Below are 115,343 nucleotides of genomic sequence, written 5' to 3'. Positions count from 1 at the left end.
GCGCGAGCGCCTCGGCCGGCTCGGCGCCGAAGCCGCCACGGAACGCGAGGACCGCGGCGAACAGGCCGCCGAGGCCGAGCAGGCTCATGCTCGCGACGAAGAGCCCCGACACGGCGCCGCCGCGGAGGGCGATCTGCAGCGCGAGATCGAGCGAGCGGCGGGCGCCGCTCGCGGCGCGCACGCTGGTGCGGGGCGCGATCCAGGCGGCGACGCGGCCGGTCGCGACCGCGCTGGCGGCCCCGACCGCGAACGAGAGCGTCAGCCAGACACCGAGCTCCAGCGCTGGCACCGGGTTGTTCTCCCCGGCGCGCCGGAGGAGGCCGTAAGCGAGGAAGATGGCGCCGCCGAGCATCGCCGAGACCGCGCCGATCACGCTGCTCTGGCGGCGAAAGTACGCCTCCGCGACCCCTTGGATGATCGCGGCGACGCGCTGCATCTCGGGCTCGACCGCGGGGCGTGCGACGACCCAGCGAGCGAGGTAAGCCGCAAAGGCGAGCCCGAGCAGGCCGCCGCTGAGGGTGAGCGCAAGCTCCGTCATGACGGGCGGACCGGGCGCGCACCGTGGACGCGCTACCTCGGCCGGTGAGGGATGATGCGGGTGGTTGCCGCGGTATCGACAAACGCGCCGCAGGAACCCGCGCTGCAGCGGCGCACGCCTTCCCTACTCCGGCCAGGAGGGCCGTGCAAGCGAAGAAGACGCGCGTGGCCGGGTCATTTCAGGTCCTTCGCGTCGCGCCCGACGACGTGGTCCAGCCGGGTCTTGGCGACGAGCGCGCCGACGCGCGCGTTGAGCTGCTGGAGCCGCGCGCGCGTCACCTCGCCCTCGGCGTCGACCACGTCGACGCTCGTGGCCCGTCCTGCCCGGAACAACTCGGACCTGACGCGCATCGACTCCGCGGCCGCCGCGAGCTGGCGCTCTGCAGACTCGATGCTGCTCGAAGCCTTGCTCAGCTCCGCATACGCCGAGGCCACCTCGAGGCGGAGGGCGTCGCGCAGCGCGGCCTTCTGCTCCGCGATCTGCGTGGTGCGGGCGTTCGCCTCGGCGGAGGCGCCCGCGGTGGTGAAGATGTCGTTGACGACCCACGTGGCGCGGACGCCGGCGGACCACGTCGCATCGAACCTGTCGTGAGCTCCGAAGACGCGTTGGTTGGGGTTCGCGTAGGTGAGATCGGCGAACCCGTCCAACCGCGGGAAGTAGCCGGCCCTCGTGACCGCCTCGGCCTTCTCGAGCGAGTACTGCGTCTCGTCGAGCGCGCGGATCTCGAGGCGCTTCTGGAGCGCCTCCTGGACCAGCGCCGGGAGCGCCTCCGCGGGCGGCTTCGCAGGCGCGCTCCCCATCACGTCGATCCCCAGCGTGAGCGGCCTGTCCGGCGCGGCGCCGAGCGCGATACGGATCTGGTCGTCCGCGACCAGGAGCGCGGCCTGCGCCTCATTGAGCACCTGCTCCGCGCCGGCCACCTGGGCCTCGAGCCGGAGCACGTCGGCGCGCGAGAGCAGCCCGACCTCGAACGTGCGGCGCGCGTCCTCGACGTGCGCCCTGGCCTGAGACACCGCCTCACCTGCGACGACGACCTGCCCCTTCACGCGGACCCAGTTGAAGAACGCGATCTTCGCGTCGGCGGCGGCTTGAAGCGTCTCCGCCTGCAGCTCGAGCTTCTTCGCGCTCTCTGCGTGGGACGCCGACGCGTACCCCTGCGAGATGCGGAACACGTAATCCGAAATGGGTACGGCGAGGCTCGCCGTCAGGGAGTAGGAGTTGACGGACGAAGGGAGGCTAAGCCCAGGAGATCTGGCAAGTTCCACGAAGACGCGGCTGGCGGGGTCGGTGTTGGCGTCGACGATGCACTGCGAGTCGGCGGCGCCTGGGCAGGGCGCGGTGGAGAGGCGGCCCGGGGTAAATCTAGGTAGCCCCGCCGCATCGAAAACAGGTTCCCCCTCCGCATCGACTACGCGGAAGGCCGGCGCCCCCGCGCCGAGAGCCGGGGTCTCGACCTCTGACAAACGCGTGTAGGTGGCCGTGAGCGTCAGCCGCGGAAAGAAATTGACCATCGCCTGGTCGACCTTCGCAGCCGCCGCGCGGAGATCGGCCTGCTTGGCGCGGAGCGACGCGCGCGTCCGCAGCGCAGCCTTCGCGACATCGTCCGGCGTCAGCCCTCCCGGCTGCGGCGCGAGCGCCGTGGCGAGCGGATCGGCCTTCGGCGCCGCCGGCTGGGCCGCAGCGACGGCAGGCTGCGGTTGGCCCGCGGGAGGAGGCGCCGGAGCGGGCGGCGGGGTGACCGGCTGCGGTGCCGCCGGTCGGGGAGCGGCCGGCTGCCCCGCGGCCGGTGAGGCGATGAGCCCGAGGGCGAGCAGCCCGGCGAGCGTCGAGGCCAGCGAGATGCTGCGTCGAGACGAGGGTGCGGTGCTTTTCATGACCGGTGGGTCACTTATGGGCGGCGAGAGCACCCGTCAAGTCACAGGCGATCCCACGCATGCGTCTCGGCGATCGCTCGCCTCGCCGTCTGGCGAAGGTGACCGGGCAGCCCGCGCTCTCGGCGCACGGCGTGCTTGAGCCCCCGGGCCCGCATGGTGCCGTGACCGCGCCGGGCAACGTCCTGGGTCGCACCGGATACGATGGTCTGGCGCGCTCGTCATGCCGTGCCGCAATGGGCCACGACAGCAGGGACGTCATCGCCGATGCGCAGCACGGGACCCTCGCCAGACGCGCCATCCAACCCCGTTCACGCGCGTTGTGGACGGCAGGAATACGTCGCTCTCTCCGCGGCAACATGTATTGCCGCGCGCGATCGGATGGAAGAACATCGAATGAAGTGGCCGCCATCTTGCTTGGCGGCGGACCGGAGGCCCTCATGCATAGACTGCTTGCGTCGCGCCGCAGCTTCTCCCCGTTCCTCGCCATCCTTGTGATCGGATCATCCTTTGCCGCCTGCGCTCCGTGGGAGCTCGGTGAGGACGACACCCCCGACATCGGTGATCCCGGGAGCGTCGCGGTCGCGGCGGAGCCGCCGCCCGCCATCAGCGGCGGAACGCTCGCCGTGAGCAAGAGCGCCCTCCGGGCGGTGGCCGCGGATCCGGATCGCGACCGGGTGTGGATCGTCGATCTCCAGGCGCAGAAGCTGACCGCGGAGATCGCGCTGCAGAAGGGCGACGAGCCGGGCAGGGTCGTCGAGGACGACGCGGGTCGCTTCCACGTCGCGCTCCGCCGCGGCGGCGCGGTCGTGACCGTCGACGCGGACAGCGGGACGATCGTCGACAGGCGCGACGTGTGCCCGGCCCCGCGGGGGATCGCCTACGATGCGCAGACCGACGAGCTCCATGTCGCCTGCGTCGGCGGCGAGCTCGTCACGCTCCCGGCCGGTCCCGGAGCGGCGACGCGCCGCCTGAAGCTCGATCGCGATCTGCGCGACGTGGTCGTGGACGGGGATCGCCTCCTGGTCAGCAAGTTCCGGTCTGCCGAGCTGCTCACCATCGGAGCGGACGGCGCCGTCATGGAGCAAAAGAAGCTCCCGAAGTTCAACCTGTTCGGGCAGGAGTTCGCGCCGACCGTCGCCTGGCGGACGATCAAGCTGCCGACAGGCGGTGTCGCGATGGTCCACCAGCGCGCCTTGATCGCCCCGGTCGAGATCGTGGAGGGGGGCTACAGCTCCGGCGGATGCGATGGGAGCGTCGTCCACAGCACGGTCTCGGAGGTCGGGACGCCCGACTCCGACGGCCAGCCGAACCTGGCCGCTGCCCTCCCCTCCGCCACCCTGCCGGTCGATGTCGCGGTGTCCGATGACGGTCTCTCGTATGCGGTCGTCGCGGCCGGCAGGAGCGAGATCCTCGTGACCAGCAGCGCGAACTTGAACGTGGCGAAGGGTGCCCCCGAAGGGACCTGCGTCGAGGCGGAGCAGCGCGTGCCCGTGGAAGGCGAGCCCACGGCCGTCGCGTTCGCTGGGAGCTCCGTGGTGGTCCAGACCCGTGAACCGGCGGGCCTCCAGATCTTCGGGGGGATCGACGCCACCGGCAACCGCGTCACCCAGGTCATCACGCTCCCCGGGGAGAGCCGGAAGGATACCGGCCACGAGATGTTCCACCGGAACGCGTCCGGCCCGATGGCCTGCGCGTCGTGCCATCCGGAGGGAGGCGAGGACAGCCATACCTGGGTCTTCAACCCCATCGGCCCGCGGCGCACCCAGTTCGTCAGCGGCGGGATCCTCAACACCGCGCCGTTCCACTGGGACGGCGATATGTCCGGTATCGAAGCCATCATGGACGAGGTCTTCGAGCGGCGCATGGGCGGCATGCACCAGGGACCGCGCCGGGTGAAGATTTTCGCGCGGTGGATCGACAGCCTCCCCGCTCCGCCGGTGTCGTCGGCGCCCGACGCGGAGGCCGTCGCGCGCGGCGACGCGCTCTTCCACGACAAGGCCGTCGACTGCGCGAGCTGCCACGCGGGCGCTCAGCTCACGAGCAACGAGTCGTTCGACGTCGGCACCGGAAAGCCCTTCCAGGTGCCGTCGCTGGTCCGCATCGGCGCGCGCGCGCCGTTCATGCACGACGGGTGCGCGCCGACGCTGAAGGACCGGTTCACCAACCCCGCCTGCGGCGGCGGCGACCGGCACGGCAAGACGTCCCAGCTCTCGGACGCCCAGCTCGACGATCTGGTCGCCTACCTCGAGACCCTCTGACCCTCTTCCGGCGGGATTTTCGGCTGGTGAGCCCGCCTGATCGCGCCGCATCACCGCGAATGATGTAACAAACGCCGAGCCGCGATATGCTGGCGCGGCGTGAACGTCGCCGAAAAAGTCGCCACCCTCGAAGGGCTCCTCCACCGGGTGCAGCGGAACGCCGCTGCGCCTCGTACTCGGGCGCAGCTCGCGGCCTCCGCCGAGCTCGTCCCGCATCGCGGCGAGGCGCCCGGCGCCATCGCCAACGACACGGCGGGCGCGGCCTCGCCCGACCCCAGGTTCAGCTCGACGGAAACGTCGCCGGCGAACGAAGCACGGACGGCGGCGGCGGCCAGCGCGGTCGCCGCGAGCGGACCGTCTGCGCCGCGCTCCCTCGAGCCCGTCCTCGACGACGTCGGTGGCATCGACGCCTTTAGCCCGGCGGCCGATGCGCGCCAGATCGCCGCGCAGGCGCCGCAGACCGCGGCAACCAGCGCCGCGAAGCAGCCCGCAGCGGCCGCGAAGGCGCCGCAGCAATCTCCGGCGAAGACGCCGCCACAGCCGCCGGTGAAGGCGCCCGCAGGGGCCACGCCCGCGGCGAGCGGGGTCAAGGCGGGGGCCGTCAAGCCGGCCGCGGCGACGCCGGCGCGCAACCCTGCGCCGCCTCCCAGCTCGCCCGGGAAGCCGGTCGCGAGGCCCGCCGCATCGCTCGATCTTCCGCGAGCTGACGCGGGTCCCCCCGCCGGCGCTCAGGAGACCTACCGCCCGCCCGCGGAGGCCGCCGAGCTGAAGCCGAGAGAGGCAGCCAGAACCGCGGCCAGGGTCACGGCGCCTGCTGCCAGGTCAGGTGCCCAGGCCAAGGACGCGCCCGCTGCAGCGGTGCCCCCGGCCCGGGGCTCCAGCCCGCGCGCAGAAACGAAGCCGTTCTTCCCTCACGAGGACGTCGGTGCACGGCCCAAGGTGGCGGAGAGCGACAGCGAGCTCTCGTTCGCAGGGCTCCTCCCCGACGAGCCGGAACCCGGCCAGAGGCCCGCAGCAGCGCTGAAGCTCCCGGCCGAACGAAGGCCGACGCCGGATGCCGAGGCGCGCGCGGAGCGCAGATCCCTGCCCGACCGCGCGGAGGCGCACGCCACGACCGCGTCGCGCGCCGCGGACGACGCCCCGACGCTCGAGGCGGTCACCGCCCGCGCGCCGTCGTCCTCCGGGGAGCCGGTCACCCCGAAGGCGCCCGATCAGATCGCCGTCGCCACCCGGCGCGCGATGGGGGAGCCTGCCAGCGAGCAAGAGTTCAGCCGCGAGATGGTCGACGATGAGCCGACCGTGATCCGCGGCATGCTCGAGGACGAGCCCACCGTCATTCGTTCCCGCCCCGAGGGCCTCGAAGACGAGGAAACGGCGGTCCGCTCCGCGCGGTCCGAAGCCCAGGCCATCGCGCGCTCGGTCGCGGAAGAGACCGGCGCAGCGTCGCCCGGAACGCTGTCCAGAGACGCCAGCGACGAAGCGGATCGCAGGTCCAGGTCGAAGGCGGCCGACCGCGACCTTCTCCCGAAGGTCATCACCAAGGATCCGCCCCTCCCGGCCGACAAGGACGTGAAGCCTTCCGACCACGTCACGACGCGGCCGACCGCGGACGCCGGCATCACCGTGCGCCCGCCGCCGCGCCCGCGCTCTCGCGTGGGCCTCGTGATCGCAGCCGTGGCGCTCCTCGTGGGCGGCGCAGCGGTCGCGTACAAGCTCGGCGTATTCGGCTCCGAGCCCGCTCCCCTCCCCAACGTCGCCCCCGACACCACGTCTCCCGGAGCGACCCAGAGCGCAACGGCGCAGCCGCCGACCACCGCGCCGACTCCGACCGCTGCGCCCACCGAGACGGCGCCCGCTGCACCGTCCGCGGTCGAGACCGCGACGCCGGCGGCGAGCGCTGCGCCCGAGGCGAGCGCTGCCCCCGAAGCGAGCGCCGCGCCCGAGGCGAGCGCTGCGCCGGCCGCAGGCAAAGCCGAGGATCTGCCGTCAAACCGGGGCCACCTGACGGTCAACTCGCCAGAGCGAGCGTCGGTGTATGTGAACGGCTCGCTCGCCGGAAGCACCGGAGAGACGCTCGATGTGCCCTGCGGGACGCGTTACGTGCGGCTCGGTAAGCTGACGACGGAGAAGACGTCGACCCCCGCATGGCTCTCCGCCGGTCAGGCGGTCATCGTCGGTTGCCGCAAGCAGACGGTCGTGTCGATCACGCCCTCCGCGGCGAGCCCGGCGCCCGACCGGCCCACGAAACGGAAAGGCAGCGCCGCCGGCACCGCCACCCCGGACGGTGAGGGCGCTGCGCCCGCTCCCGCCGAGGAGACTGCACCGACGCCTGATCCCGCTCCGTAGAAACCCGCGCCCCCGGCCCGTCCGGTCGGGGCCTGCTCCCTCGGGGTCACCGCATGCCCCATGCAGAGGGACAGGGGCGCGGTGCTAGGCTCCGCGCCCCATGAATTCCGAGACGACTACCCTTCCCCACGACACCGGCGCCGCAGCTGGCGACGCATCGTCGTCAGCGTCGTCCGTCAGGGTGGCGAGCTCCGGTCCCTTCCCTCTGCGCAGCCCGGCAGGGGGAGCGCCGCTCGACGACGTGGCGGAGACAGAGCTCGGCGCCCTCGCGACGCTCGTCGCCAGAGCGCGGGCGGCGCAGGTCGCCTGGGCCGAGGTCCCGATCAGGGAGCGCGCCGAGCTCGTCGCGCGCGTCAAGAAGCGCCTGCTCGCGCGGGCCGAGGAGATCGCGACGCTCGTGCACCGCGAGTGCGGCAAGCCGATCGAGGAGGCCGCGCTCGCTGAAGTGCTCCCGAACGCGGATCTCATCGACTACTGGACCCGATCCATCGAGGAGCTCCTCGACGACTCCCCCGTCGCGCTCGATCCGCTCGCCTACCCCGGCAAGGTCGGGCGCATCCAGAGGGATCCTCGCGGCGTCGTCGCGCTCATCACGCCCTGGAACTACCCTGTCGCGATCCCGCTGCGCACGATCGTGCCGGCGCTGCTCGCGGGCAACGCCGTGGTCTTCAAGCCGAGCGAGGTCACGCCGCGCTCCGGCGCGCTCGTCGCCTCGCTGTTCGACGGGCTGCTCCCGGACGGCGTCCTCGCCGTCGCGCAGGGCGGCAGCGACCTCGGCGCCGCGCTCGTCGGGGCCGGCGTCGATCTCGTCGTCTTCACCGGCAGCGTCGCCACCGGCAAGAAGATCGCCGTCGCGTGCGCCGAGCGCCTCGTCCCGACGTCGCTGGAGCTCGGCGGGAAGGACAGCGCCATCGTGCTCGGCGACTGCGATCTGGAGCGCACCGCGCGCGGCGTCCTCTGGGGCGCCTTCACGAACGCCGGACAGAACTGCGCCTCCATCGAGCGCGTCTACGTGGAGCAGGCGATCGCGGACCGCTTCATCGGGCGCGTCGTCGAGCTCACGGGGAAGCTCCGGGCCGGCATCGACGTCGGCGTGATGACGACGGCGCGGCAGGCGCAGCTCGTGCGGCATCAGCTGGAGGCGGCCGTCGAGGGCGGGGCGGAGATCCTCGCAGGCGGCGCGCCGGAAGAGGGCTCGCTCGCCTTCCCGCCGACGGTCCTCAAGGTGGAGCGCGAGGACACGCCGCTGCTCCAGGAGGAGACCTTCGGCCCCGTTCTTCCCGTCATCGTGGTGAAGGACGCCGAGGAGGCGATCGCGCGCACCAACGCGTCCCGCTTCGCGCTCACGACCAGCGTCTGGACCCGCGGCTACGAGCGGGCCCACGCGCTCGCGCGACGGCTGCGCTCCGGCGTGGTGACGATCAACAACCACGGCTTCACGGGCGCGCTCCCGGCTGCGCCGTGGACGGGGGCGGGAGACAGCGGCTACGGCGTCACGAGCAGCCCACACGCGCTCGCGGAGCTGACGCGGCCGCGCTTCTTGCTCGAGGACCGCAGCAGGGCGAAGAGCGAGCTGTGGTGGTACCCTTATACGCCCGCGCTCCGGACCGTCGCCTTCGCGATGGCGCGGGCGCGAGGTGGAGCCGCATGGTTCGGCCGCATCAGCGCCCTCGTCGAGCTCGTCGCCGCGCTCGCGAGGCGCTTGCTCGGCCGCTGATCCAGAGACCCATCGAGCGAACGCATGCGCCCTCTGATCCTCCTCTCCAACGATGACGGCTACTCGGCCCCGGGCCTGATCGCGGTGCGGGACGAGCTCGCCCGGCACGCCGACGTGGTGGTGTGCGCCCCCGCGGTCAACCAGAGCGCGACGAGCCACTCCCTGAGCCTGCACCGCGTCCTCCGGCTCCTGGAGGCTGCGCCCGGCGTGTTCGCGGTCGACGGGACGCCCGCCGACTGCATCTACGTCGCCCTTCACGCCGGCGCGCGCGTGCTGCCGCGGCGCCCCGATCTGGTCGTGTCGGGCATGAACCACGGGCTCAACCTGGGCGCCGACATCTTCTACTCGGGCACCGTGGCCGCCGCGCGCGAAGGAGCGCTCCGCGGCGTCCCGTCGATCGCGCTCTCCGCCGATGCAGGCGCGTCGCTCCCGGCCGCCGCGGCGCTCGGCGTCAAGCTCGCCCTCGCCCTCCACCGCGCCGCCGGGCAGGAGGGACGCCGACCAGCGCCGCTGCTCAATGTCAACATCCCTGCGGGCAGCAGCTGGCCCGTGCGAGCCACGCGCATGGGCGCGCGCTTGTACACAGAAGAGGTGATCTTTCGCCGGGATCCGCGCGGGCACGAGTACCTCTGGATCGGCGGCGCGGGCGTACGCCACGACCTCGTCCCCGGCTCGGACACCGAGGCCTACGACGAAGGGGCCGTCAGCGTCACGCCGCTGACGCTCGACCTCTTCTCCGCGCAGCACGAGGGCATCGCAGGCCTCCTCGCCGCGGAGCTCAACGACGGCCACGTCGCCTGACGTAGCTCGCGTCGCGACGCGTGGAGCGCTTTCCGGCTCGAATGCGCTCGCCTACGCTCGGCGTCATGTTCAACCACGACGCCCTGCCCTCCGAGCACGCGCTCCGTTACCTCAAGGCGCACCTCCGGAACGTCCCGGATTTTCCGAAGCCCGGGATCCTCTTCAAGGACATCACGCCGCTCCTCGCGGATCCGCGGGCGCTCCACATCACGCTGGATCTCCTTGCCCAGCGCTTCGTCGGCGAGCACGTCGACGTCGTGGTCGGCGTCGAGTCGCGGGGCTTCATCTTCGGCGGCGCGCTGTCGGCCCGGCTCAACGCCGGCTTCGTGCCCGTGCGCAAGCCCGGCAAGCTCCCGGCCGCGACCGATCGCGTGGCGTACGCGCTCGAGTACGGCACGGCAGAGCTCGAGATGCACAAGGGCTCGATCAGGCCGGGGGCCAGGGTCCTCATCGTGGACGACCTGCTCGCGACCGGCGGCACGGCGTCGGCCGCGGCGGAGCTCGCGCGCAAGCAGGGCGGCGAGGTCGCCGGCTTCGCCTTCGTCGTCGAGCTCGATTTCCTCGGCGGTCGGGCGCTCCTCGCGGAGCGCGTCGGCGGCGCGGCGCCGGTCTTCTCGATCGTTCACTTCGCCGCGGGCGAGTGAGCGTTCACTCCTGGCCCACGCCGACCTGCAGCTTGCGCGCGACGGTGCGGCTCGCGGTCGTCGCCCGGGTCGGCCCGCCGACGGGGAACGTGATGACGACCGCGCCCGTGCCGCCCTTCGTGATGCCCCCGCCGTGCGCCCCCACCAGCTTGCCAAGGCTCGCCGCGTCGAGCGAGGCGCCGGCGCCGCGCAAGGCGTCGATCGGCCCCACCCCTGGCAGCGCGGCGAGCGCCCCTCGATCGACCGCCGACATCTCGGCGAAGAGGCCGGACGCATAGACGAGCGCCGTCGCCGCCGCGGCCGGATCCGAGCCGCGGAACCAGGCGCCTGCGTCGTGGTAGGGCAGGTGCGCGCAGCGCGCGTACAGGGCGCCCAGCGCCGCGGCGGACGCGTCGGCCATGCGATCGCCGAGCGCGACGAAGCGCGCCCGCTGCGCGGGATCGAAGTATGCCCGCGCGTATCCGCCGGAGAAGCGCGCGGTGATCGCGCGCCACGACGGCGAGCGCTTCGCCTCTTCCGCGTCGAACCCGGGGACGATCTCCACGACCCCGTCGGTGATCGCGGCGAGATCGGCGTCGGCGCCCGCCGTCAGCTTGCCTTGCGCGATGAGCGCGCCCAGCCCCACGGACTCGGCGGTCAGGGCTGGAGGTTCCCCGGCGCCGGCGGCGACCTCCGCTGCGGCGGCGCCGCGCGGCATCGCCAGCCAGAGCTCGGCGGCCCAGCCCGCGAGCTCGAAGGGCCCCATGGAAGCGCCGGCGTAGATCCGCTTGCGCGCGGCCTCGCACGTGCGCGCGTTCCGCGCCGCATCCTCGCCGGCGGTCGTCTCCGGCTCTGTGGGCGAGGCGGCCGGGGCCTCCCGCGATCGGAACATGCGCGACGCGAAGAGCGCGCCGACCACCACGAGCGCGATCACGCCGACGGGGATCACGAGGTGCCGCGCTGGCCGGACCCGGGCGGCCGGCACTGGCGGCGCGAGCGAGCTCACCGCGCGGTGCGCCTGAGCGAGCCGCCGCGCGATGTCGGACGCCTTACGCGTGCGCAGCTCTTGCGGCAGAAGCGGCCACTGCTCGACCAGCTGCTCCAGATCGATGGCCACGGGCGCACCGCGCCCACGCAGCGCGATCTGGCGCCCCTGCACGCTCACCGAGCCTGATGTTCCAAACAGGCCCAGGGCCTCCTGTACAGCCGCCTCGATCTCCCGCGCGCTGGGGTCGTCCACGCTCGCAGGGTAGCCGGATTTGCGGCCGGCATGCCGCCGCTTCTTCACGCCGCCCGGCTGCCGTGGCCGCAGGCGCGGGCGGCGATGGAAATGCCGCGGAGGGCCGGCGGGCATGTCACATTCCCGCGCGTGCAGAAGACGCGCGTCTACCTGTCGCCGGGCATGTTCGGCTTCGCGACCCTCGCCTCCCTCGAGTATTTCGAGCACTTCATCCGCGCGATCGAGGAGCGGTTCCGCGATCGCGGCCGGATCGTCGAGATCCACGTCTGCGAGGTCCACCCGACGGCCTCCATCCTCCGCCGGGCGGCGAAGCTCGCCCGCCTCGTCGACGAGAGCGCCGGAGACGATGACGGCCCTATCCACATCGTAGGCCACTCGACCGGAGGCCTGGACGCCCGCCTCGTCGCTTCGCCGACGGCGCGGCTCCCCGGGAACGCTCATCGCCGGCTCGGCTGGACGAGCCGGCTGCGGTCCGTCACCACCATCAACACGCCTCATTTCGGCACCCCGCTCGCCGCCTTCTTCGCCACGGTGAGCGGCCAGCGCCTGCTCTACGCCGTCACCGCGCTGACGGTGGCCGGCCTCAAGCTCGGCGCGCCCCCGCTCGCGGCCGCGTCGGCGCTGGTCGCCGCCTTCGGCCGGGCGCAGCTCGGCTTCTTCGAGATCGAGCTCATCGATCGCGCGGTCGAGAGCTTCATCCGCGTGCTCGACGACGCGTCGAGCCGCGAGCTGCGCGCCTGGCTGAAGCTCTTGCGCGACGACCAGGGCGCCATCGTCCAGCTCATGCCCGAGGCGATGGATCTGCTCCACGCCGGCCTCGAGGACCGCGCGGGCTTGCGATACCAGAGCGTCGCGACGTACGCGCCACGCAACGCCGTCCGTGACTGGGTATCGGCGCTCCGGTCGCCGTGGGGGGCGATGTCGGCTGCCATCTTCACCGCGCTGTCGAACATCACCGCCCGCCTGAACGAGCACTACCCTTGCCGCTCCCATGACGGCTCGATCGAGCAGAAGCTCGCGCGCGTGCTCGGCGAGCTGCCGCCGCCGGACGCCAACGACGGCGTGGTCCCGCTCGCCTCGCAGGTCTGGGGGGAGCTCATCTGGGCCGGCAAGGCCGACCACCTGGACATCGTCGGCCATTTTCCGGGCAAGGGCGGGCACATCGACTGGCTGGCGAGCGGAGCCCGCTTCAATCGCCTGCGCTTCGACGCGGTGCTTGACCGCATCGTGACCGGGATGGTGGCCGGCGAGCAGGGCGGCCTGGCAGAGCACGCGGCGGCGCCGCCGCGCCCGCTCGCTGACGCGCACGCGTCGGAGCGCGGCGTGGACCTTGAGCAGAGCGGCGCCTCGACGAGCGCGCGCGGCGAGCCCGCCGCGTGAGCCGCGGCGGCGCGGCGCGCGCGCTCGATCAGATCACGGCGGAGCTCGTCGAGTGCCGGCGCTGCCCGCGGCTCGTCGCGTGGCGCGAGGACGTCGCGCGAGAGAAGCGGCGCGCTTACCGGGACCAGACCTACTGGGGCCGCCCTGTACCGGGCTTCGGCGATCCGGACGCGCCGCTCGTGATCGTCGGGCTCGCCCCGGCGGCGCACGGCGGGAACCGCACCGGTCGCATGTTCACGGGCGATCGATCGGGCGACTTCCTCTACGCGGCGCTCTATCGAGCGGGGCTCGCCTCGCAGCCGACGAGCACCTCGCGCGACGATGGGCTCTCGCTTCGGGGCGTGTTCATCACCGCCCCCTGCCATTGCGCTCCCCCGGACAACAAGCCCACGATCGCCGAGCTCGCGGCGTGTCGTGGGTGGATCGACCGAGAGCTCGCGGCGCTGCATCGGGCGCGCGTCTACCTCGCGCTCGGCAAGATCGGCTATGACGCCGTCGGCGCGCTCGCCCGGGCACGCCGCGCGTCCGCGGGGGATCACGCGGAAGCTCACCCACGCCTGCCACCGTTCGCGCACGGCGTGGAGGCGTCGATCCCCGATCCGCGCGGCGGCGCCGCAGCGGCGCTGCTCTTCGGCAGCTACCACGTCAGCCAGCAGAACACCCAGACGGGGCGGCTCACCGGCGACATGTTCGACGAGGTCCTACGCCGCGCGGTGAGCGCAGCAGGGCTTCGCGCCCCCGAGCGATCCGGACGTTAGCTCTGGTTCGACAGGAGCTTCTGCAGATCGCCCGACTGGAACATCTCCATCAGGATGTCGGAGCCGCCGATGAACTTCCCGTCCACATAGACCTGCGGGATCGTCGGCCATTGCGAGTAGTCCTTGATCCCCTGGCGCAGCGAGGGATCGGACAGCACGTTGACGTCCTTGAAGTCCACGCCGCACTTTTTCAGGATGTCGACGGCCCGCGCCGAGAACCCGCATTGCGGGAAGGTCTTGGTGCCCTTCATGAAGAGGACGACGCGGTTGCTCTCGACGGTATCCTTGATTGCCTGGTGGATGTCGCTCATGGCTCGTTCCTGATCTCCCGCCGCGAGCGGGATCGCCCATTGTTCAATCTACACAGAAGCGGCGCGTGACCGCCGGGCCGCACGCCGTGGCGTCCGGCGGGGCTCACGACGGGACCGCACTGGGCTCGCCAAGCGGACCACGTGACCGCCCCGCCCCGCGCGCGGTTGTGAACGGGGTTTCTGGTGTCGCCCTCCGCCCGCGTCAACTGGGCTGGAGCGCCGCAGGGGTCTCATGAAGGGCCGCGGGGACCAGTGTATCCTCGGGCGGGTGCGGCGACGGCTGGGTGCGTCTTCGCGAGAGATGCGGGGTCGGTGGCCCGCGCCGGCCGGGCTCAGCGCGTCCACCGAGGGGGCTCGACGGCCGCGGCCGCGCAGGGACACGGTGGGCGATCGATACGGCGCGCGCCTGCCCGCGGGCACCGAAACGTCGAATGCTGGTCGACAACGTGCTCCAGGACCTCTGTACCCAGGCCGCGGCGGGGCCTCTTTCGGCCCGCTGGACGCGCCTCGTGCCGCCTGCACCGCAGCGTCTGGCCTCGCGCCGCCAAGTCGTTGTAGAACACGCCCCCACCTCGGCCGTCTCACCGACCGTGACCAGCGGCGGTGAGCCGCCGCGGGTGCGGCGAGCGTCCCATTGTCGCGGCCTCACCCGCACAACCCTGAAGGAGCCTCGTATGCGCTTGCACGTCCTCATCCCAGCGGCCCTGCTCGGCCTCGCGCCCCTCGCCTGCGGCGGCAGCGACCCGGAGCCGAACAACCCGTCGCAGATGCAGAACCAGTACGGGGCGTCAACCCAGTACCCGCCCGGACAATACCCGCCTGGACAGTACGGTCAGCCCGCCCAGCCTGGCCAGTACGGCCAACCCACCCAGCAGCCGGGCCAGTACACGCCGCCTGCCACCACGACCCCCACCCCGACGCAGACGCCGACCGCGACGGGCACGAGCACCGGCCAGGCGACCCCGATCGCGCCTGCCGCGGTCAGCGCAGCGACCCCGATCCTCACCGCCATGGCGGCCTCCGAGGTCCAGGGCATGCAGCCGGAAGGCGGCGCGTTTGCCGGGCAGTTCCAGGACGGCCAGACGCTCGAGCAGCCGTTCAATATCCAGCCGGGCAAATGTTATTCGGTGATCGGCGTGGGCCTCGGCGTCACGGAGCTCAACCTGCAGATCGTCGCCCAGCCCGCGCCGATGCTGCCGCCCGTGGTGCTCTCGCAGGACAACACCACCGGACCGAACGCCACGCTCGGCGGCAAAGGTACTTGCTTCAAGAATCCGCTCCCCGTCGGCGGCCCCGCGAAGGCCGTCATGACCGTCCGCGGCAGCGGCCTCGCCGTCGCCCAGATCTACGTGAAGTAGTCGCGTCCCTGCGGGCCGGCGCCGTCTGCCTTATGCCTCGAGGCGCGGCGCCACCGCTCGCACCGCGGGACGTCCGCTGCCCTGCGGTCGTGTCCGCTGCCGCCACGTGGCCCTGGCACCACCGCCTCGCGGCACGGCGCGCGACGCCACCCCTGTGTGAACCCGCTCGCCCCAAGCTCTGCTCGGCAGGCTCGGTGGTCGATGCACATGGCTCACCCGGAAGGCCGTCGTACGTTTCGCCCTCCGCTGTTCGCCGGGGGAGATGCAAGGTACACTCCAAGTGTGAGCTTGCCTTGGAAGTACTCGGCTCGCTGGATCGCCATCGTCGGACTGGCGTCCTGCTCTTTTCGTATGGCCGAGGGGTCGGCGGATGGCCCCGATACGCCCGGGGACGCCGCTCAACCCACCGTCTTGGCGTTCGAGGAGGAAGGTACGCTCCAGCTCGTGCCAGGGGAGCTGCGCACGGTCTGGGTCACGGGACAACCGCCCGCGCCCTACGAGGTGAGCTTCACCCTCCTCGGCGAAGCTGCGGGTGCATGGGTCGACCGCACGACGGCCGTCGCGGACGAAAATGGCAGGGCCTCGGTTCAGCTCCACGCGTCGACTCTGGGGAGCACGTTTCGGCTCCGCGCCGCGACGAAGAAGGGGCCATCCGCCGAGCTCGGTGTTTCGGTGAGCGCAGAGGGCTTCGGCACGCTCCGCGTCATCCCGGTCTACGACGGAACGCGGGTCGCGAAGGGCTGGACGGCGAGCGTCGTCGCGGAGGCCACCTGTGAGGAGATCGCGGCTGCTGCGCCCGAAGCACCCGTGGGCGCGCTCGTGGCGCACGGCGGTCCAGGCGAGCCGGTGGTCGTCAAGGGCGCGCCTGTAGGGCCGAGCCTTACCGTCGCTCTGCACAGCGGTCGGATCATGTGGGGTTGCGTGGGCGAACGAGAGCTGCAGGCCGGCTCGGCGCGCGACATCTGGGTCCCGATCAAGGACCTGCCGATCGATATGGCGGCGACGCGCCTCGACACGAAGCTGACCCTCGTGACGGCTGAGGGGCTGACCGCGATGCTCGAAGCAGCGACCGAGCAGCTGCTCGACGCGTTCTTGCCTGCCGGCGCGGAAGCCGCGTCCCTGCTCGACGCGATGCAGCGCGCGGCGCCGCCGGACCAGGCGACCGCGTTTGCCGCGCAGCGCATCGAGCGTGACTGGGACGCGGCGGCACAGGCGCACCTCGCCGCCCTCCCGATCCCCCTGCGCAACAGGTGTCGTGGATGGGCCCATGCCGGGCTCGCGGGTGCGCCGCTCGCGCTCGATGGCCAGCTGAGCGGCGCGGGAGACATGCAGGGACGCGCGCTCTTCGAGGCGAGCTGGCTCGGCAGCGTGACCGCTGACAACGCGGGCGTACCACCGGAACATTTCATGTCGTGGACGGCGGATCCCGGCGACGTACTCCGGCTAGCGGGGACGCTGACGTGGTCGCCGACCCGATACATCGGCGGAGTGACCGGGCTCGGGGTCGCAGCGGAGGCGGATGCGGAGTCCGTCCCTGCAGCGCTCGCCGCTGCGGCAGAGTGCCAGGCGCTCGGCGAGCTCCTCGGCGGCTACTCCGACTGCTCCAGCGACTGCATGGCGATGCTGTGCGCTGGCGGACTCAAGCTCCTGTGGCGCGCTGGCACCGAGGCATCGGAGAAGGCCGGGATGATCGGCGAGATCGTCGTGAACGCTTCAGGCCCTGCGCAGCTCAACAGCTCCGCCACGCCGATCGCATGGACGGCCGACTGGCTCGGGACCATCCGCTACGGGCAAGGCGAGGAGGTCGGCGTCGAAGGACGGGTGAACGCCGTTTCGCCGGACGCCATCACCAACTAGCGGATCATCTGGCGGCGTCCTTCGGCTCGCAGCGCAACCGCCACCTCCGGCCCGTCGCGCGCTCGGTCGCAGCGAGCGGGATCGCGTCGGCGCCGACGTCGCTCTGCTTCTCGGGCGCCTTCGTGAAGGCGCCCTGCAGCCTCACCGCCATCGCCTCGACGCACGCGCTGCCTGGATCGAGGCGAAGCCTGAACTCGGCGCCGTCGACGGAGGGAGAGCTGCCGACGACATCGAAGCTCGGCGAGCCCTCCAGGCTCGTGTCGAGGAGCCAGCCGTCCTGCCCCGGAGTACAACGCTCGAGCCGTGTATCCGCGAGGTCCTTGCGGCCGAGCGGCACCGCCTCGCCGAGCGCGCCGGTCTCGCGGTCGACCGGGAGCACGTGCCAGGAGCCGGCGCGCACGCCAGGGTCGGGAGCCGCCGAGATGAGCAGGCCGACACCGCCGCCCAGCGCACGCCGGACCAGGCGCGGAGGATCCACGCCGTAGCCGGCGCGGCCAGGCCGATAGTAGGTCGCCAGCTGCCGCGCGATCCCGAGGTCGGCGCGCCACAGCGCCACGACGTCATACGAGCCGCCGGGCGTCACGAAGAACCACGTCTCGCCGAGCCGCACGGCGCCGTTCGGAAACGGCCGGAGGAAATTGCCGGCGCGGCCGGCGCTGTCGCGCAACGGAAGGATCGGCAGCCCTTCAGAGGCTGCGAACAGGCTGCATCCGGCGCCGCGACACACGTGGGTCAGCGCGGCCCGTCCGCCAGGATCGAGGTACGCGCCCCAGGACGCCGCCCCCTGGCTCACCACCCCCAGCGCCTCGGCGGCCGACGCCTCATCCGACCAAGGCGAGGCGCTCACGCCGCTGGAACGCACCCCGCCATCCGGGTCGAAGCGATCGTCGAAACGGAGGAGCCAGCGCCCGGCGCGCGCCCAGTCTGCGCCTCGCTTGCCCCATGCGTAGGCGCGCATCGTCACGATGTCGTACGGAGCCCCGTTGTCGAGGCCGATCTCGTCCGCCCCGCGCTTGGGCGGCGGAGTGTTGCGGAAAGGAGCCCACGGCGACGTCGGTGTCTCCGTCGACGCCGAGCGCGTGACCGACGAGGCCGGGCGCGCTCCCTCGGCGCGCGCGGACGGCGCGGCGGAAGGCTTGTCCGGCAGCGGCGGCGTCGACGAGCCGAGGGCCTCGCAGCGCATCGCGATCGGGCTCCCCGCGCGGAGCGGCATCTGAAGCACCGGCGGCGGCTTCGCCTCGGCGAGATCGTCCGGCATCGCCGTCTTGCCCCAGCCGACCCGGATCCAGCCCCTGAAGACGCAGCCGACGGGGCCGCACGCGCGCGTCCTCGACGCCGCGGTGTCGTCGTCCCGCTCCGGCAGATCGAGCGCGCGCCAGGTCATCCCGCCGTCCGTCGACTCGGCGGCGCGCTCGCCTTCTCCGAGGGAGAACGCGAACCGCCCTGACAACAGCGCGCCCGTGCCGTCCTGGCGCGGCGCGCCGGCGGTCACCTTCCCGCTCTTCGCGTCGATCCGAACGCCCACGATCGGACCGCCTGCCTCTACCCAGCCGCCGATGACGCCGGGCTCACGCTCCTCGAACCCTTCGAGCCACATACCGCGCTGCAGATCGCGCGCGGTGCTGCGCGGCTTTCCCGGGAGGATCAGCGGGACGGTCGTGACATCGCTCCCCTTGAGCAGCGTGAGCTGCCCCGATGCGTCCAGGCGAGGCGGCGAGAGGACGGCGATGCGGCCGTCGGACAGCGCGACGACGCGCTCGATGCCGACGTCTCGCGCGGGCGCGCGGACGTGGATCTCGCGGGTGCGCCCGTCGGCGGCGACGACGCAGTACGCACGCCCGGCGCGCACCGCGCTGTCTTCGCTGCAGGAGCCGCGGATCACCAGCGCACCGTTGCCGCTCGCGACCACGAAGCGGGGCTCGTCGAAGCGCATCAGCCGGCGCATGCCGAGCGGCGGCTGGAAGGCGTACAGGGTCGTCGGCCCCTCGCGCTCGCCGCACACGAACCCGAACGACGCCCCCGCGCGGATCGCATGGCAGGCCGCCTCTCGCTCCGGATAAGCGTCGGGCGCGACGTCGATGACCGCCCCGTCGCGCAGCGAGACGCGCGCCAGGGCGCCGCCGCGAGCCACCACCGCGGTCGTGCTCGAGTCGGGCCACCCGTCCTCGACCGCCGCGCGGAGCGGGCGCCTCCCGAGAGGCCCCTGGGCGCGCGCCGGCGGCTCGTGCACGTCGTCGGAGACCTCCAGCGCGCGGTACGTCACGCCGCCGCGCGCATCGACCGCGTAGAGCCCGCTCGCGGTCATCACGGCAGGATCGCCGCCGACGACGGCGACCGAGGTCGGCCGCGCGTCGATCTCCACCTCGCGCCAGGTGGCCCCTGCGTCGAACGTGACGAGCAAGCCGCGCAGATCGGCCTCGACCACGGCGCGCCAGCCATCGGCGAACGCGATCTGGCCGTACGAGCTCGCCGGTGGGAGCGGGCCGAGCGGCATCGCCGCGCCCGTCTGCGCGTCGATCGCGAGGAGCCGGTGGCTGTGCGAGAGCCGAGCGTAGAGGCGATCGAACCCCGCGAGGATCTCGTTCGCCTCCGACGGCAGCTGGACGAGCGGCTCGAGCGGGGCGAGCCACGCCTGGGCCCGCCAGAGCTGCGCGCTGCCTCGGTTCGAGGAGTAGAACAGGTAACCGCCGCCCAGGCGCGTCGGCAGCTTGAGCGAGGTGACCTGACCCGACGGCAACAGGTCGGCGGCGCGCTCGAGCGATCCGTCGTCGTGCGCGACGACGCGCATGCGATCGATGAGCACCCGCTTGGCCCCCGCCTCGCTGGCCACCACACCGCGCTCTCCGACGAGGTCCGGGAGCAGCCGCGATGGAGTGACCATGGTCACGACCGCCCCCTGCGAGGCTCGCCCGCCCGGAGCCTGGCGCGACGCCTGCCCAGCGGCGCCGCGATCGCTCGACGCCTGTCCTCCGGATGGCGTCATCGCCGCCCGCCCACCGCACCCTGCCGCGCTCGCGCAGAGGAGCAGCGCCATCGCGGAGCGCCGCGCCGCGCCCGGCATCCACCGAGGCATCGGCGCGCGCAGCCGCCCGTCGGGCTCACTCATGACGGACGATGCTAGCGCGGCGGTCCGGGCGCCGCACCGTCCTTGCGGGCGCCCGCTCGAAGGTCCAGCCGCGGCTCGCGTCGTGCGTGTCTGCCGCGTCTGGCTCATGCCGTTCGCGCATCGCAGAGCCGGCGCCGGAGCAGCCGCCGCGCGCGGCTCCGGCGACGAGGATCTGCGCTCACCGATCGGACGACGGCCTGCGCGCGTTCACTTGCCCTTTGCGGAGCACTGCATCGCGCACATCAGATCGCCGGCCGCGCACCCGCAGCCGCCGCGCTTCGCGGGGGCCGGAGCGGCCGGCGCCGGGGCGGCGGCAGCAGGCGTCTGCTTGCCTGCGGTGCTGCCACCGGTGCTCGGTCGCGTCGACGGCCTCGTGCTCGGGCGCGCCCCTGCTGCCGTCGGCGTGGCGCTCGGCGCAGCGCTCGCGACCGGCTCTGCCGTCGCGGTCGCCGACGCCGTCGCCGACGCGGTGGGCGCCGGCTCCGGCTCGGGGGGCGCCGTCGTCGCCGGCGCGGCGGCCGTGGGCGGCGCCGTCTCCACCGCAGCGGGAACCGGCGTGCTGCCGCCGCCCTTCATCAGGAAGAAGACGCCTGCGATCGCGATGCCCGCGATCGCGATGCCCGCGCCGATGATCAGGGGGGCGCGGTTCTTGGAAGGGGCCTCGCCGACGTTCGGCGGCGCGACCGACGGCGCTCGCGCCGTGGTCACGATCGGCGCGCTGAGCTGGAACAGGCCGCCATCGTTGGCGACGATGCTCGCGACGGGCGACGGCGCTCGGACGCCAGCTCCCGATGCGAGGGCCTTCAGGTCGATGAGGCCGGAGTCCTCCGAGGCGCTGACGGCCGCCCGCGCCGGGGCAGGAGCGGCGGCCTTCGCCGTGAGGGCGCTCAGCGAGAACAGCATCGAGTTCTCGTCGCGCTGGCCAGGCGCGGCGCCGCTCTTGAAGAGCGGAGCGCTCGTCGCCACGTCGTCGGAGCTGGGCCGGTGCGCCTCGACGCCCGGGCTCCCGCCGAAGAGATCCTGCGTCGGGCGCGCCGGATCGCGACGCACCGCCGCTGCCCGGGGAGCGGCCGCCGCGACCGACTCGACGCCCGGGGAGGTCTGCCCGAGGGCCGCTCCCCCGCTGGGCACGGACGTCGACTGCACCGGCGCCTCCTGCGCGGCCGCCGAGGCAGGAGCGCTGCCTGCGTGCAGGGCCGCGACGATCGAGTCGATCTGGCCGAGCGGCTGCCAGTCGGCCATGCCGTCCGCCCAGACGTACGTCTCGGCGTTGATCACCCCCGCCTGGTAGCTCGTGACGATCTCGGCCAGCGCCATCGAGCGCTGATCGCCGTCCGCCACGTTGACCAGGTACGTCGTCCCGTCATTCGGAACGCTCGTGCCGGACACCGGATCGGCGAGCCCGCCGTTCGTCGTCACGCCCGAGCTGTTCACGAGGATCGTGGCGCCGCATTTGCGGCACTTGATCTTGACGGTTCTGCCTTGGACCTTCTCGTCCGAGACGGTGTATTTCGACTGACAGGACTGGCAGGTGATCTTCATTGGGGGCTGGCCCGCTGGGGTGTAGTGCCGGCGAGGCGTCGCGTAGAGTTTACCTTGATACCGCGCCGGTGGCCCGCTCTCTGACGTGCCAGTCGCGCGTCTGATCTCGCAGCTCCGCTTTACGATAGCCGAGGTCGTCGTCCCTTCGTAAAGCACAAAGGGACGGACCGCCGACGGGACCGTTGTCGGGGTGCGGCGCAGCAGCGCGCAGGTCGGGTCCAGGAGTGCGACCAGCCGCCTCGCGGCGGGGCTCAGGCGCCCATCCGCGCTGGGAGGCGGCTCACACTCGACGCGCCCGCGCGACCCGTGATTGCTGCGGTACTGCGAACATGCGGTGTGGCGGTGTGAGCTCGCGGCGCGGCGCGGTGTGGGTTCGCGGCGCGGAGCGGCAAGGATGCCCGTCAGGCGTCGCCGCGCGCGGAGCCGAGCTCTTCCAGGGCGGGCTCGTCGGTGACGACCGGCACGTCGTCGACCGGGTCCTGCGGCTCGGCGCTCTCGCTGTGCCCCTGGGCCTCGTGGCTCCCCACGTGCTCCCCGTACGCCTGCAGCTTCGAGTACAGGCCGCGGCGGCTGATCCCGAGCACGCGGGCGGCGCGCTGTTTGTTGCCGCGCACCGCCTCGAGGGTCAGCAGGATGAGCTTGCGCTCCGCATCCGCCAGGCGCGTCCCGACCGGAAGGCGCAGCACGAGCGGGTGCTCCGCCGCTTCGCCGGCGTCCCGCGACGGCTCGGCCTCGTGCGTGCCCGCCTCCCCCGGCCTCCGCGGCATCGAGGCGGGGCCGATGGAGGACGGCACGGGCTGCGCGCCGACGTGCGACGGCACGGGCTCGGAGGGGACCACCAGGTCGGCCGCATGAACGATCGGCACGGAGAGCGGCTCGGCCGGCTCGGCAGGGGCGACCGGCGCCGCCACCCTCGTCGACGGGATGCTGTCATAGGAACGCCGGCCCGCGCGCCGCTCGATCCGGCCCTGGCCGAGCTGGACGTCGTTGGCCGACACCAGCTCGTTCGAGGCGAATAGCGCCGTCTGCTCGATGACGTTGCGCAGCTCGCGGACGTTGCCGGGCCAGTCGTGCTCGGCCAGCCGCTCGACGGCGGCGTCCGAGAGGCGGCGGGCCGGGGTGCCGTAGCGCTTGGCGAACTTCAGCAGGAAGCGCTCGGCGATGGGCAGGATGTCCTCCCTGCGCTCGCGCAGCGGGGGCAGCGTCACCGTGAACACGTTGAGCCGGTAGTAGAGGTCCTCGCGGAAGACGCAGTCGTCGACGAGGTCGAGCAGGTCCTTGTTCGTGGCGGCGACGACGCGGACGTCGGCCTCGATCTCCTTGCGGCCGCCGACGCGCGTGAACCGGTACGTCTCGAGCACGCGCAGGAGGCTGACCTGCACGGCCGCGTCCATCGTGCCCACCTCGTCGAGGAAGACGGTGCCGCCAGCCGCCGCCTCGAACTTGCCCTCCGCAGCCGCGAACGCGCCGGTGAACGAGCCCTTCTCGTGGCCGAAGAGCTCGCTGCCGATGAGCTCGCGCGGGATCGCGCCCGTGTGGACCGGCACGAACGGGCCCGCGCGGCGGCGGCTCCGGTTGTGGATGGCGCGCGCGACGAGCTCCTTGCCCGTGCCGCTCTCGCCGACGATGAGCACGGGGGCCATCGTCGCGGCGACGCGATCGATGCGGGTGAAGACCTCCCGCATCCGCGGCGAACCGCCGATCATCCCCTCGAACACGAGCTGCCCATGGAGGGGATCGTCGTCGTCGAACTCGGTCGGCGGCGACGAGAGGAGCTCGCGCACGAGCAGCACGAGGCGCGCCGGATCGAGCGGCTTCTGGAGGTAGTCGGCCGCTCCCAGCTTGAGCGCGTCGACGGCGCTCGTGATCGACGCCGCGCCGGTGACCATGACCACGTGGGGCGGCGGCGCCTTCGGCTCCGGCCCCTCGAGCTCGCCGGGCGAGAGCCGGCGCATCAGATCGACCCCCGTCATGCCCGGCAGGTTGAGATCCGTGACGAGCACGTCAGCCGGCGTCCGCTGGTGGATCTCGAGCGCTTGCTCGCCGCTCGACGCGACGACGACGTCGAGCCCTTCGTGGCGCAGCACCGCCTCGAGGATGGCCGCCTGGTCGGGCTCGTCTTCGACGAGGAGGACACGGCCGTGATGGCTGTGGCTCCGATGCGGCGAGCGCGCTTGTCCGCGCGGAATTGCAGCTGAAACTGCGTTCGGTCCCAAAGCTTCCCTCCCAGCTCGGCGGACGGACGGCTCGGCCCCGTGCGAGTTGAAACGTGCCGTTAAACTTGTACCTCGCGGGGGCCTCGTATCAACTCGGGAGTTGCCTCCTTCTCGGGTGCAAAGCCCCCCTCACATACCGTCCGCGACATGCCGTGCCTGCCCGACGGATGCGGCGCCCCTGGCTCACTGACTCCTGTGGTGACACGCCGCCGCGCGCCTCACCAGCGCTCGATGATGCCGCATGCGATCCGATCGGCCAGCGCCATGCACGTAAGCATCGGATTCACTGCGGGACTTCCAGGAAAGACGCTCGTGTCAGCGACGTACACATTGTCCAGATCGTGGCAGCGCCCCTCCTCATCGACCACCCCGTCCTGCGGGCGCCTCGACATCCGCGCCGTGCCGAAGGCGTGATTCGCCGCGGTGATCGTGTCTCGTCCGTCGAGCCGTTTGCTCTTCAGGATCTCGGCTTCTTTCGGCGACCTCAGCTCGTCGGGCACCCCGTGCAACCCGGGCAGGATCGACGAGGCCCCCGCCGCCCAGCAGATGTCGGACAGGATGCCGAGACCGCGCTGGATCTTCTCGACGTCGCGCGGTGCGTAGTCGAATCGCACATCAGGGTCCCAGCTGCCTCGCTTCGGACGCACCGTCCCGCGCGATTGCTCGGCAGCAATGATGACGTCGAACGGCGCCATCCGGTTGTATGTCCGGAGGTGATGCTGGTAGTCGTGCCCGAAGCCGGGGAATCGCGCGGCGAGCACCGCCGGAGGCGACCAGAGGACCTCCAGCTTGATCCCTTGCTCGATGAAGTGGAGCGAATGATAGCCCTGGGTCGCGCCCTCCCATGGATCGATGGGCTCGGGGAACACCGCCATGATGGCGAGCCCCGGGTGGAGCTGCAGCTCGTTGCCCACGTAGCCGCTCGAGCCGCCGGCGCCGCTGCGGAGCAGGATGAGCGGGGTCGCCATGCAGCCGGCCGCGAGCACGACGAGCTCCGCCCTTATCTCGACGGGCGCCCCCTCGCGCCACGTGAAGGGCTCGATCGTGCGCCCGCGCATCCCGGCGGCGCGCCTGCCGGAGAGGAGCAGGTGCTCGGCGCGCACGCTGGTGAAGACGCGCGCGCCCGCCCGGATCGCGGCGGGGACGTACGAGACGTCGGTCGACATCTTTGCGCGGTTGCGGCACCCCGTGAAGCACTCGCCCGAGCCGCGGCAGCCGCGCACGTTGCGGTGGGTCGGCTCGCTCGACAGCCCCAGCGCATCGCAGCCCCGCTTGAAGCGCAGGTTGCGCTCGCCTTGCACTTCCATCGGCGTGGGCGAGACGCCGAGCAAGCGCTCGACGCGATCGTAGTGGGGCAGCAGCGCGTCCAGGGTGAGCGAGGCCGTGCCGGTCCGCTCTGCCCACTTGTCGAACACCCAGGCGGGCGAGCGCGCGCAGATGGCCGAGTTGACGACCGAGCCGCCCCCGAGCGCGATCGCCTGCATGGTCGGGATGAGCATGCGCCCGCGGGCGGCGCGCATCCCGCCCTCGCGCAGCGTGCGCGAGAGCGACTCGCCCGCCTCCTGGCGGAAATCCTCCACCCCGAGCGGCGGCCCCTCCTCGACGAGGATCACGTCGCGCCCCGCCTCGGCGAGCTCCTTGGCGACGACCGCGCCGCCCGGACCCGAGCCGACGACGAGCACCTCGCACGACGCCCGCACCTCGCCCTCGTAGTCGGCGAACACCTTCACCTGGGTGCGCGGCTCGCCGGGCGCGAGCGGCTCCACCGCGCCCCGCGATCGGAGCGTGGCCTCGGAGAGCGAGCGCCGCTCGCCGCGCTCGCGGCTCACGGCGCGAGGCGGCTCCGGGAAGACGGGGAGCTTCATGCCGTCACCCCCGGCACGAGCGACGGGGGCGCCGCGGCGGCGGGCTCACCCGCCGCTCTCCCGGCGGCGCGGCGCTCGAAGGGCGTGGCGCAGCAGGCGACGCCGATCGCGCCGGCGACCTTCTCGTTCGCGAGATAGCCCATCGAGAGCATCGTCCGCAGCGAGAGGAACGTCACCCGTCGGAGATAGATGCAGCTCTGCGCCATCGACGCGAGCACCGCGATGCGATCGGCCTGCGGGAGACGCGTGAAGCGGGCGCGGCGCGGCCCGAAGACCCACGGCGAGAGCTCGACGAAGTGGAAGAGCAGCCGCATGTAGGGCCGGAGAGGCCGCGGCGTGCGCGCGACGTAGCGGTCCATGTACTCGACCAGCCCGGCCTCCGTGCCGGAGACCGGGATTGGACCCCCGGCCGGGAACAGGGCGTCAGCGCAGGCCGCCACGATGGCCCGCTCCTTCACGGACAGCGCGGAAGAGGGAGCAGCAGGGGCCGACGCCCTTCGCACGAGGAAGGCGGCGGCGAGGGCGAGCGCCACCAGGGCGACGACGGGACCGATCACGGGCAGGTGCGCAACGAGCTCGCTCATCACTCGACTCCTTCCTTGTCAGCACGGGAAGCCGTCGCCGTGGCTGCCTCGACAGCGTAGTCCTACAGTCGGAGTGCGCAATTTCGTTCGCACTGCGTCGGGATGTGCGCGCACCATCCTGTCCTGATTTACGCAGCTCGACGTTGTGGCTGTGACAATCGCGGTATGGTCGGCGCCCGATGAGCGACGAGCCCGTGACCGCAGGGGAGAGGAGCGAGGAGGTGGGATACGACGAGTCCCTCGAAGGCGAGGAGCCGTCGGGAGCGGAGCGCCACGCCTCGCCGGCGCGCGATCTTCGAAGCTGGCTCGCTGGCGCTCCCCTCCCCGCTTCGCTGGAGCTCACGCTCGGGCTGCTCGCGCCGATGGTGATCACGATCGCGGCCGCGCTCCGCGTCGCGAGCTTCACGATCGACGACGCGTACATCTCGTTCCGGTACGCGGAGAACCTCGCGAACGGAAACGGGCTCGTTTACAACGTGGGCGAGCGCGTCGAGGGCTACACGAACTTCCTCTGGACGGTGCTGCTCGCCGCGGCGGTGAAGCTCGGCGCGGCGCCGGCGGCGGCGTCGAAGGTGCTCGGCGCCGCCTGCGCTGCAGGCGCGCTCGTCCCGACCTACCTCCTCTCCCGGCGGCTGCGTCCGTTCTCGAACGTGCCCTGCCTCGCGACGTGGCTGCTCGCGATGAGCGTCCTCTTCTCCGGCTACGCGGTGTTCGGGCTGGAGACGCCGCTGTTCCTCCTGCTCACGCTCGTGGGGACCGAGCTCTTCTTCCGCGAAGAGGACGCCGCCAGCGACGACGGCGGCGCTCGACCCGCGCTCGTCTTCTCCTGGTTCCCCTGGTTCCCCTTGTCCGGCGCGGTGTTCGCGCTCGCCGCGCTCACCCGCCCGGAGGCGCCGCTGTTCCTCGGGCTGCTCGTCGTCTGGCACTCGGAGCAGGCGCTCTCGCGCCGGAGCGTGCTGCGCCTGCTCGCGTTCGCGCTCCCGGTCGCCGCGCACCTCGTGTGGCGGCACAGCTACTACGGCGCATGGCTCCCGAACACGCTCGCCGCGAAGACGGGCGACTTCGCGCTGCAGATCCAGGGCGGGGGCGACTACGTCCGCAAGTACGCGCAGCACGCCGGCGCCTTCCTGTGGCTCGGGCTCCTGTCGGTCGCCTCGTCCATCGTCCACCGGCGCCGGAGCGGCCTCGCGATCGCGTCGATCGCGCTGCTCTTCGGCGTGTACGTCGTCGCGGTGGGCGGCGACTGGATGCCTTACTTCCGGTTCCTCGCGCCGGCAGAGCCGTTCGCGTTCCTGCTCGCCGACGACGCGGTCCGCGCGATCGCAGCGCGCCGCGAGCGCGTGGCGTCGCTCGCGATCGCAGCGTTCGGCGCGATCACGATCGCGACCCGCGCCGGCGAGCTCGTGCGGGCCCAGCGGAACCTCCTCGTCAACGACAAGGGCTTCTGGGACGACGCGGCAGGGCGCTCCGCGGAGTGGCTCGCCCAGAACGCGGAGCCTGGCCCCATCGCGCTCGCCGACATCGGCTACGTCGGTTACCGCACGGGCTTCCCGGTGGTGGACATGCTCGGCCTTCTCAGCCCCGAGGTCTCCCGCCTGCCGGGCGGGTACACGCACAAGGTCGGGGCCGGCTACACCGACGCGATCTTCGCGAAGAACCCGCGTTACTTCTTGGTCATCTCCTCCGGGATCGACTGCAAGAACCCGACGGTGCCCTCCTCCCGCGCCTCGTACGACGACCCCAGGTTCAAGGCGGACTACAGGCTCCTCCAGGCCATCGCCCTCCGGAAGGGCGGCGCCTGGTGCATCTACGGGAAGACGTCGTATCCCTGACGAGCGCTCCGACGAAGAGCGCGCGTCGCCGGAGCGTGCGCCTCATCGCGCGCTTCGCCTCGCGGCCCCTTCGCTCCGCGCCTCACGTCCGCGCGCCTGTCCCGGCCGGCGCTGCTCCTCGCTCCGCTTCCGCGTCGGCCGCGCGGGCCGCCCAGAACGCGCGCACGTCCTCGATGCGGTCGGTCCGGCGCGCGTCGGGCAAGCTGTCGAGCAGCACGCGGCCGTAGCCGCGCGTGCGGATCCTGCGGTCCAGGATCGCGACGATGCCGCGATCGGTGCGCGCGCGGATCAGCCGGCCGAAGCCCTGCTTCAAGGTGATCGCGGCCTGCGGCACGCTGTAGGCGATGAACGGGTTGCCGCCGCCCTGCTCGATCGCCGTGCACCGGGCCGCGACGACGGGATCGGTCGGCACGGCGAACGGGAGCTTCTCGATGATCACGAGGCGCAGCGCCTCGCCGGGGACGTCCACCCCTTCCCAGAAGCTCATCGTCGCGACGAGCACCGCGTGCCGCTCCGCGCGGAAGCGGCGCAGCAGCGCGCCCTTCGGCGCGTCCCCCTGCACGAGCAGCGGAGCCTGCCGCCCCGGAGCGCTCCCGTCCGCCCGGGCGACCGCCGAGGCGCGCGCGAGCCGGACGCGGAGGGCCGCGGCGAGCGCGTTCATCGCGCGGATCGACGTGCAGAGGAGGAACGCGCCGCCGCCCGTGATCCCGATGAGCTCGGCCGCGCGATCGGCGGCGCGCTCGACGAACGCAGCGTCGGTCGCCTCGGGGAGATCGCGCGGCGTGTAGAGCAGCGCGGCGGTCGGGTAGTCGAAGGGCGACGGGACCTCGAGCTCGTCGACAGGGACCGACACGTCCTCGTCGAGGCCCATGCGCGAGCGGAGGAAGCGGAACCTCGCCCCGGCGGAGCCGCTCGTCGTCAGCGTGGCGCTCGTCAGCACCACGGCGCCGATCCGCTCGAAGACGTGCTCGCGCAGCATGTCCCCGAGATCGACCGGCGACGCGCCGAACGAGACGGCGCGGCCGCGCACCTCGACCCACGTGACCTGGTTCGTCGCGGGGTCGACGATGCGCGCCGCGTCGTCCCGCAGCTGCGCGGCGCGGTTGCCGACGAGCTGCACCGCCTCGCTGATCGCGTTCGCGCTCGCGTACGCCGCGAGCGCCTCGAGGTGGTCGTCGAGGCGGTGGTACGCGTCGAGCAGCTCGCCCGACCAGGCGTCCCTGGCGAGCGGGCTCCGGGCCTCGCCGCGATCCCCACCGCCGGCGGCGCCGCCCAGCGAGGCGAGCCGATCGAAGAGCGCGTCCGCGGACTCGCGCACGACGGCCGTGATCGCCGTCCCCTCGCCCCGCCCGAGGATGCGATCGGCGAGGCCCGACGCGATGAAGGCCCGGTCCGCGTCGCGCAGCATCGAGTCGACCCGCGCGCGCGAGACGCGGACGCCGAAGAAGCCCGTCGCGATGTCCTCGAGCTGGTGCGCCTCGTCGAAGATGACCGCATCGTACGGCGGGAGCGCGCCGGCGCCGGCGAAGCCGCGGCGCGCTCCGGCGATCTTCAGCGCGAGATCCGCGAAGAAGAGGTGGTGGTTGACGACGAGGAGGCGCGCCGCCTCGCTGTCGCGCTTCATCCGCGTGACGAAGCACCGCTCGAAGTGCTCGCACGAGGCGCCGAGGCGCGTCTCGCTGGACGACGCGACCTCTCGCCAGAGCGGATCCCCCTCGGCGAGGTGGGCGAGCTCCGCGACGTCGCCCATCTCGGTCTCCTGCGCCCACGCCTCGATCAGCGGCAGCGAGCGCCCCGCGATCCCGGCGCCCGCGCCGGGGCTCGTCCGGAGCTCGCCGAAGCGCCGCAGGCACAGGTAGTTGCCGAGCCCCTTCACCAGCGCCGCGCGCGGATCCAGCCGGAGGTGCTCGGCCACGAGCGGCAGGTCCTTCGTGTAGATCTGGTCCTCGAGCGCCTTCGTCGCGGTCGAGACGACGACCTTGCGACCGCTCAGGATCGCGGGCACCAGGTAGGCGAGCGTCTTGCCCGTCCCGGTGCCCGCCTCGCAAAGGAGGATGCGGTCCTCCGCGAGCGCCCGCTCGACGGCGCTCGCCATCGCCACCTGCCCCTCTCGGTCCTCGTACCCGTCCAGGCCACGCGCGAACGGGCCAGAGGGCCCGAGCAGGCTCGCGGCTCGATCGAAGGGCATCGCGTACCGCTCAGCGCGGCAGGGCGGTCTTCTCCAGCGAGAGGGCGAACCCCACCTCGCTGACGGCGAGCTCGAGCGACGCCACGCGCTTCTCGAAGTGGACCTCGCACCACGTATCGAGCGTCCGCTCGGCGTCGCCGGGGTCGCGGACGTGGCGGAGGGCGGCCTCGGCCTCGGTGTAGCCATGCGCCACGGCGGCCTCGGCCATCCCGCGCGCCCGCTCGAAGAGCTGCTCGTCCGCCGCCCCCGGGAAATCGTTGCGCTGGGCGCGCACGACGAACCCGACCCGCAGCGGCTCCGCGCCCACGACGATCCCCGAGTCCATGAGGAGGTTCTCACGCACCCGCTCCGCGACCTGCACGGCGTCGCCCCGGGTGCGGTAGACCTCGAATCCGGCCTGGAGCAGGGCCTTCTTTATCTCCGCGGGTGTCGGCATCTTCCGCTGGTTTCCGGCTACCCCCAGCTGTCAGCAGGAACATCCATCGCAAAATTGCGGGTGCCTCGTCAAGCCGACAGCGCCGACCACGTGTGGCGCTCTGGAACGCCGGCGCGCTCGTGTGTGCTCAGGAGCTCGATCGCGGCGACCTCGAGGGGCCGCCTTCCAGGCCCCCCAGGCCGTTGATGCCCTCTCGATCCTCCAGACCATCCAGGAAACACACACCGACGATCGATCCGTCGGGCTCGTCTTGCACCCACATTATCCTACCTGGACGCGGGCTCCTGCCGTCGAGCCAGACCGTTAGTTCCGTACCAGGGTCGAGTGAATTTTCTATCACTACCCTGAGCCCGCCGACGCTCACGTTCAGCGTCCAGCCGGCGACGGCGCGCTCGCCGGTCTCCAAGCGTACCCGCTCGCTCAGCTCGCGGCGGGGGCTCCTGCGACGGTTGGCCAGGAGCTCAGGGGGAATCTGGAGGGACGGGGGTGTGAGGGTTCTGCGTCGAATCACGAAAGAAAATTACAAGCACACGCCGTACCCGGGGACAGAAATGTGGGCTCCGGTCGATATTCAGCGTGGACGGGAGAGCCGGGTCCTGCATGGCGCACGAAGATGCGCCCCCTACGGCGGTCGCTCAGTGCGCGTCTGCGTGGTCGGGCTGGTGGCCGGAGCCGTCGCTCGGCTCCTCGAAGACAGAGACGGGCTCGAGCAGGGACAGCTGCTCGCGCTTGATGCCTACGCCCTTGTCGGAGAAGAAGAGGTCGTTCTCCTGAAGCCGCGAGCGCACACGGGCGATGAACAGGATAGGCATGCCCGCCTGCGTGTAACCGAGCTGCACGAGCGTGCCCTTCGGCCAGTTGCCGCCGTCGAACGCGAGCTCCTTGCGAAGCGTGTAGAACCCTTCGGCGGGGAGGCGCTGCAGGGAGTCCGCCCACGTCGTGCCCCGGAACGCGACCGCAGGACCGTGGAAGTGCCAGCGGTTGTGAACGTTGTGGTCGGGCGTCGTGACCGTCGGCAGACCGTTGTCCGAGTGGTTGTGGAAGGAAACGATGGTGCCAGCAGGCACCTTGTCCTCGTGTCCGGGGAGCGGCTTTGTCGTCAGGTAGAGGCCGCAATCGGGGAGCTGTGACTTCGAGCTTGCCATGGCATGAGCCCCTAGCCCCGCTCCCGACCGCCGTAAAGACACGCCGTCGACGCCGTGCTATGCCGCGCCAGGCCAAGGCGGGAGGCCGCTCGAAGAGCGAGCGGCGCACGCCCCGGGAGCGAGCCCTTCGTGAACAGACTGAGCCAAATCTTCGGCGCTGCCATCATCATCGCGATCGCCGTCGTCTTCATCGTCCAGTTCCGCCCGAGCACGGGCCCCGTGCAGTCGGCGGGGAGGACCTGTGCCGTCGAGGTCCGAGGCAGCTGCATCTCCTCGACCGACTTCAACGCGTCCAAGAACCTGCTCGCGATGCGGAGCGTCGACGAAAACCGCCTCCGGGCGATGGGTTACCGACGGCTCACGGCGGAGGGGCTCTACGAGCGGTGGCTCCTCAACGAGGACGCGAAGCGCCTCGGGATCACCGTCTCGGACGACGAGCTCACGAACGAGCTCGTGTCTGGCAGGGTGCATGTCTCGCTCCCGGCAGACAAGATCCGCCAGGTCGGTTACGCCCTCAGCCTCCGGGAAGACCTCACTCGCTACCTGGACGTTCGCAACCGGCAAACGAAGAAATTCGACAACAAGCAGTACGAGAAGCAAATCCGGAACATCACGAAGATGAGCCCCACCGACTTCCGCGATTACCAGCGGAAGGAGCTCATCGCCGCCCGGATGCGCGACCTCATCCGGGCGCGGGTCCGGGTCGGCGAGAATGAGGCGTTCGAGCAGTTCTCGCGCGAGAAATCCACCAGGACGCTCGCCTACGTGCGCTTCGACCGGCGCTTCTACAGCGATCTCATCGTGGACACGTCGGAGAAGGCGATCCAGGCCTGGGCCGACACCAACAAAGAAGAGCTCGACAAAGCCTGGGAGGGGCGGAAGGCGCAGTATCAGCCCGAGTGCCGCGTCGCCCGAGAGCTCGTTGTCGAGGTGAAGCCCGAGGAGGCCGAGCAGGGGCCGGAGGCGGGCAAGGCGGCCGCGAAGTCGCGGATCGAGGGCGCGGTCCAGCGCCTCAAGAAGGGCGAGAGCTTCGCCGACGTGGCCCGCACCGCGAGCGACGGGCCGAGCGCGGCGCGCGGCGGCGAGCTCGGATGCGTGGCCAAGGGCCGCCTGAGCAAGCCTGTCGAGGACAAGCTCTTCGAGATGAAGGCGGGCGACGTGTCGGACCTCATCGAGACCGAAGACGGCTTCCACGTGATCAAGCTCGAGCAGATCGCGAAGGACGCCGAGGCCGAGAAGATCGGCCGGCAGGAGGCGGCGCGCGACCTCTACATCGCCCACGAGTCGGAGCGGCTCGCGGCCGAGGCCGCGAAGCAGGTGCTCGCCGCCGCCGCGGGCGGCAAGTCGCTGGAGGACGCGCTCGCCGCCTACATGGCCCAGCTCACGCCGGCGAAACCGAAGGAGAAAACGAGCGAGAAGGCGGGCGCCGCGCCGCCGGGCGCGAAGGCGGGCGGCGAGCCCGCCGCGGCGAAGCAGGACGGGAACAAGGAGGCGGGCGCGAAGGAGGGTGGCCAGGCCGAGGCCGGGGATGCGCGGGCTCCCTATACGATCGCGAACCACCCGAACCGACCCACCGTCGAGACGAGCCTGCCGTTCAACGTCTCCGGCTCGCCCATCGCGGACGCGAAGGACAGCACCGAGGCCGCGCGCATCGCCTTCCAGCTCGACAAGCCGGGCGATCTGCCCAAGGACGTCGTGGCGCTGGCGAACGGTTATGCCGTGATCCAGCTCAAGGAGAAGACCTCCGCGAGCCAGGAGCAGTGGGACAAGGACCGCGAGTTCTACACGTCGGCCATGCGCGCCGCGAAGCAGAACGACGCGCTCATCGGGTACGTGCGCCGGCTGAAGTCGACGATCGGCAGCGAGGTGAAGTACGACCAGAACCTCCTGAAGGAGTCCAAGCCTGCCGAGGATGGCTCCGGCGAGCCGCCGCTGCCGCTCGAAGACGAGGGGGAATGACGTCGCTCCCGCTGCGTGACGCGCGCGACGTCGTCCTCTCGAACGGCCTCAAGGTCGTCCTCGTCCCGCAACCGCACGTCCACCGGGCGGTCGCCTCGCTGTACCTGCGCGTCGGCTCACGGTTCGAGAGCCAGCAGAACAACGGCATCTCGCACTTCCTGGAGCACATGGTGTTCCGGGGGACGTCGACGCTGCCGTCCGCGCATGCGCAGGCGCTCGCCTTCGAGCGCCTCGGAGGGACGCTCTACGCGGCGACCCACGTCGACCACGGCGTGATGAGCATCTCCGTGCCGCCGACGAACCTGGAGCCGGTGCTCGCCCTGCTCGGCGAGGTGACCACGTCGCCCCGCTTCACCGCGATCGAGGTCGAGCGAGGCATCGTGCGCGAGGAGATCCTCGAGGACCTCGACGACGAGGGGCGCGACATCGACGCGGACAACAACGCGCGCGCGCTCATGTACGAGCGGCACCCGCTCGGGTTCACCATCACGGGCGACATCGCGGCGCTCGATCGGTTCGACGAGCCGATGCTGCGCGCGCACCACGCCCGGCACTACACGACGGCGAACGCGGTGCTCTGCCTGGCGGGGCGGCTCGATCCCGAGGCGTGCGCGCGGGCGGCCGAGCGGCACTTCGGCGCCATGCCGCGCGGCGAGCAGGTGCCTGCCGCGCCGCCGCCCAACGGGCAGAAGAAGCCGAGGTTCCGCTTCATCGAGAACCAGTCGAGCCAGACCGATCTACGGATCGCGTTCCGGGGCGTGAGCGAGCGCGATCCGCGCGAGCCCGCCGTGGAGATGCTGCTCCGCGTCCTCGACGACGGCATGTCGACGCGGCTGTACGAGCGGATCTGCGATCGGCTGGGCCTCTGCTACGACGTGTCGGGGATGTTCGAGGCCTACGAGGACGACGGGGTCGTCGACATCGCCGCGGGCGTCCAGCACGACCGCGCGACCGTGGTGGTCCGGGAGATCTTCGCGTTGCTCCGCGAGCTCGCCGAGGTCGGCCCGCGCGAGGACGAGCTCGCCAAGGCGCGGGACCGCCACCTCTGGTCGGTGGAGGCGATGCTCGACGACGTCGAGGCGACCGCCGGCTTCCATGGGCTGGCCGCGCTCGCCGACATCACGCGCACCCCGGAGGCGCGGCACGAGGAGCTCGCGCGCGTCAGCGTCGCCGACGTGCGCGACGCCGCGCGCGCGCTGTTCAGGCCGGAGCGCCTGACCGTGGTGGCCGTGGGCCTGCTCCGCTCCTCGGAAGAGGCGAAGCTGGAGAAGGCCGTCCGCTCGTTCGGTTGACCCAGCGCGAGCCAAGAGCCGCGACGCACCACGACAGCGGCGATCGCCGAGGAAGCGGAGGGAGCCCCGGTAAGGGGGCGGCCGCTGAAGGGCGCCCCCGTGCGCATGGCTGGCCCCTGCTACTCGCTCCGGCGCGCGAACCGTGGTGCCCGGGCATACGTGTCAGCGGGGCTTTCGAGGGGAGCCGAGCGCGTTCGGGGCCTTGAATAATCTATTTGCATCTATGCGCATCAACACATATGTATGAGCCATGGTCTCGGTCGTAGAGACGCCGGCTCAACCGGAGGAGGCGGTCGCGCGGTGCGAGCTGTACCGGCTGCTGGCGGATCCGGTGCGGGTGCGGCTCCTCGGCCTGGCCGCGGCGGAAGAGCTCGCCGTCGGAGAGCTGGCCGAGCTGCTCCGCGAGGGTCAGCCGAAGATCTCCCGCCATGCGGCCGCGCTCCGCGAGGCGGGGATCTTGCTCGCCCGGCGCCAGGGGACGTGGACGCTGCTCCGCCTGGACCCGCGCGCGACGACCGATCCCGTGGTCGACGACGCCGTGCGCGCGGGCCAGCGCGCGTGCGCGGCGGACGGGACGCTCGCGTGCATCGAGGAGGTGCTGGCCGCGCGCGACGCCGAGACGCGCGAGTTCTTCGCGCGCGGCGGGCGGCCGTTGCGCCCGGGGCCGCCGTCCGAGCTCGCCGCCTACCTCGCGGCGCTCGCGCCGCTCTTGCCCCACAGGCGGCTGGCGGTCGACGCGGGCACCGGCGACGGGGCGCTTCTCGAGGTGCTATCGCCCGTCTTCGATCGCGTGGTCGCGCTCGATCGCGCGAGCGCCCAGCTGCAGCTCGCCGGGGAGCGCCTGCGGAGGCGCAGCCTCGAGAACGTCGAGCTGGTGTGCGGCGAGATCGACGGGCCCGAGGTGATCCAGGCCGTGGCGCGCGCGCTCGGCGGCGATCCTCCGGGGGCCGACGAGGCCCTCTCCGGGGGCGCCGACGTGGTCTTCGCGGCGCGCGTGCTGCACCACGCGCCTCAGCCGGCGAAGGCGATGCGCGCGCTCGTCGAGCTCGCGCGCCCGGCCGCGCCCGGCCGCGGCGACGGCGCGCACGCCCGCGGGGGCGCGGTGTGCGTGCTCGATTACGAGGTGCATCACGATCAGGCCCTTCGAGAGCAGGAGGCGGACATCTGGCTCGGCTTCTCGCCGGGCGACCTCCGGGGTCTCGCCGAGGAGGCCGGGCTCTCCGGCGTCGAGCTCCGGCGGCTGCCGTCCGCATGGCAGGGCGAAGGCCCGGATCGACACCTGGTTTGGCAGCTGCTCGTCGGCTGGCGCGGCGCGCGCACAAGCGCATTCACCGAAAAGGCAAAGGGACACCATGACTGCTGAGAAGAAGCTCTCGTACAAGGTCGCCGACATCACGCTCGCGGACTGGGGTCGCAAGGAGATCCGCATCGCCGAGAAGGAGATGCCCGGGCTGATGGCGCTCAGGGCGGAGTACGGCTCGACGCAGCCGCTCAAAGGCGCGCGCGTCGCCGGCTGCCTCCACATGACGATCCAGACGGCGGTGCTGATCGAGACGCTGGTGGCCCTCGGCGCCGAGGTCACGTGGACGAGCTGCAACATCTACTCGACGCAGGACCACGCGGCGGCGGCGATCGCGGCGGCCGGTATCCCGGTCTTCGCGTGGAAGGGCGAGACCCTCGAGGAGTACGACTGGTGCATCGAGCAGCAGCTCTACGCCTTCAAGGGCGGCAAGGGGCCCAACATGATCCTCGATGACGGCGGAGATCTCACGATCGTCGCCCACGAGAAGCACCCGGAGCTCTTCACCGGCGCCGATCCCATCCGCGGGCTCTCCGAGGAGACGACGACCGGCGTGCACCGGCTCTACGAGATGCACCGCGCGGGCAAGCTGAAGGTGCCCGCGATCAACGTCAACGACTCGGTGACCAAGAGCAAGTTCGACAACCTCTACGGTTGCCGCGAGTCGCTGGGCGACGGGATCAAGCGGGCCACAGACGTGATGTTCGCCGGCAAGGTCGCCGTCGTGTGCGGCTACGGCGACGTCGGCAAGGGGTGCGCGCAGTCGCTGCGCGGCCTGGGGGCGCGCGTGATCATCACCGAGATCGACCCGATCTGCGCGCTACAGGCGGCGATGGAGGGCTACGAGGTGAAGCGCCTCGAGACCGTCGCCCCGATTGCCGACATCTTCGTCACGGCGACGGGCTGCGAGGACGTCGTCCGGGCGGAGCACATGATCGCGATGAAGGACGAGGCGATCCTCTGCAACATCGGGCACTTCGACTCCGAGATCCAGATCGCGTGGCTCGAGAAGAACCCCGAGATCAAGGAGGAGAACATCAAGCCGCAGGTCGATCACTTCATCTTCCCGGACGGCAAGCGGCTGATCGTCCTCGCTCGCGGCCGGCTCGTGAACCTCGGGTGCGCCACCGGCCACCCGTCGTTCGTGATGTCGACCTCGTTCTCCAACCAGGTCCTCGCGCAGATCGCCCTGTGGACCGAGAAGCACACGATCGGCGTCCACCTGCTGCCGAAGAAGCTCGACGAGAAGGTCGCCGCGCTGCACCTGCCGAAGCTCGGGGTCGAGCTGACCCAGCTGACGGCGGAGCAGGCGAAATACCTGGGCGTCCCCGCCGAGGGCCCCTTCAAGGCCGAGAACTACCGCTACTGAGCGGCGGGCTTTCGGCGCCTCCGCCGCTGGGGTAGGCGGCCGATCGATGGATCCTCGCCACAGCAAGGACGAAGCCCAGCACTACCTCGACACCTACGCCTCGACCTGGGGCGAGGATCTCGCCCTCCGCGTCTACACCTCCCGCCTCCTCGGCGCCGATCCGTCGCTCGTCCTGCACGGGGGCGGGAACACGAGCGTCAAGAGCACGGCCGTCGACCTGCTCGGCGATCGCGTCGACGTGCTCTTCATCAAGGGCAGCGGGTGGGATCTCGCGACCATCGAGCCGCGCGGCTTCCCGGCGTGCCGCCTCGCGCCGCTCCAGCGCGCGTGCGCGCTCGAGGCGATGACCGACGAGCAGATGGTCGCGCTCCTGCGCGGCCAGATGCTGGATCCGGCGAGCCCGACGCCGTCGGTCGAGGCGCTGCTGCACGCGATCATCCCGGCGAAGTTCGTCGATCACACGCACGCGGACGCGGTGCTCGCGGTCATCGATCAGCCCGGCTCGGCCGAGGTCGTCCAGGCGATCTACGGGGACGGCGCGCTCTTCGTGCCGTACGTGATGCCAGGCTTCGCGCTCGCCCGCCGCGTCGCGGAGCTCGTCCGGGAGCGCCTCGCGCGAGGGGCGCTCCCGTCGCTGATGATCCTCGACAAGCACGGCGTCTTCACGTGGGGAGACACCGCCGAGGAGAGCTACGCGCGCATGATCGACGCCGTGACGCGCGCCGAGCACTACATCGCCGAGCGCAGCGTGGTCGTCTCGCACCCCACGGTCGCGGCGGATCCGGACCTCCGGGCCGCCATCGGGCCGGTCGTCCGCGGAGCGCTCGCACGCGCGTCGGGGCGCCCCTGGGTCTGCACGCTCCGCACCGGCCTGGAGCTGCTCGCGTTCTGCGCGCGCGACGATCTGGCCAGGGTCTCGCAGATCGGCTGCGCCACGCCGGATCACGTCATCCGCACCAAGGCGCGGCCGCTCGTCATCGACGCCCACGCCATCACCGACGCGGCGCGGTTCCGCGCGACCGTCGAGCAGGCCATCGCGAGGTACGTGGCCGAGTACCACGAGTACTTCCGCCGCTCCTGCGCGGCGCGGGGCGTCGTCCGCGATGAGCTCGATCCGTTCCCGCGGGTGCTGCTGTTCCCCGGCGCGGGCGCGCTGTGCGTGGGCGGCTCCCGCGCCGAGGCGGAGATCGTCGCGGACGTCTACGCTCATACCGTCTCCGTGATCGAGGCCGCCGAGGCGCTCGGCGGGTACCAGCCGGTCCCGGAGCTCGACCTGTTCGACATGGAGTACTGGAGCCTCGAGCAGGCGAAGCTGAAGCTCGGGGCGGGCCAGCGGGGCCCGCTCGATCGGCGGATCGCGCTGATCACGGGCGCCGCCTCGGGGATCGGCCACGCGACCGCGGCGGCGTTCCTCGCCGCGGGGGCGCACGTGGTGCTGGCCGATCGCGACGAGGAGTCGCTCGAGAAGGCCGCCGCCGAGCTCGGGGGCCGCTACCGCGGCCGCTGCATGAAGGTCGCCTGCGACGTGCGCAGCGAGGCCAGCGTGCACCGCGCCTTTGCGCAGAGCGCCGCGCACTTCGGCGGCGTCGATGTCGTCGTCTCGAACGCCGGCCGCGCGTTCTCGGGCTCCCTCCACACGTCCGAGGGGCACGAGGCGCTGTGCGCCTCGCTCGAGCTGAACCTGCTCGGCCACCAGAACGTCGCCCGCGCGGCGGCGCGGGTGCTGCTCGCGCAGGGATCAGGCGGCGCGATCCTGTTCAACGCCTCGAAGAGCGCGTTCAACCAGGGGCCCGACTTCGGCCCCTACGGCGTCGCCAAGGCGGCGCTCGTCTCGCTCATGCGCCAGTACGCCGTGGACCTCGGACCTCAGGGCATCCGGGCCAACGCCGTGAACGCCGACCGGATCCGCACCGCGCTCTTCGGCGCCGGCTTGCTGGAGGCGCGCGCCCGCGCCCGCAACGTCTCGGTCGACGACTACTTCCGCGACAACCTGCTCCGGCGCGAGACCACCGCGGCCGACGTGGCGCAGGCGTTCCTCTACCTCGCGACGGCCGAGGCCACGACGGGCTGCGTGGTGACCGTCGACGGCGGGAACGCCGCCGCGTTCCCCCGCTGAGCCGGTCGGCTCAGAGCCCCTGCGCGCTCGCGCCGCCGCCGCCGCCGCCGCCCTCGCCGAGCGCGGGCCCGTCGAGGGGCTTATGGGCGTCGAGCCGGATCTTCTTCCAGTCCCCCGAGCGGAACTTCCACACCATGGTCGCGGCGAGGAGGACCACGTAGGCGACGCCGGCGCCCCAGATGCCCATCAGGCCGAAGCCGAGCGTGATGCCGAGCAGCCACGCCAGCGGGACGAGGCAGGTGAAGTGCAGGATGAGCTCCACGACCATCACGAACAGCGTGTTGCCCGCGCCGAAGAGCGCCTGCGTCAGGATCATGCCGACCGCGACGAGCGGCGTGCAGATGCCCATGACCTGCAGCGGCCGGAGCGCCGCGGCCTGGACGAGCTCGCTGCTGCTGGCGAACGCGAGGATCTGCCGCGCGAAGATCGCCTCGAGCAGGCCGACGACCCCGAAGATCGCGAGCCCCAGCCGGACGCTGGTCCAGCCGAAGCGCGCGGCCTTGTCGCCGTCCTTCTCGCCGAGCGACTGCGCGACCAGCGTCGCCGTCGACGTGCCGAAGGCGAGGCAGGCGGTGAACGTGAGCTTCAGGATCCCGACGATCACCGTGGTGGCGGCGCCGTACACCGGCTCCGCGCGGCCGCCGGGACAGAGCGGCGAGACCACGCCCGCCGGCGCGACCTGGTCGAGCTTGCTGGCGATCGCGTAGAAGAGGGCGAAGCCCGTCATGATCGCGACGGTGGCGACGGCGCTCGGGATCGACAGCCTGAGGATGGACCAGACGAGCGGGGCCGAGAGCTTGCTCGTGGCGAACGGGCGGTAGCGGCGCCGGTACTCCGGCAGGAGCGCGTACGCGAGCATGATCGCGAGGCCGACGTAGGTCGAGATGAAGCCGGCCATGCCCGCGCCGGCGATGCCGTACTTCGGGATGCCGAGCGAGGCGTTGCCGAAGATGAGCAGGAGGCAGAGCACGATGTTCAGCCCGTTCATCGCGAGGGCCGAGACCAGGTGGATGTGCGTCTTGCCGATCCCGTCGAAGAACGCCTTCAGCGCGAACGTCGCCGCCATCGACGTCACGCCGAGCAGGCGCCAGCCGAGGTAGTCGAGCGCCGCCTGCCGCGCGTCCGGCACCTTGATGATGACGGACAGGATGTACGGCATCGTCAGGTACCCGATCGCGGAGAACACGACGCCGGCGACGAGCGCGAAGAACAGGGCGTTCGCGAGGACGGCGCCAGCGTCCCCGGGGCGATTCTCGGCGAAGCGGCGCGCCGTGAACGCCTGCGTGCCGACCGAGATCGCGCTGAGCGAGCCGCCGAACAGCCACAGGACGATCAGCGACGGCAAGAGCGCCGCGTGCGCGTTCGAGGACTCGGGGCACGGCAGGTGCGCGAAGAAGACGATGTCGACCTCGTTGACGATGCTCTGGGTGAGCATCGCCGCCACGGTCGGCAGCGCGAGCCGCAGGATGGCGCGATGGGGTGGCCCCGACGTAACGGCGTTCGAACCCGGCGCGGACAGGGCGATCTGAGCCATCGCAGGCTGCGCGGTATACAACGCCGCAGCCCACGCGCGAGCGAAATGCGCCGCGCGACGCGGGGCTACTCCGCTTTCGCGACCCGGGACCGCCGCTTGTGACGGCGCCGCTTCGCTTCGCCGCGATCCTCGTGCGCGTCTTTCGCCGCCGTGTCAGCCTCGCCACGCGCGGGTGTCGGCGCGGCCGACTCGCGCGCCGCGGACGAGGACGATCGCTCGCGCGCCTTCTGCTCGCGCTTCGCGACCTCGCGGGAGGCGCGATCCGCCGCGCCGCGCGCCGCAGGTTTGGCGGCCTTGGGCGCCGGTGCGCGCGCGGCCGTCGCCGAGGCGCGCCGGGCGGACTCGTCCCTCGCCGATGGCTTCGCCGCGTCGCGCTTCGCGATGGCGGCCTGCGCATGCGGCACCGCCGCGGGCAGCGCGGCTCCCTCGCGGGGCGCGGCGGGCTCAGCTCCGGTGGCGGACACAGCCGCGAGGGCGGAAGGCGTGGCGCTCCCCTGCCCTGCCGCGCCAGGTCCTGGCGCGCTGGCAGCTGCGAGAGCTGCCGCGGCGGACGCCGGTGCGTAGGAGGCTGCCGCGAGCGACGGCGCCTCCGCGGCTGCCGCCGGCGCCTCCGCGGCTGCCGCCGGCGCCTCCGCAGCGACTACCGGCGCCTCCGCGGCTACCGCCGGCGCGCCGGGCGCAGCGGGCTGCGCCTCGTCGCCCGACGCCGCGGTCGCCTCGCCCGCGGCGCCGACGAGCGCAGCGACCGCGGGGACCCTGGCCACCAGCTCGCGCCCCTTGCCGACCACCAGCACGCCCGCGAGCGTCATCGCGGCGGCCACCGCGGCGAACCCCAGCGCGCGGCGGCGGGTGCGCGCGCGCGCGGGCTGCCCCAGCGCATCCAGGATGGCCTTTCGCATCTCGGCGGCGCTCTGGAAGCGGACGCTCGGATGACGGGCCAGCGCGCGCATCACCAGATCGTCGACGAAGGTCGGGATCTGCCGGGTCGGCGCGCGCTCGCGGAGGCGCTCGGGGCTGCCCTTGATCTTCGCGTCGATCAGCGCGACGAGGCTCTGCTCGACGAACGGCAGGCGCCCCGTGAGCATCTCGTAGAGGACGCAGCCGAGCGCGTAGAGATCGGCGCGCCCGTCGATGCGCCCCGACGCGGCCTGCTCGGGGGCCATGTACTCGGGCGTCCCGACGATCGCGACCGCTGCCCGGGCCGGCCCTTCGCCGGCGCCCGTCTCGTCCGCGACGCCGTCGGCCTCGCCGCGATCCTCGGAGAGGCGCTTCGCGAGCCCGAAATCGAGCAGCTTGAGGCCGGCGTCCGCGAGGGAGAGCGCCCCCTCGGCGCCGCGCGGGCGCGTCATGAACAGGTTCTCGGGCTTGATGTCCCTGTGAACGAGCCCCTCGGCGTGCGCGAGCTCGAGCGCGCTCAGCACCTTGGCGGCCATCGCGAGCGCGTCCCTCCAGTCGATCGCGTCGCCGCGGACGAGCAGGGCGTCGAGCGTCTCGCCCTCCAGGAGGTCCATGGCGCAGAACAGCCGGCCATCCGCGGCCATGCCGAAATCGTGGACCTTCACGAGGTGCTCGTGGGAGAGGCGCGAGAGCACGCGCGCCTCGCGGCGGAAGCGGCTCGCGACCACGTCGGTCGCCGAGTGCTCCGCGGAGACGACCTTGAGCGCCACGCGGCGCACCAGATCGACGTGCTCCGCCTCGTGGACGGTGCTGCTCGCGCCCGTCCCGATCTCGCGCAGCAGCCGGTAGCGCGTCCCGGGCAGCGTGCCGTCGTCCACGCGCTCGGCGGAGGCCATGGCCTCCGCGCGCGGGCTCACCGGCGTCACGGCCGTGGCGCGGTGGGCCTTGGCAGCGGCGACGAGGGCCGCGAACTCGCTGCGCGAGCGCCCCGGCTCGCCAGGGAACAGGCGCTGCATCAAGTGCGCGGCCCGCGCGCGCACGCCGCGTTCGCCGCCGGGCAGGGCGACCGCCGCCCCGAGGAGCGCGGCGAGGTCGCGCGCGGCGGCGCGGCTCGACGGGTAGCGGGCGTCGCGGTCGAAGGCCGTGAGCCGCCCGATGGCGGCGTCGAGCGCCGAGGGAGCCCCGAGCGACAGCGCGATCGGCGGCGGATCGTTCTGGTTGCGCGCGACCGCGGCCATGTGCGCCTGCGCGTCGCCCTGCAGGAACCGGCGCCCCGCGCACAGCTCCCAGAGCATGATCCCGAGCGCATAGAGATCGACCCGCGCGTCGCCCGGATCTCCGTTGGCGACCTCCGGCGCGACGTAGCCCGGCTTCGCGAAGACGACGCCCGCGACCGTGTGGCAGCGCCGGTTCTGCCCGCGGGCGGTGCCGAAGTCGATGATCTTCACGTCGCCGGCGAAGCCGAGCATCACGTTCTGCGGCGAGAGATCGCGGTGGACGATGGCGAGCGCGGCGCCCGACGCGTCCCTGCGCTCGTGCACGTGGGCGAGCGCCTCCGCGATCATCGTCGCGATCGCGACCGCCTCCGCCCAGTCGAAGCGGTGCCCGAGCTGCACCGCGCGGGCGCGGACCTCGCCGAGGCTCCGGCCCTCGACGTGCTCGACCACGGCGTACGGCTCCCCTGTCGCCGGGTCGACGTCCGCCTCGATGACCTGCGCGACGCCGGAGTGCTGGAGCTGCGCCTGCACCCGCGCTTCGTCGAGGAAGCGGGCGATGTAGCTCGGATCGGACGCGTGCTCGCGGCGGATGATCTTCACGACGACGGGGCGCTCGGCCCCTTCCAGCCCGGTCGTGGAGGCGAGGAACACCTCCCCCATGCCTCCGCGGGCGATGCGCCGCAGGAGCACGTAACGGCCGAGCGGCCGGGGAACATCGTCCGCAGCGAAGCCGCTCTTGTTGGGCTCGTGCGAGGGCGGAGGAACCGGGCGAGGCACGGTCGCGGAGGAGTTCGCCATGAAGCGAACCTACCGGATGTAGGACAAGGTGGGCCAAGTTCGCGCGGATCGCTGCACAACCCTGAAACCGGCCGTGCTCCTGCTGGCGCGGGCTGCTCGAACCACCGTTTCGACACAGGGGCTCTCCAACTTATCCACAGGGTTATCCACACCCTGTCGACAAGTGGCGTCCTCCGGGCGGTACCCTGGAGAAGCGTCGGGATCCGTCCAGGAAGGCCCGGAGTGCCGCGTTCCCTCGGGGATCCGGGCCATTGCTCTCCCTGCACGCCTCGGCTAATCCTTGCGAGGGATGTCGCGACACGCTGTCCAGCGCCTGATGACCGTGCTGACGTTCGCGTTGGCGCTGGTCCTGCCGCTGAAAGCGCGCGCTGCGATCATCCCGGTGTGCGAGGACGACCGGATGACGATCGTCGCCCCGCCGGACGAGCCGTCGTGCACCGTCTTGACCAGCGTCGACGATGCGACGGGCGAGACGAGGGACGCGCCCATCTGTGATCCCCGCGGAGCCTCCGCCGTCGCTCCGCCCCGCACCCTCCCGATCACCGACGCGCGGATCGACGCGGCGCCAGGCTGCGCCGGGAGCGATGGCGGGCCGATGGTCGGGCCGAACTCGCGGCATCCAGGTCCTGTGAGCGAGCTCGCCAGCGCTCCGCACCAGGCGCTGCTCCTTCCTGAGCTCGTCCTCCCTCCCCTGTACGCGCTCGTCTCGCTTTTCTCGTTCGCGGCGGTCTCGGGAGGACCACGTCCCGGCGTCGCGCAGGGCGTCTACCACCCGCCTCGATGAGGCGAGCTCGCCGGCAGCCCGCACGCGATCGCGCCGCTCGGTCTCTCGGAGACCGCGGCTCCTGGCGCGAGGGCGGTGCTGCCGCGAGATCCGGAGCGCTTGCCGGTCTGACCCGAGCCTCCTAGGCGCCGGTCCGGTCCCACGTCGCGCAGGCTTGCCCTCTCGAGGGCGACGTGCCAGCGGCGCTCGAGGCCGGGCGCAGACGCCGGCGTGAGGGGTCGAGAGCGGCTCTGGCGCTCCGCCGGGGGCTGCGCTGCGGGCACGCGGCGGCGGCTCCCTCGGCCCGGGGTGGCGCGCCTCCCCGGGAGCTCACGATTGGCGATCTTGTCGCGGGCGCTGCACCCGGTGCCGCACCCGCGTTGAAGGAGGGGCCCGCCTGGCGGAACCCCACCCACGTTGAGAGAGGAAACATCATGAACAAGGGAACAGCCATCGTCGGCTTTCTTCTCTGCTTCATCGCAGGGATGGGGCTGATGTGGAGCATCGATCGGAGCGCCGGCTCGCGCGGCCATGAGATCTCGGCGGCCGTCGACGACGGTCAGCCGTGGACCGACGAGGACGCGGCGGTCCCGGTGTCGTCGAAGGACCCCATGTGGGGCTCGCGGGCGGCGCCGGTGACGATGGTCGTCTTCAGCGACTTCGAGTGTCCGTTCTGCAGCAAGGTCGAGACGACGATCAGCCAGCTCAAGGACAAGTACGGCCCCGAGAAGCTGCGCATCATCTGGAAGAACAACCCGCTCCCCTTCCACAAGAACGCGCGCCCGGCGGCGCTCGCGGCCGAGACCGTGTTCCGCCTCGGCGGCTCGAAGGCGTTCTGGAAGTTCCACGAGCTCGCCTTCCAGAACCAGAAGAGCCTCTCGCCCGAGAGCTTCGAGAAGTGGGCCGGCGACGCCGGCGTCGACAGGGCGAAGTTCAAGGCGGCGTTCGATCGGCAGGAGTACATGGCCAAGATCGACGCCGACATGGCGGTCGGCAAGACCTCGGGCGTCACCGGCACGCCCGCGTCGATCATCAACGGCGTGTTCCTGAGCGGCGCTCAGCCGATCGACAAGTTCACCTCCGTCATCGACGAGCAGCTCAAGGCCGCGCAGGCGGCGGTCGCCTCCGGGACGAAGCCCGACAAGGTGTACGCCAAGCTCGCCGCGGAGAACAAGGCGAAGGCGCCGCCCCAGAAGGACCGCGAGCGCCCGCAGGAGGACGACAAGACCGTCTGGAAGGTGCCCGTCGGCGAGGCGCCGGCGAAGGGTCCGGCGACCGCGCTGGTCACCATCGTCGAGTGGTCCGACTTCCAGTGCCCCTTCTGCAGCAAGGTCGTCCCGACGATCGACGAGATCACCAAGACCTACGGGGACAAGGTCCGGTTCGTCTGGAAGAACAACCCGCTCCCGTTCCACCAGCGCGCGGAGCCCGCGGCTGAGCTCGCCATGGAGGCCCGCGCGCAGAAGGGCGACAAGGGCTTCTGGGACGCGTACGACCTGCTCTGGAAGAACCAGCAGAAGCTCAACGACGAGGATCTGCTCGGCTACGCCAAGGAGCTCGGGCTCGACGTCGAGAAGGTGAAGGCCGCGATCGCCACCAAGAAGCACGGCGCGTCCATCGCCGCCGATCAGGAGCTCGCGGACGACCTGCAGGCGTCCGGGACCCCGCACTTCTTCATCAACGGCCGCCGGCTCGTCGGCGCGCAGCCGATCGACAAGTTCAAGGCGATCATCGACGAGGAGATGAAGAAGTCCGAGGCGCTGCTCGCCAAGGGCGTCGCCGCGAAGGACCTCTACGCCGAGATCATCAAGGACGGCAAGGAGCCGCCGCCGCCCGAGCGCAAGGAGGTCTCCGCGCCGGCGCCGAACAGCCCGTGGAAGGGCGGCGAGAAGGCCAAGGTCGTGATGCAGGTCTTCTCGGACTTCGAGTGCCCGTTCTGCAAGCGCGTCGAGGACACGGTCTCCCAGATCTCGAAGACCTACGGCGACAAGCTGAAGATCGTGTGGCGCCACCGGCCGCTGCCGATGCACAAGAACGCGCCGCTCGCGGCCGAGGCCGCGCAGGAGGCCTACGCGCAGAAGGGCAACGCCGGGTTCTGGGCCTACCACGAGGAGCTCTTCAAGAACCAGGGGCAGCCGGACGGCCTCGCGCGCGCCTCGCTCGAGAAGTACGCCGAGGAGCAGGGCCTCGACCTGACGAAGTTCAAGAAGGCGCTCGACGCGAACACCCACAAGGCGTTCGTGGACTCCGAGAGCGCCGTCGCGGACAAGGCGGGCATCAGCGGGACGCCGGCGTTCGTCGTGAACGGCTACTTCATCAGCGGCGCCCAGCCGTTCTCGAAGTTCAAGAAGCTCATCGACAAGGCCATGAAGGAGGCCGGCGAGACCGCGCCCGCCGGGCTGCCCGTCAAGAAGCCGGCGCCCGCCGCGCAGCCGGCCGCCGCCCCCGCCACCCCGAAGTGAACCGCCGCCGCGCGGTTCGCTCTCTTCGTTCCCCTTCCCTTCCCTGAAGCCCACCCGACGGGCGGCTCCCGCTGAGCGGTCGAGCCGCCCGCCTCCCTTCAGCCTCAGCCGGTGGTGCGGAACCGCGAGCGCCCCTCGGAGATCCACCACGCGCGGTAGCGCTCCTGGGCGGCCTCCCGCTCCTGCCGCGGCAGGTCCTCGTAGTAGCCGAAGTACTCCTTGGTGATGCCCTTCAGCTCGTCGATCGCCGCGCGGCGGATGGCAGGCTTCTCGTGCGTGAGCGCGTCGATGATCCACTCGATGCGATGGCGCTCGCCGTTCCTCGACCACCATGACAGCCACCTGCGCGCGTCTCGGCCGAGATCGTCGCGCGTGATGACGATCAGCGCCCGCGCCGCCGCCTCGACGATCGCCTCGTGAGGATCGGTGAGCGCGCTGATGAGCGCCGGCACGCTGGCTCCGGAGCGGATCTCGGTCATCGTCTCGATGGCCGCGAGCCGTCGCGCGGACGATTCCTCGCGATCGCGCGCGATGTGATCGAGCCCCTGCAGGATCGGGCCGCCCGCGGGCGGCGCCGCGATCAGCGAGGCGGCCGACTGGATCGCGATCCGCCGCACGGCGATGCTGTCGTCGAAGAGCCGTGGGAGCAGCGCGTTGGCGGCCTCCGGGTACGGCAGCTCGCCGAGCACGTGCGTGGCCCACAGGCGCACCTCGGGATCGGGCGAGGCGCTCCGCACGGTCATGAAGGGGAGCGCCGGCCGCCGGATCGCGACGATGAGCTCGAGCAGCGGCCCGCACTGGGAGGCGGGGGGCGCGGAGGCGACGATGGCGGCGCCCTCCGGTCCGGCCAGCTGCTCACGGAAGCGCTGACGGTCGACCCGGAGCGGACCGGGAAACCGCGCGGCGACGATCGAGATCGCCGTGTCGCCGTTCCGCACGAGCTCGGCGAACGCCCTCGCGGCGGACTCGCCGCCCGCGAGGACGTGTTGAAGGAGCGAGGTGTACTCCGCGCGCAGGTCGCCGGCCGGCGACTGCGAGACCGCGGCGCGGCGCTCGGACGGGGGCCTCGCGTACGCCGTGGCGTTCTCGACGGCGACAGGCGTGCGGCGGCGCCACGAGGGCCGCCCCGCTGCCGGCGCCGGTCCGAGCTCCCTGTGCTCCTCTGCGCCCGGCGTGATCGAGCTGTCGAGCATCCACGGAGGCCGTGAGTACCGCTTCGTCCGCGCCTCTTCCGGCTCGCCGAGATCTAGGTCCTCCGACGCCGAGGGGACCGGCGCCGCGGGGATCTCGAGGTCGGGGATCTCGTCGATGATCGCCGGCGCGGACGACGTTGCGGCGCGCGACGCAGGTAGCGGCGTGACCGCCGGCATCATCGGCGCTGTGACCGCCGGCATCATCGGCGGCGTGATCGCCGGCATCATCGGCGCCGTGACGGCCGTGCCCGACACGACGTCCGCGTCCACCTCGAGGCCCGACCGGAACTGCGGCTCGGAGCCGAGGCGTTGTGCGTGCAGCGTCGGGGCCGGCGGGATGGTCGAGCTGAAGGCCATCGCGTGCGCGACACCCTCTTCCGGCGGCACGGACTCGGCCTCCACGCCGGTGCCGCGAAGGCCGAAGGCACGCGCGACGGCATCGATCCCCGAGGCGCCGTCCTCCGTGGTCCAGCCGCCCTGCGGCCGCACGGCTCGCGGCGCGACGTCCGAGGGGTCGGCGGGCGGGGGTTCTCCCGCGTCGACATCTGCATCCGCCGCGGGCGGCTGCGCTCCTGCGGCGGCGACGTGCGAGCCGTGCGCGTCCGAGCGGACCATGCTGCTCAGCTCCATGAGCGCGGCGCGGGTGCGCAGGGAGAGCGGTCCCTCCGTGGCCTGCTCGCTCGTCGGCGCAGCAGCGTCCTCTGGAGGCGCAGCAGCGCCCTCCGAAGGTCCGGCGGCGGCGGCGTCTTCCGGAGGCGCAGGTGCGGGATGCAGCGGCGCTGGCGCCTTCTGCGGCGGCGTGGCGGCATCGTGGGGCGCCGGGCCGTCGCTTTGCTGGGCACCACCGCTGCGGTTCAGCTTCTTCCGCAGGATGAGCCGCTCCAGCACCGTCGCCGCGATGCCGGCGAGCGCGATGAGGTCTCCGATGCTCGAGAGCTCGACCGAGGTGGCGCCGTCGTCACCGTAGACGAGCGCGACGACGCGGCCGCGCACGACGATCGGGACGACCGCCACAGCGGCCGCATGGACCTTCCTGCCGAGCTCGCGCTGGAGCTCGGCGTCAGGAGCGCTGCCGGCAATCGCGGTGACGAGCGGCGCGCGGAGCGCGCGCGCCCTGGCGAGGGCGCTCGGACGTTCGAAGGGCACGGTGATCTTCGTGACGCGCTCACGCTCGGCGCCTGGACCTGAAGCGTTGCGGCCCTCGGCGCGCTCGCCGTGCACCGTGAACAGGACCGTGTACTCGAAGTACTGTTGGCCGAAGTCGAAGAGGACCGCGAGCACCTCTTCGCTCGAGCCGACGGCGGCGAGCGCCTGCTCGGCCATGGCCAGCGTGAAGGGGCCCTTACGCCTCTGCGCAGCGGGCGCAGACCGTCCCGCCTCGCGCATGGAGACCTTCGCCGCTGGCGTGATCGAGGAGAGCTCGCGTCGCTCGGCCGGAGGCGCCTCGGGTACCGGCGCCTCGGGTGCTGACGCCGCGGGGACAGGCGCCTCGGGTGTCGAACCTGCGGGTAGCGGCGACGGTGCCGACGCCGTCGGCGCGGATCCGTCCGGCCGCTGCTGCAGCGCCGAGGCGGCTTGCGGCAGCGGCTCTCGCTGAGGCCGGTGTGCCGCAGAGGCCCGCTTCAGCCAGCCCGTCAGGAGCTGGGTACCTGGCGCCGGCGAACGCGCGCCGGAGAGCGCCGACGCCGGCGAGGCCGCTGCTTTCGGAGCCGACTCCGGGATTTCGACGGGCGGCCCCGGGGCTTCCACGGGCGGCGACGTGTGCACGGCGTCCGATGGCGCCAGCGGCGAGAGCTGCTCGGAGCGCGGCGTCGGCACTGCCGGCTCGATCGCCGGCTCTTCCTGCAGCGCGGCCGCCTGGCCGGCAGGCGCGGCCGCCTCACCACGAGCTGGCGCGGCGCGCTTCGAAGCGACCGCCTCGACCCGAGGCATGTGCGCCTCGGGATAGCGGAGCGCGGCCAGATCGAGCGGATACGCAGCGACGACCGTCGGCTCGTCATCCATCTCGTGGAGCGGCGGCTTCCTCGGCGTGGGCACCGCCTCGTTGAGCGCGACGTCCGCGACGACCGTGTCCTCGTCGTAGATCGAGGTCAGCGATTCGACCGTCGGAGCATCCTCGATGCTGTGCCGCCGCTGCTGGGTCTCGGCGGCATCCTCGGGCTCCTCGACGCTGGCCGGCGAAGCCGCGTCGACTCCTGGAGGGGACGTGGGGCGAGCACCTGCCGGTGAATCCGCATCGGCGCCAGGGGGCGAGGCCGCAGCGACCTCGACCGGGCGAGCCGCGACGACCTCGGCAGGAGGCGTCATGTCGATCCGCGCGGACGAGGTGGCCTCGACCGCTGCGCGTGGAGCCGCGTGGGTGCCCGCGGGTGAGGCGGGCGCCGACGCCGCCGGCGGGACCGCTGCAGTGACCGCTGGCCCAGGCCCGTTCGACTGGTTCGACTCGTCGGGGCTCGGCTCGGCGCGCGCGTCGAGCTGCTTCACGAGCCGCGACAGCCGCCGCTCCAGGGCCACGCCGTAGTGCTCAGCGAGCGCCTGGCGGATGCGCACCAGCGGCGCGGCGAGCTGCCGCAGGCTGACCCCCAGCGCGAAGCTCAGCTCCTCCGCCACGGGCAACGCGAGGGGCTCTGCCGTGGCGATGACGAGCGTCGCTTCGCGCTGCGCGGCTCCCGCCGCTCCCACGTCGAGGCCTCCGCGTACGTCGAGGGGGAACACGCGGTGCTGGACCGCGAGATCGACCGGGATCGTCCGGAGCACGTCGGGCGACGCGGGCCGCAATCGGCCCACGGCGGGCGGGAGCCCGAGGCTCTCTGCGAGCAGCGCCGTGAGCTCCCGCTCACGCACCGCCCCCAGCTCCAGCACATTCGTGGCGAGGTCGCCGCCGTGGAGCACTTGGCGGGCGATCGCCTCTTCGACCACCCGCATCGAGGTAACCCCATGCTGCACGAGGAGAGAGCTCAGCGTCGGCATCGAGGCGCATTCATCGGTGGGCGGTGGAAGTTGGAGCACGCTCGCGACGTGCGACCCCGTTCATCCTAGACGAAGTCTTCATCGGACACGATCCGCGCGTTGCGAGCCCAGGGCAGGACCTCATCCGCCATCGCCGCTCGCGCTCGCCGCGCCGCCGCGGCCCCTCGTTTCGGGCGAGCCGGGGGGAGAGCCCCGTCGAACGCCGCCGAGAGAGCACGAGAATCGCAGACCCGTCGGGGAGAGCCCCGAGGCCGGCTCCGTCGAGCCGCCGTCCGCGCGCTCGGACGACGGCTCCACGGTCAGCCCGCCCCCGTGCGCGCCGAGGATGCCACGCGCGATCGCGAGCCCGAGGCCCAGCCGCTCTCGACGGCGCGGCGCGACGGGGTCGGCGGGGATCGCCGCCCGCTCGCCGAACGGATCGAGCAGCCGGGCGAGCGGCTCCGGGGCGACGGGGCCGGCCTCGTCGATGACGGTCACCACGGCCTCACCGCCAGAGATCGAGACACGTATCTGCACGGGGCGATCGCGCGAGCGCAGGATGGCGAAGCCGAGCACGTACTCGATCGCCACCCGGAGAAGCTCGGGATCCCCCTCCACGGGGGCGCCCCCGTCGGGCTCGGCATCGAACGAGATGCGCACGCCACGCGCGGTCGCCGCTTCCTCGAGGTGCCCCGCCGCGCGGCGGGCGAGCTCGCCTGCATCGCACGAGGCGATCGCCATGGGACGGCTCGCGTCCGCGCGGAGCCAGATGGAGTTGTCGAACTCGTCGAGGAGCCGCTTCAGCCGCTCGCCCGCGCCGCGCACGCGCTCCAGCATGTCCCGCGGCGCCGCCCCGAGGTCCTTCTGGTAACGCAGGAGATAGTGGACCCCCGCCAGCATGGTCGCCAGCTCACCCCGAAGATCGTGGCCCACACGCGCGAAGAACTCGTCATCCATCCACATAAACGCCTGCTCCGAATATGCAGCAGCGCGGACCTCGAGCATCAGACGAGCAAGCCAACTGTCGTCGGGGCTGCCCCGAAACAGCGGTCGCCGGACGCTGGGGTGAGCCGCGCAGAGGCCCCCCATCTGCGCTGGACAGTTGATGGTTGCGGATAAGCGACCTGGGCACAAGGTGTACCTGGGGTTCAGGTTCCGCCTCCACCAGCGCGGGGGGGCCTTTCCAGAAACGCCGGCGGGAGGCCGTTGCTCTCCTTCCATGGTCCCATGGTCATGCTTCCGCGCATCGCGCATCGAAGCCCGAGCACCTGGGGAGCGCTGTCAGCCGAGCCGCGAGCGGGGGAGCATGTCCGAGGCAGAGCGCAGTGAGTTCACCGAGCATCACGACGAGCAGGGAGATGAGGATACCCTGGTGATCGAGCGGCGGCGCCGGGTCCTCATCGTCGATGATGATCCCGATTTCCTCGTCATGGCGGAGGCGGCGCTCGCTGCGCACGGCTTCCTGGTGGAGCGGGCAACCGGCGGGTTGCGTGGCGTGTTCCTCGCGACGCAGGACGTGCCGGATGTGATCCTGTGTGACCTGAGGATGCCCGGCATCGACGGCTTCGTCGTCGCCGAGGCGCTGCGCGCCGATCCGGCGACCCAGCACGTCGCCATCTTCGCGTGCACCGGCCGGCGCGATCTCGAGGCCCGCGCCGCCCTCAACGCCTCGGCGTTCGACGGCGTCCTCGTGAAGCCGGTCGACTGGGACAGCGCCGCTCGTTTGCTCCACGAGATCGTCGGCGTCCGCCGACCCTACGGACCTACCTAGGCCACGTCAGGAGCAACCTGAGACCCCTTCAGGGCAAATGCAGGATAACCCCTGCGCGGGAGGGGAAATGCCCGGCATTGTGCCCGCCATCAGGTATACAAACATGACGTGACCCGAGCGGATCGCCCCCCTACATGACCTTCGTGAGAGGCCGGCCGAGCGATGCCGGAGCCCCTTACGATCGGGCGGCGCGGTGCGCCGAGGAATGGAAAGGTTCACTGGGATGGAAGTGAAGTCTGATGACAACGCGGTCTCGCCGCTCGTCCTGGTCGTGGACGACTTCCAGGACAACCGGGAGATGTTCGCGGAGTACTTGTCTTTCTCCGGGTTCCGCGTGGCCGAGGCGGCGACGGGGCGCGAGGCGCTCGACCGCGCCTTCGAGCTGATCCCGGACCTCATCCTGATGGACCTCTCGCTCCCCGAGATCGACGGCTGGGAGGCGACGCGCCACCTCAAGAGCGATCCTCGCACCATGCGGATCCCCATCGTCGCCCTCACAGGTCACACGCTCGCGGGGCATTCGCGCGAGGCGAAGGACGCGGGGTGCGACGCCTTCCTGACGAAGCCGTGTCTGCCGGACACGCTCGTGCTCGAGATTCGCCGCCTCCTGTCGCGCGGCGGCGCGTCATCGCAGCCGGAAAGCACGCCCTGACGCGCCGCGAATCCCCGCTCCACGGAACCAGCGAAACCCACACAACGCGCACGAGCTCGCGAGATCCGCGAGGCGCGTGCCCCCCGCGACGCTGCGGCGAGACCGCGAATAGCGCACCTGCGCTCCCGCGCTGCCAGGACTTGACTGCGGCACCACCTGACTATTCTCGGTGCGGTCTTTCTGGCTAACTGAGCGCTTGAGAGGCACGAGGGGACAAGAATGGCGGGGGTGACGAGAAAAAAAGCCGGGAAGAACGCGGCGGACGGCGCGGATGCAGCGCACGGCCGCACGCTCCGCGGGCGCACAACGGCGGCGCCCCTGCGCGCTCCGAAGAGAGGCTCGACGTCCGCTGCAGCGAGCGGGCCTCGATCCGCGGGACCGGCGACCCTGCGCGCCAGGGCGCCCAGGCGATCGAAGGCGGACGCGGAGCGGCTCGCCCCACGGGGCGACGCGGCCAAGCGCGAACGGATCATCGAGGAGCAGCGCCAGCTCCTCGAGCGTCGCGCGGAGGCGGCGGAGCGCCTCCTGCGCGAGACCGTATCCACCATCTCTCACGACCTCAGGAACTCGCTGAGCGTGATCGTCGTGAGCGCCCGCATGCTGATGCGATCCGTCGCTCAAGAGGGCCCGGGTAGGCGGCAGCTCGAGGCGATCACCCGCGCGGCGGACGAGATCAACCAGCTCGCGCAGGACCTTGTCGACGCGATGAGCATCGAGAGCGGCTCGCTGAAGGTCGGCAAGGGCGCGCACGAGGTCGAGCCGATCCTCGACAAGGCGATCGAGCTCCTGGCGCCCACGGTCGCGCTGAAGCCGCTCGAGATCGCCAAGGAGCTTCCGCACGATCTGCCGCCCATCGCGTGCGATCGCGAGCGCATCGTCCAGGTCATCGCCACCCTGCTCGGCAACGCCATGCGCTTCACGCCGAAGGGCGGCCGCATCACGGTGCGCGCCGAGCCGTCGGGCACCGACGCGCGATTCTCAATCTCCGATACAGGACCTGGCATCTCCCCGGATCAGCAACCGCTGCTCTTCACCCGCCACGCGCCCCCTCGAAGGCCCATGGGACAGGGGATGGGGCTCGCGGCGTTCGTCACGAAGGGCATCGTGGAGGCCCACGGCGGTACGATCTGGGTCGAGAGCTCGCCCGGCCAGGGGAGCACGTTCTTCTTCACCATCCCCGCCGCCGGGCTCTCGGTGCGCGCAGGCACCTGAAGGACACGAGGGTCGCCGGGGCGCGCCCCGAACACAGCGCGCGATCAGGCGGGTTCCCCCCTGACACGGAGCGCGCGCGGCGTCAGGCCGGTCCGAGCGCCGAGAGCCAGCGGCGGAGGATCGCGCGACCCTCCGACAGCTTTTGAAGCGACGACCACTCGTTGCGCTGGTGCGCCTGGGCGTTCTCGCCAGGGCCGAAGTTGACCGCGGGCACTCCGAGCTCCGCGAAGCGGGCCACGTCGGTCCACGCCTGCTTCGGCTCGACCGCGGCGACGCCCGCCTCGCGCAGCGCGACGACGAGCGGGTGCGACGCGTGCGGCGGCGCCGAAGGGCTGAGATCGCGCCAGGCGATCTCGGCGCGGCCGTCCACGAGCGCCTCGATGGTCCGCTGCGCCTCCTGGATCGACGTCCCAGGCGGGAAGCGGTGGTTCAGGTTCATCGTGAACTCGTCCGGCACGACGTTCCGCCCGCGCCCGCCCTGCGCCATCGTCGCCGTGGTGACGGCGCGGTAGACGAACCCGTCGATCTCGACCTCGCGCGGCGCGAGCGCCGCGAGCTCGACCAGGAGCGGGCCTGCCTTGTAGATGGCGTTCTCCCCTTGCCACGGCCGCGCGCTGTGCGCCGTCCGCCCGCGGAACGTCAGCCCAGCGTGGAGCGACCCGCTCGCGCCGAGGCTCAGCCGGTTGTCGCTCGGCTCGAGGCACACAGCGAGATCGAGCGCGCGGAGGTCCGGCTCGCGCTCGATGACCAGCGCGAGCTCGTTCTCCAGGTACGGCCCCTCCTCCCGCGCGTAGAACACGAGCGTCAGATCGACGCCCGCGATCGCCTCCCGCTCTCCCTCCGCGAGGTCGAGCATCAGCGCGAGCCCCGACTTCATGTCGCTCGCGCCGGGGCCGTAGAGGCGATCCCCCTCGATCCGTGGCGGCCCGTCGTGCGAGGTGCGCACCACGTCGAGGTGCCCGGCCAGCGCGATCTTCGGGCCGCCCGTGCCCTGCGTCACCTGCACGACGAGCGAGTCGCCGTGGCGGCGCACCGGCGCGGCGAGCCGAGCCCGACCGAGCCGCTCCGCCACCGCGCAGCACAGCTCCTGCTCTTCGCCCGTGGGCGACGGGACGGAGCACAGCCAGAGCAGCGTGTCCGCGAGATCGGCCGCGGCCGCCGCGTCCGCGTCGGCGCGCGCGCTCACACCGGCACCGCGAAATCTCGCAGCGCCGCGTTCAGCGACACCTTGCGGTCCGTCGCCTCGCTCCGCTTGCCGATGATGAGCGCGCAGGGGATCGAGAACTCCCCTGCGGGGAAGCGCTTCGGCCGCGTTCCCGGGATCACCACGCTTCGCGCAGGCACCCGGCCGCGGTGCTCGACGACCTCCGGCCCCGTGACGTCGAGGATCGCCGTCGACGCGGTGAGCACCACGCCGGCGCCGAGCACCGCCTCTTCCTCGACCACGACGCCCTCCACCACGATCACGCGGGAGCCCACGAAGACGCCGTCCTCGATGATCACGGGCCGCGCCCCCGGCGGCTCGAGCACCCCGCCGATGCCGACGCCCCCGGCGAGGTGCACCCCTCGCCCGATCTGCGCGCAGCTGCCGACCGTCGCCCAGGTGTCGACCATCGACCCAGAGCCGACCCACGCGCCGATGTTCACGTAGCCGGGCATGACGATCGCGCCCTGCTCGAGGAACGCGCCGTAGCGCACCGTCCCCGGCGGGACGACGCGCACGCCCGCCTTGTCGAGGCCGCGCTTGAGCGGGATCTTGTCGTGGAACTCGAAGGGGCCGGCCTCCATCACGCTCATGCCGCGGACCGAGAAGTAGAGAAGGATCGCCTCCTTGATCCACGCGTGCGTCACCCACCTGTGCGGCGCGCCCTCGCCGGTGGACGCCGCGCCTTCGCCGCCCGCCTGCGCGGTCTTGTCGGGCTCGGCGACGCGGAGCTGGCCTTGATCGAGGCACTCGATCGTGCGGAGGACCGCGGCCTCGTGCACGGGCGAGCGCAGGAGCTCGCGGTCGCGGAACGCCGCCTCAACAAGGGACTTCATGGATTCTTCGGTGGCCATGGCGCCGCCTTTAGCACGGCCGAGCCAGCACCGGCACCGGGGTCAGAACGTCATGGTGACGACGCGCCCGCCCGTCCCCTCGACGAGCTCGATGCGCGCGCGGCGCGCGACGACGCGGGCCACGGCGGCCGCCCGCTCGCCGCCGTCGCGCAGCACCACGTCGAGGGCGACCGCCGGCGCCCCCTCGCGCGGGCCGCGCTCGGCGATGCGCACCATCGAGCGCCCGTCCGAGAGGCGGGACACGGTGAGGTGCGGGCTCGCGACACCAGCGGCGCTGACCATGCCGACAGCGAGCTCCATGAGCCCGCTCACGGCGCGGACGTCGCCCTCCACCTCGTTGGCACGGCCGTCGGAGGAGGCGACCGAGATGCCGACCACGGGCCGCCCCTCGGCCGGGGCGGCGCTCCAGTTGCGGAGCACGTCGATGAGATCGAGCGGCGTCGGGCGCAGCTCGAGGGTCGCGATGACGAGCTCGGACAGGCGCAGCGCGCCGCTCAGCTCCCGGGCCGTCCTGCGCACCGACGCCTCGAGCCCGAGGCGCTGCCGCGCGTCGATGCCACGCTCGGAGCCGCCGCGATCTCCGCGACCGCGGCCAGGGCCGCGCGCCGGCGAGGCGCCGGCCGCGGCGCGGGACAGCTCGTCCGTGAGGCGCGCGACCTCGACGCCCGCGTGGCCGAGGACCGCGCAGGCGGCGTCGGCCGCCGCGGCGTCGGCCGCCGCGGCGGCGTCTGTCTCGACGAAGCCGTCGCGGACCGCCGAGGACAGGCTGTCGAGGGCAACGACGAGCGCCGCGCACCCTTCGCACACCTCCGGCAGCGCGAGCGCGACCCCGCGCGGCCCGACGCGGCGCGAGCCGAGCAGGTGCGCGAAGCTCTCGATGCCTGCCGCGCCGTCCCGCGCCGCGCCGAGCGCAGCCGCGAGCCGCTCGCCGAGCATCAGGCCGTCGCGCTCGGCGCGACCTCGTAACCCGCGAAGAAGTAGGCGATCTCCCGCGCGGCGGTCGCCGGCTTGTCGGACCCGTGGACCGCGTTCTCGCCCACGTTTGCCCCGTAGAGCTTGCGGATCGTCCCTGCCGCTGCCTTGGCCGGATCCGTCGCGCCGATGACCTCGCGGTACTTCGCCACCGCGTCCTCGCGCTCGAGCGCCATCACCAGGATGGGGCTGCGCGACATGAACGTCACGAGCTCGTCGAAGAAGCCGCGCCCCTGGTGCTCCGCGTAGAAGCCCTCGGCCTCCGCGCGGGTAAGGTGGATGCGCTTCATCGCTTTGACCGTGAAGCCCTCCTGCTCGAGGCGGGCGACGATCGCGCCGGCCGTGTTCTTTTCCATCGCATCAGGCTTGATGATTGAGAGTGTTCGCTCGAGGGCCATGGGCGGCCCAGTTAGGCGAAAACGCCGAGCGTTGCAAGCGTCACGCATTCCGTCCCGGGAGTCCGCAGCCCGCCGCGCTGCACGATCCCTCGGCCGGTCGCGTTTCCGTCATCGCTGTCCACCCCGCCACACCGCTCCAGGCTGCTCTCCCGGCCGCGCCCCAGGTTGCGGATCGGCCACGTCCGATCCCGCCCGCCCGTTGTCCGTCTCGGCTCTCCGCGCTCTCCTCGCGCTCTCCTCGCGCTCGCGCTCGCGCGCCATCGCGTCCTTGTCGCAATTCCGTCTCGCGAGGGCGACGCGCGACACGCGCGATCGCCATCAAGCTGTCACAATGCGCTGCTACATACATCGGCCATGCCGAGCCACGTGCTCATCGTGGAGGACGAGCGCGACCTGCAGCGCGTCCTCACCTACAATTTCCGTCAGGCAGGGTTCGATGTGGTGTCCGCTGGGAGCGGAGAGATGGCGCTCCGCGCGGTCAAGGAGGAGCGGTTCGATCTCGTCCTGCTCGACCTGATGCTCCCGGACATGTCGGGCACGGAGATCTGCCGCCGCCTCAAGCAGAACCCACAGACATCGGCGGTGCCGGTCATCATGGTCACGGCCAAGGGCGAGGAGATCGACCGGATCGTCGGCTTCGAGCTCGGGGCCGACGACTACGTCGTCAAGCCGTTCAGCGTGCGCGAGCTCATCCTGCGCGCCCGGGCGATCCTCAAGCGCTCGGAGAGCCCCGCGTCGGCGCCGGAGAAGTTCGACTTCGGCATCCTGCGGGTCGATCGCGCCGCGCACCGGGCCTGGGTTCAGGAGGCCGAGATCGCGCTGACCGCCCTCGAGTTCCGCCTGCTCATGATGCTCTACGATCGCCGCGGGCGCGTGCTGTCGCGCGATCTCCTGCTCGACGAGGTGTGGGGCTCGCACGTCGACGTGACCGCGCGCAACGTCGACACCCACGTGAAGCGCGTCCGCGAGAAGCTCGGCGCGGCGGGCGATTACATCGAGACCGTGCGCGGCGTCGGCTACCGGTTCCGCGCCGAGCCCGAGGTCGCCTAGGGGCCCATGCGCTTGCTTAGGGGGCTGGGCGTCGGAGCGAAGCTCGCGGCGGGGACGGTGCTCGCCCTCCTCGTCGCTGGCGTCCCGATCGAGCGCCTCGCCGCGCGCGACATGGAAGCGGCGCTGCTGGCGGAGCACAGCCCGCGCGCCGCCGTCGACGCCGCCCTGCTTCGGTCACGGCGCACCCTGCTGCTCGGCATGGGCACCGTGATTGTCGTCGCCGTCTCGGTGGGCGCCGCCACGGCCTTCTTCGTCACGCGCCCGATCCGGAGGCTGACCCGCTTCGCGCAGGCGATGTCCGAGGGCGACCTGTCGACGCGCGCCCCGCTGCGCGGCTCGGGCGAGCTGCGCCAGCTGGCGCGCGCGCTGAACCACCTCTCGAGCGAGCTCTCCCGCTCCACCGCCGAGGTCCGGACGGAGCGCGCCCTGCTCGCGGGCATCCTCGACGGGATGAGCGAGGGCGTCCTCGTGCTCGATCGCGACGGAAGGATCCTCCTCGCCAACCGGGCGCTCCGCGCGATGGCCTCCCTCGGCGAGGACGCGCTCGGTCGATCGGTCATCGAGTCGATCCGCAATGCGCGGCTCACCGAGGCGATCCAGCTCGCCGGCAAGCGGGACGAGCCTGTCGACGTCGAGGTCGAGCTCGGGCGGACGCTGCCGAGGCGGCTGCTCGTGCGCGTGTCGCGCCGGAAGGGCCCGGAGCGGCTCGGGCACGATGAGCGCGAGGCCCTCGCCGCGTGGGGCGCGGATCACGACGGCGCGTCCGCCGAGCCGGGGCTCATCGCGGTGTTCCATGACGTCACCGACCTCCGCCGGCTGGAGACGATCCGGACCGATTTCGTCGCCAACGTGTCCCACGAGCTGCGCACTCCGGTCACCGCGATCAGCACCGCCGCCGAGACGCTGCAGCTCGGCGCGCTGAACGATCCCCACGAGGCCGCCGAGTTCGTCGACGTGATCGATCGGCACGCGAAGCGCCTCCGCCACCTCGTCGACGATCTGCTCGATCTCTCGAAGATCGAGGCGAAGAACTTCCGCCTCGCGCTATCGGAGCTCGACATCGCCCCCGCCATCGAGCACGTCACGCAGCTGCTCGCCGAGGCGGCGCGCCGGCGCAGGGTCACGCTGACCGTCGACGCCTCCGCGCTCCCGCCCGCTCGGTGCGACCGCCGCGCGCTCGAGCAGGTGCTCATGAACCTGCTCGACAACGCCATCAAGTATGCGGGCGAGGGAGCTCACGTCACGGTGAAGACGCGCTCGGTCGATCACCAGGTGACGATCGCCGTCGCCGACGACGGCCCCGGTATTCCGCCCCACCACCTGGGCCGCATCTTCGAGCGGTTCTACCGAGTCGACGCCGGCCGCTCACGCGATCTGGGCGGCACCGGGCTCGGCCTCGCCATCGTGAAGCACCTGGTCGAGCTGATGAACGGCTCGATCGAGGTCGAGAGCGCCATCGGCCGCGGCACCCAGTTCACCGTCCGCCTGGCGCGCGCCGAGTGATCCACGCGAACCACGCAAAGCCAGGAAAGCGCGGTACTCGCTGTTCCACCTTGCCGTCACGGAGCTGTCACAAAACTCGATTACGCCTTGCTGTGCATGGCTCGAATTCTGCTCACCCTGGCGATGTTCCTCCTGACCGCGGCGTGCGGTCGCTCTGATGCCCCCCAAGAAACCGGCTCGCTCCCCGGCGCGAAGAAGGACACCGCGCCGCCGCCGACCGCTGACGGGGACATCACCTTGACGGGCGCGGGTGCGACGTTCCCGTACCCTCTTTATACGAAGTGGATCGCTGAGTTCCAGAAAGCCAACTCCAAGGTCAAGATCAACTACCAGTCCATCGGCTCCGGGGGTGGGATCCGGCAGATCACCGAGCGGACCGTCGATTTCGGCGCCTCCGATGCCCCGATGAACGAGGAGCAGCTCGGGAAGGCCGCCGGCATCCTTCACCTGCCGACCTGCCTGGGCGCGGTCGTGCTGACCTACAACCTCGAGGGTGTCCCGTCTGGCCTGAAGCTCACGCCGGAGGCGGCCTCGCACATCTTCCTGGGCAAGATCAAGAAGTGGAACGACCCGGCCCTCCAGAAGGAGAACCCGGACGTGAAGCTCCCCGACAAGGAGATCGCGACGGTCCACCGCTCGGACGGCAGCGGGACGACCAAGATCTTCGTCGACTACCTGAGCGCGGTCAGCCCTGAGTGGAAGAGCGGACCGGGGACCGGGACCAGCGTCAACTGGCCTGGCGGCCTCGGCGCCAAGGGCAACGACGGTGTCTCCGCGCTCATCACGAGCACGCCCGCCTCGATCGGCTACATCGAGCTCGCGTACGCGATGCAGAACAAGCTCACGTTCGCCTCGCTCAAGAACAAGAGCGGGAAGTTCATCACCCCGTCGCTGGAGAGCACGACCGCCGCAGGCGCCGGCGCCGCCGCCAAGATGCCGGAAGACCTCCGGATCTCGCTCGTGGACGCCGAGGGCGAGGACGCATACCCCATCGCCGGCTTCACGTACCTCCTTGTGTACCAGGAGCAGAAGGACCTCGCGAAGGGCAAGGTGCTCACCAGCTTCATCAAGTGGGCGATGCAAGACGGCCAGAAGTTCACGAACGACCTCCACTATGCCCCGCTGCCCGCGGCCGTCGTCGAGAAGGTCAACAAGAAGCTCGCCGCGCTGGTCGGCCCTGACGGCAAGCCCCTGCTCGCCCCATAACCCCCAGAATGCGCGTCAGCCGCACGAACGGCGCTCCGGCGCGCGCGGCTGGCGTGCGCGCCGGAGCGCAGGATAGGTCCATGAGCACCGTAGAAGTCCCGATGCAACAAGCCGCCTCGTCCGCGCCACAGAGCGACGCGCCACATGGCGCGCGCGGCGCGGATCGAGCGTTCCGCGTCATCCTGACGATGTTCGGCCTGACGGTGCTCGCGGTGCCAGCGCTGATGGTGCTGGAGCTCATCCGCTCATCGCGGCTCGCCATCGACAAGTTCGGGCTGGGGTTCCTCACCGGGCGCGTGTGGGACCCTGCGCGTGAGGAGTTCGGCGCGCTCCCCTTCGTCTACGGCACGGTCGTCACGTCGCTGATCGCCATCGTGCTCGCCGTCCCCGTCTCGCTCGGCCTCGCGATCTTCCTGTCGGATCTGGCGCCCCACCGGATCCGCAAGCCGCTCGGGTTCATGGTCGAGCTCCTCGCGGCGATCCCGAGCGTCGTCTACGGCTTCTGGGGCATCGCCGTGCTCCGCCCCTGGCTCCGGGACACCGTCGAGCCGGTCATCATCAAGTACTTCGGCTACATCCCCCTCTTCGAGGGCCCGCCGCTCGGCTTCGGCATGTTCGCCGCAGGCGTCATCCTCGCCATCATGATCGTCCCCACGATCACGTCGGTGTCGCGCGAGGTGATGCAGGCGGTGCCCCAGCTGCACCGCGAGGCGGCGGTCGGCCTCGGCGCGTGCGCGTGGGACACGATCCGCTACGCGGTCCTCCCGTCGGCGCGCTCAGGCATCATCGGGGCCATCATCCTCGGGCTGAACCGGGCGCTCGGCGAGACGATGGCCGTCACGATGATGATCGGCAACGTCCCGAAGGTGAGCGCGTCGATCTTCCACCCCGGCTATTCGATGGCGAGCGTCATCGCCAACGAGTTCGTCGAGGCGACGAGCGATATGTACGTGTCGGCGCTGTCCAAGATCGCGCTGCTCCTCTTCGGGGTCGCCCTCCTCCTCAACCTCTTCGCCCGGTGGCTCGTGAGCTCGACCAAGAGCAAGCTGGAGAAGCGCGCATGAACAGCGACACCCCTGTCCCCGTGGCGAGCCCCACGAGCGCCCCCAAGCGCACGCTGCTCGAGCCCGCGCCCGGCGAGACGCTGCGCCGCGCGCGCAGCTACTTCTTCGAAGGGCTCTGCGTCTCGAGCGCCGTCGTCGTCCTGGTCCCGCTGTTCCTGATCTTCATCTACGTCGTCAGCAAGGGCCTCAGCGGGCTGTCCCTCGACTTCTTCACCCAGCTGCCGAAGCCCGTCGGCGACGAGCGGAGCGGCATGGGCAACGCGGTCGTCGGCACGCTCATCCTCGTCGCCATCGGCTGCAGCATCGGGTTGCCGACGGGCATCCTCGCCGGCATCTACCTGGCCGAGATCGGGCGCGGCAAGCTCGCGGCCGCCATCCGCTTCATCGCCGACGTGCTCGGCGGCGTCCCCTCGATCACCATCGGCGTGTTCGTCTACGCCCTCGTCGTGGTCACGATGAAGCGCTTCTCGGCGCTCGCCGGCGGCATCGCGCTCGCGATCGTGATGCTCCCGACGGTGACCCGCACGACAGAGGAGCTGCTCAAGCTGGTGCCCGCCCACCTCCGCGAGGCGTCGCTCGCCCTCGGCGTGCCGGAGTGGCGCACGAGCCTCCTCGTCGTGCTCCGGACGGCCTCGCCCGGGATCGGCACCGGCGTGATGCTCGCCGTGGCCCGCATCGCCGGCGAGACCGCGCCAGTGCTCCTCACCGCGCTCGGCTCATCGTATTGGAGCTTCGCCATCGACCGCCCCATCGCCTCGCTGCCGGTGCAGATCTGGCGGAACGCCACATCGCCCTACCCGAAATGGCAGCAGGAGGCGTGGACCGGCGCCCTCGTGCTGATCGTCATCGTCTTCCTCCTCAACCTGCTCGCGCGCATCGCTACGTCGCGGAGCGTCAAGGCGCGCTAAAGGCACTCGATGAGCTCGTTTGACTCACTGCACCACAAGGGACGGTCCGGGGAACGCCGCAGCGGGCTCGACACGGACGGCATCGACAGCCGCTCCATGGAGCCACAAGACGAGGCGCCGCCAGCCAAGATCAGCGTCACTCGGCTCAACGCCTATTTTCATAAGTTCCACGCCATCCACGACATCACGCTGGATATCCCCGATGGCCAGGTCACAGCGGTCATCGGCCCGTCCGGGTGCGGGAAGTCGACGTTCCTGCGCTGTCTCAACCGGATGCACGAGCAGGTGCCGGGGGCCTCGGCGAAGGGCTCCGTCATGATCGACGGCGTGAACATCTATGACAAAGCCGTCGACCCGGTGCGGCTGCGGCGGCGCGTCGGCATGGTGTTCCAGAAACCCAACCCGTTTCCAACCATGTCGATCCGCGAGAACGTCCTCGCCGGACACAAGCTGAACGGCATCTCCGTCAAGGATCCCACAGGCCTCGTCGAGAAGTGCCTGCGCCAAGTCGCGCTCTGGGACGAGGTGAAGGACAAGCTCGATCAGTCCGGGCTATCTCTCTCGGGCGGCCAGCAGCAGCGGCTCTGCATCGCCCGCGTCCTTGCGGTGGAGCCGGACGTGATCCTGCTCGACGAGCCGTGCTCGGCGCTCGATCCCATCGCGACCGCGCGCGTCGAGGAGCTCATCGACGAGCTGAAAGAGCGGTATACTTGCGTGCTCGTAACACACAACATGCAGCAGGCCGCCCGGTGCTCTGACTATACCGCCTTCTTCTACATGGGGGACTTGGTGGAGTTCGACAGGACCCAGACCATCTTCACCAACCCCAAGGAGAGCAAGACGGAAGACTACGTCACCGGGAAGTTCGGCTGATGGAAGCGGGGGATAGAATCATGCCGACGTCGCACACGAGCAAGGTCTACGAGCACGAGCTACGCACGCTTCGCGAGAAGCTGCTGCTCATGGGGAGCCTCGTCGAGGAGATGATCCAGAAAGGCTCGACCGCGCTCACGACGCGCGACACGGGCCTCGCCAAGGCGACGATCCGGCTCGATCGCCGGATCAACCGCCTCGAGTGCGAGGTCGACGAGCTCTGTATGAGGATCCTCGCGACCCGCCAGCCCGTCGCGTCCGACCTGCGCTTCGTCACCACGGCGCTCAAGATCGTCACCGATCTGGAGCGGGTCGGCGACCTCATGGTGAACGTCTGCGAGCGCGTGCAGGAGCTCAACGAGGAGCCGCCGCTCGCGCCGGTGGCGGACCTGCAAGGCCTCTCGGACGAGGCGATCGAGGTGGTGCACGAGGCGCTGGACGCGCTGGTCGCCCGCGACTGCGAGCGAGCGAACCAACTGCTCACGCGCGATGACGTGATCGACGAGCACTACGCCCGCATCTTCCAGGAGGTGCTCCTCGTCATGAGCCGCGACCCGAGCACCGTGTACAGGGCCACGCGCATCCAGTCGATCGCCAAGTACCTGGAGCGCATCGCCGATCACGCGATGAACATCGCCGAGTCGGTCGTCTTCCTCGTCAAGGGGACGGACATCCGGCACCACAACCGCCTGAAGGAGAACGACCCGCTCTCCTCGCCGCCGCCGGCCGGGCTTCGCCTGCGCTAGGCCCGGGCAGCGCCAGCGCTAGGCGCCAGCGCCGCCCGGAGGCGCCGTCCCGCCGTGGCCGTGCCCGTGGGGCTCCTCGTCGTCGTGCGCGTGCCCGTGGGGCGCCTCGTGCCCGTGCTCGCCGGCGCAGCGGGCGTCCTCCCATCCGACCCAGTATGGGCCGTCCGGCCCGTGTTCACGCTTCCAGATCGGCAGGCGCTCCTTGATGCGATCGATGAGCAGGCGGCACCCGCGGAAGGCCTCTCCCCGGTGCGGCGCGCTCGCGGCGCAGGCCACCGCGACGTCGCCGACGTGGAGCGCGCCCACCCGGTGCGTCGCGGCGACGCGCACGCCGGGGAGCTCTGCGGCGATCTCCGACAGGATCCGCTCCAGCTCGGCCTCGGCCATCGTCCCGTAGGCCTCGTACTCCAGCAGCGTGACCGAACGGCCCTCGTTGACGTCGCGCACCACGCCCAGGAACGTGGCGATTCCGCCAGCGCCAGGGTGAGACACCGCGGCGATGAGCTCGTCGAGTCGGAGCGGCTCGGCGCGGATCCGGCTCACGGCGCGCTCCGCTGGAAATGGCCGGACCGGCCCCCGCTCTTCTCGAGGAGCTTGATGTCCGAGATCACCATCTCGCGATCGATCCCCTTGAGCATGTCGTAGATCGTCAAGCACGCGGCGCTCACCGCGACCATGGCCTCCATCTCGACCCCGGTGCGATCCAACGCCTCCGCGGCGGCGGTCACCCGGATCGACGCGGACGGCTCGTCCACGTCGAGCGAGACCGAGACGTGCGTGAGCGCGATGCCGTGGCAGAGCGGGATGAGCTCCGGCGTGCGCTTCGCCGCCATGATCCCGGCGATCCGCGCCGCGGCCAGGACGTCGCCCTTCGGGGCGTCGTCGCGCGCGACCCGGGCGATCGTCTCGTGGCGCATCAGGACGGCGCCGGACGCGACCGCGCGGCGGTGCGTGACGGGCTTGCCTTCGACAGGCACCATGCGGGCCTCGCCGCTCGGAGAGAGGTGAGTCGAGAGCGCTTCGCCCTCGCGGGGTCGATCAGGGGTTCGCGGCATCGCCCCGGAATCTGACACGGCGGCCCCGAGGACCGGTAGCCGAACGTGATCCGGCCCCGCGCCGATCGCCCGCTCCTTCAGCCGCCGATCGCGCGGATCGACACCGCGGAGGCCGTCTCTTCGGTGCAGCCCTTCCAGACCTTGCCGTCCGGCTTGAGGCGCCACGCCTCGTCCAGGCGCAGGCGGATCGCCGCGCGATCGCCGATCTTCGCCTCGCGCGAGGCGTCGACGCCGTCGTCCGTGGCGAGGCACGGCCGGAGCACGCCCGTCGAGGAGACGCGCAGGCGATCGCAGCTCTCGCAGAACGTGTCGCTCGTGCCCGTGATGAAGCCCACGCGGAGCGACGGGTCGCGGCGAGCGCGGACGTACCTGGCCGGGCCGAGGCCGGGCTCGGCCGCCGCCTCCTCCGGGAGGAGGTGCTCGGCGAGGCGCGCCCTCATCTCGGCCGCGGTGACGAGGTGCTTGCCGACGAGCCGAGCGCCCTCGGCGATCGGCATCACCTCGAGGAAGCGCGGCACCATCCGGCGCTCCCAGGCCCACAGCGCGAGCCGCTCGATCTCGTCGTCGTTCACGCCGCGGAGGACCACCGTGTTCAGCTTGATCGGCGAGAAGCCCGCCGCGATCGCGGCGTCGATGCCGTCGAGCACCCGGGCGAGCTCGCCGCCCCGGGTCATCTCGTGGAAGCGCCCAGGATCGAGGGTGTCGATCGAGACGTTCAGCCGGTGCAGCCCGGCGGCGCGCAGCGGCCCGGCGAGCCGCGCGAGCTGCGACGCGTTCGTCGTGAGGGCCAGATCCTCGAAGCCGAGCGAGGCGAGGCACCCGACGATCGACACGATCTCGGGGTGGAGCAGCGGCTCGCCGCCGGTCAGGCGCACCCGCCGGACGCCGGCGTCGCGCAGGGCCTCGAACATGGTGCGCCAGGCGGCCGTCATGAGCTTGCCGTCGGCGTAGCCGTCATGCCGCGACGGGCGGCAGTAGGTGCACGCGAAGTCGCACCGATCCGTGACCGAGATGCGCGCGCTCCGCGGCGCGGGCCCCGCGTGCGCGCCAGCGGCCTCGCGGGCGCCGTCGCGGTACGGGATCACGGCGGCGCGTCGCCCCGCCTCTCCGCCGCCGACGAGCGGCAGCGATCGCCTCCGCTCGGCCGGCGCGTCGCCCGCATTGCGCGCAGGATCGAGGCCGCCAATAGAAGAAGGCATGCAGCGTCCCTCTCGGATCCTCTAGCCGCCCGCCACCGGCGGGATGAGCGCGACCTCGTCACCGAAACCTACAGGATCGCTCGGCGTTGCATAGACGCCGTTCACGGCCACCCGGATGGATCCCTTGTAGGGGCCGAGCCCCGGATAGCGAGCACAGACGTGCTCCAGGAGCTCCGCTGCGGTGCAGGGACCAGCCAGCGGCAGCGCCACTTCTCCGGTGCCCAGCACATCCCTCGCGCCAGCGAATGCAAGCACGCGTACCGCTGCATCCATCACTGCAACCTAGCATCGCTCCGCTGGCCCGACACGACGAACTGCCGCCAAGCGACCTCGGGCCGCCTCGACGCCCTGGCGCCTGGCGCCTGGCGCCTGGCGAGATTCGAGTCTACCGGGCCCGGCCGGCACGGCTATCATCGGGCGGCTCACCGTCATGTCGGAAGAAGGCTTTTTGCCGGGCACGATCCTGGCCGGTCGCTATCAGGTCCGCCGAGAGCTGGGTCGCGGCGGCATGGGGGTCGTCTATCTCTGCCGCGATCTCGTGCTCGACGAGCGCGTCGCCGTGAAGCTGCTCGACCGGCCAGGCGCGGCGGCCCGCCCCGAGGACGCCTGGTGGTTCCAGGAAGAAGCCAGGGCGCTCGCCGGGCTCTCCCATCCGGCGCTCGTCAAGGCCCGCGACTTCGGGGCGCTCAGCAACGGGACGCCGTACCTCGTCATGGACGCCGTCCCGGGGCGATCGCTCCACGAGTGGCTCTACCTCGCGCGGCTCGAGGACCCGCTGCCCTGGCCGATCATCTGGAGCGTCATCGACCAGGTGCTCGGCGCGCTGGCGCACGCGCACGCGCGGGGCGTGATCCACGGGGACCTGAAGCCGTCCAACGTCCTCGTCGATCTGCAGCACGGGGGCGAGCCGCCGCTCGTGCACGTGCTCGACCTCGGGCTCGCCTGGCTCATCCAGGACCGGGTCGATCACCGGCTCGACGGATCGAGGGAGAGCGAACCCACCGTGCGCTGGGGCGCGGGCACGCCGGGCTGGATGGCGCCCGAGCAGATCCGCTTCGCGGCGCCCCACGTCGGACCGCCGACGGACCTCTACGCGCTCGGCTGCATCCTCTACGCCCTGCTCGCCGGGGGGGAGGTCTACGACGGCAACAACGACGAGCTCCTCCAGCAGCACCGGAGCGCGCCGATCCCGGATCTGCCGCTCCCCACGGCGGTGCCGGGCGACGTCGCGAAGTTCGCGAAGCGGCTGCTCGCGAAGCGCCCGTGGCACCGCTTCGACTTCGCGGGCGACGCGCGGCGGGTGTGGAAGCGGTTCGAGCCGCGCAACAACGAGAACGTGACAGCGACGCCGCTGCCGATCGCCCTCTTGACGAGCGGCCGTCTGCCCCCGAGCCGCAAGGAGCTGCTCACGCCCGAGCTCATCGAGCCTCCAGACGACGACCCGCCGCCGTCCGTGACGACCACCGGGCTGCTCGCGCTCCGGCCGAGCCCGTTCGTCGCGCGGACCGGGGAGCGGGCGCGGCTCATGGAGGTCGTGGCCGAGATGGTCGACGCGCCGAAGGCGATGCACCGGTTCGTCCTGCTCGCGGGCGAGGCTGGCGTCGGCAAGAGCCGGCTGGCCGAGTGGCTCTGCGAGGAGGTCCACGAGCGGGCGCTCATGGTGCCGCTCCGCGCGCGCTACCGGCGCATCGCGGCGCCGCTCGACGGCGTGCTCGGCGCGGTGACCCAGCACTACCGGCTGGAGCGGGCCGAGCGCGAGATCGTCGAGAAGGTGCTGATGAACCTCTGGGAGGTCCCGCCCGAGGACGAAGTCGGCAAGACGTGGGTCGCGGCGACCGCCGAGTGGATCAAGCCGTCGCCTCCGGGCAGCGAGGCGGTCGGCCCGACAGGGAAGCGCTTCCGCCTGGACCGCCCCGAGCTCCGCTGGCTGATCATCCGCAAGACCCTGGAGAGGATCGGCCGGGACCGGCCGGTGCTGCTCTGGCTCGACGACCTGCACTACGCCTCGTCGACCACGTTCGAGGGGCTCATGACGCTCCACCGCGACGCGCCGAACCTGGGCCTCCTCGTCGTGGCGACGGTCAGGAGCGAGGCGGTCGAGTGCGATCCGGTGGCGGCGAGGCGCATCGAGGGGGCGCTCGCGGCCTACGTGGGGGAGCGGCTCGACGTCGCCCCGCTGAACCCCACGCAGACGCACGCGCTGCTCCGGGAGACGCTGCCGCTCGACGACGCGGCGGCCGAGGCGGCGACGGCCCGCAGCAAGGGGAACCCGCTCTTCGCGCTGCAGCTGCTGCACGCGTGGGCGGGCGGCGGCCACCTCCAGCTGCGCGCGGGCAAGTACTTCGTGCCGAGGGCGTCGATGGCCGTGCAGGCGGCGACCACCGCCGACCTCTGGGAAGAGCGCCTCGCGGCGCTGCCCGAGGAGCTCCGCACAGGAGCGCGCGCCGCCGCCGCGCTCGGCGGCGACATCCGGCGCGAGATCCTGCGCGCGCTGCTCACCTCGCTCGACATCTCGGCGGACAGGGCGATCGCGTCCATGCAGCGCGCCCAGATCCTCCTCGCCGTGGGCGATCGCCTGCGCTGGCCGCACGCGCTGCTCCAGGAGCACCTCCTCTCGCAGCTCTTCCTCGAGCCGGACGCGGCCCGCGTGTTCCGCGCCGCCGCCGACGCGCTCGGGGCGCACCCGGCCGCGTCGAGCCGCCGCATCCTCCGGCACCGGGTGGTCAGCCTGCTGCGCGCCGGCGACACCGACGAGGCCGCGGCGCTCATGCACGCGCACGTGGCGGCGCACTGGCAGAGCTCGCGCGACATCGCGGCGACGCTCCGCGACCTCGCCGTGCTGGACGGCAAGCTGCCCGGGGGGAGCGACTCGCGCCCGGGCCTCCGGGGCGGGGTGGACGCGCGGCCCGTGCTGACGGGGACGCGCCTCGGGACGCAGCTGCGCTTCCGCGGCGAGGCGCTGCGGCTTGCGGGGAGGCTCGATGAGGCGCGGCGCGACGCGGAGGACGCGCGGCGCATCTTCGAGCAAGCCGGCGACCGCGAGAACCAGGCGCACTGCCTGCGCCTGCTCGGGCACATCGCGTCGGACCTCGGCGCGGAGGCGCAGGGCCGGCGGCTCGTGGCGCGAGCGCACGCGATCTTCGACGAGATCGGCCACGGCCACGGGCAGGCGCAGTGCGAGGTGCTGCTCGGCGAGATCGACTACCTGCTCGGCGAGCACGCGCGGGCGCGGGCGGTGCTGGCGTCCGGGGCGTCGAGGTTCATGGAGGTCGGCGATCGGCTCGGCCGGGCGCAGTGCCTGCTGCTGCAGAGCATGGTCGAGCAGGCCGGGGCGACCTCGGAGGCGGCGCGCGCGCTGCTCACGACCGCGCACGCCGACTTCGACGCCATCGGCTACCGGCTCGGGCTCGCGCAGTGCGATCTCGCGCTGTCGCACGCGGACCACCGCGTCGGCAACTTCGAGGCGGCGCGCTCGGGCGCGCTCGCGGCGCGGCAGAGCTTCCGCGACGTCGCGAACCCGCGCGGCGAGGCCGGGTGCGAGCGCCTCCTCTCGATGGTGGCGCTCGACGCGGGCGCGCCGGAGCTCGCCGAGGAGCACGCGCTCGCCGCCGGCAGGCTCTTCGAGCGGCTCGGGGATCCGTGGGGCCTGGTGGAGGCGCGGCTGCTCTTCGCGCAGATCGCGCTCCACCGCGGGGACGCGGAGCTCGCCCGCGAGCACCTGATGGCGTGCGAGGCGGTGGCGCTCGCGGAGGCGGAGCCCCGGCAGCACCGGCACCTGACGCTCGCGTGGCTCGCGTACCACGAGGGGCGCTTCCACGAGGCGGCGCGCGAGCTCGACGCGGCGCGGGCGGCCTTCAAGGACAGCCGCACCGGAGACCATACGCCGCAGCTCCTCGAGCGCTTCGCGCGGATGGGCTGGCCCAAGCCGGCGGGGACGCGGATCAGCGGCTGGATGCGCACGCTCGAGAGCACCTGAGGCGGGGGCCCGGGGGGGCGCCACAAGAGCTCTCCAAAGGATCAAAGGCCGCCGACGGCTGACGCTCTCACGAGCTGCGTCGCCGAGCGGGGCTCACCCGCACAGGAGACGGGTCCAGATCGGCGTTTTCGGCGCGCAGGCGCACTCCCGTGCGCGGAGCACCGAAAACGCCGAGATGGGCCCGTATCCGAAGCGGGTGAGTCCCGCTCAAAGAGGGAGCCAGAAGTCGGGGCCGAAGAGGCGGCGCGCGTCCTCGATCGTGCGGAGGGCACGCGGCAGATCGAGCCTCGCCTGGTGCTCGGCCAGCTGCACGACGTAGGGGATCCAGAGCGGCCTGCAGACGACGAGCGCGGCGAGGTGGAACTCCGCCTCCTCGGTCTGGCCGAGATCCATCGCCACACGCGCCAGGAGGCTGTGCACCGGGACCGGCGACCCGAGGGGCGCGATCGCCGTGGCGCAGCGCCGCACGCTCTCCGCGGCCTCCTCGCTGGGGTGCCGCCGGAACTCCTGGAACGTCTCCTCGAGCTCGTGCTCGTCGCTCACCTGCTCCGGCAAGTGCTGCGCGACGAGCGCCTTCCAGTGATCGACGAACGGCAGACCGGCGAGGGCGCTCGAGCTGTCGGCGTGGGCAAGGAGCATGTCGGCCTCCTTCCAGTCGCCGGCCTCTCGGGCGAACTCGAGCCCGGAGACGACCCGAGCCTCCTCGTGGAGCCCAGGCTCCTTCGTCAGGAGCCAGCGCTGCCAGTAGAGCGCGCCCCGGAAGGCCACGCGCGCGAGCGGCTCTTTGTCGTCCACACGCATCTGCAGCGCCATGTCCAGGAGCGCACCCTTGTGCCGCTGTACGTCGTCGACGAGAAGGCTCGCCGGCCAAGCGCAGAGCCCGCACGCCTCTGAGATCATCGCACCCCCCTCGCACCGCACGAGAGCTGCCTGCCGACAGGCAGCGCAGAAGGAACCCCCCGCGATGCAGACCAACGCTACCACGGCGCCCGCAGCACGCGAGAGGCCGTCGCCGGCGTGTGGCAGGCAGACAACATTGACGAAGGCAAGAGCGCTCGAATGCCGCCGCGCGAGCGGCCTGCACCGGAACGGATCTCGAACCAGGGAGCGTACGAGAGACGAAACCCGCGAGGACGACGCCGAAGACGGCGACGACGACAACGGCCCGCGCCGAGCCGCGCGCGGGCTCATGGACCTCGACCGAGGCTTCCTGCACAATGCGCCGCTGGCGGCAGCGACCGAGCGGGGGTGTCGGCGGCCGCTCGAGGTGCTGATTGGCGATCGAGATCGAGAGGACAACACGGCGGCACAGCGCTCCTGACACCCTGCGGCGCCCACGATGAGCCAGCCTGATCTGCACCGCGCCGCGTTCGAGGCGGCCGAAGACGCGCTCCTCCTCCTGGAGAACGGCCGCGTGATCGACGCCAATCCGAGCGCGATCCGGCTGCTCGCCGGGTCCGCGGACGGCCTCGTCGGACGGGAGCTCACGGACCTCGCGCCGCTGCTGCAGCCCGACGGACAGGCCTCCGCCGAAGGCCTCGCGCAGCGGCTCGACGCGGCGGGCCGGGGCGAGCCGCAGCGGTTTCGGTGGCTCTACCGGCGCCCAGGCGGGGACTTCATCCAGGCCGACACGCAGATCGCGCGGCTCCCCCTCCCCGACCGAGCAGGGCCGATCCTGCGCGCCGTCGTGCGCGAAGAGGACAAGGAGCAGCGGCGGCTCTACGCGCTCGCCGTCGACATGCTCGGCGCCGCGACGCTCGACGGGCGGTTCAAGGAGCTCAGCCCCTCGTGGGAGCGCACGCTCGGGTTCAGCCGCCAGGAGCTGATGGCGCGGCCCTACCTCGAGTTCATCCACCCCGAGGACAAGGCGCGCACCCTCTCGGAGACAGACACGTTCTCGACGGGCGCGCAGACGATCACCTACGAGAACCGGTTCCTCTGCAAGGACGGCTCGTACCGGTGGCTCGAGTGGAACGCGATGCTCGCGCTCGACGAGGGGCTCGTCTACTTCGTCGCCCGCGACGTCACGCGGCGCAAGACCGCCGAGATCGCGCTCCGTGAGTCCGAGGAGAAGCTGCGGGCGCTGTACGACGGCATCCCGCACCACCTGGTGGTCGTCGACAAGGACGCGCGCATCGTCTCGGTGAACCGGCCGTCTCCCGGGGTCCGGGAAGAGAGCATCGTCGGCCGGAGCCTCTACGATTTCACGGCACCGGAGTACCACGCCACGGTGAGGGAGGCACTCCGGACAGTGCTCCAGGAGGGGGGCCGCGCGAGCTACGAGGTGGTCGGCCTCGGGGCGAACGGCGGGCGGGCGTGGTACGCGAACCACGTCAGCGCGATCCGCGGGGCCGACGAGGTCACGAACGCGCTCATCGTGGGGGAGAACATCACCGAGCGCCGGCGCGCCGAGGAGCAGCGCCGGGAGAGCGAGGCGCGCTTCCACGCGGCCGTCGAGGCCAGCATGGACGCGTTCCTCACGCTGGCCTCCCACCGCGACGACAGCGAGGAGATCGCCGATTTCGTGATCACCGGGCTCAACGCGCGCGCCGCGACGATGCTGTCGATGCCGCGCGAGCAGCTCCTCGGCCAGCGCCTCTCGGAGCTCGTCCACTCGGTCGAGGCCGGCGTCCTCCTCGCGAGGTGCCTGCGCGGCCTCCGGAAGGGGGCGCCGATCGAGGAGGAGATCCTCCTGCCCGCGCCGACCGCCCAGGCGTCGCGCCCGGGCGTCTGGGTGCACCACCAGATCGTGCCGATCCAGGGCGGCGTCGCCGTGACGATGCGGGACACCACCGAGCGCAAGCGGCTCGAAGATCAGCTGCGCCAGTCGATCGAGCGCCTCGAGGTGTACGCCGAGGAGCTGGAAGGCAAGAACCGGATGCTCGCCGCGGAGAACGCCGAACGCGAGCGGACCGCGAGCGTCCTGCGCCAGCAGCAGGAGGCGATCCGCGCGCTGTCGACGCCGATCATCCAGGCGTGGGAGGGCGTCCTCGTGCTGCCCATCATCGGCGCGCTCGACAGCGCCCGGGCCACGGACATCATGGAGAAGCTGCTCGGGGAGATCGTCCGCACGCAGGCCCACTTCGCCGTGCTCGATCTGACCGGCGTGGAGGTCGCGGACACGCCGACGGTCGACCACCTGTTCCAGGTGGCCCGGGCCGCGAGCCTGCTCGGCAGCCGCTGCCTCGTGTCGGGCATCTCCCCCGGGGTCGCGCAGGCCATCGTGACGCTCGGAAGCGACGCGCGGACGCTCGAGACCTTCGGCGCGCTCGAGGACGCCCTGCGCCACGCGCTGCTCGTGTCGGGCGCCCGGCTGCCGAACGCGCGCGGCAAGGCGCGGTAGCGGCGGCCTGCCTACGCGTCGTCGGCCGCGAGCTCGTCGTGGAGCTCCCGGGCGCGCGCCGCGTGGCGCGCCGCCGCGGCGCCCTCGCCGATCGCGGCGGCGTGCGCCGCGGCGCGGTCGTACGCCGCCGCGGCCGCCCGAAGATCGCCGCCCCGCTCGTAGTGGTGGGCGAGGAGGGCGGCGCCCTCGTCGCGCGCCGCCGCGTTCGGGGCGCGGTGCTCGATCCAGTCGGCGACGAGCAGGTGGATCCGCCGGCGGATCTTGAGGCTCAGCATCTCGTAGGCGACCTCGCACGTCGCTTGCTCCACGAACACGTACTCGCGCTCGCCGGGGAACGACGCCGGGGAGCGGAGCCGGATCAGCTGGCGCTCGCAGAGGCGCGCGAGCAGCTCGGCGGTGGACGCGCTGCCGCCGTGGCGCACCGAGAACGGCGGATCGAGATCCTGGAGCTCCGCGAGGATGCGCTCGCTCGACATCGGCGAGCGCGCCTGCGGGGCGTCGTTCCGGAGCCGCTCGACCGCGCCCTCCCAGAAGGTCCGGCCGACGACCGCGGCCTGCGCGAGGAGGCCGCGCGCGGCCTCGTCCAGGCGGTCGAGGCGCGCCTGGACCACGCCGTGCACCGCCGGCGGCAGGCTCAGCGCGCTGAGCGCGTCGTCACGGACGTGCCACGCGCCCTCCTGGGCCTCGATGGCGCCGGCGTCCACGAGCAGGTGGAGGGTCTCCTCCACGGTTCGCGGGTTGCCCTCGGAGCGCTCGGCGATCGCGCGCACGAGCTCGAGATCGAGCGCGGAGGCGCCGCGGAGCCGATCCCGGATCATCTCCTCCGCGTGCCGCCGCGCGAGCGGTGACGCGTCGACGCGGACGTACGCTTCCTTCCCGACGCCCCAGTCGGGGCGGCGCTCGTAGAGCTCGGGGCGCGCGGTGCACACCATGCAGAGCGGCAGCCCCTCGGCGTGCGCCACGAGCTCCTCGACGAGGTCGAGCGTCGCGTCGTCGGCCCACTGCAGGTCGTCGCACACGATCACCATCGGCGTCCGCTCGAGGGCGAAGGTGACGAGCAGCACGAGCGCGGAGGCGATCCGGCGCCTCGCCAGCACGCTGCCGCGCGCCGCGGCCTCGAGCAGCCCTGCGGGCGCAGGCCGCGCGCCCAGGATCGCCGCCAGCCGGGCGAGGATCTCCTCGAGGTCGCTCCCCCCGCTCGGCCTCGACAGCGAGGGGGACGGATCGAGCTCGTCGTCGTCCTCGTAGCGCGCCGCCCCGGCTCCCCTGCGCCCGCTGACGGTCGAGCTGATCGGCCCTCGGAGCGGGACGGACGACGCGCGGGTCACGATGGGCGACGCGCCCCCGAGCGCGGCGGCCCTGGCCCCCGCGCCGGCGGCCTCCCGCTCGGCGCGGACGCGGGCGCGCGCGGCGCGCAGCCGGATCCAGCGCAGACCGCGGCGCAGCTTGCGCAGGATGACCTGGGCCGGATCGGCCTCGTGGATCCCGAACCAGCGGCGGAGCAGCGCGCCGGCCAGGCCATAGCTCGAGTCCTGCGCGAGCGCCGAGCACTGCGCCGAGAGGGCGAGCAGCCCCCCGGGCGGCGCGAGCGCGTACCCGCGCTCCGAGGAGGGCGCGCCGCCCCCGGCGCCGCCGTCGCGGAGGCCCGCGAAGAGCTCTGCGAGCATCCGCGTCCGTCCCACGCCGGGCGCGCCGACCAGCGTGATGAGGCGCGGCCGCCGCTCGTGGAAGGCGGTCTCGACGAGATCACACAGGCGCTGCATCTCCGCGCCGCGCCCGACGAGGCGCGTCGAGAGCCCATGGAAATCGGGCGGCGCGAACGCGTGGTGGAGCGGCGCCTCGCCGAGCACGCGGTAGATCGGCTGCGCCGCGCCATGAGCGGTGGACGCCGGAGGCGCCGCCGGCGCCCGGACCGCATTCGCGCCCGCGCCCGCGTCGATCGGCTCGACGTGGAAGCGCCCGAGGACGAGGCGGTGGGTGTCGCGGCCGATCACGATCGCGCCGCGAGGCGCGAGCTGCTGCAGGCGCCCCGCGCCGTCGACCGCGTCGCCGATGACGGCGAGGTCCTGCCGCGCCGAGCCCCCCGCGCCGACGAAGGCCCGCCCCGTCGCGATCCCGAACCGCACCGAGAGGCGGACCGATCGCGCAGCGCGCGGCAGCGCGAGGCGCGGAATAGCGGCCTGCGCGCCGAGCGCCGCGACGATCGCCCGCTCGGCGTCGCTGTCGGTCGAGCGGGGGACGCCGAAGACGGCCATGACGCGCCCGCCGATCGGCCGCTCGACGATCCCGTGCATCTGCTCGACGTGCTCCGCGAGCACCTGATAGCAGCGGTCGACGACGTCCTTGACGTCCTCGGGATCGAGCCGCGACGAGAGCGCGGTCGCCTCGGACAGATCGGCGAACAGGACGGTGCAGATCCGGTGCTCTCCACCCTCGAACGGCAGCGCGGCCCGGGTCCGCGGCGAGCCGCGATCGGAGCTCACGCTCCCCCTCATCCCGCTGCTGTCCGGCGCCATCCACGATCTCGACGACGGCGGCAGCGACGGCGGCGGGACCGACAGCGCCGGCGGCGGCGGCAGCGGCGGCAGGTGGACGGCGGCGAGGTCGAGCAGCCCGTCAGCGTCGTCGTTCGTGTCGCTCGGGCCGAAGGCGGGCGCGCGCAGGGTGTCGCGCGCCACCACGACGATGCTGGAGCGGTGGGCGGCCTCCAGGGCGGCCCACATCTCGCCGAGGTTGTGGAACCGCTGCGAGGGGTTGATCGCGAGCGCGCGGCCGAGGACCGCCTCGACGTCGGCGTTCGCGTTCACCCCGCGGGAACGGAAGCTCGGCCGGATCGCCTCGTCGCTCGAGGCGACGAAGAGCTGGATGACGTCGCCGCCCGAGAGGGCGGGCTGACCGCTCGCGACCTCGACGAGGATGAGGGCCATCGCATAGACGTCGGTCCAGGGCCCTGTGGCGCCGAACCGCGGGCTGAACTGCTCCGGCGCGCCGTACTGCGGCGTGAAGGCGCGGAACGTTCGTCCCGTCTGGACGAGCGCCTCTGCGAACGTCGGCGTCTCGGAGAAGACCTTGGCGAGCCCGAAATCGAGCACCTTCATGCGATCGCCGAGCAGGAACAGGTTGGCCGGCTTGACGTCGCGGTGAGACACGTTCTCGTCGTGGGCGACGGCGAGCGCGGAGGCGACCGGCGCGAGGAGCCGGATCGCGTCGCCGAGGCTCCTCGGCGGGAGCTTCTCGGCGCTGCGGCGCTTGAGATCCTGCTCGAGCGTCTCGCCCTCCAGCCACTCCATGACGATGTACGGCGTCCAGGGCCCCCTCGGAGCGGCGGCAGCGCCGATGTCGAGCGCCTGGACGATGCCCATCGTCCGGCGCGAGAGCTGGTGGAGCAGGCGCGCCTCCTCGCGGAACTTGGCGAGGAAACCGTCCTGCTGGTCAGGGCTTAGACCCGCGGGGATCTTGAGACATTTGACGGCGACCGGCGAATCGAAGCCGAGGTGCCGGGCCCGGTAGACGACGCCGAACGCTCCCTCGCCCGCCAGCGCCTCGACGGCGAACTGGCCGTCGATGATCGACCCCACCCAGCCGAACGGGTCGCTGGCCTGCATCGTTGCCTAGGCTACCTGTTGCGCCGAACCCCGAGCAAGAGAAGCAACGGCCGCGGGCGAGGGGATGTGCGAGGCGGGGCGCGCGTGGGGCCCCGCCGAACTCGCGGCTCCAAGGAGGAAAAGGGGCCCTGACGGCCGCGACGGGCGACTGGCATGGATCCATCTCCGCTGGCCGGGTAACGATGAGGCCGGCGATTCGAGCTCGACGGCGCCGGTCTGCCTACATGAGCGCTGCGGCGCTGCGGCAGAACTCGGACCGCCGGACCACCGCAGCTCTGGTCCATCGAGGCGCCTTGCCGTCATCGCGCTTCTCTCATCGCCACGCGCACCACGCGGCGCGTACCGGTGGATCGAGCACGAAGACGAGTCTCCTGGACCGGGGACAGGCAGCTCATGGGCGCTCCTGCCTGTCACGGTCGGCCTGCGCTGCAGGCCCTCACGGGCCCGCCGCGTCGCCGAAGCAGCCGTATCCCTAGCCCCACAGCGGGAATTCGGAAGGGCGAGGGAGAGCGCGCCGCGTCGGTTCACCGTCGACCGCCGCGGACGGCAGCGCCATCCTGAACGCATGAACTTCCTGCTTCATCGCCACCTCGCCGCGCGCGACCTCGGCTCGGCCGCCGCGGGCGCGGCGGCGATGCTCCCGGACCTCTGGCGCATGGCCGACCGGCGCGTCAGGCCCTCCCGCGCGCCCGATCGCCCCGCGGCCCCGCCGCCCCGCCTCGCCGAGGTGCTGGCCGGCATCGACCACCACGTCGCCGTCGACCGCTGGTTCCACGCCGCTCCCGTCTTCGTGGAGGGCGAGCGCCGCCTCGCCGCCGCGTTGCGCGCCGCCTCGCTCGGCGCGCCCCGGCTCGCGCTGTTTGCCCACGTGCTCTGGGAGATGTGCCTCGACGGCGCGCTCGTCCGCAGGACGGGCCTAGCGCCCCTCCTCGACGACCTCCGCGCCGGCCTCGACGCAATCGACGGCGCCCCGACCGAGGCCGCCGCCTCGATCCACCACTTCCAGCAGCGCGCCCCCTCCCCCGCCGGCCCCTTCGCCGATCGCGCCGCCTTCGAGTCGCGGCTCCGTCGCATCTGCGACGAGCTCCTCCGCGGCCCCTGGATCGCCGGCTACCAGGACGGCGCCGGCCTAGCTCTTCGCCTCTCAGGCGTCCGCGCGCGCTTCGGCATGCCCCCCTTCACCCCGGACCAGCACGCCCACCTCGCCGCGCTCCTCGACGCCCTCGCCGCCTCTGCAGACGACGCCCTGACCGACCTCCTCCGCACCGCGCCGAAGCACTGAAGCCCCCCCGCACCCCTTCATCCAGACAGCGATCGCGTCGCTTACTCGTGCACGATGACCGTCGTCCCCTCGCCCAGCTCTTCGCCCGTGTTGATCGCGTGCCATCCGGGCGGCACCGGGGGATCGGTCCACAGGAACAGCCGGTGGGCGTCGATGGGCGACAGGTTGATGCAGCCGTGGCTGCGCGGCGTGCCGAAGACGTCGTGCCAGTACGCGGCGTGGAGCGCGTAGCCGCTCGCGAAGTACTGGATGTACGGCACGTCCTTGAGGGCATAGGTCCCCTCGCCGCGGCGCCGCGTCACGCCGTACTCCCCGTCGCCCTTCCGGGGGACCACCTTCTCGCCCGCCGCGGGCTTCGCCGCAGCGCTCGCGCCGGGCTTCTTCGGGGATCGCTCCTTCGAGGAGCCGCCCTTCTCCGGCTTCGCGCCGCGCGAGGCCGACGGCGCGTCGGCGGTCGTCTCCGCGCGGCCGCCGACGCTCGACGACTCGTTCGAGTCCATCGTCGCCGTGATGTGCTTGTTGCGGATCCGGAAGATGCCGCGCACCGTCGCGGTCGTGGTCTTGGGATCGGCCACCCCGGCCTGGCCGGTCGAGACCAGCGTGGCGTAGACCGGGCGCTTGCCTTCCCAGAGGACCAGCGTCTGGTGCGTGATCGACACCTCGATCCACTTCTCGCCCTTCTCGGCGACCTCCGGCCACGCGGACGGCGCGACCGCGAGCCCGACGTCCAGCTGGCTCACGTACCGCTGATCCCGGGTGCGGTAGTACTTCACGCCCTCGATCCGGCGCATCCTGCCGGTCAGCGGGACGATGTCCCGGAACGGCAGCTCCTTGCCCGGCGTCGCCTTGTCGCCCTGGATCTGGACGTCGCGGGCGCTCCGCGCGCGGACGAAGGCGAGCGGCAGCGTGAGCGCGTCGGTCAGCTCGACGCCGTGCCAGGGAGAGCCGGTGTCGGGCTTGATCTTCGTCGCAGGCGCGAGCCGGAGATCGGTCGTGATCGCGAACCGCCGGCTCAGCGACTCCGGTCCGGTCGTGAACGATCCGATCAGCGAGAGCCCGGTGAAGCGCCGCGCGCGATCGGCGAAGACCGCGTAGTCCGGGACCTTGAAGTCGCTGATGTTGCGGATGAGGCGCTTGCCGCCCTCGAGCCAGAACGGGATCGGGTCGCCGTCCCCTTCCCCGCCGAGCAGCGCGCCCTCGCCGAGCTCGAGCGAGTTCTTCCCAAGGCCGAGCTCGCCGAGCTGCTTGCCAGGAAGCGGCACGCCGCGCGCGTCGATCGCCACGTCGTTCGCGCCGAGGATGACCCGCTGCACGGTCGCCTTGTTCTCCTCGAACCACGACAGGTGCTCGTCGAGCTTGAACTCCGATTTGCGCTGCTCCTCGGCGGTGGGGACGCGCAGGTAGAGCGGCAGCACCGCGCGGACGAAGGCATACCGGTACGGGAGCGCGGTCCTCATGTTCGGCCCAGGGCCGGCCGCCTTGAGGATCGGGTCGTTCAGGTCGAGCGTCGCGTCCTCACCCACGCAGAGGTAGCCGTGGGGCTCGATCGCATACCAGCCGCCCGGACAGCCCGCTGTGCCGGCGGGCTCGGCGGAGCGGGGCACCCTGGAGCCGACGCGCAGGTACCCGAGCTTCTTCGACGTGTCGCGCGGCTCCTTGTAGACGGTCGCCACGAAGGCCGTCACGCCGAGCAGCGGTTTGTCGCTCGGCGGCCACGCGGGCCCCGCGGGCGCCGCGGGCGCGGCCTGCCCCTCGGTCGACGCGAGCGCCGAGGGAGCCGCGTCGGCGCCCGCGTCGCCGGCAGGGGCCGCCGCCCCCGCGTCCGCCGAGGCGTCCGCGGGCTTGCGACAGCCGCACGCCGCGGCCGTGAGCGCCGCGAGGTGAGCGAGACAGAGAGCGAGGCGCGCCGCGCGCCGCGCACCGTGAGGCTTCCCGGAGGACAGCAGGGCGCCCATGCGGGCCTACTTGCCAAAATCGGCGCGCGACGAAAAGCCCAAAACACCCGGCGGACGCGCGCCGGTGGCTGGCTCCTCGGGGCTCCGCCCTGAAGCCCGGCGTCCGCTTCGCGGTCGCCCTGGTTGCGCGCGTCAGCAATCCCCGGCGGGATTTCCGGCGCGCGCAACTAGACCGAGAGGCCCGGCAACGCCCCCGTGCAGTACGCGGGGTTGCCGAACGTCGACACGTCCACGCCCATCGCGTTGCACAGCGCGACGAGCAGGTTGTTGTGGGGATCGCCGGCATAGCGCAAAAATCTTCCAGTCCTGAGCGCCCCGCCGGCGCCCCCCGCGATCACGTACGGCATGTCGCGCCGCGAGTGGCTCTGCCCCTCCGAGATGTCCGTGCACCAGAGGACGAGCGTGTTGTCGAGGAGCGTGCCCGTGCCCTCCTGGACGGCGTCGAGCCGCTCGAGCAGGTACGCGAGCTGCTCCGCCTGCCAGCGCCCGATGTCGACGAGCTGCCGCTGCTTGTCCGCGTCGGCGATGTTCGAGTGCGAGAGCGCGTGGTGCGTCTCCGACTGGCCGAGCCACGTGAACACCTTGCCCGCCTGGGTCGCGCTCCACTGGATCGACGCGACCCGCGTGAGATCGCAGGCGAGCGCCATCGCGAGCAGGTCGGTCTGCAGCCTCCCGATCGCGGGGAAGTTGTCGTTCGCGTAGATGTCGAGCGGCTCGCCCAGCGCCGGCAGGGCGCATGCGCCGCCGAGGAGCGCCGGCACGTCGAGCCGCTGCTCGATGTCGTTCAGCGCGTCGAGGTGCCGCTCCAGCTTCTGCCGGTCCTCGCCCCCCAGCTCGCGCGCGAGGGCGCCGTAGTCCTCCATGACGCTGCCGAGCACCCGGCGGCGCAGGGCGCGCCGCCGCGCGAGCTCCGCGGGGTCGGCGCTGAGGTCCAGGAACAGCCGGTCGAACGCCGCGCGCGGATCGTCCTCGGGCGGGACCGGCTGGCCCGGGCCGAGGTACGAGAGGCGCGACGAGACGTTGGCGTACTGGACCTGGACGCCGAGCTCGAGCGACGAGAGCTTCGTGCGAGCCCCGAGCCTCGCGGCGAGGAGCTGGTCGACCGAGATGCCCCCGCCCCAGCCGACCCGCGCGGCGGGGTTGCAGGCGTACGGGAAGAGGGTCCCCTCCTGGAGCTCCGTGCCCGTGAGCGCCTGGCCGATGCCCTGCTGGTGAGAGTCGCCCGGCCCGTGGTAGGCGGACTCCATGTCGATGCCCTCGACGACGAGCAGCTTGTCCCGGTAGGGCGAGAGCGGCGCGAGGATCTCTCCGAGCTCGAACGACGCCTCGGTCCCGATCGGCTGCCAGGCCTCCTTCACCGTGCCGAGGCCGGTGAAGAAGACGACGAAGCGCTTCGGGAAATCGACGGCGCTCGCCGATCCGGCCATGGCGTCGAGGAAGGGGAGCGCGAGGGCGAGCCCGCCGGCCCCGCGCAGGAAGGCGCGGCGATCGAGGCGCCTCCTCGACGCCCGGCGCTGCACGGCCCCGCTCACGGCGCACCCCCTGCGCCCCGCGCCGCGCGGCGGTAGCGGAACGCGTCCGTCTGGGTCAGCGCCACGAGCAGCGCCTTGATGTTGTACCCGCTCTCGGCGAACGCCGCCTGGATCTGGCGCATGCTGCACTCGTCCTCCGCCTGCTCGGCGCGGCCGTAGCCGAAGCGGAACCACTGCGTCGCGACGCACTGGCGCACCTCGTCGCTCTCCGCGAGGCGGTGCGCGAGCTCCACCGCCCCGTCGAAGGGCCCATCGATGTCCCGGCTCCCCACGATCTCGCCGCTCGCGTCGACCGGGACGCCCTGGTCGACCTCGCGGTAGAGGCCGATCCCGTCGTAGCGCTCGAACCCGAAGCCGATCGGATCCATGAGCCGGTGGCAACCGGCGCAGGCCGGGTCCTCCGCGTGCCGCTCGAACTGCCTGCGGGTCGGGATCCCGTCCCGCACCGGCGGCGGCTGGATGTCCACGTCGGGCGGCGGCGGCGGCAGCGTCCGGCAGAGCAGCCGCTCCCGGACGAACTTGCCGCGATGGACGGGCGACGACTGGTCCGGCTTCGCGAGCACCGCGAGCACGCTGGCCTGGGTGAGGAAGCCGGCGCGCTGCGCGGGATCGAGCGGCACGACCGAGAGCTCGCCGGGCGCCTCCGCGCCGCCCGCCGCTCCCAGCCCGTAGAACGCGCGGAGCTCGGCGTTCATCAGCGAGTAGGGCGCCGTCAGCAGGGTCGCCACGTCACCGGCGTCGTCCTCGAACACGACGTGATCGAGGAACGCCTCGGTCTCGGCCCGGAGGAGCGCCGGGAGCCCGGCGTGGAAGCCGGGGTAGACCGCCGGGTCCTTGGTGAGGGTGTCGATGTTCGACAGCTGCAGCCATTGCGCGTGGAAGTTCGCGACGGCGGCGCGGGCGCGCGGATCCTCGAGCATGCGGCGGGCCTGCGCGGCGATCTGCTCCGCGGTGCTGAGCTCCCCCGCGTCGGCTGCAGCGAACAGCGCGTCGTCGGGCATCGAGCTCCAGAGCAGGTACGAGAGCCGCGAGGCGATCTCGTGGTCCGAGAGCGCCACCACGCCCTCGCCGGCCGGATCCGGCATGCCGTGCTCCACGCGGTAAAGGAAGTGCGGCGACTGGAGCATCGCCTGGATCACGAGCTCGACGCCGGTCGAGAAGCCGTGCTCGTCGTTTCCGGAGGCGAAGAGCCGCGCGAGCCGCTCGCTCTCCGCGGGCGCGAGGGGACGGCGGAACGCGCGCTTGCCGAGGCGCTCGATGAGCTCGGCGGCGCACACGTCGGGCCCCTGCACCACCGGGTCGCACCCCGGAAGGAGCTTCCCGAGATCCTTCGCGGCCCGCGCCGCGATCGCCTCGGAGGCCTTCATGAGCTGCTCGGCGAGGAGCTGGGTGACCCCGAGCGCCGCCGCCTGGTTGTTGAACCCGAGCGCCTCCTCCTCGACCACGAAGGCGTCGGCCGGCGCGCTGTCGTCGCCCAGGAGATCGCGGACCGTGTTGTTGTACTCGAAGCGCGTCATCCGCCGGAGCGGCGACGCGCCCGGCCGGATCTCCGCGCAGCGCGGCGCCTCGCCTTCCGCTCCCCCCGCGGCCCCGCCGCCGCGCCCGCCGGAGCAGGCGGCGGCCGCCGCCACGACGATCGCAAGCCCGAGAGAGCCGCCGGGGCCGCGCGCCGCGCGGCGGTGCCGTCCTCTTGACCGATCCATCTGCCCTCTCCCCGGGGGGACGCGCTGGCCCGCGATGCGCTGCGTTGCGGCGCTGCGCATCGCGACGACATTTCTCCCTGCGCTGGGGCCCGTCAAGGCGCCAGGGAAGACGAGGCCCAGCGCGGCCGGCGAGTCCGATTGCAGCGGAGTCTCGTAGCGACACTGCGCGTCACCAGAAATGTCGCTCAGCCCCCTCGAAAGACGCTGGATCCAGCCGCGACATCGCCTGTAGGCTCGCGCGCGTGCAAGCTTCGTTTGACGCCGCTGCCGGCAAAAGGCCCGCGCGGAAGCCGACCAGGTTCAGAACGCTGTCCCTCTCTTTGAGCCTCTGCGGGAGGATCCTCCTCGGGCTCTCCGCCGCGACGGTCACGACGTTCGCGCTCTCGCCCATCGCGCTCGCCGCCCCCAAGGGGTCGAAGTCGATCGCGATCCACATCGAGGGGCCGAACGCGGACGACATCCGCGAAGACATCGCGTCCCTCGTCCCGGAGACGCTGAAGGTCGTGGACGCTGACGCGTTCTCGAAGTCGCTGCGGGGCGCCGGCCAGACCAAGCCGGTGGGCGACGCGCTGGTGGCGAAGGCCCAGCGGAAGAAGGCCATCGACCGCATCCGCAAGGCGGGCAAGGCCGCGAAGGTGGAGGGGGTGATCTACGGCGTCTCGCGGACGAACAAGAAGAAGAAGAAAGAGGTCCACCTCGTCTACGTCGACGAGAACGCCGGCGACCTCGCGGTGGACGGCGCGGTGCCGCTGGGCGGCTCGCGGGACGACCGCAAGAAGGCGCTCGAAGAGCTGCTCGGCCCGACGCTCTCGCAGATCGCGCCGGCGGCCGCCCCGGCCGACGAGGACAAGCCGAAGGACGGCGGCGACGAGGGCGACGGCGCGAAGGACGGCGACGACGAGAAGGACGGCGACGGCGACAAGAGCGCCGACGACGGCGACAAGGGCGGCGACGACGGCGACAAGGGCGGGAAGCGCAAGCGCCACGATCCCCGCTCGGCGCTCTTCTCGGTCGAGGCCGGCGTCGAGTTCACCGGCCGCTGGTTCGAGTACTCCGATCCGGTCACGCAGAACCTCCGGCCCTACGACGTCTTCGGTCAGCCCGCGCTGTCGATCTCCGGAGAGGTGTACCCGCTCGCGTCGACGGACATCCCGGTGCTCAAGGGCCTCGGCATCACCGCGGGGTACATGCTGGCGCTCGGCCTCAACTCGGCGGTGGGCGAGGGCGACCCGATCAGCACGACCTACCAGCGCGTCAACCTGGGGCTGCGGGAGCGGCTGTCGATCGGCGAGTCGGCCGTGCTCGGCATCTCCGCCGGGCTCCGGCTCCTGACCTTCGAGGTCGACGCGCCGGAGGCCCTGGCCAGGACGGTGCCGAACGTCTCCTACACGCTGGTCCGGGGCGGCCTCGACCTGCGGGTGCCGGCCGGCCCGGTCGCGCTGGCGCTCGGCGCCGACTACCTCTTCCCGCTCTCGTCAGGCCCGGTCTACGATCGGTTCGCCGGGGCGAGCGTGCAGGGCATCGGCGCGATGGCCGGCGTGCTCGTGCCCGTCACGACCGGCGTCGAGGCGCGGCTCCTCGTCGAGTACGCGCGGTTCTTCTCGTCGTTCGAGCCCGCGATCGGCGACCCGTACGTGGCCGGCGGGGCGATCGACCAGTACCTTGGGGTGCGGCTCGCCGGAGCCTACGTTTACTGAGCGAGAGAGAGAGAGGTAGCACGTGACGTACATCGCTTTCCTTGGCGGGCGCACCGCGCTCGCCGCCGCCGTGATGAGCGGCGCTGCGTTCATCATCAGCTGCGCGGGGACCCTCGAGGACAAGGACCAGTACCTCGCCGGCGGCGACGGGCCTGGCGGCGGAAACGGCCAGGGCGCGACGACCGGCAGCGGCGGCGACGCTGCGGCCACCAGCGGCGGCGACGCTGCGGCCACCAGCGGCGGCGACGCCGCGGCCACCAGCGGCGGCGACGCCGCGACCACCAGCGCGAGCAGCGGCGGTGGGACCGGATGCGCGGAAGCGCAGGCGCTGGTGGCGGCGAAGTGCGCCACCGCGGGCTGCCACGATGGGCAAGCGAACCTGGGGGGCCTCAATCTGTCGACGGGCTGGGAGACCAGGGTCGCGGGCCAGGCGTCCGACTGCGGCGGCAACGGCACGGTGATCGTGCCGGGCGATCCGGACGCCAGCTTGCTCTACATGAAGCTCTCGGACCCCCCGCCTTGCGACAGCCGGATGCCGCTCGGCCCGGAGCTCAGCGACGACGAGAAGAAGTGTCTCTACGACTACATCGCGGCGCTCCCGCCCTGAGGTAGCGAAGGAGCATCTGGCCGCGGAAGCGGCGCGGGCGGCGCGGTCGTCACCTCGATGAGACCGCCTCGTTGGCGCCCCCGTGACCAGACGCTACGCTCGCCGCGATGCTGCGCCGGCGCTCGTTCTGGATCGCCGCGGCCGCCGTCGCCTACACCGCCTTCGCCGCGCTCCGGGCGTCCGGCGGCCACGGGCCCGCGTGGCTCGCCCTGCTCGGGCTGCCCGCGTTGCTCGCGCTCGGCCTCCGTTGGGTAGAGCGGCCGCCGCGGGGAGAGGACCGGATCGAGCCGGCGGCCCGCAGCGCGGCCGCCGTGTGTCTCACCGGCGCCGCGATGCTCGCCGCCGCGCGGAGCGGCCCCGCCGGGCTCGCGCTGATCGCGCTCGGCAACCTCGGCGCGGCGGCCGCGGCGATGGCCGCCCTTGTCGGCCTCGCGCGCATCGCGGGCCTCGGCGGCCTGCTCGAGCCTCCGCCCAACACGCGGCGCCTCGACGCGGCGGCGTTCGCCTCGCTCTTCTGGACCGTGGCGGTCGCCCTGCCCGCCGTCTCCGCGGTGGCGCCCGAGCGCACGGCCGATCTCGATCCGCTGCTCGTCCACTACGCCACGTCCGCCGCGTCGCTCGGCTCGCTCACGGTGACGCTCGTGGCGATCGCGCGCGTCCGCATCGCGCGGCGGATCGAGCTCGGCGTGGCCGATCGGGTCGAGGCCGCGCTGCTCCTCACTGCGACCGCGCTGGCGGTCGGCCTCGCGGCGGCCTTCGTCGGCGTCGCGCCCCCCGAGTCGATCCTGCCGGTCACGAGCGCCGTCGCGGCGGTCTGCGTCGCGTTCTGCACCGTGGCCGCGGACGCCGCGCAGGTCTCGCGCGCGCTCCGCGGCACGCTCGCCGTGGCGACGCTCGCGACCCCGCCGGCGCTGCTCGCGGTCTACGCCGTGCACGAGGCGCCTCGCGGCGATCTCGGGCTCCGCGGCGCGCCGCAGTCCTCTGTCGGCGTCGCCGTGTTCGGCGCGTGCGCGCTGTGCGCGCTCGCGGGGCTCGCGGCGCCGGCGCTCGCGCGCCGGTTCGCGCCGGAGGGGGCGCGCTGGCTCGGGGCCTTCGACGCCGCGACGCGCGCGGCGATGAACCCGGAGCCGGAGGCGGCGCTCGAGGCGGCGCTCTCCGCGTTGCGCGAGGCGTCGGACGCCGGCGTCGCCGGGCAGGCCCCGCCGGCGCTCTACCTGCTCTCGCCGCCCGAGCGGGTGACCGTCGATCGCGCCGGCTACGCGCACACCGAGCCGGCAGAGGTGCCGGCGCGCCTCATCGAGCTCGCCCAGATCGAGCCGGAGCGCGTCCTTCGCGTCGAGGCCGCCGAGGCCGTCGAGGTCCGGCGGCCGGAGGTGCGCCCGCTGCTCGCCTGGCTCGCGGAGCGCGACGTCGGCGTCGTGGCCCTGGTAAACGACGCGGAGGGCCCGATCGGGGCCCTGGCCATCCCGCGGGCCCGGCGCGCGTCGCCGATGACGCTGGAGGAGGTGAGCGGCCTGCGCGCGGTCGCCGACCGGCTCGGCGCGGTGATCGCGGTGTCGGCGATGCTGTCGGGGTCGCGCGGCCGCGAGGTCGCCGCCCGCCGCGAGGCCGAGGAGCGCGCGCGCGAGGTGAGCCGGCTCGAGCGCGCCGTGGCGCAGGGAGCGGGGCGCTTCCGCGCGATCGCGGCGCTGCTCGCGAGGCCGGCGCGGGCCGCCGCCTACAGCCCCGCCGCCCGCGCGGCGCTCGAGCAGCTGGAGCGGCTCGGCGTGGCGGGCGGCCCGGTCACGCTGCTGACGGCGCCCGGGATCGACGCCGTGGCGTGGGGCGCGGTCGTCCACCTGACCTCGCCGCGCGCGGGCGGCCCGCTGGCGATCGTCGACGGCGCGGCGCCGCTCCCCGAGGGGTTCGCGCAGGCGTTCGCGCAGGCGCGGGGCGCTGCGGCGCGCGACGAGCGGGGCGCTGCGCCGGCGCGCGACGAGCCGGCTGCGATCGAGGGCTCCTCGGGGACACCGACCGCGCTCGCGCTGTGGCGTGATCCGGACAGCTCGCCCATCGAGGCGGCGCGGGGGGGCACGCTGCTCGTGCTCGACGCCCAGGCCTTGCCGTCGGAGGTGCAGAGCTACCTCGGCGCGGCGCTGCCGGACGACGTGGGGCTCGTCGTGGCGGTGCCCCAGACGGTGGACGCGCTCGCGGCGACCGGCCAGCTGAGCGAGCGGCTCGCGGACCGGCTCGGCGACCGGGCCGTCGCGCTGCCCTCGCTGTCGTCGCGCGCCGAGGATCTCCGCGCGCTCGCGCTGGATCACCTCGCGCGCATCGGCGTCCGCCTGCGGGGCCGTCCGTTCGGCCTCGATCTGCGGGCGCTGCAGGCCGTGCTCGACCACCCGTGGCCCGGCAACGACGCCGAGATGGGCGCGGTCCTGCTCCGCGCGGCGCTCGTGGCCAAGGGCGACGTCGTCGGCGAGAGCGAGCTCGCGGCGATCGGCTTCGCCCCGTCACCCGAGCCCGCCAGCGGAGCGGACAGCGTCCGCGGCGAGCCGCGCCGCGCCCGGAGGCGGCGCGCGGATCCGAGGGGGTAGGCTACGCCTGGGGCGAGGCCCGCCGCGCTGCCCTGGGTGGCACGCCGGGGCGGGTAGGCTACGCCTCGGGCGAGCCCCGCCGCGCTGCCCTGGGTGGCACGCCGGGGCGGATCTGCGCGGGCTGCAGCATGTTCTTCCGGAGGAAGTGATCGAACATGTGCTGGCAGCTGGGACAGGGGTCCACGGGATCGCCGGCGTCGAAGTACCTGGACGCCGCTGCCTGGATCGCGATCCCGGCGTCGGGGATCTCGCGCAGCGCCCGTCGCGTCCCTGCTTCGTCCAGGGTGCCGGGCCGGAGCGCGTGTTGCCGCTCCCATGAAGCAAGGTAGTCGCTGAGCGCCGCGGGCGCCGAGCACCGTCCTGGCTCCACGGGGATCCGCGCCGGCTCTCCCCTGGAGAGCGCCTCGATCCAGCCGCGGTACCACGCGGTGAAGCTGTCGTGGGTCGGGACGACGCCGAGGCCTGCCGCGCGCAGATCCGCCCAGACGCTGCCGGCGCGCGGGCCGCGGATCACGAGCACGGAGAAGTAGCCGCAGCCCATGTGCGCGAGCGCGACCGTCCCGCGGACGACCTCGTCGGTCGGGAGCGCGGCGCGCTGGGGTGCGGTCAGCGTCCGTGGATCGGGCCGGTAGGCCCTCGTGTGGGGGAACTCGCCGGTGAGGCTCTCGATCTGTCCAGGGCCGTCGAGCGGCAGGAGCCCGTGGTACGGGCCGGCCCCAGAGCTCCCGACGCGGGTCAGGAACGCCGCGTAGTCGGCGGGGATGCGGGCGCCGCACGAGGCCTCGATGCGCTCGATGTCTCGCGCGGTGAGCGGCGGGTCGAGCCGGTATCCGTGCGCGCGGGCGCCGAAGCGGTTCAGCCACGGATCGTGATCGCGGTGGAGGTGGTCGAGCGCCTCGGCAGCGCCCGCGACGAAGCCCTCGACGACCGTGGCGGGAGCGGGATGGTGGAGCCCCTCGGCGCGCAGACGCTCGAGCGCCCACGCGGCGGCGGCGCTCTCCGGGTGCGCCCTGGCGTAGGCCGCGAGCTTGTCGTACGCGGAGGCGTCGCCGTCGCGCGCGGCGCGGTGGTAGGCGTGGATCGGGAAGGCGGTTGGGTGCGCCGGCTGCGCCTCGAGGACGGCCTCGAGGTGGCGCAGCCCCTCGTCGGTGCGGCCGGCCTCGCAGAGCATGGCGCCGAGGTCGCAGCGGGCCGAGACGTCCTCGGGATCGAGGCGAGCGGCGGCCTCGAACGCGTCGCGGGCGGCGTCGATCTCGCCGCGCTCGCGGAGGGCGTAGGCCAGGCTCACGGCGGTCGCGAACGTCGGATCGAGCTCGAACGCCCGGCGGGCGAGCTGCACGGCCTCGTCGAGGCGGCCGAGCTTGCGGAGGATCATCCCGGAGACCCAGGCGACCTGCGGGTGGTCCGGGTGGCTCGCGCGGAGCGCGTCGAGGACGGGCAGCGTCTTTTCCAGGGCGCCGCGTGCCTTCGCGTCGGGGTGTGCTTCCGGGTAGCGGCCAAGGAGCTTCACGAGGCGGTAGACCGCGGCGTCGACCTCCATGCGCGCCACGTTCTTCGGCGTGAGCTCCGGGGCGCCCTGTCGCGGCGTGGGTTTCTGCTTGCGCCGCCCGGTCCTGGACATGGCGGGACGGTAGCCTGCCCCCGCGGGGGCACCAAGGAGCGGCAGAGGCCTGCTGGCCATCGCGCGCGCCGGGAGAGGTCGGCCGTCGATGCCTCTGGAAACGCGGTCCGCAAGGGCGAGCTCTCGCGGATGCCGGAGCCGGCCGCCGACGAGGCGGCCTGGCAGATCAGCGCCGCGTGGCGGGACGCCCGCCCGCGTGCACGGCCGCGTGCGGGGACGCCCGCCGCCATGCAGTTCTGCGTGGGGGGACGCCCGTCGGCGTGCACCGCCGCGTGCGGGGACGCCCGCCGGCATGCAGCTCTGCGTGGGGGGACGCCCGTCGGCGTGCACCGCCGCGTGCGGGGACCGCCATGGACGGCGTCGAGGAACCGCCGGCGGGTTGCGGGCGGCACGCTCGTCGCCGAGCATGCTCGCATGGCGCGAACGGCCCCGTTTCCGAATGCGGCGGTGATCCCCGGCATGAACCCCGGCGTCTTCATCCTCGGCGGCGGCGGAAGCGGCGGAGGTGGCAACGGCCACATCGGGAATGGCCGCGGCGGCGGTCAAGGCGGCGATGGGAAGAACGGCGGCAACGGCGCGCGCGGCGGCGGCAAGGACGCGGGGAGCTGCGGGCCCGGCAGCGGCGGCGGCTGTCCCAACCCCGCACACGGCGGCGGAGGCGGCACGCACGCGGGCGATCCGGTCGATCCGATCACAGGGCGCGTCTACACGGTGGCGGTCGTCGACCTCGCGCTGCCCGGCGCGATCCCGCTCGTGGTCAAGCGCAGCTACAGCTCGGCGCTCGTCGAGGAGGATTGCGGCCTCGGCTTTGGCTGGACGCACTCGCTCGCGTGGCAGATCGAGGAGCGGCGTCGCGGCCTGCGGGTGCTGGAGCCGCACGCGGCGGCGACGGAGCTGCCGCAGAAGCTCGATGAGGGCGAATCGGTGCGGCTGCCGTGCGGGGTACTGACCCGGTATCCCTGGGGCTACGCGCTCGCGGCCGATGGGCTGGCGTATCTGTTCGCGGAGCCGCTCGGCAGCCGCTGGCTGCTGAGCCGGATCGCCGACATGCACGACAACGCCATCGCGCTCGCTTACGAGGACGGCCGCCTCGTGCAGGTCATCGACAGCGTAGGCCGTGTCGTGCGCGTACGGCGCCACAGCGACGGCCACATCGCCGCCTTCGAGGTCAAGAACGCCTTCGCGCACGGTCGATGGGAGACACGGCGGCGGTACGCGTTCGACGCGCGCGGCGACCTCATCGCAGCCGAGGACGCCGCGGGGCACGCGCACCGGTTCGCGTACGACGAGGACCATCGCCTGGTGCGGCGGGAAGAGCCCGGCGGGCTCGTGGCGGAGTTTCGCTACAAGGACACGCGCTGCATCGAAGCGTGGTGTCACCGCGAGGGCAACGACGCGCTCGACGACGGCGTGCCGGGGGCCTTGAGTGACGGTTCACCAGCGAAGGGGTTCCTGCACGTCAAGATCGATCACCACGACGGCGTGCTCACGGAGGTGATCACCTCGCGCGCCATCCGGCGGGTCGACGGAAACGCCTTCGGCAAGCTCGACAGGATGGTCTGGGGAGCCGGCGGCGGCGTGCATATGTTCGGCTACGACGATACCGGTGCGCTGTGCGCGTACCAGGACGCGCTGGGGCAGGTCTTCCGCTGGGAGCGCGACACCGAGGGGCGGGTTCTGGCCGAGGTCGATCCGATGGCGAACAGGACCGCCTACGAGCACGACGCGCGCGGGCTCGTTTCGGCCATGACCGACGCGCTCGGCGGCACGGCGCGTTACGAGCGCGACGCGCGCGGCGATGTGGTGGCCGTCTACGACGACATGGGGTTCGTCGTCGGATTCGCCTACGACGCGCGCGGCCTGCTGGTCGGCGCGACCCTGCCGAACGGCGGCGAGACGCGCATGGAGTACGACGCGCTCGCGAACCGCGTCCGCGTCGTCGAGCCCGACGGCGCCGAGCGGCGCATCCGCTACGACTTCCTCGGCCGGGTGATGGGTTTCACCGACGAGCGCGGGCACGAGACGCGGTTCGCTTACGACGCCTGCGGCAGGCTCGCGGCCGTGTTCGGGCCGAGCGGCGCGGTGACGCGCTACGACTTCGACGTCGACGGCAACCTGGCGAGGATCAGCGACGCCGACGGGCGCACGACCACGCTGCGCTGGGGCGGTTTCCACGTCGTCACCGAGCTCGTGCGGCCCGACGGGAGCACGGTGCGGTATCGCTACGACCGCGAGCAGGACCTTGTGCGCATCGTCAACGAGGCCGGTGAGGAGCACCGGATCGAGCGCGACGCCGAGGGGCGCATCACCGGCGAGCGGACCTTCGATGGACGGGCGATCCGGTACAGGCTCGATCTGCTGGGCAGGATCGTCCGGAGAGAGTGTGGCTCCGAGAGCGTCAGTCTCGAGTACGATCCGGTCGGGAGGCTCGCGAGACGGAGCACCTCTGACGGGCGCGCGGACGTGTTCGAGTACGATCCGCTCGGCCGGATCGAGCGCGCGGTCAGCGGCGACATCGAGTGCGAGTACACCTACGACCCGCGGGGGCGGGTGACGGCCGAGGTGACGCGGCGGGGCACCGAGGTGCTCGCGGCGTTCGCGTGGACCTATGATGCCATGGGCAAGGCCACTTCCGTCCGCGGGCCGGGCGGCGAGATGAGCGTGCAGCGCGACGTCAGGGGGCGGCCCGTCACCGTGCAGATCGGCGGGGAGAGCGAGCCGCTACGCCTCGCCTACGATGCGCGCGGCTTCGAGGTCGAGCGGCTCTTGCCAGGCGGCGGCACGATCGCGACCGAGGTCAACCCGGAGGGGCAGATGGAGCGGCAGCGGGTGCTCGGCATGCCTGCGGCGCCGCGCGTCGGTGCGGGAGAGCCCGCCTGGGTCGGCCCGCTGCCGTCGCGCGAGACGTGGCGCAAGACGTACGCTTGGTCGCCCGCGGGGCTGCTCCGCGCCGACGAGGACCTCGGCGGCAAGATAGGAGAACTGCTCCGCGATGCGAACGGCCGCGTCGTCGAGCGGCGCAAGGCGGGCAGAGTCGCCGAGCGGTTCCGCTTCACCGCTGCGGGAGAGATGGAGCGAGCTGGCGAGCGACGTACGTACGCGCCCGGGGGGCGGTTGACGGCACGCACCGCGGGACAAGAGACCGTGCACTACGAGTACAGCGAGCGCGGCGATGTGGTGCGCAAGCGCGTGAGCGAGCTGGACGGCCAGGGCGAGGTGCGGAGCGAGCGCGTGTGGACGTACGACTGGACCGGCGACGGGCGGCTCATGGCAGCGCGGACCCCGGAGGGGAGGACCATCTCGTTCGCTTATGACGCGTTCGACCGCAGGATCGAGAAGCGCGTGGCGCGACTCGGGCAAGTCGAGAGCGTGACCCGGTATGCCTTTCGCGGCGATGTGATCGTGCACGAGCGCACCGAGCGCGCGCTGCACGACGAGGCGCCCGTCACGGAGGAGCGGAGCTACGTCACGCTTCCGGAAAGCCTTTTGCCGCTCGCGCAGAGGGAGGGCGCGGCGGGGGTGCTCAGGTACTTCGTGCATGGAGTGAACGGGTTTCCGGAGGCGCTGTTCGAGGGGGACGGGAGCGCCGCGACGGAGTTCGAGGCAGGCCTGTACGGCGACCTGCCGGCCGAACAGGCCAGGATCACACCGCTCAGGCTTCCGGGGCAGTGCGCCGACGAGGAGACCGGGCTCCACTACAACGGGCACCGGTACTACGACCCGGAGACCGGGGAGTACCTCAGCCCGGAGCCGATCGGGATCGAAGGGAGCCTCAAGCCGTATGCGTACGTCGACAACTACCCGGTGGATTGGGTCGATTTCAACGGCCTTACGCGGATGGAGTGCACCATCACGCGGACGGATGGCTCGACGATCACGGCACTAAGCCGCGGGCGGCGCCGGAGCGATCTCCACGCTGCCGTTCAGGCGGCGCTGCCTCCATCGAACGCTCGCGGCAGCGACGCGAACGTCCTGCCACAGGACTGTGCCGAACCGCAGGCGCTGAGCGCCCATCTGGAGGACTGGGAGAGCAGAACTGGCCTATCGTGCCGGCCAGGTGATCCAAATTGGAGGAAACACCTGGGAAAAGCGATGCGTGAGATCAACGAGAACGACGGCATCGCCTCGTCCATGGCCGGAGTCCCACGCGCGTCGTGCCCCAACTGCTCACAGACGATCCCCCGCCTTTACACGCTCGCCGGGATGAATCCACCGAACGGCGTGATTGCTCCGGGGTACGAGGGTCAGGAACGCAGTGGGACTCAGACAAGGACCACCAGACCCGCAAGCGGCTTCCTTTTCAACAACAGCAACCGCACTGCCTCCAGCTTCAACGATCCACGAAACCGCAGCGGGACTCCAGGACAGACGCCCGGACGCAGCGGGCTCGGCACCTGGACATATGATGAAGAGCGCGGATTCTGGCACCGTCACTGAACCGCTGAGCGCGCACTCGATGCTCATCCACAAAGGCTCTTAGGGACTTACTCCATGGCAGATCGTAGCATGAGAGCGGAGCATCGAGACTCACTCCCCGCCGGAGTATTCGAACTCAACCTTGTCGAACCGAGCACCTCTCAGCTCGCAACACTGCGCATTTTCGGCCACATCTTCGAGCAGAGCCTCGCGGGCGGCGGCATTCACGAAGCCAAGCATCATAGATTCGATAGCCCGATCGCGGCGGTAACAGCGTTCGAGCATCAGTTGATGAAGCTCCTCGCGGCAGGCTTCCGCCATGCCCTGCCACCTCCTTCACTCCATGCTGACGTCGAGTCGCTCATCGACGAGGAGCCTGAAGAGCCCACAGGTTACCTGCTTCTCGCGGAGCTGCTCCGCGCGTCAGCAGACCCACGCGGTGAGCTCATTGAGATTGAAGCTGCACGCCTTCACGCGGACACGCCGGATCTGCGCAGGCGCGAGGAGGATCTGCTCCGGGCGCACGGGGGCCACCTCTTTGGTGCCCTCGATGATGTTCAGCGCGCTCTTCCAGCCACCTTCTCGTACGAGAATTTCCTTGGGTTCGTTCGCGAGGCGTCCGTCGCAGGCGCCGACGCTGTTGCCCTTGCGGACGGATTTGAACCACCGCTGCTGCGTGCCGATCGACGGGAGCTCGGCTTCGATCCCCGCGTCGATCGACCAGCACCCCACACTTACGCCATCCACGCGCTCCGCCGCTTGCTGCATCATCCTGCCGGACGCTTCATCCGCCGTCTGCGCATCGAGGTCCACGCGGAGCTCGAACCGTTCCTTTCTCTCCTCATGGAGCACGGGCGCATCGACCGCGTCTCGCACCTGACCGTTACGTCGCGAGCCGGAGGCGCGCACGGACCGTCGTTGCCTGAATTGCGTGCCCTCGCCTGCTACGCTCGATCGCTCGGCGGCTGGACCGCAGCGCCGCTGCTCCAGCTCGAGCGTGTCACGGTCCGCTGGGAAGCGGCGCAGCTGTCCTCGGTTCTGGCTGCACTCAGCCCTGACCAGCTCCCGGCGCTTCAGCACCTCGCCTTGTGGGACGCTCCGCTCGACGCAAAGTCAACGAGCGCCATGCTTGACGAGCCGATCATGGCACAGCTCGAGAGCCTCGATCTCTGGTCACAAATCACGCCCCAACGCGGCATGTATGAGGCGCTGCTCACGCGGCGGAGGGATCTCGCTCATCTGCAGCGGCTCGTCGTCCCGCGCCACGGCGCCCCCGCCGATCTCGTCGCCCAGCTTGCCGACTGGCCCGCCGTGATCTGGACGGACCGGAGCCGCGCCGGCCTCGAAGAAGTGGATCGAGAGGCAATCGCCGGCTTTCCTCTCGGAGGATTCCTCTTTTAGCTTCGGGAGACTACGACGACCTCGCGAAGCTCGTTCCACCGTCGCCTCGACGCTGTCATGCTGCCGACCAGCCTCGCGCTGCGGATCGACCGCCGCGACGAGCACGTCGAGCTGCGCATCGATGGCAGCCGCGTCATCGAGCGCTCGGTCGGGCGACGGCTCGCGAGGCCGCTCAGTAGAAGCGGTAGCCGAGGCTCGCCGGGGCCGCGAAGACCCAGCCGTCGAGGCCCTTCATGACCGTCGGCGAGACGCTCAGCAGGAGCGCGCCCGACGTCCAGCCCGCGCTCGGAAGGTCCGCGAGCACCAGGGACACGTCGACGCTCCCGCCGAACGCGAGCGTCTCCACGAGCGCGCTCTCGGGGAGGCTGCCCTCGCGCGCGTTCACGGCGACCTCGCTCCGACCGTAGTTGAGGTGGACCACCTCGGAGGGGATCTCCCCCTTGATGCCGGTGACCTTCGCCTCCTGCCCCACCGGGCCCACGAGCCCCGAAAGGCCGAGCCAGACGCGCCCGAGGCGCATCGAGACGGAGGGGCCGCCGACAACGAAATAGCCGCCGCCGAAGCGGTAGCCGCCCAGCACACGCGCGCCAAGGTGCAGATCCTCGGAGATCGCAAACCCGATGAACGCCTCCCCGCCGGCAAACGGCCCGATCGCGGGATCGAAGCTGGCATGACAGACCTCATCGTCGCAGGGCGCGATGAGCTCACCCTCCGGGATGTTGTAGCTGTACGAGTACGCGCTCAGATCGCCGAAGCTGCCGGAGTCCATCAGGCCGATCAACGCGCCGCCGGCCACACCGGCCTCGATCACGAAGCTCCCGGTGTGCCTCGGCGCAGATCCGGAGCTCGGCTTCGGCTCCTCGGATGCAGGAGGTGCCGCAGGCGGCGCATCGGTCTCCGGCCCCGCGGCAGCCTTCCCCGGCCCCGCAGCGCCCTTCCCAGCCTCCGTCGCAGCCGCGCCCTTCCCGGGCCGCGCAGCGCCCTTCTCAGACCCCGCAGCGCCCTTCCCGGGCCGCGCAGCGCCCTTCTCAGACCCCGCAGCGCCCTTCCCCGGCCCCGCGGCGCCCTTCCCGGGCCCCGCGGCGCCCTTCCCCGGCCCCGCAGCGCCGTCCCCGGCCCCCGCGCTCCCCTTCTCCGACGCCGCCGCCACCGGCGCCGCCGCAGCGGGCGCCTCCGCCGCGGGCGCAGGCTGCGCAGCGGCCGAGGCGTCCTTGGCGAGCGCCGGCACCGCCATGGTCTTCCGCTCGCCCCGCTTGATCGACACCGAGTGCTCCCACGGCTTTCGACCAGGGGCGCTCGCGCTCACCTTGTGCTGGCCAGGATCGATCGGCCTCGCCTGACCCCAGAGCGCGCCGTCGACGGGCGCCCCGTCCAGCGTCACCTCGAGCCCCTCGACCGCGGCTGCGCGCGGCACGCTCAGCGTCAGCCGCGGGAGCGACAGCTCCAGCTTCGCTCCCCTCGCCTTCGCGTCGGCCTCCAGGCGCTTGTTGCCCTCCTTGCGGGCCGCTGCGCCGAGATCGATGTACTCGGCCCACGCCGTCGCCACCTTGCCCTGCTTCTCGTGGCACATCGCCAGCGCGAGGAGCGTCGCCGACCTCGGGCTCAGCCTGTAGCTCTCCTCGAGCTTCGCGCAGGCCTCCGCGACCTTGCCCTTCTTCATCAGGCTCTTGCCCTCGTCGAGCAGCGCCTCCGCCTGCGCAAACGCGACGCCCGGGCTCACCGCGAGCGCGAGCGCGAACGCGACGCCGGCGAGGCGCGCGCAGGAGCGCCCGGCGCTCCAGGCGCGCCGCGACGCCTCGAGGCAGGAGCCGCGGCGCCGCGCGCGCCAGGGGGAAGCAAGCAACTTGTCGGAAGTCTCAGCGTCTTGCCGGTTCAAACGGTCCGTCGCTCCCAGGGCGATGCCCGTGAGGTGATGTCGAAGGCGCGAGCGCAAGGACGGCGCGCCTCTGCACTGCAAGGAGGACGGAGCGTATCACGCACCGTTTGAGCCGAGCAAAGCCACGCGCGGTGCGTGGAGATGACAGGACGGGCGCGTGGCAGGTACAGGTCACCCGGCCGCGGAGCGCTCGTCGAGCAGCTTGATGCCGGCGGCGACCTCGCTGGCGAACGACTCGGCGAGCGCCCGCGCCTGGGCGAACCGCGGCGGGACTTCCCGGGCGGCGCGGGCGAGCGCCGCGACGGCGAGGTCGTGGGGCTGGCGCAGGAGGACGCGGTACGCGAGGCTCCGGCCAGGAGGGGTGGCGACCACCGCGAGCGTCGAGGCCGACCACGCGAACGGCGGGTCCTTGCGCGCGGAGGTCGCGAGATCCGTGAGCGGCGTGCGCGTCATCCAGAGGGAGAGCGCCTCGGCGAAGTCCGGCGGGGCGAGCCCCGGGACGTCGTGGCCCATGTCCGCGAGGCCGACGCGCCGGGTGTCGACCTGGACGCCGCGCAGCTGCCGCCACCGGAGCAGCCGCGCGGGCGGGCGCTGGCCGCGAAAGCTCGCGCGGCCCGTCCACCAGGCGACGAGCGCGTCCGTGCGAAAGCAGTCGAGCACCCGCGCGAACGTCGCGTGCCGCGAGAGCGCGGCCCCGACGTCCACCGGCGCGGGCACGAGCTCGCAGAGGTCGCGCACGCTCGCGAGCAGGCGGGGATAGCGGCTGCGCGTCAGGACGCTGGCGAGCTCGTGGTTCGTGAGCTGGAGCAGGTCGTTCAGCGCGGCCAGGAGCGCCCACTCGGCAGCGGTGAGCCCCGGGAGCACGTCGATCGGGGCGATGAGGCGGGCGACACGGACGCGGACCAGATCGATGCGCGAGCCGAGGTCGCGATCGATCGCCGGCGCGCCGTCGCCGAGGAGCAGCGCGAGCCGGACGCCGAAGGGGCGCACCGGGCGCAGAGGACCGCCGAGGACGAGCGGGGCGAGCACGTTCGCCTGGAGCTCGGAGAGCCGCTCGGCGATCGCTTCGGCCTGGGTCATTGGGGCGCCCGGCCAGCGCCCGGCGGCAGCGCCCTCGGCTCGGCCAGCGCCTCGGACGGGGCGAGATCGCGCAGCGGCCGGATGCCGACGCCGCCGAGCACGACCTCGGGCAGCTCGGTGGCCAGCGCCGCGGTGAGGCCCGCGGACGACGCGGCCACCGCTGACCATTGCTGGGCCTCGAGCAGCGCCGTCTCGAGGGCGACGAACGCCTCCTCCGGCACGCCGATCGCCCCCCCGTCGCGCCCGATGAACAGCGCCTGCCCGGCGGGGGCGCCCAGCGCGCGGAACAGCACGCCGGGCGCGACCGCAGGGACCGCGTCGTAGCCGGCAGGAATGTAAAGGCCCGGATGGACCTCCCGGAAGAACTCGCCGACCGGGATCCCCTCGATGCCTGTGGGGTGCCGGAGGAACGCGCCCGCGGCGGTGAAGGCGATGCGGGCTCGGCGCAGGGTCTCGGGGCCGAGCGCGTAGGCGACGTGCCGCAGGAGCGGCATCTCCTGCGGCCGGATCCACGAGGCCGTGACCGACCGCCACGGCTCGGAGCTCGGGACGAGGCGGAGCGACAGCACGACCGACGCGGGGCGCTGCGCGTCGCCCTCCGCCGCCACCTTCGCCGCGACGGGCTCGCGGCCGAGCTCCACCCGGGCGAACGCCGCGACGTCGCCCATCGCCGGCAGCTTCGCGATCTCCAGCGCCTCGCGGCCCCCGCCCCGGAAGAGCACGAGGCCCGCCTCGCCGAACACCGGGCAGGCGCGGAGGTTGACCGGGTGCCGGAACCCCACCTCCACCGCCGCGCCCGGCGCGACCGGCACGAAATACCCGAGCCCCGGCGTGCTCGTGAGCAGCGGGACCATCCGGGCAGGGATGGCCGGCGCGCGGAAGAGGTACCGGAGCACCGGGGCGTCGTCGAAGCTCGACTCCGGCGGCCACTCGCACAGGCCGACCTCGGCCTCGACGCTGCTCCGGGAGAAATAGCGGATCAGCGCCGGGCCGAGCCCCGACTCCGCGAGCAGCCAGCGCGGGCCAGGGTCCCGCCCTGCGGCCGGATCGAGGTGCGGCTCGAGCCGGAGCAGGAGCGTGCGCACGTCGACGCGCCGCTCGACCTCGTACGTCTGCGAGAAGGCGTTGTGATAGAGCGAGAGCGCCGCGTCGCTCGGCAGGATCTGCGGGACGTCGTACCCGAACGGCGCGGCCGCGTCGCGGTACTGGACGAAGTGCCGGCTCGTGCCGGTGAAGCTGTAGCCGCCCGCGAGCCGCGCGATCTCGGCGACACGGTCGAGCCGATCGCTGCTCTCGGCCGCGAACAGGAGGGTGACCTCCCGGGCCCCCAGCTTCGATCGGACGATCTCGACGACGAGCGAGCGGAGGATGTCCGCGAGCGAGCCCTGCCGCGTGTAGAGCGCCAGGAAGGCGACGAGCCGATCGATCGACGGCAGGAGGACGAGCCCCTTGGCGCCGAGCGCGACCCCCTTGGCGTCGAGCCCGAGGCCGGGCGTGCGCAGCCGGGTCTGGTGAACGGCGACGCGATCGAGCATCGAAATGGCTTCCGCCGCTCGAACGTAACGCAACGTAGCGCAACGTTGGAGGAGCAGCGGAGCCGAAGACCGTAGGAGGAGCCGCCGGATCCGTCAAGAGAGGCCCGCCGCGCGCTCTGCGAGCTCCCCGGCCGGATCCGTCAAGAGAGGCGCGCGCGGCTCGGCGAGCTCTCCTGCCGGCTCGCCGCGTCCGCCACGCTGCCCGGGTCCCGCGACCGCGACACTGGAACTGCCATGAGCGACGGCGTAGTCTCTTTCGCGAATGCGCCCTGTCGGAACACCGCAGGCCCACGCGGCCCGACGCGATGAGATCGCCTCTCCGCTGCGCCGGAGCCCCCTCGGCGCCCATCCCACAAACCACGTCGGCTAGCGCATGAGCTCCGCGCGCATCGAGTCCGCAAGGCCGCTCGTCGCAGGCCGGTTCCACATCGAGCACGAGGTCGGCCGCGGCGGGATCGGCACCGTGCACCGCGCCTTCGACGTGCAGACAGAGCGCTACGTCGCGCTGAAGATCATCACGGCGGTCGGCGTCGACGCCGAGGGCCAGGCCCGGCTCTCCCGCGAGGGGCAGGTCCTCTCGGAGCTCGATCACCCGGGGATCGTGAGGGTCGTTGCGTTCGGGACGCTCGAGGCGAGCGCTGTCGACGCGGAGGGGCGGCGCATCGAGGAGGGCGCGACCTTCATCGCGATGGAGTGGCTCGACGGCGAGGACCTGGCGGCGCGCCAGAAGCGCTCCCCGCTCTCGCTGCGCGAGGGGATCGAGGTCGGGCGGCAGGTGGCGAGCGCGCTCGCGGCCGCGCACGCCGCGGGCGTCGTCCACCGCGACATCAAGCCTTCCAACATCATTCTCCTGCGCGGCTCGCCGGACGCCCCGCTCCGCACCAAGCTCGTGGACTTCGGCGTGGCGGCGTCGAAGGAGGTCGTGCTCACGACGGACGCGGGGGGCCTCGTCGGCACGCCGGCGTACATCTCGCCCGAGCAGGCGCGCGGCGACGCGACGGTGGACGCGCGCAGCGATCTCTACTCGCTCGGCGCGACGCTGTTCGAGCTGGTCGCCGGCCGGCCCCCGCACATGGGGCCGAGCTCGATCGCGACCCTCGTCCGCCTGGCGACGACGCCCGCGCCGCGCCTCTCGGAGTTCCTGCTCGACGTGGTCCCGGCGCTCGACGACCTGATCCACGCGCTCCTGCTCGCCGACCGGGAGCTCCGGCCGAGCTCGGCGCGCGAGGTGGCGGACAGGCTCGCGGCGCTCGCCGACGAGCCGTACCTGCCCACCCCGTCGCCGCTGCGCGTGAGCGACAACCCGCCGGGCGCGATGGGGACGCGGCTCGTGACCACGATCGTGGCGCTGCACGTGGCCACCGGGGAGGAGCGCCAGCGGGAGCTCGAAGCGCTGCGCCGCCGCGGGGCCGACGCGCTGCCGCTCGGCACGGACTCGATCGCCGCCCACCTCGGCGTGCGGCAGGCCCACGGCGACGAGGCGTCCCGCGCCCTCGAGCTCGGGCTCGCGCTCGGCGGCCGCGGCGGCCGCGTCGGCGTCGCCTCCGGCCGCATGCGCGTCGACAGGACGCGCGCCGCCGGCGAGGTCGTCGACCGCGCGGTCGCGCTCGCGCGCGAGGCGGGCCTCGGCAGGGTCCTCGCGGACGCCACCACGGTGGAGCTGTCCCGCGGGCGCTTCATGGGCGAGCCCCTGGAGAGCGGCGCCGTGCGGGTGCTGGCGCGCGCGCCGAAGCGGCCCGACGCGCAGACGCCGTTCGTGGGGCGGGACGCCGAGCTCATCACGACCGTCGCGGCGTTCGAGCGCTGCGTGGAGGACGGGACGCCGGTCGTGATGAGCATCTCGGGGCCGCCGGGGATCGGCAAGAGCCGGCTCGCGCGCGAGTTCGTCGCCCGCATCGTGGATCGACCGGATCCGCCGCGGCTCGTCCAGCTGCGCTGCGAGTCGTTCGGCCGCGCGCAGGCCCTCGGCGTCGCCACGGACGCGCTGCGGGTCCTCATGGGCCTGCCGAAGGGCGCGTCGCTCGAGCAGGCCGAGGACGCGGTGCGCGCGCGGCGGCCGCTCCACGGCGACGGCGGGCTCCTCGCGCGGCTGCTCGCGAACCAGCCGTTCCCGGACGGCGTCGACCTGCGCGGCGCGCGCGACGCGCTCTACCTCTCGATGACCGACATCGCCGTCGACGCGGCGTCGAGCGAGCCGTGCGCGCTGCTCGTCGAGGACGCGCAGTGGGCCGACCCGGAGAGCGTCGCGTGGCTCGATCACCTCCTCGGGCGGGCGACCGGGAGGGCGCTGTTCATCCTGCTCATGGTGCGCCCCGCGTTCTGGCGCGACCAGGGCCAGCGCTTCGCCGGCCGCGACCACGTGCGCGTGGAGCTGCGCCCCATCGCGCGCCGGGCCACGCGCGAGATCGCGCGGGCGGTCTTCAGCGCGGCCGCGGCCGCGCGGCCGTTCGACGAGGCGACGCTCGACCGCGTCGCGCAGCAGGCGGCCGGCTCGCCGCTCTTCGCCGAGGAGCTGGCGCGGGTCATCGCCTCGGGCAAGGACGCCGCCACGGCGCCCACGATCGAGGCGGCCATCCAGGTGAGCCTCGACGCGCTCGACGAGCCCACCCGGGAGGCGGTGGTGCGCATGAGCGTCTTCGGCCTGTCGGTGTGGGACCTGGGCCTCGCCGAGGTCGGGGTGGCCGAGCCCGCGACGGCGCTGAAGAAGCTCATCGTCGCGGAGCTCCTCGTCGCGCAGCCCGCGTCGCGCTTCCCGGCCGCGCGCGAGTTCCTGTTCAAGCACGCGCTCGTACGCGACGTCGCGTACGCGTCCGTCGGCGACGAGCTCCGCAAGAGGCTGCACGCCGCGGCGGCGCGCTGGCTCGATCGGCTCGGCGAGGACAGCGCGACGGTGGCGCAGCACTTCGATCTCGGCGGCGAGCACGAGGAGGCCGCGATCCGCTGGGAGGCCGCCGCGCGGCGCGCCCTCGCGACGAACTCGCTCCGCGACGCGGTCACCATGGCCGATCGCGCGCTCGTGTTCTCCCCCGACAAGCCGACGGCGTTCGCGCGCGCGGTCCTCCTCGAGGAGGCGTACTCGCGGCTCGACGCGCGCTCGCCCGAGCGCGACTCGGCGATCCGGGCGATGTGGGAGAACGTCTTCGACGAGGCGAGCGAGCTGCGCACGCTGACGGCCCGCGCGCGCTACGACCACGCGTGCGGCTCCGGGATCGACCTGGAGGAGCGGCTGACGGCGCTGCGCGACCGCGCCCGGTCGATCGATCTCGTCGAGGAGGAGGCGCAGTGCTCGGCGACGCTGGCGCAGGTCCACGCGTTCGCCGGGCAGCTGGCGATGGCCGAGCAGGAGGCCGCGCACCTGCTCGACCTGGCGGCGCGGCGGAACCTCGTCTGGGCGGCGGTCGACGCCTGGCAGACGCGCGCGGTCGCCCACCAGACGCGCGGCGAGCCGGCCGCTGCGCTGGGGGCGCGCCGGAACGCGGCGCGGGCCGCGCGCCGGGCCGGGCTGCAGGAGCGCGAGGCGATGCTGACGATGAACGTCGGCTTCGCGCTGACGACCATCGGCGCCCGGGAGGAGGCGCTCCAGGAGATCGAGGGGGGCATCGCCAGGGCGCAGGCGATCGGCAGCTCCGGGGCGGCGCGGCACGGGCAGATGATCCTGCTCTGCTGGGCGGCGACGTTCGGCCCCGAGCCTCGGCTCGACGCCGTGCTGGCGGAGCCGCGCGCGAGCGCGGACGAGGCCGCGGGGAGCATGTGGGTCGTGCGCGACCGGGTGACGCTGGGCATCCTGTTCTACCGGGGCTGCGAGCTCTTGCGCCTCGAGTCGTCGGGCCTCGCGCGGGCGCGCTCGCTGCTGAAGAAGGCCACCGACGCGTACCGCGTCACCGACAACCGCGACGTCCTGCCCGTGGCGCTCGGGTTCTGCGCCGAGGCGGAGCGCCGCTTCGGCAACGCCGAGCAGGCCCGCGAGATCGCGCGGGAGGCGGCGGCCCTGGTCGAGGCGGGCGCGCCGAGCCTGCTCAACGAGGCGCCGATCTACCTCGCGCTCCACGACGCCTGCGTGGACATGGGCGATCTGGAGGGCGCGCGGGCCGCGATGGAGCGCGCGATGCCCCCGCTCCTGCGCCGGCTGAAGGGCCTCGAGGGGACGCCCTACGCCAGCTCGTTCCTGCTCAACCTGCCGCAGAACTCGGCGCTGCTCGTGGCCGCCGAGGCCTACGGCTGCGTGCCGCCGGAGCTCGAGGCGATGCTGAGCGGCCGGCCGTAGAGCCCGCGCGGCACTCCGACGCCCCCTCGCGCCGCCTCCGGCGGCTGTCCGGCGGCTAGGCCGAGCCCGCGGCCCTGCCCGTCACTTCCGCGGCGCGGCGCCGCCGCCCGCCTTGGGGGACGTCGACGGCACCTGGCGGAGGTTGATGGTCAGCACCTCGTCGCGCGTGAACACCACGAAGCGCGCCTCCGGGGTGTACCCGTCGGCCGTGACCCGGATGCGGTGCCCGGTGCCATCCCGGCTGAACCTCGCGAAGAACGGGTTGCTGGGGAGCTCCACGTCGTCGAGGTAGATCTTCGCGTCCAGCGGCGTGGCGATGATCCGGAGCTCGACGAGGTTGGCGACCGGGGGCGCGTAGGTCGTGGGCGGAGGGGTCGTGGGCTCGTCCCTCGTCTCCGCCGGAAGATCGCTCTCCGGCTGGGTCCTCGGGGTCCGGAGCGCGAGGACCGCCCACGCGCCGCCGATCAGCAGCACCGAGAGCACGGCGATCCCCGCGCTCCAGAGCGCCTTTCGCCGGGTCGACTTGGTGTTGGCGACCATGATCGTGGGGATCGTCTGGCGGTTCGAGATGCTGTCCTCGCGCGACGGGTCGTCGCCCAGCATCTGGTCCCCCACCGGCGCGGAGAACTGCTGCGACATCTGCGAGAGCGGCATGCGCTGAGACCACGGCACGGCGCCGCGCTCCTCGAGCACCGGCAGGATCTCGAACTCCTCCCCGCCCTCGGCCGCGCTGGCGTGGAGCCGCCCCAGCTGGTCGCTGATCGCGGACCTCACCTCGGCGCGGCGGTGCGCGAATGTCTCGCCGATGAGGCGACCGATCTCGGCCGAGGAGGGGCGGCGGCCCATCGTCGCCAGGTACGCCTCGACGTCGTCGCGCATCTGGGCCGCCGTCGCGTACCGCTCCTCGGGCGCCATCGCGAGCGCGCGCGAGCAGATCCGCTCGAGGGCGTCAGGCGCCGCGGGCCACCGCTCGCGCAGCTTCGGGATCTCGCCGAACGTGAGCCGCTGGAGGATCTGCACGTCGGAGAGATCTCCCCAGAAGCGCTCGCCCACGACGAGCTCCCAGAAGATGAGGCCCATCGAGAAGATGTCTGCGCGGCGATCGACCATCGTCGCGAGGGCCTGCTCCGGCGCCATGTACCGGATCTTCCCCTTCACGACGCCGGTGCTGGTGTCGGCGTCGCGCGTCGCCCACTTCGCGATGCCGAAGTCGACGACCTTCGCCTGCCCGTCGTAGGTGACGAAGATGTTGTGCGGGCTGATGTCGCGGTGGACCACCTGGAGCGGCTGCCCGTTGAAGTCCATGAGGTCGTGCGCGTAGTGGAGCCCGGCGAGCGCGTCGGCGAGGATCGCCAGGTAGACCGCGCGGTGACGCGACGGGTCGATCTTCCTGCAGATCCGATCGAGCGAGTGCCCTTCCAGGTACTCCATCACGATGTAGTACTGGTCGTCGATCTGGCCGCACTCGTACGTCTGCACGACGTTCGGGTGGTTCAGCCGCGCGGCGAGCCTCGCCTCGTCGAGGAACATCGCGTTGACCTCGGGCTCGGTCGCGATCCCCGGCTTGAGCCGCTTGATCACGACCAGCTTCTCGAACCCGAGCGGGCCGCGATGCGCAGCGAGGAAAACCTCGGCCATCCCTCCCTGCCCAAGCTTTGCGATCAGCCTGTATCTCCCGAAGCCTCTCGCGGACTGCACGGGGAGCCGGACGATCATCGATGACGAGGTCACAGCACCTGATCGTTCGTAAGGATTGCTGACTCGTCAAGCAGACTCATGGAGATGTGCATCCCTCCGGCACAGCGGAGCCCCGGGGCGAGGAGCGCGCGCGCGCTCCCCCTGAATGCCCCGGGTGCTCCGGTTAATGAGGTGAAATCCGCTACTTAGGCCCGACTGCCGCGCGGGATCATCCCTCGCCGATGGCGATCCCGAGCGCCTGACGCAGCGCGAAATACTGATCGCTCGTCGAGAAGACGATCAGCTCCTTGAGCCTGTCCTGGGGCGGGAGATCCCCGGGCTGCTGCGGCTCGGCGGCGATGATCTTCTTCGCGATCTCGAGATCGCCCGAGAGGAGCAGGCCGGTGCGCGCCGCGGTGATGTCGACGCACTGGACCCACCGCTTGATGTTGGCCTTCGCGCCCTCCGCAAGGAACTTCTTGACCACCATGCGGAGCCCCTCGAGCTGCATCGGCTGCATGAACCCGCGGAGCGTCTGCGCGGTCGCCGTGATCTGCTTCTCGATGTCCGGCGGGACCGACGTGTCGGGCGCGACGAGCTTGATCCCGGCGAACAGGAGCACCGTCAGCTCGGTGACCGTCGGGAACAGCGTCTTGATGTAGTGCTCGCCGCGGTACATCGCGAGGTGCTTGCCGACGATGAACGTGAGCTCCTGCGGCGAGAACCCGGTCAGCACGGTCTGACCCGCGACGGACGCCGGCTGCTCGTTCGCCACCGCGACGAGCGCGCCGGGCACGTCGCTCCGCACGTAGAGCCGCGGCGCCGGCAGGCCCAGGACGTTGGCCGCCCACCCGAAGGTCCGGGCGAACGTCACCGTCGAGGTCGCCGGATCCTGCAGGAAGCGCTGATCGAGGACCGGCAGCTCACGGCGCTGCTTGAGCGTCTCGATCTTCGCCCTGAGCGCGGCGCCCGCGATCATCTCGAAGATCTTGCCGACGTAGAGGTTCTCCTCCTCGTGGAACAGGTTCCTGATCCACTGCTCGTTGTCGAGCCGGCTCTTCGCCTGGATGAGCCCCTGCGGGCGGTAGTCCTCGAAGTACTGCTGCTCGTCGGGATCGGCCTTGCGGAGGAACGACAGCGCCGCCGCGACGCACCAGGCCTGGTCGTAGCGCTTGCTGTCCACGTACAGGCGGTAGAGCCGCTTGTACGGGTCGATCTTCATCGGATCGATCTTGACCATCGCCTGGAACTCGCCGGTCGCAAGATCGAACTGCTCCGACTGCTCGTAGAGCTCCGCGAGGATCAGGTGCTCCGTCGCGTCCTCGGGCTTGAGCCGCGACGCCATGCGGAACGTCTCGACGGCGGCCGTCCTGTCGCCGAGCCGATCGCGGTAGATGAGCCCGAGCGCGTGCCAGAGGCTGTACTCGAGGTCCGTGTTCCCCTTGCCGGCCACCCGGTGCAGCATCTTGCGGTACGCCCGCTCGAGCTGCTTCCACTCCTTCTGCGCCGTGAGGATCTTGTTGATGCGCTCGAAGGCCTCGAGGGAGTGCGGGTTCAGGTCCAGCGTGTCGTTGAACAGCTCCACCGCGCGCGCCGGGTCGTCCAGCTTGTCGCGGTAGATCTGCGCCATCGTGTAGAGGTAACGGCTCTTCCGATCCGGCTGCGGCTCGAGCTCCGCGATGCGCTGGAGGCAGTCCACCATCCGCTCCCACTGCCCCGTGCGCTGGTAGAGCTGGAGCAGCTTGTGGAGCAGCACGTGGTTCTGCGGCTCCAGGTCGAGCGCCTCCTCCAGGGCCTCCACGCCCTTCGGGATGTTGTTCTCCTTGTCGACCCAGATGTCGCCGATGTCGTTCAACATCCTGAACCGCTCGGCGCCGTCCATGATGTTGTCGAGGATCAGCCGCTTGTAGTGGCAGACCTGCTTCCAGTCCTTGAGCGCGTCGTAGACGGCGACCATCGCCTCGAGCGTCGGCCGGTGCGCGGGCTCGGCGCCGAGCGCCTTCTCGAAGTTGTTGACCGCCTGCTTCGACTGCCCCTGCGCCTGCTTGATGCAGCCGAGCTTGTAGTAGACGGTCGCGCGCTCCTCGGTCTCGGCCTCGTCGAGGCTGGTGAGCACCTTCTGGTAGTTCGTCAGCGCGCTCGCCCAGTCGCCGAGCTTGAAGCTGACGTCCGCCAGGCCCCGGATCGTCTCCTGGTCGGTCAGATCGAGGTTGTGCGCGGCCGTGTACGCCTTGAGCGCGGCGTCGTCCTTGCCGAGCCGCTCGAGGACCCGCCCGAAGGTCCGCTGCAGCCGGTGCTGCTCTGACCTGTCGCGCTTGCCGCTCTTCCTGACGAGCATCTCCGCGAGCGGCTCGGCCTGGGCCCACCGCTCCGTGGAGACGTACTCGTTGAGGAGCGGCATCGCGGCGTCCTCGTTGTCGGGATCGCTCTGGAGCGCCATCTCGTACGCCTGCACCGCGAGCGCGTGCTCGCCGAGCATGTCGTCCCGGAGCTTGCCGAGCTCGACGAGCAGCCGCGCCTTGGCGCGGGGCGCGTCGGTGTTCATCTGCTCCTGGTCGAGGTAACGCGCCGCCCGGTCCCAGTCGGCCGCGTCGATCGCGATCACCCGCAGCGCCGCCAGCGTCGGCACGTGGGACGGATCGAGATCGAGCGCCATCTCGAAGCGCTCCTGGGCCTGGACCCGCTCGCCGAGCTTCTCGTCGAGCTGCCGGCCGATCCGGAAGTACATCTCTACGCGCTGCTTGCCGTCGGCCGTCAGGTCGGCGACGCGCGTCATGTACTCGATGGCCTTCGCCGAGTTGTCCTGCTTCTCGTAGAGCTTCGCCAGCGCCTCCAGGGCCGGGATGTGCGTGTCCTGGATGTCGACGATGTTCAGGTACGCGTCGATCGCGCGGTCGAGGTCCTCGATCTCCTCCGCGTAGACCTTGGCCGTCTGGGCCCAGAGCTCGATCTTCTTCTGCCGATCCTCCGCCGCGTTGATGTGACGATCGTAGGTGTTGATGAGATCGTGCCACTGGCGGAGCCGGCGATAGCAGCGCTCCAGGGCCTCGAGCGCGGGCTCGTGGCTCGGGTCGATCTCGACCACCTGCTCGAGGCGCGCGGCCGACAGATCGGGCTTCAGGAACTGCTCCTCCTGGAGGTTCGCGATCTTCATCAGCACGTCGATGCGCTCGCGCTCCGTGGTGACCACGTCGAGCTGCATCTCGAGGACGCGCACGAGATCCGGCCACTGGTGCGTGGCCGTGTAGACGCGCTCGAGCCCCCGCATCGCGAGGAGGTTCGAGGCGTCGATGTCCAGCACCTCGCGGTAGACCGCGCCGGCCTTCTCGATCAGGCCGAGCTTGGACTCGTAGAGGCCGGCGGTGCGCAGCTTCACGGCCGCGACGACGTCGGACTCGCTCACGGCCCGCGCCTTGCGGAGCAGGACGTCGACGAGATCGTTCGACTGATCGCGATCCGTGTAGATCCGCTCCAGCGCCTCGAGGGCCGGCAGGTGCAGCGGATCCACGTCGAGGGCGCGCCGGTAGAAGCTGAGCCCCTGCTCGACCTCGCCCATGTGCTTCTCGAGGACCTCGCCGAGCTCGGTCAGGACCTCTTTCCGATCGACGTCGGTCACCGCGACGTTGAGGGCGCTCGTCAGCATCTGCCCCTGCTGCTGCCACTGGCCGGTCTTCTTGAAGAAGTTCGCCATCTGGCGCAGCACCGCGACGTTGTTCGGGTCGTGCGCGAGGATCTGCTGGTAGTACGGCTGGGCGTACTCGGGGTGGCCGAGGTCCTCCGCGTACCACTTGGCGAGGCGCAGGCAGAGCGTGATCTTCTGGAGCGGGGCCGTCTGCTGCTGCAGCCACCCGTTCACCGTCTGCACGAGCTCGGGCCAGCGGTTCGTCGCCTGCGCCATGCGCTCGAGGTAGCGGACCGTGTCCATGTCGGAGAAGTCCATCTCGAACGCCGTGAGCAGCGCGTCGAAGGCCTGAGGCTTGTCCTCGAGCTGCTCCTCGAAGACCCGGGCCACCTTGCGGAGGATGTCGGTCTTCTCGGAGACCTCCTCGCGCGAATCGAGCCGCGCGAGGTAGAGCTCGATGAGCGGCTCGCTCCGCCGGGCCGCGTCGTGGAGCTGCTCGAGCGCCGCGAAGGCCTGATCGTGCGTCGGCTCGAGCTCCAGGACCTTCTCGTACGCGAGCGTGCCCCGGTCCCTCTCCTCGACCTGGTGCTCCCAGATCTGCGCCACCTCGAGGTACTCGCGCACCTTGTCCGCCGGCGACTCGTAGGCCGCCGCCCGGCCCATCTTCACGTCGATGACCTCGACCCAGCGCCCCTCGGCCCGGAGCAGGTTCTCCAGGGCGGCCATCGCCTCGAAGTCCTTCGGGTCGACCTCGAGCAGCTTCCTCCAGGCGTCGATGGCGTCGTACGCCTGCCCGAGGACGTGCTGGTAGGTCGTCCCGAGCTCGCGGTACAGCGCGATCACGTTCTCGGCCGGCAGCACGTCCCGCGCCCGATCCACCGTCTGGTGGAGCGAGCTCACGATCTGCTCGGGCTCGTTGCGCAGCCGCCAGATCGCAGCGATGGCGTAGAGCGCCTCGAGGTTCGCGTAGTCGATGTCGAGGACGCGCTGGTAGTCGTCGAGCGACGAGTCGTCGCGGCCGAGCTGCTCGTGGAACAGCTTGGCGCGGCGGAGCAGCACGGCGACGCGCGACTCATCGTCGATCGCGATGTCGTAGTGCCGCTCGAGGACGTCGCAGAGCTCGGACCACTGCCCCACCCGCTCATAGAGGTTGGACAGCGCCCCGAGCGCCTCCGGATCCTCGCCGCGGAGGTCGAGGACGCGCTTCCACGTCTCGACCGCGCCCTGGACGTCGTTCAGCCGATCGGCGAGCAGGTGCGCCATCTTGGCGCGGATGTCGGCCTCCTGGCTGTCGCCCATCGCGTTCTCGAGCTCCCGCTCCAGCACGACCTTGAGCTGGGTCCAGGCCCCCTTGGCCGTGTAGATGCGCTCGAGGGCGCTGATCGCCTGCTCGTTCGTCGTCTCGAGCTCGTCGAAGATGCGCCGGAACGCGCGGATGGCGTCGTCGAGCTGACCGAGCCGCTCCTCGTACGTCTGCCCGAGCCGGAGGTAGAGGTCGACGAGCTCCGGGCGATCCTCGGTCGCTCGCACCCGCTGCTCGAGCACGCTCGCGAGCTCGGGGTACTGCTCGAGCTGCGTGTAGATCCGATCGAGGTTCGAGAGCGCCTCGGCCTCGAGCGGCTCGATGCCGAGCACGTACCGGTACGTCTCCTCGGCCTTGGCGACGTCGCTGAGGTCGGTCTCGAAGACCCGCGCGAGCCGCTTGCCGATGCCGGTCTGGACGTCCTTGTCGCTGTGGATGCCCAGCACGTCGGCGTACGCGTTGGCGAGCATCTCCCAGCCGCCGTCCACCGAGCCGGCGAGCCGCTCGACCTCCTCGAGCGTCTTCTCGTCGCCCGGGTACTCCTTCAGCGCCCGCATGAAGACCGCGAGGGCGCCGTCCGGCGAGATGAGGCGCTCCTCCTGGAGCTCCCCCAGCCGGTAGTACATCGCCTGCCGCTCCTGCGGCTCGGTGAGGTGGGTGAGCTCCGCCTCGAGCACCCCGCCGAGCTTCTCCCACTCCGCCGCCGCCTGGTAGAGCGGCTCCAGGATGGCGCCGATCTCGATCTGCTTGATCCCGGCCGCGAAGAGCCCCTCGAGGGCCTCGAGCGTCGGCGAGTGCTCGGGGGCCGCCGTGAGCACCTCGCGGTACGCCCCGATGGCCGCGGGCAGGTCGTTGAGCCGCGTTTGATAGACCACGCCGAGCCGGTACTTGAACTCGAGGATCTCGTCCGGCGACTGCGCGATCTCCGACTCGCGCGAGAGGATGGTGACGAGGTCGCTCCACCGCTCGGTCGCGGTGAACAGGCGATCGAGCGACGCGATCGCGGTCTGGTTCTCCGGCTCGACCTCGAGCACGCGCCTGTAGCGCGCGACGGCGCTGTCGATGTCGTCGAGCTGAGTCTCGAAGATCTGCGCGAGCCGGAGCCCGAGCTCCACGAAGCGCGCCGGCTCCTCGCCGAGCCGTCCGAGCTCCGTGTCGTACAGCGCGGCGACCTGCGGCCAGCGGTTCACCATCATCGCGAGCCGCTCCAGGTTCGAGAGCGACTCCTCGTTGCCGATGTCGAACGTCACCGCCCGCGCGTACGTCTCGAACGCGGTGACGTGGTCGCTCAGCATCTCCTCCGAGAGGCGCGCGACGCGGTGGAGCAGATCGACCCTCTCGTACGGGTCCTCGGCCACCTTGACCCGGACCTCGAGCACGCTGATCAGCTTCTGCCACTCGCCGGACGCGTCGTAGATGGGCTCGAGCACCAGCGCGGCGCCGAGCGGCTCACGGCTGCCGTCCTTGATCTGCTCGAGCGCCCGCAGCGTCGGCTCGTGATCGGGCATCTGCTGCAGGAGATCGCGGTAGAGCTCGATCGCCCGGGACACGTCGTCGAGGTGCTTCTCGTAGAGCTCCGCGATCCGGTACTGGTAGCTGATCCCCTCCGCCGGATCCGCGGTGATCTCCGCCTCGTGCTGGAGCACGCTGAGCAGCTCGAGCCAGTTCTGCGACGTCTGGTAGAGGACGTCGAGCCGCCCGAGCGCCTGGAGATCGTCCGGATCGATCTCGAGGACGCGCTGGTACGTGTCGATCGCGCTCGCGACGTTGCCGAGCTCGCG

The 115,343-nt window shown here is 72.1% G+C and carries 74 protein-coding genes (2 of these 74 running past the window's edge); 36 read left to right on the top strand and 38 right to left on the bottom strand.

Annotated elements, in window-relative coordinates; all coding sequences use genetic code 11:
• Both WMF19_RS17620 and WMF19_RS17615 read right to left on the bottom strand, forming a co-directional pair.
• Window positions 1-538: the 5' end (the start) of a sodium-translocating pyrophosphatase gene (locus tag WMF19_RS17620; RefSeq protein WP_437802212.1), read on the bottom strand. It extends 1,679 nt beyond the left edge of the window; 538 of the gene's 2,217 nt are visible here — the first part of the coding sequence; the start codon lies at window positions 536-538; its stop codon lies off the left edge, out of view.
• A gap of 173 nt (window positions 539-711) precedes the next feature.
• Window positions 712-2,412, bottom strand: a complete 1,701-nt coding sequence (locus WMF19_RS17615; protein ID WP_437900166.1) for a TolC family protein — start codon at window positions 2,410-2,412, stop codon at window positions 712-714.
• Between the two features lie 437 nt (window positions 2,413-2,849).
• Here WMF19_RS17615 and WMF19_RS17610 point away from each other — a divergent pair, with 437 nt between their 5' ends.
• The 5 genes from WMF19_RS17610 (at window position 2,850) to WMF19_RS17590 (ending at window position 10,178) form a co-directional block, all read left to right on the top strand.
• Window positions 2,850-4,670: a c-type cytochrome gene (locus tag WMF19_RS17610; protein ID WP_437900165.1), complete on the top strand. Its 1,821-nt coding sequence runs from the start codon at window positions 2,850-2,852 to the stop codon at window positions 4,668-4,670.
• 99 nt (window positions 4,671-4,769) lie between these two features.
• Window positions 4,770-7,016 carry a hypothetical protein gene (locus WMF19_RS17605; RefSeq protein WP_437900164.1) on the top strand — a complete coding sequence of 749 codons (2,247 nt, stop codon included), beginning with the start codon at window positions 4,770-4,772 and terminating at the stop codon, window positions 7,014-7,016.
• A 100-nt stretch (window positions 7,017-7,116) separates the two neighbouring features.
• Window positions 7,117-8,733 carry an aldehyde dehydrogenase family protein gene (locus WMF19_RS17600; protein ID WP_437900163.1) on the top strand — a complete coding sequence of 539 codons (1,617 nt, stop codon included), beginning with the start codon at window positions 7,117-7,119 and terminating at the stop codon, window positions 8,731-8,733.
• Window positions 8,734-8,757: 24 nt separating this feature from the next.
• Entirely contained in the window at window positions 8,758-9,534 is a 777-nt protein-coding gene (surE, locus tag WMF19_RS17595) for a 5'/3'-nucleotidase SurE (RefSeq protein ID WP_437900162.1), read from the top strand.
• Window positions 9,535-9,575: 41 nt separating this feature from the next.
• Entirely contained in the window at window positions 9,576-10,178 is a 603-nt protein-coding gene (locus WMF19_RS17590; protein ID WP_437900161.1) for an adenine phosphoribosyltransferase, read from the top strand.
• A gap of 4 nt (window positions 10,179-10,182) precedes the next feature.
• Here the strand turns inward: WMF19_RS17590 and WMF19_RS17585 are convergent, their stop codons facing one another.
• Window positions 10,183-11,397 (bottom strand): hypothetical protein, encoded by a 1,215-nt coding sequence (locus tag WMF19_RS17585; RefSeq protein ID WP_437900160.1) that lies wholly within the window; start codon window positions 11,395-11,397, stop codon window positions 10,183-10,185.
• A gap of 30 nt (window positions 11,398-11,427) precedes the next feature.
• Here WMF19_RS17585 and WMF19_RS17580 point away from each other — a divergent pair, with 30 nt between their 5' ends.
• Both WMF19_RS17580 and WMF19_RS17575 read left to right on the top strand, forming a co-directional pair.
• Entirely contained in the window at window positions 11,428-12,777 is a 1,350-nt protein-coding gene (locus WMF19_RS17580; protein ID WP_437900159.1) for an esterase/lipase family protein, read from the top strand.
• On the top strand, window positions 12,774-13,535 hold the full coding sequence (locus tag WMF19_RS17575) for a uracil-DNA glycosylase (RefSeq protein WP_437900158.1): 762 nt from the start codon (window positions 12,774-12,776) through the stop codon (window positions 13,533-13,535). Before WMF19_RS17580 ends, WMF19_RS17575 begins: the two co-directional genes overlap by 4 nt.
• Here WMF19_RS17575 and grxD read toward each other — a convergent pair.
• Entirely contained in the window at window positions 13,532-13,846 is a 315-nt protein-coding gene (gene grxD / locus WMF19_RS17570) for a Grx4 family monothiol glutaredoxin (RefSeq protein WP_437900157.1), read from the bottom strand. The genes WMF19_RS17575 and grxD overlap by 4 nt on opposite strands.
• 674 nt (window positions 13,847-14,520) lie before the next feature.
• Between grxD and WMF19_RS17565 the strand changes: the two genes are divergently transcribed.
• Window positions 14,521-15,204 (top strand): hypothetical protein, encoded by a 684-nt coding sequence (locus WMF19_RS17565; RefSeq protein ID WP_437900156.1) that lies wholly within the window; start codon window positions 14,521-14,523, stop codon window positions 15,202-15,204.
• A gap of 282 nt (window positions 15,205-15,486) precedes the next feature.
• The gene (locus tag WMF19_RS17560) at window positions 15,487-17,061 is read left to right on the top strand and encodes a hypothetical protein (protein WP_437900155.1); all 1,575 of its coding nucleotides are present in this window, start codon (window positions 15,487-15,489) and stop codon (window positions 17,059-17,061) included.
• Between the two features lie 4 nt (window positions 17,062-17,065).
• Here WMF19_RS17560 and WMF19_RS17555 read toward each other — a convergent pair whose 3' ends face one another.
• The 5 genes from WMF19_RS17555 to WMF19_RS17535 form a co-directional block, all read right to left on the bottom strand.
• On the bottom strand, window positions 17,066-20,167 hold the full coding sequence (locus WMF19_RS17555; RefSeq protein WP_437900154.1) for a hypothetical protein: 3,102 nt from the start codon (window positions 20,165-20,167) through the stop codon (window positions 17,066-17,068).
• Between the two features lie 207 nt (window positions 20,168-20,374).
• Complete coding sequence (locus WMF19_RS17550) at window positions 20,375-21,709, bottom strand: zinc-ribbon domain-containing protein (RefSeq protein ID WP_437900153.1); 1,335 nt, start codon at window positions 21,707-21,709, stop codon at window positions 20,375-20,377.
• Between the two features lie 401 nt (window positions 21,710-22,110).
• A complete protein-coding gene (locus tag WMF19_RS17545) occupies window positions 22,111-23,925 on the bottom strand; it encodes a sigma-54-dependent transcriptional regulator (protein WP_437900152.1) in 1,815 nt (604 codons plus the stop codon).
• Window positions 23,926-24,143: 218 nt separating this feature from the next.
• Window positions 24,144-25,790 carry a GMC family oxidoreductase N-terminal domain-containing protein gene (locus tag WMF19_RS17540; protein ID WP_437900151.1) on the bottom strand — a complete coding sequence of 549 codons (1,647 nt, stop codon included), beginning with the start codon at window positions 25,788-25,790 and terminating at the stop codon, window positions 24,144-24,146.
• Window positions 25,787-26,374 (bottom strand): gluconate 2-dehydrogenase subunit 3 family protein, encoded by a 588-nt coding sequence (locus WMF19_RS17535; RefSeq protein WP_437900150.1) that lies wholly within the window; start codon window positions 26,372-26,374, stop codon window positions 25,787-25,789. Before WMF19_RS17535 ends, WMF19_RS17540 begins: the two co-directional genes overlap by 4 nt.
• A 179-nt stretch (window positions 26,375-26,553) precedes the next feature.
• Between WMF19_RS17535 and WMF19_RS17530 the strand changes: the two genes are divergently transcribed.
• Window positions 26,554-28,206, top strand: a complete 1,653-nt coding sequence (locus WMF19_RS17530; protein ID WP_437900149.1) for a hypothetical protein — start codon at window positions 26,554-26,556, stop codon at window positions 28,204-28,206.
• Between the two features lie 82 nt (window positions 28,207-28,288).
• On the opposite strand, the gene WMF19_RS17525 is transcribed toward WMF19_RS17530, so the two are convergent.
• From WMF19_RS17525 to WMF19_RS17510, 4 genes are all read right to left on the bottom strand, one after another.
• Window positions 28,289-30,394, bottom strand: a complete 2,106-nt coding sequence (locus WMF19_RS17525) for an ATP-dependent DNA helicase (protein WP_437900148.1) — start codon at window positions 30,392-30,394, stop codon at window positions 28,289-28,291.
• 10 nt (window positions 30,395-30,404) lie between these two features.
• A complete protein-coding gene (locus tag WMF19_RS17520; protein WP_437329731.1) occupies window positions 30,405-30,830 on the bottom strand; it encodes a hypothetical protein in 426 nt (141 codons plus the stop codon).
• A 127-nt stretch (window positions 30,831-30,957) separates the two neighbouring features.
• Entirely contained in the window at window positions 30,958-31,341 is a 384-nt protein-coding gene (locus tag WMF19_RS17515; protein ID WP_373372243.1) for a PilZ domain-containing protein, read from the bottom strand.
• 124 nt (window positions 31,342-31,465) lie between these two features.
• Window positions 31,466-31,975 carry a hypothetical protein gene (locus WMF19_RS17510; RefSeq protein WP_437329729.1) on the bottom strand — a complete coding sequence of 170 codons (510 nt, stop codon included), beginning with the start codon at window positions 31,973-31,975 and terminating at the stop codon, window positions 31,466-31,468.
• Between the two features lie 129 nt (window positions 31,976-32,104).
• On the opposite strand from WMF19_RS17510, the gene WMF19_RS17505 reads away from it, so the two are divergent.
• The 5 genes from WMF19_RS17505 to WMF19_RS17485 all read left to right on the top strand — a co-directional run bounded on the left by WMF19_RS17505 (window position 32,105) and on the right by WMF19_RS17485 (window position 40,011).
• Complete coding sequence (locus WMF19_RS17505; protein ID WP_437900147.1) at window positions 32,105-33,934, top strand: peptidylprolyl isomerase; 1,830 nt, start codon at window positions 32,105-32,107, stop codon at window positions 33,932-33,934.
• Window positions 33,931-35,226: a M16 family metallopeptidase gene (locus tag WMF19_RS17500; protein ID WP_437900146.1), complete on the top strand. Its 1,296-nt coding sequence runs from the start codon at window positions 33,931-33,933 to the stop codon at window positions 35,224-35,226. The genes WMF19_RS17505 and WMF19_RS17500 overlap by 4 nt, the downstream gene beginning before the upstream one ends.
• Window positions 35,227-35,476: 250 nt before the next feature.
• On the top strand, window positions 35,477-36,589 hold the full coding sequence (locus WMF19_RS17495) for an ArsR/SmtB family transcription factor (RefSeq protein ID WP_437900145.1): 1,113 nt from the start codon (window positions 35,477-35,479) through the stop codon (window positions 36,587-36,589).
• A complete protein-coding gene (gene ahcY, locus WMF19_RS17490) occupies window positions 36,579-37,895 on the top strand; it encodes an adenosylhomocysteinase (RefSeq protein WP_437900144.1) in 1,317 nt (438 codons plus the stop codon). Before WMF19_RS17495 ends, ahcY begins: the two co-directional genes overlap by 11 nt.
• Window positions 37,896-37,941: 46 nt before the next feature.
• Window positions 37,942-40,011, top strand: a complete 2,070-nt coding sequence (locus tag WMF19_RS17485; protein ID WP_437900143.1) for a bifunctional aldolase/short-chain dehydrogenase — start codon at window positions 37,942-37,944, stop codon at window positions 40,009-40,011.
• A gap of 10 nt (window positions 40,012-40,021) precedes the next feature.
• On the opposite strand, the gene WMF19_RS17480 is transcribed toward WMF19_RS17485, so the two are convergent.
• Complete coding sequence (locus tag WMF19_RS17480; RefSeq protein WP_437900142.1) at window positions 40,022-41,545, bottom strand: MATE family efflux transporter; 1,524 nt, start codon at window positions 41,543-41,545, stop codon at window positions 40,022-40,024.
• Between the two features lie 65 nt (window positions 41,546-41,610).
• The gene (locus WMF19_RS17475) at window positions 41,611-44,457 is read right to left on the bottom strand and encodes a serine/threonine-protein kinase (RefSeq protein ID WP_437900141.1); all 2,847 of its coding nucleotides are present in this window, start codon (window positions 44,455-44,457) and stop codon (window positions 41,611-41,613) included.
• 289 nt (window positions 44,458-44,746) lie between these two features.
• Between WMF19_RS17475 and WMF19_RS17470 the strand changes: the two genes are divergently transcribed.
• Together WMF19_RS17470 and WMF19_RS17465 are read left to right on the top strand one after the other, a co-directional pair.
• Complete coding sequence (locus WMF19_RS17470) at window positions 44,747-45,241, top strand: hypothetical protein (protein WP_437900140.1); 495 nt, start codon at window positions 44,747-44,749, stop codon at window positions 45,239-45,241.
• A 413-nt stretch (window positions 45,242-45,654) separates the two neighbouring features.
• Entirely contained in the window at window positions 45,655-47,682 is a 2,028-nt protein-coding gene (locus tag WMF19_RS17465) for a DsbA family protein (protein ID WP_437900139.1), read from the top strand.
• Window positions 47,683-47,786: 104 nt separating this feature from the next.
• On the opposite strand, the gene WMF19_RS17460 is transcribed toward WMF19_RS17465, so the two are convergent.
• A complete protein-coding gene (locus tag WMF19_RS17460) occupies window positions 47,787-51,845 on the bottom strand; it encodes a hypothetical protein (RefSeq protein ID WP_437900138.1) in 4,059 nt (1,352 codons plus the stop codon).
• 120 nt (window positions 51,846-51,965) lie between these two features.
• Entirely contained in the window at window positions 51,966-52,787 is an 822-nt protein-coding gene (locus WMF19_RS17455; RefSeq protein WP_437900137.1) for a sensor histidine kinase, read from the bottom strand.
• Between the two features lie 343 nt (window positions 52,788-53,130).
• On the opposite strand from WMF19_RS17455, the gene WMF19_RS17450 reads away from it, so the two are divergent.
• The 3 genes from WMF19_RS17450 (at window position 53,131) to WMF19_RS17440 (ending at window position 55,459) form a co-directional block, all read left to right on the top strand.
• Entirely contained in the window at window positions 53,131-53,595 is a 465-nt protein-coding gene (locus WMF19_RS17450; protein ID WP_272098175.1) for a response regulator, read from the top strand.
• Between the two features lie 223 nt (window positions 53,596-53,818).
• Entirely contained in the window at window positions 53,819-54,247 is a 429-nt protein-coding gene (locus WMF19_RS17445) for a response regulator (protein WP_437329717.1), read from the top strand.
• 219 nt (window positions 54,248-54,466) lie between these two features.
• A complete protein-coding gene (locus WMF19_RS17440; RefSeq protein ID WP_437329716.1) occupies window positions 54,467-55,459 on the top strand; it encodes a sensor histidine kinase in 993 nt (330 codons plus the stop codon).
• An 82-nt stretch (window positions 55,460-55,541) separates the two neighbouring features.
• On the opposite strand, the gene dapE is transcribed toward WMF19_RS17440, so the two are convergent.
• Genes dapE through ndk form a run of 4 tightly spaced genes read right to left on the bottom strand, consistent with a single transcriptional unit; the run spans window position 55,542 to window position 58,887 of the window.
• The gene (gene dapE / locus WMF19_RS17435) at window positions 55,542-56,645 is read right to left on the bottom strand and encodes a succinyl-diaminopimelate desuccinylase (protein ID WP_437329715.1); all 1,104 of its coding nucleotides are present in this window, start codon (window positions 56,643-56,645) and stop codon (window positions 55,542-55,544) included.
• On the bottom strand, window positions 56,642-57,517 hold the full coding sequence (locus WMF19_RS17430; protein ID WP_437900136.1) for a 2,3,4,5-tetrahydropyridine-2,6-dicarboxylate N-succinyltransferase: 876 nt from the start codon (window positions 57,515-57,517) through the stop codon (window positions 56,642-56,644). The genes dapE and WMF19_RS17430 overlap by 4 nt, the downstream gene beginning before the upstream one ends.
• A 42-nt stretch (window positions 57,518-57,559) precedes the next feature.
• The gene (locus tag WMF19_RS17425) at window positions 57,560-58,453 is read right to left on the bottom strand and encodes a hypothetical protein (protein ID WP_437900135.1); all 894 of its coding nucleotides are present in this window, start codon (window positions 58,451-58,453) and stop codon (window positions 57,560-57,562) included.
• The gene (gene ndk / locus WMF19_RS17420; protein WP_272098169.1) at window positions 58,453-58,887 is read right to left on the bottom strand and encodes a nucleoside-diphosphate kinase; all 435 of its coding nucleotides are present in this window, start codon (window positions 58,885-58,887) and stop codon (window positions 58,453-58,455) included. The genes WMF19_RS17425 and ndk overlap by 1 nt, the downstream gene beginning before the upstream one ends.
• Before the next feature lie 354 nt (window positions 58,888-59,241).
• On the opposite strand from ndk, the gene WMF19_RS17415 reads away from it, so the two are divergent.
• The 7 genes from WMF19_RS17415 to phoU all read left to right on the top strand — a co-directional run bounded on the left by WMF19_RS17415 (window position 59,242) and on the right by phoU (window position 66,237).
• On the top strand, window positions 59,242-59,937 hold the full coding sequence (locus WMF19_RS17415) for a response regulator (protein WP_437900134.1): 696 nt from the start codon (window positions 59,242-59,244) through the stop codon (window positions 59,935-59,937).
• A gap of 6 nt (window positions 59,938-59,943) precedes the next feature.
• On the top strand, window positions 59,944-61,440 hold the full coding sequence (locus WMF19_RS17410; RefSeq protein WP_437900133.1) for an ATP-binding protein: 1,497 nt from the start codon (window positions 59,944-59,946) through the stop codon (window positions 61,438-61,440).
• Between the two features lie 96 nt (window positions 61,441-61,536).
• Window positions 61,537-62,646, top strand: coding sequence for a phosphate ABC transporter substrate-binding protein PstS (pstS, locus tag WMF19_RS17405; RefSeq protein ID WP_437900132.1), 1,110 nt, complete (start codon window positions 61,537-61,539; stop codon window positions 62,644-62,646).
• Between the two features lie 80 nt (window positions 62,647-62,726).
• Window positions 62,727-63,710: a phosphate ABC transporter permease subunit PstC gene (pstC, locus tag WMF19_RS17400; protein WP_437900131.1), complete on the top strand. Its 984-nt coding sequence runs from the start codon at window positions 62,727-62,729 to the stop codon at window positions 63,708-63,710.
• Window positions 63,707-64,618: a phosphate ABC transporter permease PstA gene (gene pstA / locus WMF19_RS17395; RefSeq protein ID WP_437900130.1), complete on the top strand. Its 912-nt coding sequence runs from the start codon at window positions 63,707-63,709 to the stop codon at window positions 64,616-64,618. Before pstC ends, pstA begins: the two co-directional genes overlap by 4 nt.
• 9 nt (window positions 64,619-64,627) lie before the next feature.
• Entirely contained in the window at window positions 64,628-65,491 is an 864-nt protein-coding gene (gene pstB / locus WMF19_RS17390; protein WP_437900129.1) for a phosphate ABC transporter ATP-binding protein PstB, read from the top strand.
• A 20-nt stretch (window positions 65,492-65,511) separates the two neighbouring features.
• Entirely contained in the window at window positions 65,512-66,237 is a 726-nt protein-coding gene (gene phoU, locus WMF19_RS17385; RefSeq protein WP_437900128.1) for a phosphate signaling complex protein PhoU, read from the top strand.
• 18 nt (window positions 66,238-66,255) lie between these two features.
• Here the strand turns inward: phoU and WMF19_RS17380 are convergent, their stop codons facing one another.
• From WMF19_RS17380 to WMF19_RS17365, 4 genes are all read right to left on the bottom strand, one after another.
• Complete coding sequence (locus WMF19_RS17380; RefSeq protein ID WP_437900127.1) at window positions 66,256-66,780, bottom strand: molybdenum cofactor biosynthesis protein MoaE; 525 nt, start codon at window positions 66,778-66,780, stop codon at window positions 66,256-66,258.
• On the bottom strand, window positions 66,777-67,292 hold the full coding sequence (gene moaC, locus WMF19_RS17375; protein ID WP_437329709.1) for a cyclic pyranopterin monophosphate synthase MoaC: 516 nt from the start codon (window positions 67,290-67,292) through the stop codon (window positions 66,777-66,779). Before moaC ends, WMF19_RS17380 begins: the two co-directional genes overlap by 4 nt.
• 77 nt (window positions 67,293-67,369) lie before the next feature.
• A complete protein-coding gene (gene moaA / locus WMF19_RS17370) occupies window positions 67,370-68,491 on the bottom strand; it encodes a GTP 3',8-cyclase MoaA (protein ID WP_437329708.1) in 1,122 nt (373 codons plus the stop codon).
• 21 nt (window positions 68,492-68,512) lie between these two features.
• The gene (locus tag WMF19_RS17365; RefSeq protein WP_272098160.1) at window positions 68,513-68,746 is read right to left on the bottom strand and encodes a MoaD/ThiS family protein; all 234 of its coding nucleotides are present in this window, start codon (window positions 68,744-68,746) and stop codon (window positions 68,513-68,515) included.
• A 175-nt stretch (window positions 68,747-68,921) separates the two neighbouring features.
• Between WMF19_RS17365 and WMF19_RS17360 the strand changes: the two genes are divergently transcribed.
• Window positions 68,922-72,467 (top strand): protein kinase domain-containing protein, encoded by a 3,546-nt coding sequence (locus WMF19_RS17360; RefSeq protein ID WP_437900126.1) that lies wholly within the window; start codon window positions 68,922-68,924, stop codon window positions 72,465-72,467.
• Between the two features lie 207 nt (window positions 72,468-72,674).
• Here WMF19_RS17360 and WMF19_RS17355 read toward each other — a convergent pair whose 3' ends face one another.
• A complete protein-coding gene (locus tag WMF19_RS17355; protein WP_437900125.1) occupies window positions 72,675-73,367 on the bottom strand; it encodes a hypothetical protein in 693 nt (230 codons plus the stop codon).
• A 439-nt stretch (window positions 73,368-73,806) separates the two neighbouring features.
• On the opposite strand from WMF19_RS17355, the gene WMF19_RS17350 reads away from it, so the two are divergent.
• The gene (locus WMF19_RS17350) at window positions 73,807-75,810 is read left to right on the top strand and encodes a PAS domain S-box protein (protein ID WP_437900124.1); all 2,004 of its coding nucleotides are present in this window, start codon (window positions 73,807-73,809) and stop codon (window positions 75,808-75,810) included.
• Window positions 75,811-75,821: 11 nt separating this feature from the next.
• Here the strand turns inward: WMF19_RS17350 and WMF19_RS17345 are convergent, their stop codons facing one another.
• Window positions 75,822-79,415: a protein kinase domain-containing protein gene (locus WMF19_RS17345; RefSeq protein ID WP_437900123.1), complete on the bottom strand. Its 3,594-nt coding sequence runs from the start codon at window positions 79,413-79,415 to the stop codon at window positions 75,822-75,824.
• 565 nt (window positions 79,416-79,980) lie between these two features.
• Here WMF19_RS17345 and WMF19_RS17340 point away from each other — a divergent pair.
• A complete protein-coding gene (locus WMF19_RS17340) occupies window positions 79,981-80,697 on the top strand; it encodes a hypothetical protein (RefSeq protein ID WP_437900122.1) in 717 nt (238 codons plus the stop codon).
• A gap of 41 nt (window positions 80,698-80,738) precedes the next feature.
• Here WMF19_RS17340 and WMF19_RS17335 read toward each other — a convergent pair whose 3' ends face one another.
• From WMF19_RS17335 to WMF19_RS17325, 3 genes are all read right to left on the bottom strand, one after another.
• A complete protein-coding gene (locus tag WMF19_RS17335) occupies window positions 80,739-82,652 on the bottom strand; it encodes a L,D-transpeptidase (protein ID WP_437900121.1) in 1,914 nt (637 codons plus the stop codon).
• A 167-nt stretch (window positions 82,653-82,819) separates the two neighbouring features.
• Window positions 82,820-84,184, bottom strand: coding sequence for a DUF1552 domain-containing protein (locus tag WMF19_RS17330; protein ID WP_437900120.1), 1,365 nt, complete (start codon window positions 84,182-84,184; stop codon window positions 82,820-82,822).
• Window positions 84,181-85,887, bottom strand: a complete 1,707-nt coding sequence (locus tag WMF19_RS17325) for a DUF1592 domain-containing protein (protein WP_437900119.1) — start codon at window positions 85,885-85,887, stop codon at window positions 84,181-84,183. The genes WMF19_RS17330 and WMF19_RS17325 overlap by 4 nt, the downstream gene beginning before the upstream one ends.
• 320 nt (window positions 85,888-86,207) lie before the next feature.
• On the opposite strand from WMF19_RS17325, the gene WMF19_RS17320 reads away from it, so the two are divergent.
• The 3 genes from WMF19_RS17320 to WMF19_RS17310 all read left to right on the top strand — a co-directional run bounded on the left by WMF19_RS17320 (window position 86,208) and on the right by WMF19_RS17310 (window position 90,767).
• The gene (locus WMF19_RS17320) at window positions 86,208-87,584 is read left to right on the top strand and encodes a hypothetical protein (protein ID WP_437900118.1); all 1,377 of its coding nucleotides are present in this window, start codon (window positions 86,208-86,210) and stop codon (window positions 87,582-87,584) included.
• Between the two features lie 22 nt (window positions 87,585-87,606).
• Window positions 87,607-88,191: a hypothetical protein gene (locus WMF19_RS17315; protein ID WP_437329698.1), complete on the top strand. Its 585-nt coding sequence runs from the start codon at window positions 87,607-87,609 to the stop codon at window positions 88,189-88,191.
• 107 nt (window positions 88,192-88,298) lie between these two features.
• Window positions 88,299-90,767 (top strand): hypothetical protein, encoded by a 2,469-nt coding sequence (locus WMF19_RS17310; RefSeq protein WP_437900117.1) that lies wholly within the window; start codon window positions 88,299-88,301, stop codon window positions 90,765-90,767.
• Window positions 90,768-90,825: 58 nt separating this feature from the next.
• Here the strand turns inward: WMF19_RS17310 and WMF19_RS17305 are convergent, their stop codons facing one another.
• The gene (locus WMF19_RS17305; RefSeq protein ID WP_437900116.1) at window positions 90,826-92,388 is read right to left on the bottom strand and encodes a tetratricopeptide repeat protein; all 1,563 of its coding nucleotides are present in this window, start codon (window positions 92,386-92,388) and stop codon (window positions 90,826-90,828) included.
• 414 nt (window positions 92,389-92,802) lie between these two features.
• Between WMF19_RS17305 and WMF19_RS17300 the strand changes: the two genes are divergently transcribed.
• Window positions 92,803-96,825: an RHS repeat-associated core domain-containing protein gene (locus tag WMF19_RS17300; RefSeq protein WP_437900115.1), complete on the top strand. Its 4,023-nt coding sequence runs from the start codon at window positions 92,803-92,805 to the stop codon at window positions 96,823-96,825.
• A gap of 90 nt (window positions 96,826-96,915) precedes the next feature.
• Here the strand turns inward: WMF19_RS17300 and WMF19_RS17295 are convergent, their stop codons facing one another.
• Complete coding sequence (locus tag WMF19_RS17295; RefSeq protein ID WP_437900114.1) at window positions 96,916-97,125, bottom strand: hypothetical protein; 210 nt, start codon at window positions 97,123-97,125, stop codon at window positions 96,916-96,918.
• A gap of 102 nt (window positions 97,126-97,227) precedes the next feature.
• Window positions 97,228-97,575, bottom strand: a complete 348-nt coding sequence (locus WMF19_RS17290; protein WP_437900113.1) for a hypothetical protein — start codon at window positions 97,573-97,575, stop codon at window positions 97,228-97,230.
• Between WMF19_RS17290 and WMF19_RS17285 the strand changes: the two genes are divergently transcribed.
• Window positions 97,564-98,205: a hypothetical protein gene (locus WMF19_RS17285; RefSeq protein ID WP_437900112.1), complete on the top strand. Its 642-nt coding sequence runs from the start codon at window positions 97,564-97,566 to the stop codon at window positions 98,203-98,205. The two genes, WMF19_RS17290 and WMF19_RS17285, sit on opposite strands and share 12 nt — an antisense overlap.
• A gap of 172 nt (window positions 98,206-98,377) precedes the next feature.
• Here the strand turns inward: WMF19_RS17285 and WMF19_RS17280 are convergent, their stop codons facing one another.
• The 3 genes from WMF19_RS17280 to WMF19_RS17270 all read right to left on the bottom strand — a co-directional run bounded on the left by WMF19_RS17280 (window position 98,378) and on the right by WMF19_RS17270 (window position 102,696).
• Entirely contained in the window at window positions 98,378-100,048 is a 1,671-nt protein-coding gene (locus WMF19_RS17280) for a tetratricopeptide repeat protein (protein ID WP_437900111.1), read from the bottom strand.
• Window positions 100,049-100,252: 204 nt separating this feature from the next.
• A complete protein-coding gene (locus tag WMF19_RS17275; RefSeq protein WP_437900110.1) occupies window positions 100,253-101,161 on the bottom strand; it encodes a hypothetical protein in 909 nt (302 codons plus the stop codon).
• Complete coding sequence (locus WMF19_RS17270) at window positions 101,158-102,696, bottom strand: hypothetical protein (RefSeq protein ID WP_272098142.1); 1,539 nt, start codon at window positions 102,694-102,696, stop codon at window positions 101,158-101,160. The genes WMF19_RS17275 and WMF19_RS17270 overlap by 4 nt, the downstream gene beginning before the upstream one ends.
• A 373-nt stretch (window positions 102,697-103,069) precedes the next feature.
• Between WMF19_RS17270 and WMF19_RS17265 the strand changes: the two genes are divergently transcribed.
• Window positions 103,070-106,960, top strand: a complete 3,891-nt coding sequence (locus WMF19_RS17265) for a serine/threonine-protein kinase (RefSeq protein WP_437900109.1) — start codon at window positions 103,070-103,072, stop codon at window positions 106,958-106,960.
• An 81-nt stretch (window positions 106,961-107,041) separates the two neighbouring features.
• Here the strand turns inward: WMF19_RS17265 and WMF19_RS17260 are convergent, their stop codons facing one another.
• Window positions 107,042-108,598 carry a protein kinase domain-containing protein gene (locus tag WMF19_RS17260; protein WP_437900108.1) on the bottom strand — a complete coding sequence of 519 codons (1,557 nt, stop codon included), beginning with the start codon at window positions 108,596-108,598 and terminating at the stop codon, window positions 107,042-107,044.
• Between the two features lie 268 nt (window positions 108,599-108,866).
• Window positions 108,867-115,343: the 3' portion of a tetratricopeptide repeat protein gene (locus tag WMF19_RS17255; protein WP_437900107.1), read on the bottom strand. The gene runs 5,067 nt beyond the window's last position; the window shows 6,477 of its 11,544 coding nt (coding positions 5,068-11,544); the start codon falls outside the window, past its right edge; it ends in the stop codon at window positions 108,867-108,869.

The organism is Sorangium sp. So ce124, from assembly GCF_051525235.1.
Classification (GTDB): Bacteria; Myxococcota_A; Polyangia; order Polyangiales; family Polyangiaceae; genus Sorangium; species Sorangium atrum.
This window is presented reverse-complemented; position numbering and strand designations above follow the sequence as displayed.

Excerpts from the sequence above, each read along its gene's own strand:
- WMF19_RS17615 (WP_437900166.1), bottom strand. The coding sequence starts at position 2,412 with ATGAAAAGCACCGCACCCTCGTCTCGACGCAGCATCTCGCTGGCCTCG.
- WMF19_RS17610 (WP_437900165.1), top strand. The coding sequence starts at position 2,850 with ATGCATAGACTGCTTGCGTCGCGCCGCAGCTTCTCCCCGTTCCTCGCC.
- WMF19_RS17600 (WP_437900163.1), top strand. The coding sequence starts at position 7,117 with ATGAATTCCGAGACGACTACCCTTCCCCACGACACCGGCGCCGCAGCT.
- surE (WP_437900162.1), top strand. The coding sequence starts at position 8,758 with ATGCGCCCTCTGATCCTCCTCTCCAACGATGACGGCTACTCGGCCCCG.
- WMF19_RS17590 (WP_437900161.1), top strand. The coding sequence starts at position 9,576 with ATGCGCTCGCCTACGCTCGGCGTCATGTTCAACCACGACGCCCTGCCC.
- WMF19_RS17580 (WP_437900159.1), top strand. The coding sequence starts at position 11,428 with ATGCCGCCGCTTCTTCACGCCGCCCGGCTGCCGTGGCCGCAGGCGCGG.
- grxD (WP_437900157.1), bottom strand. The coding sequence starts at position 13,846 with ATGAGCGACATCCACCAGGCAATCAAGGATACCGTCGAGAGCAACCGC.
- WMF19_RS17565 (WP_437900156.1), top strand. The coding sequence starts at position 14,521 with ATGCGCTTGCACGTCCTCATCCCAGCGGCCCTGCTCGGCCTCGCGCCC.
- WMF19_RS17555 (WP_437900154.1), bottom strand. The coding sequence starts at position 20,167 with ATGAGTGAGCCCGACGGGCGGCTGCGCGCGCCGATGCCTCGGTGGATG.
- WMF19_RS17550 (WP_437900153.1), bottom strand. The coding sequence starts at position 21,709 with ATGAAGATCACCTGCCAGTCCTGTCAGTCGAAATACACCGTCTCGGAC.
- WMF19_RS17540 (WP_437900151.1), bottom strand. The coding sequence starts at position 25,790 with ATGAAGCTCCCCGTCTTCCCGGAGCCGCCTCGCGCCGTGAGCCGCGAG.
- WMF19_RS17535 (WP_437900150.1), bottom strand. The coding sequence starts at position 26,374 with ATGAGCGAGCTCGTTGCGCACCTGCCCGTGATCGGTCCCGTCGTCGCC.
- WMF19_RS17530 (WP_437900149.1), top strand. The coding sequence starts at position 26,554 with ATGAGCGACGAGCCCGTGACCGCAGGGGAGAGGAGCGAGGAGGTGGGA.
- WMF19_RS17525 (WP_437900148.1), bottom strand. The coding sequence starts at position 30,394 with ATGCCCTTCGATCGAGCCGCGAGCCTGCTCGGGCCCTCTGGCCCGTTC.
- WMF19_RS17520 (WP_437329731.1), bottom strand. The coding sequence starts at position 30,830 with ATGCCGACACCCGCGGAGATAAAGAAGGCCCTGCTCCAGGCCGGATTC.
- WMF19_RS17510 (WP_437329729.1), bottom strand. The coding sequence starts at position 31,975 with ATGGCAAGCTCGAAGTCACAGCTCCCCGATTGCGGCCTCTACCTGACG.
- WMF19_RS17500 (WP_437900146.1), top strand. The coding sequence starts at position 33,931 with ATGACGTCGCTCCCGCTGCGTGACGCGCGCGACGTCGTCCTCTCGAAC.
- WMF19_RS17495 (WP_437900145.1), top strand. The coding sequence starts at position 35,477 with ATGGTCTCGGTCGTAGAGACGCCGGCTCAACCGGAGGAGGCGGTCGCG.
- ahcY (WP_437900144.1), top strand. The coding sequence starts at position 36,579 with ATGACTGCTGAGAAGAAGCTCTCGTACAAGGTCGCCGACATCACGCTC.
- WMF19_RS17485 (WP_437900143.1), top strand. The coding sequence starts at position 37,942 with ATGGATCCTCGCCACAGCAAGGACGAAGCCCAGCACTACCTCGACACC.
- WMF19_RS17480 (WP_437900142.1), bottom strand. The coding sequence starts at position 41,545 with ATGGCTCAGATCGCCCTGTCCGCGCCGGGTTCGAACGCCGTTACGTCG.
- WMF19_RS17475 (WP_437900141.1), bottom strand. The coding sequence starts at position 44,457 with ATGGCGAACTCCTCCGCGACCGTGCCTCGCCCGGTTCCTCCGCCCTCG.
- WMF19_RS17470 (WP_437900140.1), top strand. The coding sequence starts at position 44,747 with ATGTCGCGACACGCTGTCCAGCGCCTGATGACCGTGCTGACGTTCGCG.
- WMF19_RS17465 (WP_437900139.1), top strand. The coding sequence starts at position 45,655 with ATGAACAAGGGAACAGCCATCGTCGGCTTTCTTCTCTGCTTCATCGCA.
- WMF19_RS17460 (WP_437900138.1), bottom strand. The coding sequence starts at position 51,845 with ATGCCGACGCTGAGCTCTCTCCTCGTGCAGCATGGGGTTACCTCGATG.
- WMF19_RS17455 (WP_437900137.1), bottom strand. The coding sequence starts at position 52,787 with ATGTGGATGGATGACGAGTTCTTCGCGCGTGTGGGCCACGATCTTCGG.
- WMF19_RS17450 (WP_272098175.1), top strand. The coding sequence starts at position 53,131 with ATGTCCGAGGCAGAGCGCAGTGAGTTCACCGAGCATCACGACGAGCAG.
- WMF19_RS17445 (WP_437329717.1), top strand. The coding sequence starts at position 53,819 with ATGGAAGTGAAGTCTGATGACAACGCGGTCTCGCCGCTCGTCCTGGTC.
- WMF19_RS17440 (WP_437329716.1), top strand. The coding sequence starts at position 54,467 with ATGGCGGGGGTGACGAGAAAAAAAGCCGGGAAGAACGCGGCGGACGGC.
- WMF19_RS17430 (WP_437900136.1), bottom strand. The coding sequence starts at position 57,517 with ATGGCCACCGAAGAATCCATGAAGTCCCTTGTTGAGGCGGCGTTCCGC.
- WMF19_RS17425 (WP_437900135.1), bottom strand. The coding sequence starts at position 58,453 with ATGCTCGGCGAGCGGCTCGCGGCTGCGCTCGGCGCGGCGCGGGACGGC.
- ndk (WP_272098169.1), bottom strand. The coding sequence starts at position 58,887 with ATGGCCCTCGAGCGAACACTCTCAATCATCAAGCCTGATGCGATGGAA.
- WMF19_RS17415 (WP_437900134.1), top strand. The coding sequence starts at position 59,242 with ATGCCGAGCCACGTGCTCATCGTGGAGGACGAGCGCGACCTGCAGCGC.
- WMF19_RS17410 (WP_437900133.1), top strand. The coding sequence starts at position 59,944 with ATGCGCTTGCTTAGGGGGCTGGGCGTCGGAGCGAAGCTCGCGGCGGGG.
- pstS (WP_437900132.1), top strand. The coding sequence starts at position 61,537 with ATGGCTCGAATTCTGCTCACCCTGGCGATGTTCCTCCTGACCGCGGCG.
- pstC (WP_437900131.1), top strand. The coding sequence starts at position 62,727 with ATGAGCACCGTAGAAGTCCCGATGCAACAAGCCGCCTCGTCCGCGCCA.
- pstA (WP_437900130.1), top strand. The coding sequence starts at position 63,707 with ATGAACAGCGACACCCCTGTCCCCGTGGCGAGCCCCACGAGCGCCCCC.
- pstB (WP_437900129.1), top strand. The coding sequence starts at position 64,628 with ATGAGCTCGTTTGACTCACTGCACCACAAGGGACGGTCCGGGGAACGC.
- phoU (WP_437900128.1), top strand. The coding sequence starts at position 65,512 with ATGCCGACGTCGCACACGAGCAAGGTCTACGAGCACGAGCTACGCACG.
- moaC (WP_437329709.1), bottom strand. The coding sequence starts at position 67,292 with ATGCCGCGAACCCCTGATCGACCCCGCGAGGGCGAAGCGCTCTCGACT.
- moaA (WP_437329708.1), bottom strand. The coding sequence starts at position 68,491 with ATGCCTTCTTCTATTGGCGGCCTCGATCCTGCGCGCAATGCGGGCGAC.
- WMF19_RS17360 (WP_437900126.1), top strand. The coding sequence starts at position 68,922 with ATGTCGGAAGAAGGCTTTTTGCCGGGCACGATCCTGGCCGGTCGCTAT.
- WMF19_RS17355 (WP_437900125.1), bottom strand. The coding sequence starts at position 73,367 with ATGATCTCAGAGGCGTGCGGGCTCTGCGCTTGGCCGGCGAGCCTTCTC.
- WMF19_RS17350 (WP_437900124.1), top strand. The coding sequence starts at position 73,807 with ATGAGCCAGCCTGATCTGCACCGCGCCGCGTTCGAGGCGGCCGAAGAC.
- WMF19_RS17345 (WP_437900123.1), bottom strand. The coding sequence starts at position 79,415 with ATGCAGGCCAGCGACCCGTTCGGCTGGGTGGGGTCGATCATCGACGGC.
- WMF19_RS17340 (WP_437900122.1), top strand. The coding sequence starts at position 79,981 with ATGAACTTCCTGCTTCATCGCCACCTCGCCGCGCGCGACCTCGGCTCG.
- WMF19_RS17335 (WP_437900121.1), bottom strand. The coding sequence starts at position 82,652 with ATGGGCGCCCTGCTGTCCTCCGGGAAGCCTCACGGTGCGCGGCGCGCG.
- WMF19_RS17325 (WP_437900119.1), bottom strand. The coding sequence starts at position 85,887 with ATGGATCGGTCAAGAGGACGGCACCGCCGCGCGGCGCGCGGCCCCGGC.
- WMF19_RS17310 (WP_437900117.1), top strand. The coding sequence starts at position 88,299 with ATGCTGCGCCGGCGCTCGTTCTGGATCGCCGCGGCCGCCGTCGCCTAC.
- WMF19_RS17305 (WP_437900116.1), bottom strand. The coding sequence starts at position 92,388 with ATGTCCAGGACCGGGCGGCGCAAGCAGAAACCCACGCCGCGACAGGGC.
- WMF19_RS17300 (WP_437900115.1), top strand. The coding sequence starts at position 92,803 with ATGGCGCGAACGGCCCCGTTTCCGAATGCGGCGGTGATCCCCGGCATG.
- WMF19_RS17295 (WP_437900114.1), bottom strand. The coding sequence starts at position 97,125 with ATGGCGGAAGCCTGCCGCGAGGAGCTTCATCAACTGATGCTCGAACGC.
- WMF19_RS17290 (WP_437900113.1), bottom strand. The coding sequence starts at position 97,575 with ATGATGCAGCAAGCGGCGGAGCGCGTGGATGGCGTAAGTGTGGGGTGC.
- WMF19_RS17275 (WP_437900110.1), bottom strand. The coding sequence starts at position 101,161 with ATGACCCAGGCCGAAGCGATCGCCGAGCGGCTCTCCGAGCTCCAGGCG.
- WMF19_RS17270 (WP_272098142.1), bottom strand. The coding sequence starts at position 102,696 with ATGCTCGATCGCGTCGCCGTTCACCAGACCCGGCTGCGCACGCCCGGC.
- WMF19_RS17265 (WP_437900109.1), top strand. The coding sequence starts at position 103,070 with ATGAGCTCCGCGCGCATCGAGTCCGCAAGGCCGCTCGTCGCAGGCCGG.
- WMF19_RS17260 (WP_437900108.1), bottom strand. The coding sequence starts at position 108,598 with ATGGCCGAGGTTTTCCTCGCTGCGCATCGCGGCCCGCTCGGGTTCGAG.